We start from the raw sequence: 115343 nt of genomic DNA on the forward strand, positions 1-115343 counted from the left end.
AGACCATGAATAACAAGATTGGTAGATGTTCCCATTAACGTTATCATCCCGCCCAGTATGGTGGCATATGACAATGGAATCAAAAACTTAGATGGAGCGATTCCGCGATCTTCACACCACTTTTTAATAATGGGGGTAAGAGTCACCACAATCGGTGTATTATTTAAAAAAGCCGAAAAGGCAGATGTCGGCACGAAAAATCGCATCATTGAACCTCTGCGACTGCGGCTGTTTTGCAGCCATTTTTCCATCATTTGATGGATTAAACCGGATTTCTGTATCACACCCGCAACAATGAATAATAACGCAATGGTCAGCATTCCTTCATTGGAAAAGCCGCTCAATGCTTCCTCAGCTGTCAATATGCCGGATAGCATCAATATAACCAGCACGGAAAAAATAACCATGTCTGGCCGGGCAACTTCGAAAACCATTGCAGCAAACATGGTCAGAAGTATAATCAGAACAAACATCATTTCCAATGTCATTGGGTATCAGACCCTCTTTTCATACATGTTCAAAAAGCGTATTTTTGAACATGATTTATTGTTTTCGCTCCATTCCTTTAATTAGTACATTGGCAACCTCCGGACGTGAAAACTCTTTTGGTGGACGTTTGCCATGACGGAGCATTTCGCGCACCTTTGTACCGCTTAAATGGACATGATTTTCCTTGCCGTGCGGGCATGTTTTTCCAGATGCCATATTTTCACAGACCTTACAGTAAAACGCATGCTCAAATGGAAAAATCTGAATACCGAGTTCTTCTTCATATTGTGCCATCAGCAGTTGCGCATCGTACGTTCCGTAATAATCACCAACACCAGCATGGTCACGCCCTACAATGAAGTGCGTGCAGCCGTAATTTTTGCGGACAATGGCATGCAAAATCGCTTCTTTCGGCCCTGCATAACGCATAGCGGCTGGATAGATAACGAGGCGTACACGGTCTTTCACATAGTAATTTTTCAAAATCACTTCGTAGCTTTCCATCCGGACATCAGCCGGAATATCATCCGACTTGGTTTCGCCGACAAGCGGGTTCAACAACAGCCCATCTACTGCTTCAAGGGCAGTCTTTTGAATATATTCATGGGCGCGGTGCACCGGATTACGTGTCTGGAATCCAACAATTGTTTTCCAGCCTAAATCTGCAAACATTTGCCGTGTTTCGGATGGATCCATATAATACGCTGCAAATTGGCTGTGATCCGGACGCTGAAGCAATGTAATCGGTCCGCCAAGATAAACTGCTTCTTTTTCATACACTTTCTTCACCCCTGGATGTGCTGCATCCGTTGTACCATAGATATGGAGCGCTTCCTTATTTTTATCGTAAGCATACTTCTCCTCCAAGGTGATGGTTCCATAAATGATGCCATCCTTTCCTTTAAGAGCAATTTGTTCACCAATATTAAAAAGGCTAGCCTCCTCTTCGGTTGTCGGCAATGTAATCGGAATACTCCAAATTGTGCCGTCTGCAAGACGCGTATGCGCAACAACATTTTCATAATCAGCCTGCCCCATAAATCCGGTCAGCGGACTAAATCCTCCTGTTCCAATCAACTCTATATCAGATAGCACCCAGGAATTCACCGTCATGGATGGAAGACTTTCCGCATTTCTGATTGCTTCCTCCCTTTTCTTTCCTGTTAACTCCCGGCAGACTAACCTTCCGCCATGTGGCTGGTTGACCATAAAAAAACCTCCGAATTTCAGTTTTATTAAAATAATATATTGAACAACAGTATAGGTTGAATTGACGCATGACATCATATCAAATAACAATTGATGCCAAATAAATTTTTCAGATATCATGGAGTAATGAAGCGGAATAGAATACCCCGGCTGTCAAGCAAGCCAGGGTATTTTTTATCCCTCTATACTCCTAAAATAGGAAGCTCATCAAACAAAAACTTTATTCAGTGGAAATTCCACCAATAATTCTTCGTGAAATAATCTTTTACGCCGCTACAAGAAAACGGACGAAGTTGATTGCATCTACTGAAATATATATTTTGACATTATCTCCATAACCGCTTGTCACATCGATAACCAGGGCTAAATCTGCAGTAACTGTGGAAAGAATACCTTCGATCAAATTATTATCCGTAGCTACTTCGACTCTTGACCCAATTCGATTAGCCAATTCAGCAGCAAACGTCGCTTGAAACATTTAAACTCCTCCTTTACGAATTACTGACAAATTCAATTTTTTCAATTCGAACCAGCGCTTGTGCACCAGAAGCTTCAATAATTACAACATAATCATCTTGGACAGAAAGCAATGTTCCAGATATTGTGTCAAAAGGAGTAGTAACCTGCACTTGTTCGTTTACTAATCCCATCAGGACTTCTCTAATATTCGTTGGAGTGCTGGGCGGGGTCGGTTTTCCTCCTCCCCAGTTACCAAAACCCAAATTTAAATTATTATTAGAATCCAGACTAAATCCTGGTAAATTCAGAGAGAAATTATTACTTAGTGTGCTATCATTATTGCTATCATTGGCACTATTGGCCGTAATTAAATTTTGTGATAACTGGTTTAACAAATTTACCAACCTTCTTTGCCGTTCTGTTAAATTAGCCAAGCTTGTTCATTCCTTTCCATAATGTTTTTGGGGTCGCCTTTTTAGTACTAGGAAAACCCACAACATAAATTGAGAAATCAACTGCTCCTTGCTTACAGCTGATATCCCTCCTCATTTATTCCTTTTAGAGTCAAGACCCAGACGGGCTGTCCTCCCCATTTGGGTACTGCTTTGCAAGGAATTTGCTATTTGCGCTTCTACGCATGAAATTCCGACGTATTCCCAAGATTGAATGATCCCCATTCGGCTGTAACTTTACTTGCCATGGTTAGACTGTATCCCCTCTTATGCAGCAGTTATACCATAGTGTTTGTCCCAGTATTTAGAGTCATTATTGCTATATATCGGAGCAACATTCTTTAATCCTCTTCCCTTACTTAATTGGAAGTGGAATGGACTTTTCAGAACAACGTCTGTTTCATGTTATAAATAACACTCCTTTCATGTAGATATAAAATAATTTATGTTCTTTTTCATTGGTTAGATTGTACACATTCATTAAAATATCGTTTTCTGAACACAAAGGGCTGGACGAAAATCATAAAATGAAATTTCATTCAGTTGGAGTTAGCGCCTGTTACCCCCCGCCTAAATAAATTTATTTTCTCTCTTTATTTGGAGGCGGGAGTTTTACGGGCGGTTCTCCATGATATTTTTATAAGTCTTTTTATAAGCATAAGATTAGAGAAAAAGGAAATCATTAAGATGGGAGATCTATCATTGAAATGAGGTGACAGTAATGAAATTCAAAAAGCTGACTTTATGTATAATTACTTGCATCCTTTCTGTGGGAATGGTGTCTGGATGTGGTACTTCACAAGATGAACAGCAACAAGATAAACCATTTGAACATCCTCAGCGGGACGATTGGGGCGGTAAAGGAAATCAATAATGAATATTCATGAAGCCTCATTTAATGTTTGATGGCTTCATGAATTAGAATGTAAGCTTATTTGAGCTCTTATCTAAACAGATTTCATGTCCCCATTAATTTGAAGTGATTGTTCATAGACTTTGGAGATTACATGACCTTTACCATTTTAAAGTACTCGGGATTTGATTATGTTTTTCCATTTTTCAAGAAAAAATTATCCGAAACCGCAATATCTATTAAATTTATTTTTAATATCTTCCTTCTATATACACCACGCTTAGGAATTGGTGGATTCTCCTCCGTCTACATGCAGCACTTGACCAGTGACATGCCTGGAATCATCTGATGCCAGGTAAACAAAGGTCGGCGCTACTTCAAAAGGCTGAGCCATCCTGCCAAATAAATTCCCTCCAGTCAAGGCATTTTCATCTGCAGAAAAGCTTGCCGGAATAAGCGGTGTCCAAATTCGTCCCGGGGCAATCGCATTTACGCGAATCTGTCGTTTAGCAATGTTTTTGGCTAAAGAACGTGTCCATCCGACAATAGCTCCTTTGGTAGCTGCATAATCCATTAATAAAGGCTCTCCTGCATAAGTAACCACTGAGGACGTTCCAATAATGGAGCTTCCCGCTTTTAAATGAGGCAGTGCTGCTCTCGTAGTGTAAAAATGCGAATAAATATTCAATTTGAAGGTTTGATCAAATTGTTCATCGGTAATTTCAGTCACGTCATTTTGCTGAAATTGAATTCCGACATGATTACATAAAACATCCAATTTATTAAAGTGATTGATTGTTTCCATAACTATATGTTCGCATTGCTTTTTTTCACGTAAATCTCCTGGTAATAATAAGCATTTCTGGTAAAGCTCCTCGATTCTTCTTTTGGTCCGATTAGCATCCTCGTGCTCATTTAAATAGGCAATGGCAACGTCAGCGCCTTCTTTTGCAAAAGCAATTGCTGCCGCTGCGCCCATTCCGCTGTCTCCTCCTGTTATCAGCGCAACCTTCCCCTTTAATTTTCCACTTCCTTTATAGTTTGGATTCTCAATAATTGGTTTGGGCACCATTAATTTTTCAACGCCCGGCTGAATCAGCTGACGTTGCTCCGGTTGTGTAAGAGGCACCTCTTCGTATTGCGTAATTTTACCGTATATCGGGTAATACGGATAAGGATCTTCTATTTTATTTTCTTCAAACCATTGCTGGTATGCCCGAATTTGTTTCAGCGCTTCCTCCGATAAGGATAGATCCCGGTCATTATTTTTGTTTTTCATAACGATCTCCCCCTCCTTTTCATAGGCTATGATTAGGCGGCTGCATATGTGAAGCAATATGGCATTTAGGCCCTTTCGTTTCGCATGCATGTGCAAAACACACCCGTACACAGCATAACTTTTTACAGAAGGAGGCAGTAAGTTGGAATTTGAATTTTACCCTAAGGTCAAACGCTTATTAGAAAATAAAGCAGAAAAGCTGGAAATGCATTATTTGAACTATAGCTGGAAAACACCGTCGATTAAAATCAGACCGCCATATTATAGCGACCCTGTATATGAACCTTTTTATCCGCATATTCATTGAAGTAAATATTATAGAAATGATATTGAGAGAAAAAGTCTTAACTGAAAGATTACAGATATTTGCGATAGACGAATGAAATGAATCGGCTTTAAAGAAAACTTGGCATTCGTTAAAGGGAGTCTTGAAAGCGTATTTTGCTTTCTTAGAATCCCTTATACTCTGGAGTACAAGCCTTTTGTGAATGCCTTAGTTGGGATTGGAGGTGGGGCAAGTACTGCGATTACTCGCCCCATCCAAAGCACTGCACTTATACTTTATTCCTTGAATTCTTTATACTTCTTAATGTGTAATAAAAAAACATGGCATTTACTCCTAAATATTTGTGAGTAAATGCCATGTCTTTTTCGTCATATCTTGACTATAGGTCTTTCTTAATTTGTTCTATTTCTTGTGCTGTTAGTTCTGTCGCTTCCTTTATTTGTTCTTCATCTATTTTTAACAGAAGTAACTTTTTAGCTACTTTTATTTTTTCTTCTTTCATACCTTCATTTCTTATTTTTTCGGCAATAGACATTAGCCGTTCCCCCCCTTCTATTGTTAACCGCTCCTTTACAGTCTCCACTGACAAGTTATCACGAACATGTAAGAGATAAATCATTATTATACGACTTAGAAGAGTATAACAAGTAATTCATAATTTAATCAAAATTCTTTTTCCTTCACTTCAAATAAGGCAAGATCGTATCCAGCACTTTTTGAACCTCAGCTGCTTGCTCAGTATATAATTTCTTAGCTTCCGAATCATCTGTCTGTAGTGAAAATCCCTCTAAATCAGCCTGTATTTTTTTTAGCGAAGCTGCTAACAGTGGTCTTTCTTCTACCTCCGTTTTTGTATATTGGTCCTCATATAAATCAACATACAAGCTGCCGCGAGAATCAATTTGAGCTAAAAAAACATCTCTTACCTCTTCAGCTCCTTGCTTTTGGATTTCTCCTATTAACCATTCCTTCGAGTAACCGAGATTCTCCAAACTCTTTTTCATTATTTTACCATCCATAATTAAAATGGCAGGCCCATGCTCCTGTTCTAATGGAACCCCTAATGTTTGTGCAGTAACTGGCTGTTGATTGCTCTTCAACATAACACTCAGCTCACCATTTGTTTCTAAAACAGCCATTTCTACATCAGAAACTTTAAACGTTCCTTTTTCCCTTAATAGCATTAATAGCTCATTAATTGTTACTAGACTCTTCTTCATATTCTTATCTAATACCTCGCCATTTCGAATTAATATCGTTGCTTTGCCATCTGTTATCTTTGAAAAAATAATTGATTTCATCCCAAGGTACGCTAGAATAATCGGGAAAAACCCCCAAATAGTCAGTGACACTAATCCATTAATAATTTTTACATTCTGGTCCACTGACAACGTAGCAGCTATGGAACCGATAGTAATTCCCACACAATAATCAAAAAAAGTGAGCTGTGAAATTTGCTTTTTTCCCATCATCCGCGCCATTAAAAATAATAAAAAGAAAGCAGCTATGGAACGGATTAGTACCAATACAATTTCAGGCATCTCCTATCCCTCACTTTACTAAAATACGTAATATATTAGTATTATCGGACAAACTATAGATAACAATTCATTAAATAAGGAGAATGAGAAATGAAGAAGCAAATAATCATTTTTACGCTTTTATTCATCGTCCTTTCCGGATGCGAAAATCAAGTCGGAGGGAATTATTTCTTTGACCACATTGATCAGCTGGAACAATCTTTAGACGAACCAAAATGGGATGAAATTACGACTCTAGCGGAAGAATTAAAAACTATTTTCAAAAATCACAAATGGAAAATCCAATTAATAGGTGACGAGGATGAGTATGAGGGATTGCATGAAAGTATTAACAATCTTATTGCGGCAGCTAAGGAAAATGATTCAACAAGCACTAGACTTGAACTTGCTACTGTCAAATCGTTTTTGGAGGATATTTATTCCTTATAGTTCAAAGTGGCAACACAGCTACACGCCACTTATTAAAGAAAAAAGGCCTCTCTCACATGCAGAGAACCCTTTTTATTCCTTATGATATACTTCTGTCCCAGAAGCGATGCGCTGCAATTGCATCAATAAATTGCTTGGAAAAATCATCTGGCTGCTGCTTATTGATAACAACACCCGCTTTGCTTGGTAATTGTTTGTCTTTAAACCACTGTTCCCCTTCGTTCGAGACAGCAATCGGTTTGAAATGATCAAATGCTTCCTGCATAAACATTTTAGCCTTTTTTTCAAACATTTTATCTGCTTTCATACCTCCGGCAATATACACGGCATCAAAAACAACCGATGAATCGGTAAGAAACGTATGCTTCGCTTTAAGTGTACTGTTGTCATCGGCCGTGATAGAACCCAGTCTGTCACTTAATATCGCAACTTGAACCTTGGCTGCTTGCAGATTCTCAATAACTTTTTTTACCTCCGCCCCATTAAATCCATCTGAAATAATAACAGCTGTTTTACGCGTTTCTGCCAACTTTGGTGTGTTCTCCTGACTTAATGCAGGCGACGTTTTAGTTACCTTGCTTTGAATATTGGCAGGCGGTACGCTCACATCAAGTTTGTGCGCAATCGCAGCAGCCAGCCCGTGGTCCACTTTCCCAAACATATCAACAATCTTTTGTTGCACCGGCTTATACTGTACTTTTCCAACTTCAAAACTAAATCCATCAATAATATGCTGCTTTTCCGCGTTACTCATGCTATTCCAAAATAATTTGGCTTGACTGAAGTGGTCTTCAAAGCTTTTACTCCGGGATTGAATTTTTCTTCCCTCAACCTTTTCCTGATAGTGGGCAAACCCGCCATTCTTTTCATCTACTGTATGCGGTGAATTACCTGCTAAAGCATTATTTCGATAAGAGACCTGCCCTTTATTAATTGTTTGTCTGTGAAATCCATCCCGTTGATTATTATGAAACGGACAAACAGGGCGATTAATTGGTATCTCATGAAAGTTTGGACCGCCAAGACGAAGCAGCTGGGTGTCCGTGTAGGAAAATAAACGTGTTTGCAGCAACGGATCATTCGTAAAGTCGATTCCAGGTACAACATTCCCCACATGAAAAGCAACTTGTTCATTCTCCGCAAAAACATTATCTACATTTCGATTTAAGGTCATTTTTCCAATAATACGTACAGGAATATCCTCTTCCGGCCAAAGTTTCGTGGAATCAAGAATATCAAAATCAAAGTTAAATTCATCTTTTTCTTCTAAAATTTGGACACCTAACTCGTACTCTGCATAATTCCCCATATTAATGGATTCCCACAGATCACGGCGGTTAAAATCAGGATCTTTACCGCCTAGTTTTTCCGCTTCATCCCATACAAGGGAATGGGTCCCTAATACCGGTTTCCAATGAAACTTAACAAAATGAGCTTTGCCCTCATCGTTCACAAATCGAAACGCATGGACACCAAAGCCTTCCATCATTCGAAAGCTGCGGGGAATTGCCCGATCACTCATCAGCCACATAACCATATGCGCACTCTCCTGATTTTGTGAAACCCAATCCCAGAATGTATCATGTGCACCGCTTGCTTGCGGCATTTCATTATGCGGCTCAGGTTTGATGGCATGGACAACATCCGGAAATTTCATACCGTCTTGAATAAAAAAGACAGGGAAATTATTGGCCACTAAATCAAAGTTTCCTTCTTCTGTATAGAATTTCGTTGCAAATCCTCTAACATCTCTGGGGGTATCCTTAGAACCCCGTGAACCGACAACCGTAGAAAAACGGGTGAAGACTGGTGTTTTCACATTCGTATTTTGCAGGAATTTTGCTTTCGTATAAGGTTTCATCGATTCATATAACTCGAATTCTCCATGAGCAGAGAAGCCGCGCGCATGCACAACACGTTCCGGGATTCGCTCATGATCGAAGTGGGTCATTTTTTCACGGAAATGGAAATCTTCCATTAAAGTTGGGCCTCTTTCTCCGGCTGTTAAAGATTCCTCATCCTCCGATACTTTCACACCTTGATTCGTAGTAAGCTTTTTATCCTCGCTATCCGCACTTCGAAAATATTCTAATTGTTCATTTTTACTATTTGCATTTATTTTTTTATCTTCATTTATCATATGGTCGAGCTCCCTTTCTAAATGTCGTGTCATATTATTGTTTGAGCTGACAATTGATTAAAATCGCAGCTAAACAATATGCCCCTCAAAAAAAGGAGGGGCCAGTTCTTTAATGTAAAGGGGGTTTTTGCGATGGTACAGCAGCAGGTGCATACCCTTCCTGCATCTGCATCATGTCTTGTGGTGTCAGCTGCGGCACCTGATAATATCCATGCTTGTTTTGATATAGAGAAATTTCATAAGCCATTTCAATACAATTGGGTACTGAATCTGCAAGCACTCTGCGAACTACGGGATTCGTAACCTCCAGGGCTGCTCCTGCTTTGGCTGGCACAGTTGATTTAACGGCATTTAACATGCTGTTAGCAATCGTTTCATCATTGATTTCAGTGGATGCTTGCATTGGCTTTTTCGGCTGCGAAGCTTTTAACCCATAAGTGAAATGATTATCCTGCTTCATTTCATAAGTTTGTGTAGGTTGTGCAGGCTTTTGTCCTGTTTTAAAGGATTCTAGCGTAATATTATACTCTTCTTGCATGAACGCTTTTTGACGTTCTAAAATATCTCGAAGCTCCGGATCCCTGACATGCTCGTTCAGCATTGTAAAGGTGTTCATTGTATTAATTGCTCCTGATAATACCTCGTGAACATCAAACATTTCATGGCCTCCATGGTTCATTTGCGGCGGGACAGCATTTGTATTCATTTGCTCGTTTTGCATTTGGTTGTTTTCCATAAAAATCCTCCTAGTTCGTTTTCCTTCAATAATATGGTGCTAAAATAATGGTCAAATATACGCTTTTTTTAAATCATCAAAGAAATTGTAAAGGAAATGCCTGCTGGAACAAAAGAAAAGCAAATAATTACAGAATAAAACTGAACATCATTCGAATGTGACAACAGCTGAAAAAATTGGATTTAAGATGGCTTATAATTTTTTTAATATGTACAAGATATACAAGTAATAATTATTACAAAGGGGAGATTCTAATGGCTCAGCAACCAATCGATGTAAACCAATTAACTCAAGCAAAAGCAATTGTTACATTAACGCAGGAATTGTTAACACAGGCTATCGAAAAAAGCACCTCAGATCAAGCACTGGCTCAAGAAGCGATTAAGCAAGCTTCTACTGAAATTGCTTCAGCTCAAACAACGGTAAGTCAAGTTCAAAGTGCCATCATGACCCAGCAATCAGAATCTTAATAGTAAAAATAATGACCCGCGCTTCAGATGATTGGTGCACGGGTCATTTTCTTCCAATAAAACGAAACTTCACTCAGTGGGAGCTTTCGACGCACAGCTCTTTACGATGGGACGAGTAATCGCAGCCCCAGTCCCAGGATGTCGCGAATTTAGTCTGCCGTTCTTCTCCCACTGAGTTAGCCTAAGTGATTCAGAGAGTTAGCGTCCGTTATCTCCCGCCTAAATAAATTTATTTTCACGCTTTATTTTGAGGCGGGAGTTTTACGGACGGTTCTCCGTGATAAATTACGGATGATACGATTTCTTTTTTTATTGCTGAACCTTTTGTTCCGAAACAAAGTCTAAAGAGCAGGAAAGAAAAAGAATTTGATTTAGCTGTTCAAACATCCATTCTCGGCGGCTCCTCCATCCAGCCATTATTCAAAGACTCGCATTCAAATCATTACGCATACTGAAATTAGCACCAAAGCTTTGAGTGCCAAGAGATACGTTACAAAAAAAGAAGGTTGTTATCATCATAAGTTTATCTGAAAAAGGTGCGGATGTTGAACTTGTCACAGTGCCCCCCGGAGGTACCTGGCGCTTGAATATCATCCCGAAGAAGAATTTCCCCCGTCTCATTTAAAATTTCTTTGGAAAGTTCCTTGGTGCATCCAGGTACACATCTTCATGCGTAAATCCTTTGGGGGGCTGCGCTTTCCGCTTGAATCATCATTTCCATTTCTTCGACTTTGGGATGAAGTGCTTCTCATAACCCTGACGTGAGTTTTCGGGATTTTTCATTCTCTGCTGTTTCTATAAAATATTCCAAATATCGAAGAATCAATATTTTTTATTGGTATGTCATCCATAGAGCACCGAGTTCTGAGGAAGCCATTTTGGTTTATTGGGCATTAGCGCGTTGCCCCCTATATTTATTGTTCGATTTAAAAAGTAGTATTTGGTTTTTTATGAATGTATACATATTACGGCACATGAGCACCGTAATAAAAATTCCATCTATAGTTAATAAGGAAACAGTTTTTATAACTGCCTCCTTCATTCATCAATCATTTCATATTGTCAGGCTTCTATTAATTAAAAATTATCCATGTTGGTTCCCTTTTTAGATACAATGGAGATATATCGATGTAAACAAAGCGGTGGATTTCATGTTCAAATAAATAAAATTCAAAGAAGAAATGAGGGAGACGGATGAAGGAATATATAGGTACATGTGTAACATGCAATAAAGAAATTTACTGTAAAGACGGCTTTTTAGATGGTGTGAACGAACGGGGCCGCTTGTATTGTTTTACCTGCTCAGAAGAACGGCAGCAGGAAACGGAGCATAATAAAAATTAAATAAATCAACGCTTTTAGTAATGGCATTTTCTAATCCATTACCTCGACGCGTATCGTATAATTACAAATAAATCGTCCCAAATAGTCAATTTATCAAATGGCAAAACTGCTTTGGTCTATGCTTTTCATATTCGTTGGAAATGCTGACTTTTGGATTCAGTCCAGGAAATATTTTAAGAATAAAAAAGAGCATCTTTTTACAATGCTCTTTTTCCATACTATGTTCGATTCCAAAAACGATGCTCTGCAATAGCAGAAACAAATTCTTCTCCAAAGTCTGTATTATTCGCAGCAAAAACAACACCAGCTAAATTATTATTTTTGGATGCTTGAATATATGGCTGCCCTGTAGAAGCAACACCAATTGGTTTATAGTGTTGATAAGCTGTATGCACATATTCTGTAACTTGGGAATCGAATTTTGCCTGATGCTTGGAGCGGCCGCCAACAATATAAAGAGAGTCTACCAGATAGGGACTTGTCGTAATAAAAGTGTCATCAACTTTAAGTTCTCTTCCTCCAGCACCAGCAACAGTACCGAGTCTGTCACTGATGATGACAACAAAAACGCCATTTTGTTCTAAAACGTTAAGCGTCTCAGTGACCTCATTTCCAAAACCATCACCAATCAATACACCTGCTTTCTGCGTGTATGCATAACGAGGGGTATTGGACTGGCTAAGAGAAGGGTAGCTTGTAGAAACAGACACATTGGATCCGCTTGGACGATTCACTCCAATGTTATCAGCAACAATGGACGCCATTTCCTTATCAACATGGACAAGCTGTTTATCAACCACCTGCTGCCGGACAGATTCGCTTTTTACTTTTCCAACCTGATAACTTAATCCTTCGATTGTATGCTGCTTTTCAATCGGGGTTAAACTATTCCAAAAAATTCTCGGCTGTGAATAATAATCTTTAAACGATTCGCTCCTGGCTCTAATTTTATAGCCATCTACTTTCCCAGGGTAATCTTTGTAGCCGCCCTCTTCTGGAGGCACTGTATATGGCGTATTATCAGCCAGTGAATTTTCATGATAATTTACCTTGTCAACATCGATACGTTGTCTCATAAAGCCCCGCCGCTGATTATTATGAAATGGACAGACAGAACGGTTAATTGGTAATTCCGCATAATTGGAACTGCCCAGCCGATGATTTTGGGTTTCTCGATATGCCATCAATCTGCCTTGTAAAACAGGATCATTAGAAAAGTCAATTCCCGGAACAACATTGCCGGGGTTAAATGCAACCTGTTCTGATTCTGTAAAGTAGTTATCAATATTTCGATTTAATGTCAATTTACCAATCATTTGAACAGGAACCAGCTCTTCCGGCCAAAACTTTGCAGGGTCAAGCACATCGAAATCGAATTTAAACTCATCTTCCATCGAAATTAATTGAACACCCAGTTCATATTCAGGATAAGCCCCCTTATCAATGGCCTCTCGCAGGTCCTTTCTATGGAAGTCGGGGTCAAGCCCGCCGATTTTCAGTGCTTCATCCTGCAGCAGGGAGTGCACTCCAAGAACAGGTTTCCAAACATACCTCACAAAGGTTGCGACATCCTGGTCATTAACAAATAAATACGTATTAATCGACCATGATTCCATCATTCGATAGCTTCTTAAAATCCCGCGGTCAGACATTATCCAAAGCACCATATGAAGGGCTTCATCGTTATTAGCCACGTAATCCCAGAAGCGATCATGGGCTCCGCTTGCCGTTGGGATATCATCAGATTGCTTAGATTGGTACGCATGCATCGCATCCGGAAACTTCATCGCATCTTGATTAATTAATACAGGCATGGCAATCGTTGTCAGGTCAACATTTCCTTCTTCCGTATACAGCTTAACGCCTTTGCAGCGCAAGTCTCTCGCGGTGTCATACGATCCTTTAGCCCCTTGCACCGTAGAAAAACGAACAGTTATTGGCGTCTTTTTCCCGGCTTCCTGCAAAAAAACTGCCTTTGTCACATGCTTCATGGACTGATAACATTCAAACTCACCATAAGCACTGTAGCCTCTTGCATGAACTACTCTTTCCGGTATTTCTTCATGGACAAAATGCGACATTTTTTCAAAAAACTCATAATCCTGACGTAAGGAAGGCCCGCGTATACCAGCCTTTAATTGGTCCTGGTCCTGTGATCTCTTTTTCCCTTCCTGTGTTGTCATCGGCTTCCCTGAATCCTTTACGCGAAACTGATCTAGTTGGTCCTGCTTAACATCTCTATTATCAGAATGTTGATTTCTTGACGATTTCTCATCCACACAATCACCCTTTCAAACCTTTCAGTATACATACCATTTCTATATTTACGTAATTTTTCTTAAATTAGAACGCTATTTTTACTACAATATGAGAAATCCCTTGTACTTCCTAAAAACATCATTCCTTTGGATTACTGCATCGAAAGTTATATTCGAAAATCTCAGCATGATTAAAGAGAACGTCCAAAGGGAGACGCGGTCTCTGTCTACCTTCCATTTACGCCGGAATATACTCCATTCCAGACTTTTTATAGATTTTATTTCTAAAAAAATGCGACAACCGGAGATAAATTGGTAAGAGCAAGCGGCAATATGCTCGGAAAGCAAAATTTGCATGAGCTTGCAGCTGGATCAGATACATTTTAATACATTCGCTTACCCGCTTCCATCTGCGGTATTTACGGTCTGAAGACAACTTATGGATTAGTCAGTACGCATGGTATTTTTCCTACAGCTATGACTTTAGATACTGCCAGTCCCATGGCAAGATCTGTTTCTGATTTAGTATGTATGCTTTATTATATGGCGGGTTTTGATGCAAATAATCCGGGAAGTCTGGATGTGTCCGTTCCAAATTATATATCCGATTTAAATAATGGAATCCAAGGAATCAAAATTGGTACCCCTGCATACTTTCTCCAAGACCTGGCCCCTGATATAGAAATCCTTTTCAAACATGCCATGGAAACACTCCTCTATTTAGGTGCTGAAATAGTGGATGTAGAAATTCCTGAATTAGCTTTATCAACCTTTTCCGGATATACGATAGCGGCTGGCGAAGCAGCTGCTTTACACCACCAATGGCTCCAGACCCATTCAAACGAATATTCTGCAGACATACGGAGTTTCTTTCTGGCCGGCGCTTTAACTGAAACACCGCAATATATCAGGCGCAGCAGGCCCGGAGACAATTGGTGAAAGGTTTTGAGAAAGCTTTTAAACAGGTCGATATATTGCTCGGTCCAAACATACCTATCACGCCTCATATCTATAGTGAACAATGGGTAGAGCAAAATCTGGAAGTTATCAGAAGATGTCTGCCATTTGTTCCAGTTAATTTAACCGGCACACCGAGCCTTGCCGTTCCAATGGGTTTGGACGGTAAAAAATAACAAAATATGGCTTTCGAAATAACGAGTGAATTTTTGATAAGGGGGTAAAATATAATTCGAGGACGACATTTGTACTGGAAGCTTCTGCTTCAAGTAACGCTTCAAAAATGAATGTTTTTCTCATAAAGAATAATGGGAGGGCTTTCCATGGATAACAATAAACGTAACTTTAACCGAAATGAACGCAAAAACCGCAATAATGAGAACCGCAATAATCAAGAAATCAATAACGTGGAATTTGCCAATGAAAATGAATTTATCGACGAGAATGCTTTCGAAGATAACAACAACCACAACAACGAGCGACGCAATAACCGCAACCGCAAATAGTTAAGCCCTGTTTTTGTCAGATACCTGAATCCTTGGAGAGTAATCCTGATTCAGGTATCTTTTTATAGCTAAACTTTTGGAGGAATTAATTAAGTTTTGCCTTTTTAGTAATTAATTTTTTCACCTTTCTGCTCCTGCTTTTCAAAACCTTTTCTTGGAAGCATCTTTCCATCATGCGTTTTTAAGTCATCCATTTTATACAGCTTTTCTTACAGTATATTTAAAATGAAGAAGTTGGTTTAGCCTTCCTCTTTTCTTCTCCAAAATTTGCTTATGATAAAAACGTGCTTCTTAGCAAATAATAGATTTAATTAATAACTAATTACGTCCATAAATACTTAAAGTTTAACTTATTTTTTGAAAATGAGAGGTGTGAAATGAAGAAAAAAATATTTTATGCGATTAGTTACCTGCTTCTGACTTCTTGTGCTTTTCTATTCATCCAAGAGCAGATATATGCGAAAGATAGATTTGATTTTGAGAAAGACGGAGATATTTTCTGGGATGCAAAAACGGAGGAAAAGGTAATTGCTTTAACATTTGATGATGGTCCGCATTCAAAATACACTCCTGCCATTCTCAATATATTAGCTGAATACGAAGCCGCAGCTACCTTCTTTGTGCTCGGAGCTCACGCAGAAAAATTCCCAGATATCATCCATCGGCAAGTAATGGAAGGGCATGAACTCGGCAATCACACCTATGATCACACCATGAAACTCAGCAGACTTAGTCAAGAAATGAAAGAAACCTCTGATATCCTTTACGCCATCACAGGAAATCGGCCAAAGCTTTTCCGGCCGGTCGGCGGCAGTTATAATGATGCGATTGTAAAGAAAGCCCGAGAAAACCAATTACATGTTGCACTGTGGTCTTGGGATCAAGATACGAAAGACTGGGACGGAGTAGATTATAAAACCATTGCAGATAACGTCATCAGCAATATCTCCCCGGGGGATGTCGTACTGTTTCATGATGCAGGAGGAAAAAGAGAGCAAACAGTTAAAGCTCTCCCGCTTATTCTTGATTATTTAGCTGAAAACCAATATAAAACCATTACAGTATCTGAAATGATGGAAATGGATGAAAAATTAAAAGAAAATTAATCAATTCAAGCTTTATTATTGCTGTCCCTTAATCATTTACTCCCCTAAAAATGAGCGGACAGCTGTTTTGTTCTTCAATAATAAATTTTTAGCTTACAGTTATCCTTTTCTATCCCCACAATATGGTTTATCTATTTAATTCATTATTTTATTTTCCCCAAAAGTTTATAAAACGGATTATTTCTGTTATATTCAAAGCTATTTATAGCCAATGGCAATCATTTTACCCTCACCCCTTCTTATCACGAATAATCGCGTTATTCTCCGTTATATGCGTTTTGACGTTATTTTTCCTTATGTTAATCTAATATGGTAAGTAAAAAATCCACTCAGGAGGTGAGAGCATTAATACAAACACAACAAATAATATGACAATGACTATTGAAAAAGAAAACGATTTTTATTTTCGAGAACCTGCAAAAGATGACGGGGCAGCTGTTTGGGAACTGATTAAAGCTACCAAGGTGCTTGATCTCAATTCTTCCTACAGTTACTTAATGTGGTGCGATATCTTTTCAGGAACCTCCATCATTGCAGAAAAAAACGGGAAAACGCTCGGTTTTATTTCCGGGTATAAAAATCCGAATAATCCGAATAAACTATTTATCTGGCAAGTTGCTGTAGATGCTTCCGCTCGAGGTAACGGATTAGCAACGAAAATGCTGCGCCAATTATTAAAGCGCGAAGCTTGTAAAAAGATTGATTATGTAGAAGCAACCGTTTCTCCATCCAATCAACCTTCTCAGTCTTTATTTAAAGGTCTCGCTAAAAAGCTTGATACGGAGTGTCATATCAGTGACTGCTATGTAACGGATGATTTTCCGGATGAAGAGGAAGAACATGAAGATGAGCTACTGTTTACAATTGGACCGATTGCTACAGAAAATAAATAATTAAAGGAATGATTTCATTGACAACAGCAACATGGAATGATGCGAAAATGAAAACGTTTGAAAATTTAGAATCTGAAGTAAGAAGCTACAGCAGAGGATGGCCGACTGTTTTTGAAAAATCAAAAGGCTATAAGCTGTGGGATACCGATGGAAAAGAATATATTGATTTCTTTGCAGGCGCAGGTACATTGAATTACGGGCATAATGACGATGCGATGCAGGAGAAATTAATTGAATATATTAAAAATGACGGCGTGATTCACAGCCTGGACATGGCTACGATTCCCAGAAAAGATTTTCTGGAACGCTTTACTGATGTCATTCTCAAGCCCCGAAATCTGGATTATAAAATTATGTTCCCTGGCCCTACCGGTACAAATACCGTAGAAAGCGCGCTGAAAATCGCCAGAAAAATAACTGGACGAGAAACAGTTATCAGCTTTACCAATGCATTTCACGGGATGACGATTGGCTCCCTTTCTGTGACAGGAAACTCCTTCAAGCGCCATGGTGCCGGAGTTCCATTGCATCATGCCGTTTCGATGCCATTTGATAATTATGTGGAGGACAATGATTCGATTGCTTATCTGGATCGCTTTTTAGAAGACAGCGGAAGCGGTGTTGCCCTCCCTGCTGCCATCATTCTGGAAACCGTTCAAGGAGAAGGCGGGATTAATGCTGCACGCATGGAATGGCTGAAAAAAGTAGAAGCACTATGCAGACGCTGGGACATTCTCCTGATTGTGGATGATGTCCAGGCAGGAAATGGCCGGACGGGCACCTTCTTCAGCTTTGAGCCGGCGGGAATTAAACCAGATGTAGTCTGCCTGTCTAAATCCATTGGAGGAATTGGTCTGCCGATGGCGATTACGTTAATCAAGTCAGAATATGATCAATGGGGACCGGGCGAGCATAATGGAACCTTCCGCGGCAATAATATGGCCTTTCTTGCTGCAACCGAAGCACTGAAAAATTGGGAAAATGATGATTTTGCCAATGCTGTACAAGAAAAAGGCGCATTTCTTAAATCAGAAATCAACAGATTGATTGACCACTATCCGGAGTTAAACGGAGAAGCTAGAGGCAGAGGTTTAATGCAGGGCATTGCTGTGGAGAAGGAAGGTTTAGCAGGTGAAATTTGTGCGGAGGCATTTGAACGCGGACTTATTGTAGAAACCTCTGGTCCAGATGATGAAGTGGTGAAATTCCTGCCGCCTTTGATTATTGATCAGGAAGGTTTGGTAAAAGGTTTAGACATTCTGGAAGACAGTATAAAGCATGTTTTAAAAAAATAGAGATATGGTTTACGGAGAGGAGAATTTATAAATGATCGTAAAATCACTGGAAGATTTAATTGGAACAGAAGATGAAACAAAATCGGAAAACTGGGAGAGCCGCCGCTTTATTTTAAATAAAGATGGTGTCGGCTTCAGCATGAATGATACCATTATCAAAGCAGGGACAGATAATTTCTTCTGGTATAAGAACCATATTGAAGCGGTTTATTGCATTGAAGGTGAAGGAGAAGTCGAAAAGGTCTCCACCGGAGAGGTACACCAGCTTAAGCCTGGCACGATGTATCTGCTAGATGAAAATGATAAGCACCGTCTGCGGGCACGCACCCAAATGCGTATGGTATGTGTCTTCAACCCGCCGTTAGTTGGAACAGAAACGCATAATAAAGAAGGATATTATCCGCTTTTAACAGAATAAATTACTTTCTAAAATCCTCTGATAAGAATAGCTTCTATCAGAGGATTTTTTTACGTACCTTATTTATTACAAACAACTGCTTCTATCCTCTCCTTTATTGATATAGCTTTTACCTATAGCGAACGATACCTTTTTACAATTACCTTATAACCATTGTTTCATGGTAATATTTTATTTACTTATTACACTTCGATCAATTAAAGGAAAGGACGTTTTAAACATGCGGACGGTTCAGACAACACAGGTTTTAGGGAATAGTAAATTTAATAAATTTCATTTACTTATTTTTCTCTGGTGCTTTTTCGCCATTGCCTTTGACGGCTTTGATGTGGCCATCTATGGGATTGGGCTGCCATTGATGATGGAGGATTTTAATATCAGCAGAATTGAGGCTGGTGCAATCAGCAGCTATACGCTGATCAGTACCATGGTCGGCACCTTTCTGCTGGGCTCTATTTCAGATTTTATCGGGCGTAAAAAAGCGATTGCGATTTGCTTAATCTTATTCAGCCTCTTTACCTTTTTAGCCGGATTTGCACAGAACCCCACCCTTTTTATGATAATGAGAGTGATTGCGGCGCTGGGATTGGGAGGAATCATGCCAATCCTCGTAGCTATTATGGGTGAATATTCTCCGGTGAAGAAGCGGCCGTTAACCATTGCTACGATGTATTGCGGTTATTCCATCGGCGCGATTATTGCCTCCTTGATTGGTATGTATTTGATGGAAATGATGGGCTGGAGGCTTTTATATTGGATTAGTATTATTCCGCTTCTTGCTCTGCCATGGTTTTTAAAGCAATTTCCGGAATCCGTTTCTTATTATCTGACCAAGAAAAAAGGCGATAAAATTGCAGAGATTCTCAATAAAGTTGATCCTGGCGGTAACTATCAAGCGTCTGATAACTATGAATATGAATCATTTAAAGAAAGCACGAAGGAAATTCCGATTAAAAAGGTCTTCTCTAATAAGCGAACCAGCAGTACCATTGCATTTTGGATTGCAGTTACCTGCTCCATGCTCGTTATTTCCGGACTGACAACCTGGCTGCCGCAAATTATGGTGGACGCCGGTCACGGTCTAACATCCAGCTTATCCTTTAACCTGATGCTTGCTGTCGGACAAATTTCCGGTTCCATATTCGGCGGGATGTTAGTGAATCGTCTTGGTCATCGTTCTGTCTTAATCCTGATGTTTTTTATCGGTTCACTCTGCTTTGTTTTATTAAGCATCACTACAAGCTCGCTCTTACTGTATTTAATCATTACCTTAACCGGCGCTTGTACAGTAGGCACACAAAATTTAGTGAACCCGTATATTTCAGAATTTTACCCGCGGGAGATTCGTACAACAGGGTTAAGTATCGCTGTCGGCGTTGGACGGATTGGCGGTATTATGGCGCCGGTAGCCATCGCCCTTCTGTTATCAACCAATTTAGACCCGCAGCATGCATTTATGGCATTTGCCGTACCAAGCTTGATTGGAGCTGTCTGCTTTATTACCGTCAGAGAAAAACATGCAAGCTTTGACCAGGCAGTACCAGTGAAAAAGCATCAAATTGCCTAACGAAAAGAATTTACTATAAGATAAAGCCGCTGCTTCACGAAGAAGCAAGCGGCTTTATTTAATGGTCCTTTTTCCTATGCTATTGTTAAAAAGAACACTCGCTCTCCTCACCTTGCAATTTCACTTCCATATATTACTCCGCTTTCAAACACAAATGCAGAATCGGATAATCCCTCCCCTGGTCATCCTGTTCTGACTCTCCAGTAACTTGGAAGTTGTTTTTCAGGTAAAAAGCAAGAGCCGATGTATTATCTTTATTGACATCTGCTGTCTTAATACCGTCCTTTTCAATTAAATCATTTAAAATCCTGCTGCCAAGCCCCTTCCCTATTTGCTCCGGGTCCAAGAACAGCATTTCTAACTGAGACGCATTCACACCGGAAAATCCAACGAATGTAGTATCTTCAAACCACATTTTCATATCTAATTGCGGAAAATAAGCAGGAATTTCCTTCTTGAGCGCCTCCCTATCCTCTGATGCTAAAAAATCATGTGTTGCCAAAACAGACTTCTCCCATAATTCAATTAAGGCAGCGTAATCATCACTACCAGGCTTTTTCCATTGCATTATTACTTCCTCCATTTAAAAAATTGAAATAAAACATGCCTCACTTCACCAGCAAGGCATGTTTCTGTTATATATTCATTTTCGATTCATATTTATTTTTTGTCAACTTTGATAAAACAAAAGCTGCTAACACAAGCAATACAATTGTCAATACTACGGTCCACGGACTGCCAGTCACACCTGCAATCACAAAACCGATTATCGCAATGATTGCATTCGTCAATGCATAAGGGAACTGTGTTTTCACATGATCGATATGATCTGCACCAGCTCCTGTTGATGACAGAATACTTGTATCAGATATCGGGGAGCTATGATCTCCGAAAATACCACCTGACAATACAGCGCCGATACAGACAAGCACTTGGGCATCTAATGCAACTGCCATCGGAATAGCGATTGGAAGCATAATGGCGAAGGTTCCCCAGGAAGAGCCGGAAGCAAGTGAAACGATTGCCCCGATAACAAAGAGCAATGCTGGTATGATAAACGCCGGCACTCTTCCCTGCATCAATTCTACAATATAATTCGCTGTCCCCATCTCACTGATAACCGTTCCAAGCGACCATGCAAGCACTAACGTCGCAGCTACATACACCATCTTTTGCATCCCTGAGGTGTAAATATCAAAAATCTCCGCAAACTTTTTCAGACGGAAGCTGATTAATAAAATAAAAATAGTAATAGCCGCAAATAAATAAGCTGTGGTCAACGAGACACGAAAGTCATTTCCATCCACCGGCTCAAATGGAAATCCTTTTGTGGAAAGCAAGCCAAACAATGTAACGAATAAGACCGATAAAGGGAGCCAAATTAAAATAGCCTTGCCTTCTTGATTACTATCTGCTTCCTTATCCGGTCTCCGCAGCGGCTTGGAATCCTTCCAGTACAGTTCTCCAGTTTCCCTCACTCTCCGTTCTGCCTTTGCCATCGGACCAAAATCTAATTTAAATACGGCCATTAATGGAATCATTAACACCGCTGAAATAGCGTAGAACTGAAATGGAATGACTTGAACAAAGGTATCGAATTCCGATGTGGTTATTCCCAGCGCATCAAATTCACTTCTTATCAGCCCCATAATATAGACGCCCCAGCCAATGAAAGGAATCAGTACTGCAACTGGTGATGACGTGGAATCAATGATATACGCCAGCTTCTCTCTGGAAATTCTTGCTTTATCAAATATTTTTTCAAAAATAGGGCCTACAATCAAAGGTGTTCCCAAATCAGAGAAGAAAATAATCAAACCGCCCAGCCAGGCAGATAATTGAGCTTTCACTTTGGAATTAATCGATTTGACGGTTTTTGCTGCAAGTGCAGCGCCTCCCCCTGATTTTTCAATTAAAGCTACAAATCCTCCGATAAAAAATAGCAGGACAAGCACTGCCGCATTGTAGCTGTCCGTCAGTTGCGGAAAAAGAAAATTCCCTATCGTTTCTGTTGTCGCAGTTAATGGATTTCCTCCTACAATAATAAGTACGCCGACAAAGGCGCCTAAAAATAATGAAATAATAACGTTTTTCGTTAGAATCGCTAAAATCACTGCCAAAATTGGCGGAACTAGCGATAGCCATCCCATATGCTCCATCTGTCCTCTCCTTCTTTCTTGATGCTTTGCTAAATGAAGTATGAATGATATGTACATACATCCTTATCAGTTATTTCATCTCATAAGATAACGAAACTTCATTCAGTGGAGTTTTGCTTTTCTCCATGATAAATTGAAAATAAAAATTATTGCTAATTAATATATGTTCCTTATTCTATCACGGAAAAGATAAAAATAAATGAAACAAAATACCTAATATTTATGCATTTTAACGAATAATTATACTGAATAACTGGCTACACAGTTAAACCCGTCTATTTATTTATAGAGAACTTAATTCATTGCGATGGCAGCTTCTAATGAATTTCAAGAGATTCTCTCCATATCAAAAAAACCCTCAGCAAGAATGCTCAGGGTTTTTTACTGTCGTTGTCTTTATTTTGTTTCTCCTTATGCTTCTTTTCACTTTGCGAATCATCCTTCGATTTCGTCTTTCGTTTCTCATCCTTAGCTTCTATTTTTAAATCTTCCAATGGAACGTCATCGACAAACATCTGCTCTTCATGTTCATCCAGCATGGTTCTTCGCTCTTCATTCCGATTCGGTTTTCCGCTTTTTGAAGAACGCTTTTCATTGTTGGACATTTTCATCCACCTCTCTGTGTCTTTTTAATACTTTTCCTTTCTAAACAGATTACTAAACATTATTATGCGAAAATTTCTGCTTGAACAAATTTTAATAACCGTCACAGATTACTGCCACAAGTTTAAGCGGTACAGTATGTTCTAATTTTACCAGCGGAAAAAATGAATAAGTATCGTAAACCTGTTAAAAATACAGATATGTCAGTACAGTTTTCCCTTATGTTATCTAGGGGATAAGGCGGTGCAGCAGCTGCCTTCACAGAGCGGCTCGATGTATTGCAATCTTCAATCTGTCTGGCCGAATGTTCGACTAACCAATTATATACAACCTAAAAGGAGTGTTCCCAATGGGCAGAGATGAGCATAAGAAAAGAAAAAATAATTTTTTGTCACAAACTCCAAAAAATCAAATATCTGACGGCATAGATGTTGAATTTTCAGATGAGTTTGCTGATGCAGAAGACAGAAAAGCTCAAGCAAGAAGCCGCGCTGCTGATAAACGGGCACATGAAAAATAATTGGTACAACGGAGCGATTCGGTTCAATAACCGAATCGCTCCGTTACGTTATCCTTTAGTACTTCTACCTCTTACCTCTCAAAGTCCGCGTACAAATATTACGATTTTTTATTTACTTTCTTCCTGTATATTTCCGTTGTATTTAGGAAAATTATACACAGGAGGGGTTGTTCTATGGAGCATGGTTTTTTAACTATTGAGGAGTTTAATACGCTGATACAACAGTGGAACGGAAGAACAATTAAAATTACAAAGCATGAAATAAACGATATCGATCAAACAGTAATCCATCTGCAAAGCATATCCTATGACCAGAATACCCGCAGAATTGATGACTATGTACCAAAACATAGCTTACTTTTAAACGGAGACGGACAAATCGAAGCGCTGCCAACGATGAGCGATGAACCGCTTCCGTCATCCAATTATGAAATCCCTTTGGAGGATAACTCTTTATTTGAATTTAATGGACAGAAGTTTTTTATTACTACGGATCGTGGAGTATATAAAATAGAGTTAGTTTAAATGACGGTAAAAAGGCTGCAATAGCCTTTTTTTGGCAGTTAAGAAAGTTTACACTTTCTTACTGCATAAGTGTAACTAAGGTTGTCACTTAAAGTCTAGGTGACAACCAAGTTTTCTTTATTATTGCAGGCAGTTATAATCAACTTAAAATGAAAGCGAAAAATATAGGAGCTATCCATTTTAACTGATAGTTCCTCACCCTCTATGAAAATATCATAACAAAGAATAGATTATCCGGTTTCCAACAAAGGAATATTAAATCTGTTCAACGAGCCTCCCCTGCTGACGCATTTCGGACAATGAACTATGAAACTGGCATTCCATTTCTTACAAAATAAGAAAGCATCTGCTACAATAAAGCTAATTGGATTATAGATTAGTACTGCGGTTTGAAAAGACTTTTGATAGTTCGCAAAATCACCTGTGGCCAGAGAGTCTTGCACAGTGGGTAGAAACAAATAGCTAGAGTAAAGGAAGGAATTATAGATGGTACATAAACAAACCAAACGGCCTATCGTGCTTATTGCCCTCGTATTATCTATGTTTATGGCTGCAATTGAAGGAACCATTATTGCCACTGCCATGCCTAACATTGTATCCGATTTAGGCGGGTTCACGCTGTACAGCTGGGTCTTTTCCAGTTTCCTATTAATGCAGGCAGTCACCACGATGATATATGGCAAATTAGCTGATTTATTTGGCCGCAAACCAATCTTTGTCATTGGTGTGGTTATCTTTCTGATTGGTTCTTTATTATGCGGATTAGCAGAAACGATGACTGCCCTTATTATCTTCCGGCTTATCCAGGGGCTGGGCGCCGGGGCCATTCATCCGATAGTAACTACCATGGTCGGAGACATGTATAATTTGGAAGAACGCGCCAAAGTACAGGGTTATTTAGCAAGTGTCTGGGGGATATCCTCTGTTGCCGGCCCGCTTCTGGGAGGAGTCATTGTACAATACATTGATTGGGCTTGGATATTCTGGATGAACATTCCGATTGGCCTTATCGGCTTGGCCGGAGTTGTCCTATTCTTTCATGAAAAAGTGGATAAAGAACAGAAAACCATCGATTATCTTGGGACAAGCTTCTTTTTTATAGCCATATCATCGCTGATTATCGTGTTTGTACAGGCAGGTACAAATTGGGCTTGGTTGTCACCAGAAACGCTCGGTCTCCTTGGACTCTTTGTCATTTGTATTTCCTTATTTATTTGGCAGGAGAAGAGATGCGCAGCGCCAATGATGCCTTTATCTTTATGGAAGAACAAATTAATGATCGTTGCCAATATCGCTACCTTACTTTCCGGTATGATTATTTTAGGTTTAAGCAGCTCTCTTCCTACGTATGTACAGGGAGTCATGGAAGAATCAGCGATTGTGGCCGGTTTTACCTTGAGCACCTTATCCATTGGCTGGCCAATTGCAGCCACTGCCGCCGGTCATATGGTATTACGAATCGGCTTTAGAAAAACAGCATTTCTTGGCGGTATCGCATTATTTGTGGGCACATTTCTCTTTTTCCTGCTTGATGCAGAAAAAGGGCCCATTTATGCCGGTTTCAGCTCTTTTATTGTTGGAATAGGAATGGGGCTGACTTCGACAACATTTATCGTAGCCATTCAAAATAGTGTGTCCTGGCAGGCAAGAGGGGCGGCTACCTCTTTAAATATGTTTATGCGTATCATTGGCAGTGCAATCGGTACTGCATTGTTAGGCGGTATTCTTAATCTGCGCCTGCAGCAATATTATCAGCAGCAAGCAATCGATGAAGATATGCCAAATACAGATGCTATTTTAAATGAAGGATTACGAGAATCTATCCCGCCAGATACACTGGCTTTAATGCAGGATGGGTTGACCCAGGCATTTCACACGGTGTTCTTTGGTCTATTCGTAATTGGTACACTGACTTTTATTATTCTATGGTTCTTCCCGAAGGATACACCTAAGGATACATAAGAATACCGGGCAAAAGGCGGTCCGGTTTTCTTATGTTAATCAACAATTATGGAATCCCCCTCATTTGAGGGCTGTTCATTTATTATGTTATTTGTTTTAACGCCGATACTGGATAAAATCACCACTGCAAATACAACTGTGAATCCTATAATGACATATCCCAGTATCTTATACCCTCTGGTTGAACCTTTGATAATCAAATAACCCCCTAAAATCAGAACAGCTAATAAAATTAACCATAGCATTGTATCACAACCCCTGTGTTCTATTTCAATTCCCTTCCATGCTAACATATCGAATCCTATTTTAAACTATTTTGATTATTATTAGTTCAATCTATCATTTCAGCCAAGAGGACTCCTTCCTCAAAAATTCGATGGAATTTTAGGTGGGAGGTGAATTGGCGGTTTTTTCGCTAGAATTTTTATTCCCTTTATAGTAAAATAAATTACAGAACGTTAGTTCGTTTTAGAGGGGTGGAAAGTAAATGGCGAATTACCAAACGATGCAAATATGGGTAAAAATGAATCACCGTATGTACGGATATTTCAAAGAAATGTGTCAGAATGCAAAGAATATGCATAACACGACCAATTTTTATATCCGGCAAGTATTTACAGCTTTCACGCAGGAAAAAGCGTTGCAGCCGCTTCAGGAAGAAGTGTTAGACGCTATCCAAAAACATATGCCAATAATCAACGATAACCAATTCGTTGTTTATCAAAAGAAGGTCGTAAAAGAACATTCCAAACCCGCCCGAGAACGAAAAGAAATCAAGTGTCATGTATTCAAAGAACCTTCTAGAGAAAACCCTTATGTTGATTACAATTTTTTGGATGCTCTTTTTAAATCCATGGCACAAGACGATTATCGCTCTCTGCCAACGCAATCGAGTCAAGGGGTTATGAAAACGGTGTTCCAAAATTGGAAAGCATTTTATGGCAGTTTACGAGAATATAAAACGAACCCTTCAAAGTTTAAAGCAAGACCAAAAATTCCAGGATATAGTCGTAAGAAAGAAAAAGAAGTTCTTTTTTCAAACCAAGATTGTGTCATAAAAGAGAATAAGTTTTTGAAGTTTCCTAAAACGAAGGAACGTTTAAACATCGGTAAATTAGGGTTTACGGAAGGAAGACTGAAACAAGTCCGCCTTATCCCAAAGTATGGTCACTACGTCGTAGAACTGGTTTTTCAAGTACCGTCAGAACAAAAAATGAAAGCATCGAAAAAACGGTACATGTCCGTTGATTTAGGAATGGATAACCTTGCAACCATTGTCACCAATACAGGACGAAAGCCTGTTGTAGTGAAGGGCAAAAATATCAAATCCATCAATCAACGCTACAACCAATTGAAAGCGCATTACCACGGAATTCTTAGACAGGGTAAAAACACCAATGAAGGTCTGTTTACGTCTAAACGATTGAAGAAAATCAACTACAGACGCTTTAATCAAATCAAAGATTTATTTCATAAAGCGAGTTACCGAATCGAAAAAATAGCCCTGGAAGAGGATATTGATACCATCATTATTGGGCAAAATAAAGCGTGGAAACAACATGCCAAGATGGGGAAACGAAACAACCAATCGTTTACAACCATTCCGCATCGTCTTTTGATGGAAATGATTGAATACAAAGCTCAGAGACATGGAATCAAAGTCATTATGACAGAAGAATCCTACACATCGAAAGCGAGCTTTCTTGATCAGGATGAAATCCCTGTTTACGGTGAAAAGACTTCAAAAAAAGCTTTTTCAGGTAAGCGAATAAAACGCGGGCTTTATCAGTCCAAGAATGGAGTTATGATGAACGCCGATGTCAATGGAGCCGGAAATATTATGAGGAAAATATTTCGGGAAGCATTTGAAGAACCCTTCGCTTGCATTGAGATGCTGCTTCGACCGGCAGCAATCATTCTCAAATAAAAGTAGTCCCAAAGGCAGGACCAATGGGATAGCGGGGTTGGGTGTTTTTAGCACACCAACGTGTCAACTCCACTGGTGGTTAATCGTCATCTTGAAAGTCGACACCCCAGAAACCCCCACTTCAAATTTCAGTAGAAATTAAGTGGTGGGAGTATTCATTTCGCATAGCTGTACTGTAAAAATTCCTTTCAGATTACTTGCCTCCATTTTAAAAGCATTCATACCGTATTAACAAAAAGACCATCACTAAATTGTCGAAAATTTTCAACCAATGCTCCTTGAACTGTCCTTATATATCCTTCATCATTATAAGTGAGGATACATTTACTTCAAGATAGAAAGAGGTGATGGATGATGGTTACAGCTATAAAAAATCAGGCGTGATTTTCTGCTGGATACTTTTCATTACCTCTGTATCAACGATTCATAAGCAGCAGAAAAACACCCCTTAACGTTCATTTCTAGTTTAAACCTCCTTGAAACGTTTTACTCCTATTTATTCGTAAAAGATAAAACGGGTTCAGGAAGAAAGGGGCACGTGCTTATGGCACAGAAAAAATGGTTTAACATGCAGACAGAGCAAGTGGAATCAGAGCTTGGAACAGATATAAAGCATGGTTTAAGCAAAGAGCAAGTGGAACAAGGCAGACAAAAATGGGGAAAAAATGAATTACCGGAGCCGGAGAAGGATCCAAAATGGCTAAAATTTTTACGCCAATTTAATGACACGTTAATTTATGTTTTATTAGCTGCCGCTGTTCTTACGATTGTTTTAGAACATTATGCAGACACTGTCGTTATATTAATGGTGGTTCTGATTAATGCGGTTATCGGCTATTTCCAAGAAAACAAAGCCGAGAAAGCATTGGAAGGCATTAAAAAGATGCTCTCTTTGGAGTCAACAGTTATTCGTGACGGGGAGCGCAAGGAAGTCGCTTCCAGCGATCTGGTACCGGGTGATATCGTATTATTGTCTCCAGGAGATAAAATTCCCGCAGATTTACGGTTGACTGCCGCCAGCCGGCTGACAATAGAAGAATCCCTTCTCACTGGTGAATCAACATCCGTCGAAAAAAATACAGACATCCTGCCGGAGGATACGGTCCTTGGAGATCGATTAAATATGGCTTTTTCCGGAACAGCGGTTGTATCTGGATCGGGACAAGGGATTGTCGCAGCCACCGGAGCAAATACGGAAATCGGTAAAATCAACCAGTCCATTGCAGAAGTGGAAGAATTAAAGACACCTTTATTAAAACAAACAGCGCATTTTGGAAAAATGATTTCCATCGCTATCGTCAGCATTGCTGCTTTATTATTTGTTTTTGCAGCAGTTTTCTATGACTATCCGATTGGAGAGCTGTTACTCTACGTTATCAGCTTAATTGTTGCTGCTATCCCCGAAGGATTGCCTGCTATTCTTTCCATCATTCTTTCCTTAGGTATGCAGGTAATGGCCAGAAACAATGCTATTATGCGTAATTTGCCGTCTGTAGAGACACTCGGAGCAGTAACCGTGATATGTTCGGACAAAACAGGGACGCTTACCAAAAATGAAATGACCGTCCAATCCATTGAACTCTCCGATAGGCACTTGGATGTTACAGGTACAGGATACGCACCAGAAGGAAAAATTCTTGAAAATAATCAAGAAATAGATATTGCAGAGGATAAAGAACTGCAACTGTTTTTAAGTAACGTATTAACAGTCAATGATGCCTATTTGCGAAAAGATGACGATGAAGAATGGACAATCAGCGGCGAACCGACAGAAGGGTGTTTGGTCACGCTGGCAGAAAAAGCAAATCAGGAAATAGACCGGCTTCCCCTCCTCTCTAAAATTCCTTTCGATTCCAGCTATAAATACATGGCAGGACTCGTGGAAAAAGACGGAGAAAAAATCATTTATGTCAAAGGAGCCCCCGACCGGCTGTATGATATGGCAGGTTTGGCAGAAGGTTCTGAACAACGCAAGCTTTGGGAGGATAAAACGCTCGTACGCTCCAGCAAAGGAGAAAGAGTTATCGGCACAGCATATAAATACGTTGATAACAACAAAACACAGATTGATCACGAAGATGTTTGTGAAGGATTGAACATAATTGGTTTGGCTGGCATTCTGGATCCTCCTAGAGAAGAAGCGATGGAAGCAGTGAAAGTTTGTAAAAAAGCTGGCATCCAGGTGAAAATGATTACAGGAGATCATAAGGCAACAGCTCTGGCTATCGCTAAGCAAATGGGCATTACCGAACAAGACAATGTTCTCGAAGGTCGCGATTTAGACCAGATGTCTGAAGAGGAGATGCTGACTGCAGCCCAAAAGGTAGATGTTTTCGCCCGCACCAGTCCGGAGAACAAACTGCAGTTGGTAACCGCCATGCAGGAAAACGGAGAAATCACAGCGATGACAGGTGATGGTGTCAATGACGCTCCAGCCTTAAAACGGGCAGATATCGGTGTTTCCATGGGCATCAAAGGAACCGAAGTCTCCAAAGAAGCTTCCGAAATGGTGCTGGTCGACGATAATTTTAATACGATTGTCAATGCCGTGAAGGAAGGACGGCGTGTCTACGATAATTTGAAGAAAACGATTCTGTTTATCCTGCCAACCAATGGCGCGGAAGCATTCTTGATTGTTTCTGCTTTAATCGTAGGAATGAATATGCCGCTCTCCCCGATTCAAGTCCTTTATGTAAATACGGTGACAGCAGTAACCGTTTCGTTCGCACTGGCATTCGAAAAACTGGAGCCGGGAGCAATGGAGCGGCCGCCGCGCCCGGCTAACGCAAAACTGCTCAGTCCCTACTATATTTTCCGGATTATTCTCGTATCATTGCTTGTCGGCGGAGCCATTATGACCATGAATGTAACCCTGCTTGGTGATCCGGAACACTATACAACGGAACAGTTAACAACGATTACGCTGCATTCCATTGTAATCGCACAGGTTTTCCATGTGTTTAATGTGCGAAATGAACGACATTTTGCATTTAATAAGGATTTCTTCTCAAACAAGATCGCTTTTATGCTTGCGGGCGTTCTGATCCTTCTTCAATTAACGGTGACGTATATTCCATTCTTAAGGAATGTATTTGATTTATATCCAATCGAGGCGCAATACTGGGTCTATCCTTTTGCGATTGGATTGATGACCTTTACCATTATTGAAATCGAGAAATATATTACCCGGAAGATTTCTGCTGCAAGAGCATTTAACAAAGAAAATGGGAAAGCATAACGACAAAAAGACAGGGATAATCCTTGTCTTTTTAATGTTATTAGCTGCTTGTCATCATGCAAGCTATATGGAGTCAAATGACGTTAACATGCAAAAGAAGCAGAGAATCCCTTCCCTGCCTCACTCCGCTAGTTCTTTTTTGCTTGTTATTTCCATCCCTTTCAATGCCTGACCAGCCAATCGATCCGCTTCCCGATTCTTTTTACGTGAAATGTGCTTATACTCCGGGATAACTCCCAATTGATTCATTTTATTTTCAATTCGATCTGCCCATTTTGTTAATTCTTCCTCATAACAAGGCCACTCTCCCATTAATTGATTCACAACAACCTGGGAGTCGCCATAGAAAGAGACAGGCAGATGATGGACATCCAATCTCTCCAATTCCACCAGTGCCAAGTGCAATGCAGCATATTCTGCTTCATTATTCGAACAAAGTTCTTCCACCATTGCATTTTTTCGTAAACGGTAAAAGGTATTATTCTGTTGATAATAGATGGCACAGCCCAAACCGGAATGGCTTGTTTCGAGGTCAAATCCCCCATCAAAATAAACAGTTATATCATGCGGTTCTGTTTGAATTTCTTCCATCTGCTTACGTAATTCTTTTAAACTCCATGTATGCTCATGAGAATCGACGAATACGACATTTTTCATACGTCCCATTTTCCTTATATCTTCAACGATGAATAACGCTTTTGATGCCTCCATGTCCTCAGAAGTAAAAGCTGCAGTAACCCCTTTGGGTGTCTGATAGGTATATTCGATTCGTACTTTCATCATTTTGCCTCCGGTCTATATATCGGGAAACGAAAAACTGCTCTCTTTCTCCGATAGTATTTCCATAACCCTCTATTTATACATCTGTCAGAAAAGCGATAAGGAATGAAACACCAACAGTAGCTTATGTTTATCCTATCAGCCCTTTCAATAAAAAAGATACACAAAAAATGGATTATAAGCAAACCAGCCATTGCCACTTTCAGAGAAGCGACAGAATAGCGATCCGATAAACTTTGTATTTGTTGCAATCATTTTTTATCGTAAACCCAAGCAGTTTCTCCAAAAAGATTCTTGTCATCATAGCCTTACTCTGATATTATAATGAGTGAGTACTCACTTTTATGTGAAAGGTGTTGTGTTTTATGATGCAATTATCCAATATGTCCAAGAGCTTTGGAAAACAAACGATTCTGCAAGATGTCTCCATAGATATTAGCGCCAATCAAATCACCGGATTGATTGGTCCTTCAGGTACAGGGAAAACGACATTGATTAAATGCTTGATGGGAATGGAAAAATACGATACTGGTTCTATCCAAATCGATGATACAGCGGTTCCCAACCGTAAACTTTTAAACAAAATCGGCTATATGGCGCAAAGTGATTCGCTATACCATGATTTAACCGGTTTGGAAAACATTCAATTTTTTGCTCATATGTACGGGAGGAAAATATCCAATAAGGCAGTTCAGTCCACACTGAATCTCGTCCAGCTTGAACAGGATAAAAATAAATTGGTAGCCCACTACTCTGGCGGAATGAAACGCCGCTTATCACTTGCGATTGCTTTAATTAATCAGCCTGAGTATTTGATTTTAGATGAGCCTACGGTCGGGATTGATCCCGTGCTTAAATTAAATATCTGGGATCAACTGCATGATTTGAAAAAGGAAAGTACGCTGTTGATTACGACCCACATTATGGATGAAGCCATGAAATGTGACCAGCTGTTATTAATGAAAAATAAAGGAATTGCAGCAAGCGGTACGCCGCAGGAAATATTAGAGAACTTTGGCGTCAGCGATATTGACCAAGTCTTTTTAAAATTGGAGGAAATCGAATATGCGAATGCTTCAGCTGATTAAACGAATTTGCAAACAGGTTCTACGTGATAAACGTACTCTTGCATTATTATTTCTGGCTCCTATTTTTGTCATTACGCTATTGAATTATATTTTTCCAGATCCGGATGACGAGGTAACCATCGCTGCAGTTAATGTCAATGATGAGGTAATCGATATTTTAGAAGATAATGATATCATCGTAAAACAGGAAAACGAGATGGATATACAATCTTATCTGGAAGAAGGAAATGCCAGCGGTGTTTTAGAGGAAAAGGATGGGAATTGGACATTGACCATTCTGAATGATAACCCGATGGATGAGGGTCCTGCTATTCAGGGAAGCTCACAGGCTGTAATGGAAACAAATTTAGATGACCTTTCGGATAATATCGATGAGATGATAAGTAATATGAAAGATATGTCAGCAGGCGTAGAAGAAATGATGGAGCAGCTACCTCCAGAAATCGCAGAGAACATGGATATAAATATGGACACGAATATCGATACAGACATCGATTCTGAAATCGATATGGATGAAGACCCGATTACTGTAGAATATATCTATGGCGATGAAAGCAATACCTTTTTTGAAATTTTAAATCCCATTTTAGTCAGCTTCTTTGTATTCTTTTTTGTCTTCTTAATCGCCGGTATGTCGATGTTAAAAGAAAGAAGCAGCGGCACATTGGAGAAATTATTATCCACGCCAATCAGAAAATCTGAGATCGTATTTGGTTATTTATTCGGCTATGGGATTTTTGCTATTCTGCAGACAGCGATTATCATCCTATATTCAGTATATATTTTAGATATGGAAATCGCCGGTTCCATCAGCAACATGTTTATCATTAATATTTTATTAAGCTTCGTTGCCCTTGGGCTTGGTCTTCTGTTATCTACATTCGTCAGCAGTGAATTCCAGATGATTCAATTTATCCCGCTCGTCATTATTCCACAGATATTCTTCTCTGGAATGCTGAATGTAGATACCATGGAATCGTGGCTGCAATGGATTGCGCCGATTATGCCTTTGTACTATGCAGGAAATGCGATGATCGATGTTGTTTTAAAAGGATTTACATTTGGAGAGATTCTGGCTCCCCTCTCTATTTTGTTTTTATTTATTGTTGTTTTTGTAACGTTGAATATTTTGGGTATGCGGCGGTATCGGAAGGTGTGAGAATTTAATGTGATTGCTGCAGGTTAAAAAGAATACGGATTTGTTATAACTATTATCAATCGAAAACTCTTTCTCCGCTTTCATGGGAAAGAGTTTTCTTTATTCATTTAGCCTTAAAGAACCCACTCATTATCCCTGTTAAAAATAAAATGTTTAACATTTTTAATTTTAATAATTGATGCGTGGTTATCCTTTTAATATAAAATTTATCCAGGATTGAATCATTTCCAATCTATCTTTATTAAACAGATAAAAATTACGTTTCCCCTCCTTGACTAAGTAAATAACATGAGTATTTTTCATTTCCTTGAGATGGTAAGACAATTTGGTATTAGAAATATGGATCCCTTCTTCCTGCAAAATCGTCAGGATATCCATTGGACAAAAGCCACCTTCTGCTTCAGATGAATCCGGAAAAAACTCCCTCCTTCCTTGATCAAATCGCAACATCTCAATAATTCGAATTCTAATTGGATCCTGAAGTACCTTAAAAATATCAGTAACATGAGTATTTTTCATAATTTTATTATAACATTTCCCTCTTGACATTTCAATTTTTTTTGAAATAATAGTTACAGTTCAAAAAAAATTGAAATAAGGTGATTTTTATGAAATACACACGTCGAGAAACAATAAGCTTAATCAGTATTTGCATCGGATCTTTCTTAATTATTCTAGATACAAATATCGTAAATATAATTATTCCACCTTTGAGAGAACAATTATATTTAAGCAATTTACAAACCTCTTGGGTCGTAAATAGCTATGTATTGGTATTTGCTTCGTTCATCCTATTTTTTGCCAGGTTCAGTAAACGAATAGGTGCAAGAAATGCCTTTATCACGGGGATTTCAATCTTTATGGTTGGTTCGCTATTCTGTGGTTTCTCTAACACTTATGAACAATTGGTAATCTCTAGGATTATTCAAGGAGTTGGTGCAGCTATGTTTGCACCTATTGCAACAAAGCTCTTATCATCGACAGTAACAGAGCCAAAAAAAAGAGCGACTGCCTTTGGTATATGGTCCGGAACATCAGGCATCGCATTTGCCTTTTCGCCGATGGTTGGTGGTTTTTTAAATGAATTGTGGGGTTGGCAAAGCACCTTTCTTATCAATATTCCTTTTTCTTTAATTGTCATCTGGACTGGACTTGCTGCAATCAAGGATACAGAAAAAGAAAAAATTCCGATGTTTTTCAAGGAACAGGTGCTGGTTGCATTGTTTATCTTAATTTTCGTATTTATGATACAGGAATATAAAGTAATCTATCAGTTACCGCTGTTATTTACTTTAGGAGGAATCACTTTACTAATTTTTGGATATGCATATAGTATCAAGTTTAGAAATAATCAGACACAAGTAATAGAGCGGCAACTATTCACAAAACAGAATGTTGCCAGCTTAATAAATGGATTTACTTATAATTTTTCAATCTATGGAGTGATGTATTTCCTTTCTATTCATTTTCAGGAACATTTATTTTTGTCTTCGCTTGAGACGGGTGTGAAATTTTTGCCCTTAACGGTTTCCGGTATGCTAATATCCTCATTTTTGTCACCTGTTCTGGTCAATAAATTAGGACAAAAATGGACTCAGCAGCTATGCTTATTGGCTATTATTGCAGGCAGTATATTTTTGTTTACCTACTTCACAATAGCAGCATACTCTGTTTTTATTTTAATTAGTTTTATTCTTTTCGGTTTTTCTGGAGCTATAGCTCCCGTATTAATGAATGCAGCTTTTTTATCAACGGGAGAAAAATATCATAATGAAATTTCTTCATTAGTAAACCTTGCACGTCAAATTGGCAGTATTTTTGGTGTAGTAAGTGTTTCAATTATATTGGATATACTGGCAAATACAACGACCATTCTTTACTTTCTAGTAGTGATTATATTTATCTCATTCTTTGCTTTTCTATACTTAGCATTTGCATACAAACTGAACAATCAAAAATCCGGAATGCATGAATAAAGCCGCCACCTGGAAATATAAGCTTTCAAGATATGCAGGTGTTTTTCAAATAGATTCCTTTTTTATTTTGATAAAAGAAGGGCTGTTACATAATCAATTACCTGATTATGTAACAGCCCTCAACTCAAGTCAAATTGTACGAATACGATTCTATTCTCACTCAAAATATAGCCCATTAATTACTTTAGTGAGTAGAATATTTTCTTAAAACTTGATTACAACCACTACGCCAATTACGTTTGCCCCGCAGTATTAAACGGGAATCTGTAAGGCCTTTCATAGTCCGAAATATTTTTATTCTATAATTCTATTATCGTCCAAAATTTCCGGCTTATGTTTCATGCTGTCCAGTTCCGTAATTTCTCTAATCACTCTGCATGGGTTGCCAGCCGCAAAGGTATTGCTTGGAATGTTCTTCACAACAACACTTCCTGCCCCAATTACGCAATTATCCCCGATTGTTACTCCCGGACAAACAACCACATTTGCTCCAAGCCAGCAATCATTACCAATTTTAACCGGTTTCGCATAACACATATGCTTAGGCACACCGTCTTTATCCATAATGGCGCGGCGTTCATCTGGAAGCATTGGATGTACAGGCGTAACGATCGTCACATTTGGACCAAAATCACAATGATTGCCAATAACCACCTCTGCATCATCTTGAATGGTTAAATTAAAATTTGCAAAAAAATGATTACCAATCTTTGTATGTTTTCCGTAGTGAATATAAATAGGACCTTGCAGACGGCTGTTCTCTCCAATTTCATGGAAAATATTTGAAATGAGTGCTTGTCTCTTTTCCGTTTCATCTTCGAACGTGCGGTTATATTCGGAGCATAGGTTATGAGTTCTCAGCTTTATTTTTTTTAAATCCGGTTCTCCAGGTGAAAAAAGGGTACCTTTAAAGATTTTTTCTTCTTCTCTCATTTTTATTCTCCTAAGTGGAATCTAGCGCAGGATCAACAAGTTTGTTCCAATCGCTTTTTCCTGTAATTTTGTTTCAAAAGTTCATTCTACAAACAGACAAGCCAAACATAACAAGTGCTATTCATACTAAAAGTCACGATTGTCTGCCCATTGGTACTACCAAGGTATTGTAAATGACCAAAATTCGATTGCTTTTCTCACATTTAAGAATAAACAGTCTTAAAAAGATTTGAAGCCTACTTCAATGACTTGCCCAGTTTTGGTAGGGTGGCATTTCATTTTGCCATCTTATTATTTAAGTTCATTCTTATGCAATATTCGCACTTATTATAACATAATTCCATTGCTTATTTCTCACGCTGATTCACTTGCTGTATATCACTTTAGTAAACTAGTAGTTGTTTAAATGCTAATGCTCTATAGGATACTTCTAAAACTCCCAGCAAAGCATAAATAAGCCCTTTTTAGAGAGCTTATTTATTAGCCGGATTGTAATTAATATGATTTTATTCCCTTTAATTATATGATTCATTAAGTTTCATTATGAACAGAACGATTTCGAAAGTAATTGATAACAATCACGATAAAAGCAATCAAAGAAAATAAGCCAAACGAATCCATAAAAGCATGCAGCAGGCTTTCCTTTTCCATCGTTAGCCTCGCGATAAACAGAGCTAAAGAACTAAAGAATAATACAACTACAACCTTACTGAAAGAAGTATGTGTAATAGCCATGCCTAAGATAATAATGAATGAGCTTATTCCAATTATATTTACTAAGATATAGAGTCCTCCCTTTAATCAAATACGCATCCAAACAGCGATTAACTTAAATTTAATTCATAATGATAAAATTGTGAATCCCGGATATATCCATTCTTTTCATGTAATCCCTGAGAAGCAGTATTATCCGGTGCTGTTTCCAAAACAATGCTTTTCGCATCTGTTTCCATAGCAAGATCCTTTGCTTTATTTAAAAGCTTTTCTCCTATTCCCTGATTCCTTGCTTCTGCATCTACATACAAATCATTTAGTATCCATGCTTTTTTCATAGATATGGATGAGAATGTCGGATAAAGCTGGGTAAATCCGACATACATTTGATGATCTCTCACCATAAATATCACAGAACCCTTGTGTTCTAAACGCTGCTTTATGTACGCTTTCGCACCTTCTATGTCTGATGTTTGTTCGTAAAACACACGATATAAATTAAATAAATTCGATACGCCGTCTAAATCTTCCATTGTTGAATAGTAGTTTCCAAGGCCGACGATTACCTCCATCGTTAATATTCTGTTCACTTAATCCACTGTCAGCTCTTCGTTTATCGAACTCAAGTCTATCTCTTTCAAAAGGGCTGCATAGTCTCCTTCTAATTCATCAATGGATGTGACGCCCTCACTAGAACCAGAGATATCTTCCAGGAAATTTCCATATTCATCAATATAACTGATTTCGGTACCAGCCATCGAATAGATTTTCCAATGTCTATCCTCTTTTTGGAGTGAATACAGTATCGTTTGTTGATAGTTATGTATGGACTCATCTTCAAAATATGTTTCTTGTGACGTATAGATAATTGCGTTATCTTCTTCTTTTTCCTCCAAAACGATATCTGTAATCCATGTTTCCCCACCTATATCCATGATGCTTGTGAGTTCTCCCTCGACATCTTGCATTATTGGCGATTCACTATGGAAATAAGACAAAAACTTATCTTCATCCTCTTGATTTTTAGCTAAAATATTGTGTCTTATAACATCAAATAACTTTTCTTATTCGGGGTCTTCTACATTAGAAGAGGCTTCCACTTCCTCACTTAATATCTCTTTCTCATCCGCAGTCTTTTCCTGATCATTTTCTTGATTCTCTGTTTTGGTTTCTTCATTATTGCAAGCAATTAAAAATAAAAACAGAACAAAAATAAATGCTGTAAAACTTCCTTTTTTTATTATATCTTTCTCCGCTCTATTTAATAAGATTAGTTTACCTTATCTATTCTCAATTCACATATATTTTGACTTATTTGGATTTTTGAAGTTAGTTTAGTAATCCATTCCTTGTTAGAAGCTTAGAACAAAATTACAGAAAGAATTTGTCGCTTCTGTGAAGATTATTAACATGCCACAATAATAATTTGAAGTATCTGATTAATAAATCCTCAACAGCTTTATAAATAAAAATAATCACTACTTGTTTTTTACAAAGTAGTGATTATTTTTATATTTAATATTTGCTTGATTGCCAACTTAAGCATTGCTTAAAATTTACTAAGAATATAAATGATTTTCTACCCTGAAATGTTTATGTGTTAAAACAATAGTAAGTTCAATTACGAACTCATCTTTTATATAAACATCATATTATTTTTTGTATGTCGTGCTACTTTACTCATTACTTCGAATCTCTAAAAAGATACAATATTCACACTTTATCTACCCAGCAATACCCAGTTTAGAGAAAAAGATATACATCAGAAGAATCGATGCGATTATCGCCAAAGAGAACGGATATAAATATTTCCAATTTGTAACATCAACGGAATTATTCTCTTTCAGAACAAATTCTGTTTCCCTCGGTTTGATTTTTCCGATAATCAACATCAATCCTACACAAATAACAAATAATATTCCTAAGATATGAATGTAATTTAATCCAAAATCCCAGACCAATTGTGTTAAAGCATAAGCGAAGATAAATACTGCTAAAGATATTTTCGCCGCTATGGTAGGTACACGTTTTGTCAGATATCCTACAATTATAATTGTTAAGATTGGCACATTGTATAACCCATTGACCGTTTGTAAATAAACAAAAAATCCTTCCGGAACCAGTGCAATTAACGGCGCTACAATAATAGCAAAAAGGGCAATGCCAGTACCAATATACTTTCCTTTTCGTACAAGAGTCGCTTGTGTTGCATTTGGATTAATATAAGGCTTATAAACATTTATCATAAATAGAGTCACCGATGAATTGAGTGCTGAATTAAATGTTGATAACACTGCTCCTGCTAAAACAGCAGCAAAAAATCCAAGTAACGGGCTCGGTAACACATGTTCCACAAGTCTAGGATACGCATCTTCAGGTACTAATTCAGGACCGAATATATTAAAAGCAATAATTCCAGGCAAGATAATGATTATCGGCGTGAATAACTTAAATGCCGCCGCAATTAATAACCCTTTTTGCCCTTCCTTTAAGCTTTTGGCTGCAAGTGCACGTTGCATAACAAGTTGGTTGGTCCCCCAATAGAATAGTCCGATTAAAAGCAACCCGGTAAATAAAGTACTAAAAGGGACCGGTTCTGCGGATGAGCCGATAGCATTTAATTTTTCAGGTGTATCATTAACAATCGTGGTTATCCCTTCAAATATGGAACCATCTCCCAAAACGGCTAGACCTAATATTGGTATTAATAGGCCTCCAATGAACAAACCAACTGCATTTACCGTATCACTGATAGCAACAGCTTTTAGTCCACCGAAAATAGCGTAAATGGCACCGATTCCTCCAACAGTGACAGAAATGATCCAAAATGCGGTTAATCTACTGACGCCCAGAATTTCGTCAATATTAAAAATACCGTTAAATGCAATAGCACCTGTATATAGAACGGGAGGCATTAAATTCGTGATATACCCAAGTAAAAAAAGAATGGTAACAATTTGTTTCGTTTGTTCATCATAACGATCAGCCAGAAAATCAGGAATCGTTATAATATTCCCTTTTAAATACCGAGGAAGAAAAAATATCGCTACAATAATAAGAGCAATGGCAGCTATTACTTCAAATGCCATGGAAGATAAGCTAAACTGATACCCCTCCGCACTTAAACCAATAAGCTGTTCTGTAGAAAGGTTTGTTAACAATAGCGACCCAGCAATCACCCATGCAGAAAGCCCTCTACCTGCTAAATAATAGCCTTCTGTAGTTTGGAGGTTTTCACCTCGCGTATAAAAATAAGAAATCAAAGCAACCAATCCCATAAAAAACAAAAACGATATAATTGTTATGAATGACATTGAAGGCCTCCTATGATAATAGTTTTTAACAAAATAATTATTTTCTAATGTCGTTCATTGATTTTTGTAGAGAATTAACCGCTCATTCCTCCTCGCCTACTTTTCCCATGTGAAGCAGTTTCTTGAATTTTTATACCTCTCTTACCTTGCTAATATGAAACTCAAATCAATTGGAAATTGATGAAATTGAGGCGCTTTCAAAATCATTCGTATACAAATTTATTTGTTAAACTTCCTAGTTTTTCTATTTCCACAGTCACTTCATCCCCAGGTTTTAAAAATACTTGTTTATCTTCTGATTCCCCCATAATCACTCCCTCTGGTGTGCCGGTTAAAATAAGATCGCCTGGTGTTAATGTCATATACTTAGAGATATAACTAATAATCTCATCACAATGAAAAATCATATCGGAAGTATTTGAGTTTTGTTTTTCCTCCCCATTTACAATCGTTTTAAGTTGCAAATTATTTGGATCCTCCACTTCGTCACTAGTTACTAAATAGGGACCGACTGGACTGAAATCATCACAGCTCTTGCCAAGCAACCATTGACTAGAAACAAATTGTAAATCGCGAGCGGATAAATCATTTCCTGTAACATAGCCAAATACATGATTTAGTGCTTCGTTTACAGGAATATTTTTTGCTGTTTTTCCAATGACCATTCCTAGTTCTACCTCGTAATCTAGCTTTTTTGTGGTTTTCGGAATTTTAATAGCTTGTTTATGTCCTGTTAATGTATTATTAAATTTGTTAAAAAGAATCGGTGTTTCGGGATAGGGTGAACCCGTTTCGTCTGCATGTTTTCGATAGTTTAACCCAACGCAAATAATTTTACTTGGTGAGGTAATAGCTGGTCCCCAATGAATATCTCCCTCTTTCAAATAACGAATCGATTCCGTTTCTACTTGTTCTATATAACTCGCTATTTCTTTCACCGCATCTTTTCCTCCATGGATAACTTCCATCACATCCGTTGGAATAGTGGCATTCCTATGATTTTGGAGCAATTCATCGAAATCGATAATACCTTTATCCGTTTGAATTCCTAAAACCTCTTTATCTTCCTTCTGAATAGTTAAAAATTTCATCATTATTCTCCTCTCTATCCAATTTCATAATGTCGACTATCCTTTACGCAATTTTAAAATTCCAGGTACATTCCGGTGTATAATATCCTCTATAATATGATCGGGAATCTTTGGCATCTTGGTTCCTTCTACAACATCGTTAATTTCCCACAATGTATCTATGGTTTGTGTTATGGTAAAGAACGGGAAATCTGAACCCAAAAAGATTTTATGTGTTACACCATATTCCATAGCTAATACCATTGCATTGTAATATTGCCATGGTCTTCCCCCTAAAGCGGATAAATCCATATACATATTCGGATTTTTACGAACTACTGAAATGCATTCACCAACCCAGGGATGCCCCATATGAGCAATAATTATTTTTAAATCTGGGAAAGCCCTTGCAATGGGATCTAAAGCGGCTGGTCTTGATGCATCTAAAAAACCTTCTGGAACAAAAGATGTCCCTTGATGAAATAGTATGGGAATATCTAATTCATTCGCTTTTGCATATAAGGCAAAATGTTTCTTGTCATCCGGATAGAAATTTTGATACATCGGCCCCAATTTTAATCCGCTTAAATGTAAATTCTTAACTGCATCTTCTAATATACTAGGCGCTAAATCATTGTTCGGATCTACACTCGCAAAGCCAAATAATCTATCCGCATGTTTGGAAACATATTCAGAAACATATTCATTCGGAACCCTCGTGCCGGTTGCCGGTGCATCAAACGCTAAAACGATCGCTCCATCTACATCTTTTATACTTTCTTGATGGTCTTCCGGTAATGCAATTAATTCATGTTTTTCTCCCCAGGCTCTTTGACAGGCTTCTCTCATCGCCCCCGTTACATGACCAGGTCCAAATAAATGGGTGTGACTATCAAATATCATGGCAAGCAACCCCTCCTCGTTTATTCTGATTCTTCCTATTTGTTGATAAACCTTCTATTTAACTGTTGCTTTTTAATTCATCCCTCAATTCCTTAGGAAGTAAAAAATCAAAATCGCATCCTAACTCCGCTTGTAAAACTGTATTTTCAAATAACAACCCATAGCCACGATCATAAAATGGCTCTGGCTGTACCCATTTTGACTTCCTCTTCTCTAATTCTTCTTCATCAACAAGTAATTGAAGACGCCGATCATGGATATCCAATTTAATTTCATCTCCATTTTCAATTAATCCGAACGGTCCTCCGACAGCAGATTCTGGAGATATATGAACTACCAACGTTCCATAAGAAGTTCCGCTTATTCTTCCATCAGATATACGCACCATATCACGCACACCTTTTTCTAATAGTTTCTGTGGAATAGGTATTTGCCCTTCTTCCGGCATACCTGGAGCACCTTTTGGCCCGAGATTTTTCAAAACTAATACACTATTCTCCTCGACATCGAGATTTGGGTCATCAATCCGCTTCTTCATATCTTCCAAAGAATCAAATACTACTGCTTTTCCTTTATGTTGAAAGAATTTCTTGGATACAGCTGTTTTCTTAATAAGTGAACCACCAGGGGAAAGGTTTCCTTTTAAAACAGCAATGCCCCCGTCTGATTCAATTGGCTCAGTCAACGGAAAGATAACTTTTCTATCCAAGACATGGACATCCATCAAATTCTCTTCCACTGTTCTACCTGTTACCGTCATACATTCTCTATGTAAAAGAGGTTCCAACTCTTTCATTAGAGAAGGTACACCACCAGCTTCAAAGTACTCTTCCATTTGGTATTGTCCAGATGGCCGCAAATTCAATAAAAATGGCGTTCTTTTGCTTATCTCATCGAACGTCTCTAACGGAAGTTTCATACCGAGACGTTGGGCAATAGCAACCATATGAATAATACTATTTGTTGAGCCACCACTCGCCATCGTTACGGTGATCGCATTTTCGATAGCTTCTCTTGTCATAATATCTTTAGGCTTTAAATTTTCTTTTACTAATTGAACAATTCGATTCCCTGTCATCTGTGACATATGACGCCTTCTTGAATCGACAGCAGGTATTGCTGCACACCCAGGTAGAGCCATTCCTAATCCTTCTGCAATCGATGCCATCGTACTAGCTGTCCCCATTACCATACAATGTCCGTCACTCCGGCAAATAGCATTTTCTGCTTCTGCAAGTTGAGCACCATCCAAATTTCCTGCTTTATGTTCTAAGGTAAAACGATAACAATCTGTACAAGCACCGAGGCTTTCCCCGCCCAGCCTGCCATTCAACATCGGCCCTCCCGTTAGGATGATGGATGGTATATTCGCACTGGCAGCGGCCATTAATTGAGCGGGGACCGTTTTATCACAGCCTCCCAATAAAACAACTCCATCAATAGGATGGGCTTTCATCATTTCCTCTGTATCCATGGCCATTAAATTTCGTAACAGCATAGATGTTGGTTTAATATATGGCTCCCCAAGAGAGATCGTCGGAAATTCCATTGGTGTTCCACCCGCTTGCCAGACTCCTCTCTTTACATGTTCAACGAGTTCGTTAAAATGCGAATGACACTTGTTTAATTCACTAAACGTATTGCATATACCAATGATTGGCTTCTTTATATCATCTTCCGTATAACCCATTGATTTTGTAAAAGAACGATGTACAAATCCCCACAGGGTTTGATCAGCAAAATATGTCTCACTTTTTCTCGTTTCGTTACTCAAAGACAGTACCTCCTATCGATTGTTAAATGAAAATGTTGGTAACCCTTGTACATCCATGTTGATACGGAATAATCCCCCAGAATAAGGATGAGATGCTAACTCCTTTTCTGTTAATCCTGTACGAGCACTCGTAACGTATAATTCATTCCGTTTCTCTCCACCAAAGACACAAGAAGTAACACGAGGCACTGGCAGTTTGATTGTTTCTAATAAATTTCTATTATTAGGATCCCAGCAACAAATGACCCCTGCATCCCAATGTGCCACCCATAGATTCCCTTCCATGTCACCTGACATGCCATCAGGCAATTTAAATTTCTCTGGTATAATCACAACAGTTCTCTTATTGTTAATATCACCTGTATTCAAGTCATAATCGAAAGCTACTATCTTATATGCTAACGTATCAATATAATACATGGTTTGATAATCCGGAGACCAGGTTATGCCATTGGAACATCCAACAGATTGAATCTTCGTTGCTATCGAATAATCTAGTTGGAGACAAAATAATTCCCCAGTAAACTTTTCAGCATCTACTCCATTAACAGTTCCTACCCAAAAACGTCCGAATGGATCACATTTGCCATCATTAAATATATTTTCAGAATGCTTATTGGGATTCGTGATAAATGTCTTTTTTTCCGTTTCAAGATGGAATAAATAAATGCCGCTTTCTGTGGCCATAATCACTTCCTGTTCATTCTTAGGAGCAACACTTCCAATATGCTCGCCTATTTCCATTTTTCGATTTCGTTCATTTTTAGGATCATATATATATAAATTCCCTCGAGCACTGTCGATCCAATAGAGTACCTGGCCTTCGCTATCCCAGGAAGGACTTTCTCCTAAATGCGCCTTTTCATCTTGGACTAGTTCCCAAGTTTTATCCAACTATCCCACCTCACCACACTACTAATTTAAAAACACTCGTCTTACAATTCGCTCGCATTGGCTAAATGACCACCGTCAATGACTAAAACAGTACCCGTAATATAAGTTGCTTGGTCAGAAGATAAAAAGTAGACCCCATCCGCTACTTCTTCCACTGTTCCTAATCTTTTCATAGGTGTTTTCTCCGTTAAATTCAATGTCTCATCTCCTTTTTTTAATTTTTTATCCAATGGTGTATCAATAAAGCCGGGTGCTACTGCATTTACTCTAATATTGTACGGTGCCAACTCTACAGCTAACGATTGTGTCAATAAATTAATTCCCCCTTTTGAAGCATTGTAATGGGCTAAGTACGAACTGCCAGCCAAGCCATTTTTAGATGAGATATTTACAATGCAGCCAGGAATTTGATCTTGTATCATTCGCTTTGCTATCCATTGGCTGAGAATAAAATTTGCCCTAAGATTCACTTGCATGATCTGATCCCAATTTTCTATTGGAATTTCAATAACAGGTTCCCTAACAGCTAAACCAGCATTATTAACTAAAATATCTATCCCTTCCCAATAGGCATAAGCCTTCTCCGCTTTTTCTTCTATATCTTCAACATTTTGCAAGTCACAGACAATGGGCAGAATTCGATTATGATAGGTACGACACTCCGCAGCTAAAATGGATAAGTGCTCTTCATCGTTATCCAATATGGCAACACGACAATTGTTTTTTAGATACTTTTGAACAATCCCCTTTCCTATGCCCTTAGCTCCTCCAGTAACTAACACTCTTTTTTGCACATGAACACCCTCTCTCTTTTCAAGATTGAAACATTTACCATTTACTTATATCTGGCATTGTGACTTGTTTTCCATCTGAAGTGATTGACTCCTCAGATAAAATTCCAGGCAATGTCAGTTGTAAAGCCTTATAGATATCAATATTCAGAGGCTTGTCATGCATAATGCAATCTAGGAAATCTTTAATCATATAATAGTCTGCTCCCCAATGGTTAGCGTTTTTTGGTTCAACCGGCATTTTCAAATAATCTTCTGGTAAAAATTCAGGATAAAATGCTTCAAGATCCATCCATTCTTCACTAGATGGATTATAATCTTTTAACCATACGCGATGCTTCTCTCCAGGAACGCTTGGTGCTTCATAACAACCCTTGGTTCCTTGTAAGGAATAATACCGCATAATATGTGGTCGATTAGAAGTTAAATCTAATCGTATTTTTATCAGCGCATCACTTTCTGTTCTGCATAACATAATCGTTGTGTCATCAATTTCATTATCTGGAGATGTATGTGATCCGGAACCTAAACAATTTACATATTGAACGCTTTCGTTAAACCAATTTAATATAGGCCCAAGACTATGTGTCCCATAATTACAACCGCGTTTTCCCATGGTGTCTGTTTTCCGCCACGTTGGATCACCATTTTCATCGTATTGTAAATGTTTCACATTATGTATATACGCTCCCTCCGAATAATAAATCTCGCCAAATAAACCTTTCTTAACCATATTTTGTATAGCAACATTTTCTCGTATATAACAATAATTTTCCGCCATCATGTATTTCGCCTTACTTCGTTTGACTGCATCCAATAATAATTTACATTCTTCCAAAGTTGTTGCCGCGGTTACTTCTGACAGTACATGGATATCCTTATTCAAAGCTGAAATTGCTTGACGCGCGTGCATATGAATAGGAGATGTTAACACAACGACATCAATACCATCGTTAAGGAATTCCTCATAGTTAGAAAAGGTTCTTTTCACACCATACTTTTCTGAAAACTTCATCAGAGCTTCTTCATTCGTATCCATAATGGCTTTCACTTCTACATCATTAAATAAGTTAAAATCTTCATAAAAATCAGCTCCTCGTGTTGTACCAACTATTCCAATCTTCTGTTTATTCATATAAGATCTCTCCTAAATAAATTTATGAAATTTACAAATTAAACGAGCTAATGTAACATCTTTTGTTTAACTTTTTTATTCATGATATTTGGCTACCATCCTCAAACCCATTTTTTAGCATTTGAGGATGGTTATTATTCATATATTAAATGATCCCACTCTACGAAGCCACTTTAAAACTTTTGAATGAATGAAAAAGATACTAAATGAGCTCTTTTAAAACATCCTCTATTGCTTGTAATGTGTTATCAATATCTTCTTTCGTGTGGCTATAACTAATATGATTCCGTTTAATATTCATCGGCATTTTGAAAAAGCCTCGCTCAATCAGTTTCTTTCGATAACTGACATACATTTCCGCATCGTTCTTCATTAAATCTGTATAATTTTTCGGTTCAAAATCCATAAAATATGTTGTCCAAACAGATCCAAATCCAGCTACATATGCTTTCATGCCGAGTCTTTCATGTATTTCGCGAATGCCATTTCTCATTCTATCCCCAAGTTCAAAAATATGTTGATGAACCGGTTCTGTTTCCATAATTTCCATGGTAGCAATCGTTGCTGAAGTACCAACAGCATGCCCATTGTATGTACCAGCAAACCAAACGTCTCCACCAGGATTGGTATTGTACCGCTCCATATATTCTTTCTTGCCGGCGACTGCGGCCATCGGGAAACCATTCGCCATTGCTTTCCCCATTGTTGTCAAATCAGGCGTTACATCAGCAACCTTTTGAAAACCGCCTAAGCCATGGCGAAATCCTGTAATCACCTCATCAAAAATCAATACCGCATTATTTTCATCACACAAATCACGCAACCCCTGCAAAAATCCATCTTCTGGCATCACACAGCCTATATTATGTGGAATTGGTTCTACAATGATTGCCGCAACTTCATTCTTGTTTTTATGAAAAGTAGCTGCAACATCGTCTAAATCATTGAATGTACAAATCAGTGTATTATCAATTGCTTCATCCATCATTCCAGCAGAACCTGGGTCACGCTTGCCTATCATATCAGGAGCACTTAACATATTTCTCGCTACATAATCATGCCATCCATGATAACACCCCTGAAATTTAATTAATTTAGTTCTATTTGTTATAGCCCTTGAAAGTCTTATCGCATGATACGTAGCTTCTGAACCCGAATTGCAAAACAATACCTGATCCGCCGAAGGAACGTTCTTTGTTATTTTATCTGCACATTTAATCTCTAAATCAGTGGTACCTACTCCATATAAGTCTGTTGTTGAAAGAGCTTCAATTACTTGATCATTTACTGCTTTATAATTATGACCTAATATATATGGTCCGAATGCGGATTGATAATCAACATATTTGTTTCCATCCGCATCATAAATGTAAGCGCCTTCTGATTTAGTAAAAATTAAATGGGGATCCACATTCCTTATAGAAGTGTGTACGCCACCAGGGGTATATTTTATTGCCTCTTCATATAATTCTTTACTTTTCGTATTTAACATTTCTAAAAAACCTCCCTATTTTTAATCATGCAAAATGTAGAGCGAAACGACATCACCAAACGAAAGCGCTTTCTAATTGTTTTTAAAATGATCCTCCCCTTTACAATTTAAAATAGTCTACAAAATAAATACACATGAGACATTTCCTAACGAATAAAGCAAACGAAATACATAATACTGAACTTAGTTCTCCTTGTTGAACAAGTATAATGTGCTAATATTAGTTTTGTCAATAGTTAATTTTCTGTTTTATCTGTTAACCGTTGAAAAATACATGAAAAAGTCCGAACCGATTGAAATTCAAATGAATGTTAGAATTTCAATCGGTTCGGACTCTCCTTTATATCACATACCATTTTCTTTTAATGTCATATAAATCATAAAGAAACAGGTATACGAAATCACCTATTATATACTTTTTGCGATGTCTTGTGCTGTTTCACGAACTAGTTCTCCAATTTTTGAAAATCGATCTTTAGGTAATTGAGAGGTATGGCCTGTTACACTAATTGCAGTTGGAGTAGTATGGCGAGCATTAATTATCGGAGCAGCAATGCATCTAACACCAATCTCGCCTTCCTCATCTTCAATAGCATAACCGTTCTGGCGGACAGCACGAAGAGATTCCTTGAAAGTCGTCATATCAGTAATTGTATTCGGTGTTGCCTTATCCAAATTTTCAAATGTCACTATTTGGTCAAGCTCCGATTCACTCAAGTAAGCTGCTATTGCTTTTCCTAATCCCGTTAAATGAATTTCCGTCTTCAGGCCGGGATACGTGGAGAATTTTATGAAACTATCCGGTTCTTCTTTTGCTATATACATGATTTGATTTTCATGAAGGATGCCTAAATGTACAGTAAAACCCGATTCTCCCATCAAACGTTTCATATATGGTTTTGCCAATTCTATCATATTACTATCAGACACATACGTCATTCCAATTTGAAACATTTTGGGACCAATTTGAAAACGACCATTGAGATCTTTTTGAACCATATTATGGTACTCAAGCGTCTTCATAATTGCAAAAACCGTAGCTTTTGGTAAATCAAGCATTTTACAAATTTCTGTTCCCGTATATGTATCTTTCGACTCACTAATAAGTTTTAGTATTTTAATTGTTCTTTCCAAAGCTGGTACGTGATATTTTTCCAATTAGCTCCCCCCAATTACGTTATCTGTTTACAAAGGACTATATATGATTTGTTTAAAATATAACTCTTTGACCAATGAATTAGTTCAGTATATAAACTCGCGTTCGTAATATAGTACCATTATAAGAATATGTTTTTTCTTTTGTCAAGATATCATGTTTGCGTCAACTATTTATGATTACTCTTTAAAGATTTTTAAGACCTTTATTCGGATTAGTTAAACTTTTATTCTGATTTCGATAGAGAGTAAGCTTAATTTTGTTATGGAAAATAAAATATCATTTCATTTTCTCTAAAACCCAATGTAAAAGATATATATGTAATTAATTACTCTGAAATTTCACTCAATAAACCCCTTAATTACCAGGCGCAAAAATATTGAAACAATTATAGTACTAAGATTTACTTAAATGTATAAAAATATTGCCAATCGCAAGCTGTTTAAAAGGGGCTTGCAGTTAAATATAGAAAGCATTCTTTCAAATATTTATCCCTTACCAATCTAAATATATTAATACGAGAAATATCCTCCAAGAAAATCTTGGAACAACCTGTTTTCTTCTGTATCCGCACGAGTAACGATATAAGTAGATGCCTTTGGAAGCTTTAACTCCGGTGTTCTTACTTCCAGTAATCTCCCTTCTATTAGTTCCCGATTCAAAGCGATTTTAGGAAGAAAAGAGAAACCTAGCCCTTCCTCGATAAATTTTTTCGTAATGTGGACCTGTGTAACAACCATAGTACGTACCTTGTGATACTTTACATGGATCGCATTTAATAGATCATCCCAGTATTCTGGATGATTATAGGTGAATAATGTCTGATTTTCAAATAGATCATGAATATCAATTGGCGGGCTGCTTTCTAAATCACCGCCATCATGGGAGCATACGCAAATCACATCATCTTCTTTTATTTTCTCCACTTGCAATGATCCTTGTACGGGTTTCATCTGCAATAATCCGAGATCTGCTTCTCCTTTTTCAATCATTTCGCTTATTTCCATTGATTCTTTTATCTGCACAATCACTTCTACATCCATGTGCCGCTCCATAAATTGTCTAATAATATATGGAAGAATGGAGGCAGCTAATAATGGAGAAATAGCGATGGTTAACTTTCTTTTATACCCTTGTTCCCAAGCCAGTAAATCATGAGTTCCACGGTCATAGCTGGATAATATTAACCGGGCATGCGGCAAAAATCGGCGTCCAGCTTCCGTAAGAATGATATTACGTCCAGACCGGCTAAAAAATTGTGTGCCAATATCTCTTTCAAGCTGTTTAATATGTGCCGTTACCGTTGGCTGTGCCATATATAGCTTTTCTGCCGTTTTTCTAAAATTTTCACTTTCTGCAGCCATAATAAAGGTCCGTAACCAATTTATATTCATCTCTTCCCCCTGATTGATTATGATTTTTAATCATTTAGTTAATAAATAACTAATATTCATTATTATATATCTCATTTATAATAGACACAAATAGTAAAAATGGAGGAATTATAATGAATTTTCGACCTGGTCTTGAAGGTATTACAGCAGTACAAACCAATTTGAGTTCTGTAGATGGTGAAAATGGCCGCTTGATTTTTCGTGGATACCATGCAGATGAATTAGCTCGTAAGTATACGTTTGAAGAAGTTATCTATTTACTCTGGTATGGGGAACTGCCGGCACAAAATGAATTAAAAAAATTGAAAAAGCAGCTTCATGAAGCAAGAAATTTACCGGAGTACATCATTCGTATTATTGATGAATTACCAGAAGATATGGAAATGATGGCTGTTTTAAGAACAAGTATATCTTCTTTGAAAGCGAATCCAGAATGGCCGCCAACATTAGAAGAAGCAACCCGTATCACAGCTATCATACCAACTATACTTGCTTATCGTTATCGATCTTTACACCATTTAGAATTTATTGCGCCTAATCATCAATTAGATCATGTGTCCAATTACTTGTATATGCTTACTGGTAAAATACCGAAAGACGCACATATCAAAGTTTTAAATGCTTATTTTATTCTTACGGCAGAACATGGTATGAATGCCGCAACGTTCACGTCCAGGGTAATTGCATCTACTGAATCTGATTTGTTTTCTGCCGTTTGTGGAGCAATTGGTGCTATGAAAGGGCCATTACATGGAGGTGCACCAACCGGTGTCATGTCAATGTTAAACGAGATAGGTACAATGGAAAATACCGAAGATTGGTTGAGAAAAAAACTAAATAACAATGAAAAACTGATGGGATTCGGACATCGTGTTTATAAAACAAATGATCCCCGGGCTGAGGCATTAAGCGATGTCATTGAAAGTTTATCGGCTAATGATGATTGGTTTGCCCTTGCAAGGTATGTGGAAAATACCGCAATTCGCTTGCTTAAAGAATATAAACCTGGACGAAGACTTTATACCAATGTTGAGTTTTATGCAGCAGCTGTTTTCAAAGCTATAGATCTGCCGGAAATGCTGTATACACCAACATTTACTGCAAGCAGGACAGCCGGATGGAGTGCTCATGTTCTGGAGCAAGCAGAAAACAATCGGATATTCCGTCCTCTTTCTGAGTATACTGGATTGGAGAATATGATTAATGAAAATACTCAAAGAGGCTAAGAGAAGACTAACCTCTTGGGCAAATACTGCACTAAAATATTAATCGATAAACTCTTAAATGTTCGTAAACATTATAAAGTGAAACTTCCTTCAGCGGGGTTCTTTCATCCCCTGCTGAAGGAAGTTTCGCCTTATCTAATTCATGTTTACCGAACATAAAATAGTTATATTTACATTAACTACTGCTCTATCTTTCAGCAAAATTGGCTTTCTCACTAAAAAAACAAAGCTTAATATAAACTTTTTCCAGATTTCTGTTTAAACAAAGTCTTTCCACTCGTCTCACTCACTATATCAATAGTAACACCACGATTAATCCGCTTCGCACTCTCATACAAGAACAACCACGCAAGACCAATAGACAATACGAACATCAGCAGCAAGCCCAGACTGATTACGATCAGTGGATTACTTGCTTTCCATGTAAGTAAAACGCCAAATAAACTAAATACGAAACCGAAAAATCCAGAACTTTCCGCGCCCAGATCAACAACAAATGGAGCTGCCTCACCAGGTACGAGCATTAATGCGTAAGGGATGCTTAAAACAGCCAAATACACATATGCCAACAATAATAGAAACATAGACGTTCCAAAGGTTAACCGCTGCTGGGGATTGCCCGGATTAAACCGTGCACCAATTGTTCCGATCCAAATGCCGATGGAGCTGATTCCGATGGTAATTCCAGCTTTCACCACAATTCCAAAGATGAACTGCCACCATGCCCAGCCAAGAAATACTCCTACAATACATTCCAAGATCGTTAAAATAATAAATGGCAGCAGCCAGCTGATCCATAGCTTTCCTAAGGCAATATCGCGGCCTGATAATGGGAGCGTGCGTAAAATCCACGCAGACAATCCTTCCCGTGCAATAGCCGCAGCAGCAAGCTGTCCGTTAAACAATGCATAAATAAATAAAAAGAAGCCTTGAGCAATGGGCCATGAAATATCATTAAATCCGCGAAGATCACTTAAGCGGATGCCACCACTGAAGAAACCGATAACCGGAAAAACGATGAAAAAGGCAAGCGGTAAAAATGTCATCCATTCTCTCAGATCACGCTTAATGGAAAACCATTCTTTCTTCCCGATCGCAATAACTGGATGTGATACACCCTGCGCACGCTCTTTTTTAGGTTTACGCTTTTTCTTTTTCCCGCTTCCTTCACTTAGTCTAACCCAACCCGTGCGGAATCCTTTTTCAACTAATGTCGTCGTAAGTAAAATCAACACTCCGGCAAAAAGTATCAATAAAATCATTGGCAGGAAAAAGCTCATTGAACCATTTGCTGCCTGAATTAATGCATCACTTCCCCAGCTTACCGGTACCCAATCCGGTAAAACTGGAAGCCCTGCCATAAGAGACTCTGATAATGAACGGTTATTTGATATTTGCGGTAACATAAATATCAAATAGACAAACAATCCTGACAGAAAGGTCATCGCTGTCATCAATTCATTTGCTCGTCTTGCAGGAATAAGCTGTATGACAACCAAATTAAGCAGGTAGGCAATGGAAAGCCCAATGGTAGCCGCTGTATGCAACATACATACAAGTACGAAATAATAGATAATATTTGCGCCGCTGGCCACCCCATAAGCTGTAAGTGGTACTAAAAGAAATAAAAAAACAGTCAAAGGTGCGCCGATAAAACTTTGCATGTACTTCATTATAAAAATTTGTCTCGTTTTAATCGGCATGGTGAACAGAAACTATAAATCGGTTGCCGAGTACAAGTGTTTAAACACTTCTGGCATCCCGATTAAAATAATCATTCCAATAATCATTAACAAGCTGAAAGAAAAGATCCCATCTAAAATGGGCTCAGTCACCGAACCGGCAATGTTCCATATCGCCTGAGAGACAAAAAACAACAGAACAGCCAAGACTGCAAAAACAAAAAGATAGGCAAAATAATTTTTAAGATTTTGTGATTTGAGTGTATTTACAAATATTCTGCGCTGATTCTTGAGCAAAACCTTTATCATGATGGACCACCTGGTTGATTTTCTTTCGCCATCTCCTCAATAATCGCTTCTTGGTCATCACTGCCTGTTAATTCTAAGAAAATTTCTTCAAGACTTCCCTCTGTACGTCCGTCTTTTTCCCTTAATTCATCCATTGTTCCAAGTGCGATGATAGCACCATCTGAAATAATACCGATCCGGTCACACATCTGTTCCGCGATTTCAAGAATATGTGTTGTTAAAAACACCGTCATGCCTTTATCGCATTCTTCTCTGAGCAAATTTTTAAGATTCCGTGCACTTTTAGGATCAAGCCCCACGGTTGGTTCATCTAAAAATAAAATTTCCGGATCATGGACGAGTGCTCCACAGATTGCAATTTTCTGCTTCATCCCATGAGAATATCCTTCTATTAATTCATTAGCCCGGTCCGTCAGTCCAAATATGGACAGTAACTGCTCCGCCCGTTCTTTAAAATGATCCGATGATATTTGAAATACAGATGCTACAAATTCCAGATATTCCCATCCAGTCAGTTTCGGATATAAATTTGGCTGGTCTGGAACATAAGCAATCTGCTTTTTCGCTTCAAGCGGATTTTTCCAAATATCATAACCATTTATTTCAATCGTTCCATTTGTTGGCTCAAGCAATCCAGTCATCATTTTAATCGTCGTTGTTTTTCCTGCCCCATTTGGCCCTAAAAATCCAAACAGTTCGCCTTTTCTCACTTCAAAATTAATCTGTTTGACAGCAGCTTGATTTCCATATTTCTTTTCAAGCTCTAAAATTTTGATGGATCGTTCACTCATTTTTTGCCTCCTTGTATATCCCATTCATTTATTCGGTAAAAGAGTAACTTTAATTTTCTGCTATTTCTTCAACAATCAAATCAATACATTTGTTATTTGTTTTTTTATACAGTAAATATTATTAACTTTCAATTAATTCCTTTCAAATAGATTCCGCTAATATATGTGCATTATTAATTACTCAGCACCCTAATTATTACAAATCCTGCCCTGCGTGTAAAATAGTTTAAAGTACGATACTAGCTTTTTAAATAGATTTCATCATGCCATAACTTATTGATTTTCACGTCTCTCCAATGACTGACAATAAGCAGTGCAGCGATAATTGAACAATTAATCATCAAACCTGAATAAATTTGCCAGCCTAGATTACCCTTATGATGAATAATTTGAAAGATAAAATATGGAATTAGCAGCATACTTACTGCAAATATGACATATGTAATCTTATTATTCACTTTTAACACCTCCGCTTCCTTTTTGCTTCATCAATTTCTTTCGATTCAACGTTAAATAATAAAACTCTAAAGCTGTCATCAAATATATCCTTCCTTTGATGACAGCCCCTTCTCTTTAAACTTAAAAATAGTCTTATAGAGTTCCTTGCTTCCGAACCAGACACATAATACCGCTAATAAGCAGGAAGATGCCAGGAATAATACCAAACCCTACGGTAACAATCGATCCTAAGATAGAAATCACAATGAAAATCGAACCTGCAATTTTCGGCTGTTTATTCCCTTTAATCAAGAAAATCGCTGCAAGGCTTAAAATAATCGCGAGGATAGAAGTAATGAGAAGCGCCCACCCTCCTGCGCCCATTCCTTCCATGACCGTATTCAGATCATTAAGACCCATTTCTGGATTTTGCTCTACTACTTCTTGAAGGAGGTCTTCATTATTTTGCAGAAATAACATAAACCCGCCTAAAGCTGCAACCAGTCCATATCCGACCATTCCAATGACACCTAATACAATTTCAACCGTTCTTTTCATTATCTTTATACCTCCCTAAATCTCTTATTGACCTGCAATATCTCTCTTAGTAAATATTCCCCAAGAAGCTGCTAAAAACACTACAAAATAAACAAGTAAAACCATGATGGAAAACGGCAACGTCATCCCGTCCACCCAAGGTGCGTCATTCGCATATTGGCTTAAATCTGTGTTCGCAAATAAGATATATTTAGCCCATGCATACTCCGAGAAAAAACTGACAATGGAATTCCCAGCCATCATTAGAAATACCGCTGTTCCAATGGCAAGTGCACTATTGCGGAAAATGCTTGAAATCATAAAGGCAAAGGTTGCCATCATTACTAAATTAACGAGTTTATAGCCATAGTTTGTAATTATCTCATGAATAACCGATACATATTCCAAACCGCCGACCTTATCCATGACGATTTGCGGATTTAATCCTTCCACACCAAAGAACACGGCACCAATCACCCATGAAAAGACAACCACAAATAACAGTGTAATCAAAGCGAATAGCAGGACTGCCAAATATTTGGATAATAGTATTTTTGATCTGGAGATAGGACGGATAAGTAAAAGTTTTATCGTACCCCATCTAAATTCATTCGCAACAATCCCTGCTGCGATAATGATCGTTAATAAACTTACGATGGACAGCATGATGTTCATCTCCATCACAAATTGCCACGCATCATACCCCGCCGGCTGAATATCATTTTCTAAATAGTAATTGTTTTGCTCAATCAAACCCATATTAAAGTCTTCCAGGAGCTCTTCCTCTTCCATCTCCTTCGTCAGCTCTTCATTCTCTTCCTGCAGCTCCGCACGCCATGAATCCTGACTGTAATCCTCTCTTACGTCACCAAAAAAGCTTGTTAACATGCCATATCCCGCAATAATAACTGCTAAAAGTATGTATATGATCCAGGTTGATTTTTGTATATATATTTTATTTATTTCGTTTCGGATTAAATTCACCAGGTTACTCAATGACATTCTCTCCAATCAAATCAAAGAATTTTTCTTCTAATGTCGCTCTGGATACTTCTACTTGATAAATCAAAATATCATTTCGCACGAATGTTTGAATGATATTAGGAATTTCTTCTCTTTGACTTTGAAAGGATATGAAACCATTGGTGAGAACGGCCTCTATAATATGCTCTGTGCTTAACAGTTCTATTGCTTTCTCTGCAGGTGTTACTTCCATCTGAATCTGATGGGAATTCTGCTCTGTATCTGCTGCATCATGAACATTTTGAATCGTAATAAGCTCTCCATTTTTAATAATTCCAATCCGGTCACACATTAATTCGATTTCTGATAAGAGATGACTGGAAATAATAACTGCAACATTTTGCTCTTCAGCCAATCGTCGAATATAGTGTCGTATCTCTCGGATACCTGCAGGATCAAGCCCGTTTGTCGGCTCATCTAAGATTAAAACAGACGGATTATGTAATAAGGCTTGAGCAATCCCTAACCTTTGCCGCATTCCTAGCGAGTATTTGCCGACTTTTTCTTTGATCGCCTTTTCCAGGCCTACTAAGCAAATAACCTCCTGTATCCGCTCCTTGCTGACATCCGGAAGCATACGCGCAAAATGTACCAGATTTTGCATCCCTGTCATAAACGGATACATTTCTGGATTCTCAACAATGGCTCCAACCTCTTTAATAGCCTCCTTATAATCGTTTTTAATGCTTTTGCCCAGTATCTGTACGTCTCCACCGGACATTTTTATCAGACCTACCATCATTCGAATGGTTGTTGTTTTACCCGCACCGTTTGGGCCGATGAAGCCAAAGACTTCTCCTGACTTAATCTCAAAGTTTAGCCCTTTAATAATTTCGGTTTTTCCAATTGTTTTCTTTAAATCAATTAGTTTCATTGCTGTGTTTTCCAAAAAGTTCCCTCCGTGAAAGCATAGTTATTTAGTTCATTATTACCGTAATTTCTTTATAAATGATCAAACCTGGTTAGCCGTTTTGCAGGATTTCTTTAACTGATAAAGTATGTGGCGCCAAATATGAAACAGCCAGCAGTTTTTTAACGTTCTTAGAATAACTTAACGAGATTATTTTTAAAATGAGATTGTTTCAAAAAGCGGAACCATCAAAATAAGTGTAGATAAGCAGCCCGCAGACATTAACAAAGTAATTCGTTTTCTATTCTGCTCTTTTGAAGATTTTGTAAGCTCCCAGGACACTGCACTCCATATAACGATCGAGATAATAGCTGTTACAAGCGTTACCTCTGTTGACATTTTTGACATCTCCCTACTTTTCATTTATTTTCCGATTACGAAAAATACCATAAACAGCTAAAGTTAATGTAAACAAACACAATACCGTTAAAGCAATAGCAGCTCCTCTATCATCACCGTAAAGACGATAAGCAGAAAATCCGTTTCCTAATGTATTGATGAATAAAGCGACAATAATAAGCGGATGTATCTTTACTTTTTTCATGGGGAATCACCTCTTTTTTCAAGGTTGTTTATTTAAGTCCGAGTTCAATACCATACTTTCCGTTCTCTCTATCATTTCATTTTTCTCAACTTCGGAACCAATCATAATGATGGAGTACCTTAACCCCTCTTCATCCCAAGTAATACTATTGACAACCTTTTCATAGGCCGCCTTCCTTCCCCGAATTTCCACATCAGCTTTTTCAATTTCCATCCCTTCAGGAGAATGAAAAATAGATAAGTAGAACATTGGCATATCCGCTTTAGAATAATACGTTAAATTTAACTCGTCACGCGTTATTATTCCGTCGATGTGATGCATTTCGATATCCTTTAAAATAAACTCATCTTCAGGAAACAGATAAAATGATTGTTTAAGAATTTCTTCTGCCTCCGCTAATGTTACTGTATCTGGAGCAAATGCTTCTAAATCCTTTATTTCAACATCATCTGGAATATTCAAAGTGAAGGTATCTTCTGCAAATACTGGTGATATGTCGATTTTCTTATAGTCCAGTTCCGTTCGAATACCGCCCACTTCGGAAATCATTTTAATAATAAATCTAGTTTTCTGATCCACCCACAAGTCTGTATCTCCAAATACATGATCAGAAATTTTTGCTTTTGCTTCTATATGGAATGTATCAAAGTCTAGTATTTTTTCTTCTCCTATTATTTCAAGTGCATGAGTATCCTTCGTGATGCCCTTCATTCCATTCATTTTCCCTGTAGAATCATGTGATTCTACATCTCCGTCTGCTGTTATATCCATCTCAAATGCGCGATGATTATATTTATCATAGATAATTGTTTTTGCACCATCATTCAAGGCTTCCGTTCTTTTATCTTCCCCTTCCAGCTGGTCATGTGTAATGGTTTTTCTTTTGCCATTTGCGACGTATTCTTCTAAAATACTGTGCTCCATTAATTCTGTTCCTTGATATACTTTTGATTCGGATAACGTATAATAATGATCCATTCCTTCTCCTGCTTCAACCGCCTTGCGCATGATTTCTTCAGCAGATATGTTCATATCTTTTCGCCTCCTGATTTGGTAAAAGGCTGCATACGGGCCTATGTTCTTTTTATATACATTGGACGGTATGCAGCCTTTTTATCTAAGGAATCTAATCTCCATTCAGAGCATTACATAAGTTTTTCTTCATTTTCATTCATGTTCTCTATAATATTTTTGAAGTAGACAACTTATTAGGAAAGCTAATCTCTACTGCTGCTCAGAACTCAACACCATTTCCTCCGTCAGCTCTACAACTTCCTCTTCTATATCTGGATTTTCAATCATAAGCGAATAACGCAAACCATCCTCATCCCAAAAATAGGCATTAATTGATCCCTCATATTCTGCGATATTCCCTCTGATTTCTACATCTGATTCTTCAATCTTCATAGCTTCTGGAGATTCAAATATGGATAAACTAAACATTGACTTATTATCATCTGAAATGTAGGTTAAATTTAATTCCTTCCGCTGTAATTCTCCTCCAATATCATATAATTCTATTTCTTTCAAATTAAAATCTTCTTCAGAAAACATATAAAAATCTTGCCCAAGTTCATCTTTTGCTTCCTCTACAGAAACTAATTCATTAGAAACATTATCCTCCATATTTGTAATCTCTATATCATCTGGAATATCAAGAGTGAATGTATCTTCTGTGAAATCTGGTGAGAAATCAAGCTCTGTATAAATTGATTCTATTTTAGAATCGCCTGTTTCTGAAATCATTTTTACAACAAACCACGTTTCTTTATCCACCCACAGTTCCATATCCCCCATCAAACTGTTTGCTTCTTCTGCCTCCAGACTAACATGAAATGTATCTCTACCTAGCATTTCTTCGTCCCCTACCACTTCATAATCATGAGAATCTTCTGCTACATCCAGTATTTGCTGAAAGCTTTCTTTCGGAGTAAGTGGATAATCCGTAATTGCTGACGTATCCATTTCCTGTGCTGTTTCATTTCCCTTATTATACATTACCATCTTTTCACCGTTATTAAGTACCTCTACTTCTTCTTCTCCTTCTTGCGTAACAATTTTTCTATCTGTCCCTGAAACAAATTCTTCCATCATTGTTTCTCCTATTAATTCTTCTCCTTCATAAAATACTATTTCAGATTTACCATAGTAAGTATCTACCTCTTTCTCGGATTCAATCACATTATGAATAATTTCTTCAGCAGATACCTCTATATCCTGTGAACACCCTCCTAAAATTAACAACAGTATACTAGCTGCTACAAAACTTGCTTTCCATCTAAATTGAAACATACGTTATCTCCTCTCTTTTATCCAGCAGACAAATAGAGTCCCTTTCCCTGCTGTTGACCAAATATTTATTTTTCCATCATGATTTTCCATAATAAATTTTGCAATACTCAAACCCAGGCCAGAGGTTGTTCCTTTTCCTCTAGATATATCGTCTTGATAAAATGGTTCAAATACCTTCTTCATCTGACTTTCTTCCATTCCTTTTCCTTCATTTTGAATCAGAAGGACAGTTCCATCTGTTCTCCATTGGTTTACTTCTTCTTTTAATTCAGGGAAAATCCAATCTGGAAGTGATTTTGTTGATGCTGCTGCTCCCATCCAAATTTCTCCATGCTTAGACGTATGGCGAATACTATTATCCATCAGATTATCTACCAGTCGAATCATTTGTTTTGGGTCTAATTCATAAGTGTTCCGAACACTCCATTCGGTAGTCAATCGAATATTTTTCCTTGCACATGGTTCTTCATATCCTGAAAATAACATGTCAAAAAATTCTTCCCCATTTACCTGTACCGGCTGAAGAATATTCTTAGATGATTGAAGTGCAGTGAAAATGGATAAATCATCAATCATTTGCCTCATATGTTCTAATTTATCATTAAGAATCGTCTGATATTCTGTCCGTTCTTCATTTGATAAATCATGATTTTCTAAAGCTTCCGTATACGTACGGATAACTGTTAGGGGCGTTTTTAAGTCATGAGATAGAGCTGCTACCATATACTCTTTTTCTTCCTGTTCTTTGACAAGTTTCTCTCTTGTCTCTATAATTTGTTTTTTCATTTCCTCAAATTGGTGATTTAATTCTCCAATCTCATCTTTTGAGCGAATCAGTTTTTTCTCCACATTTTTTCCAACTGCAAAAGCTTGCATATGACTTTGCAATTGGTAGAGCGGGCGGTTCAGCTTCCAATTTATCGCAGTAATAACAACAATATAAAGCAGAATAAAAAAGATACCTGAAAGAATAAGCGTTAACAGCATTTGCTGATTTGAGGTTTCTACCCAATCTTTTCTTCCCAACGTAATTTCGTAAATACCTGCCAGCTGTTGATTCTCGTTAAATACAGGCTTTTTATATGAATAGGTTTTTGCCCCTTTAATAATTTCATTTAAATTTTCAAACATCCTGTCTTGATTTTGGTGTGAGATATAGTTTACATTTCCCTCCATTGTTGAAAATAAATTAAGTCCATCATAACGATATAAATCAATACGAAGATTATCATCACCCATCTGTGTTAATCCTTGAAAGCGATTGTTTTCCATATATTCATATAAAGATGCATCATTTAACTCACCATCTAAATCCGAAACAAGCTTTTGAAAATCAAGATGTTCCTTTAAATCCTCTTCCTGATCATAACTCTGCAAACTGACATAAAGCAGATACACCGCCACAACCGGCAGCAGCATCACCACAAGATGACTCACCATCAGCCAATTTTTAATCTTCATGGCATCGGCTCTCCTACAAAACGATAGCCTGCTCCCCAAACCGTTTGAATAAATTTCGCCTGTTTTCCAGTATCCTTTAATTTCGTGCGAAGACTCTTAATATGCACGGTCACCGTATTATTACCGTTCACATTTTTCAGCTGCCAAATATGCTCATAAATGTGTGCTTTCTCAAACGTAATAAACGGATTCCGGGCAAGTAAGAATAAAATTTCCTTTTCCTTCGCCGTCAGAACAAGAAGCTCACCCTCCAAAAATACTGCGTCATTTAAGAAATCAATCGCTAATCCATGTGCATACTGTGACATTTGCGCATCATAGCTTTTACTTGTATAACGCTGATATCTTCTTAAATGGGATTGAACCCGCGCCGTTAATTCCTTAAGACTGAACGGCTTGGTTAAATAATCATCTGCACCTAAATTCAATCCGCGTATTTTACTGTCATCCTCTCCTTTTGCACTGACGATTAATAAGGGTACATCGCTTTCCAAACGGATTTTTTCACACAGATCATAGCCATCCATCTCCGGCATCATCAAATCAACAAGTATGATGGAAAAGTCACCTGCTTTAAAATCCTCCCAGCCTTCTACACCAGTAGATGCCCATGTCGTTTGAAACCCTTCCCTGTCCAGATGATCCTTCATAATCCGGGCAATTTCATAATCATCTTCTACAATTAAAATGTTTGTTCTCTCTTCCATTGGAACCCCTCTCTCTGACTACTTTGAGTATAAATCATGCATGACGCTGTCTTTGAATTCTTTATTTTTAGTTAATAATTTCTATGTAAGAACGCGTTACAGTTTTCCCTTGCTGTAACGCGTTCTTTGATTAATCTCTGTCATAAGCAAAAATACCGTTACGGTGGTGCCACGACCTTTTTCTGATTGTACCGAAATAGCCCCCTGATGCAGCTTGGCGATTTGCAGGGCAATGCTCATGCCAAGCCCTGTCCCTTCACTTCTTTCCTCTGTATTGGTGCCGCGATAATAGCGGGTGAACAAATGCTTTTGCGTTTCCTCATCCATTCCCGTTCCATTATCGGTAATTCTGATTTCCAGTGCTTTTTCTTCTTCAGATTGAGCAACTTCTACCTTTACAGCAGTTGCTTGCGGATTATGTTTCCAGGCATTATACATCAGATTATCAATCATTCTTTCAAACAACCGTTCATTCACTTCTATTTTTCTATCTGGATGAATCGGTTCATATACAACTGGATAATCCTTAAAGGTGACATCCTTTTGAAACTTCTCTAAGATTTGCTCCATATATTCATTGATACTCACCGCGTTAAACGTTAAGCTGCTGGCATCATTTTTCAATCGAAAGCTGAGCGTAAAGTCTTCAATTAAATCTACCATATAATCACTTTTTTCAGTGATGGTATCTCCAATCTCTTGAAGCTCCTGCTTCGACCAATCGTATTCCTTATTTCCCAGCAAGCGCCCATAGCCCTCCATGGTGGTCAGAGGTGTGCGGAGGTCATGGGAGATCCCTGCCACCCATTCCTCTCTGCTTTTTTCCAGCTGTTCTCTTTCTTTTCGGGAAGCATCCAGCTTTTCTGCCATCTCATCAAATGCCTGAAAAACCTCTTTATACAACTTATATCTTCTTTTTATTTTGCCATTTTTTCGATATACTTTTTTCTTCTCCTGTGCTGTTAAAACTTCCTTATAGTTTCCATCCCCCATCCGGTTGAGCCAATTTGAAAAAATAAACAAAGGGCTTCCATAACGAAAACTCGTCCAAAAAGAGATTAAGAATGTTACTAGCAATATAACCCCAGTTAAACCAACGAATACTAGCGTAATATCTCTATACAATGTTAATGGCATATCCTGACTTTGTTCATTTGAAGTATATAAAATCCACGAATTACCTGAACCTCTATCTAGGTAAGTATACTGTTTTTCAGTGAAAAGATCGGGAGAAGTGTCTTTTTCAATTATTTCTAATGGCTGCCCTTCTATTTGCTCCTGATTACCAAACTGTTGAATAATAGCTCCTGTTTCATCATAAATAGAAAGTGTTCCTTCAAGCTGGCTTAATTTCTCTTCCACCTCAGGCTGGTCTGTTTTGGAAATCCTGCCGTTTGCATTCGTATTTTCTGATAATTCATTAATAAGAATTTTTCCTGGTTCTTGGTAACCTAGCACAAATAAATATGCATCGTCACTCGCAAATAAAAGCTCTTCTAATGTATATTTGATAGCATATTCCCCTAGCTGCTCTCTCTCCTTCATTTGTACAATGTCAAAACTGCTGTAATTCTCTTTTATATCTTCCGGTACATTTGCAGATTCAACCACTTTTCCCTCTTCATCAATAATTTGCAGCCACGTTTTCTCAGGTAATGCATCGCTGATTTCGTTCCCAAATTCTTTATATTCGTACGGATCGCCAATCTCAATTGCAAGTTCTTCTAGCTGCGTTTGATAATAATCCTCATCTCTTTCCACATTAGAAAGGGAATACAAACCGATAAAAAAAGCAGCGACTACAACAACAATCATCAACAAAGAAATAAACCCAAACTGAATTGAAAAATGAAAAAACAACCGGCTCCGTAATTTCTTCATGAGACATTTCCTTTCACCAATTTATACCCCAATCCCCGAACAGTGAGTAAAAATTCTGGTTTACTCGGATTGACCTCAATTCTTTCTCTGATTCTTCTAATATGTACCGAAACCGTATTCTCATCTGCAAAATGTTCAAAGCCCCAAACCGCCTCCAATAAATCTGCTTTGGAAAAAATTCTATTTGGATGCTTACATAAATAAAGAAGCAGCAAATAGACCTGTGTCGGGCATGGAACATCCTCTCCATTAACCGTTAACATACCTGCGCTTTCATCTAGCACAAAACGACCGAAGTTATATTTGCTGGATTTCTCTGGTATAGCGGCTTCTGTTTTAGCAGATCTTCTTAAATACGCTTTAATCCTTGCCGCCACCTCTAACGGATTAAATGGTTTGGTGACATAATCATCACCCCCTGTTGCAAATCCTGTTAACACATCTAAATCAGAAACTTTTGCCGTTAAAAAGAGAATATACGCATTTGTCAGCTCTCTGATTTTCGGGCAAAAATCAAAGCCGCTCCCATCCGGAAGCATGACGTCCAAAATAATCACTTCTATTTTATGTTGCTTTAATATCTGAATGGCTTCCTGCCCGGTATAAGCTTTATGTACACGCTGAAATCCTTCTTTCTTCAGCATCATTTCTAACATAGTTACAATTGCTTTCTCATCATCCACAATCAAAATATCTGTTTGATCCTCCATGTATGACACCTCCATTGGTATCGTACCATAGCAAGTTTACGAACAGTTGAACAAATCGAAGCTTTTTTAATTTATTGGTAATGTTCTGTTCAACTAGCAGACAGCTGCGTTTGCTAGAGTGAACGTAAAGAAACATAAGAAGGAGTAGTGGATATGAAGCACCAAGCAGAAACGGTTTTAACAGCTATTGGCATTTTATTATTTGGCGTACTATTCGCAGGAAGCATCCTGTTGTATGGCAATGTCGAAGGAAGCCCCAAGACGCTGGAGTTAGTCCAGTCTTTTATGGAGGATGAAAATATAGTTGAATTCAGCGAACAACAAATCATCACTTATATAGGTTATTTATTTATCTATTTAGCTGTCATTTCCTTCACCTGGATAATCTTAGGGTCCGCAGCTATTTACTTATTGAAAAAAGAAACCAGAGGAAAATCGGCTGGGGTTCTATTAATTGGAATAGCCATACTTGGCACGCTTTCAACAATCGGTTTAGGGATTTTTGGCGGTATGATCTATTTGATTGCCGGAATCATGGTGATAACCCGCAGCGCTTCTGCCAGCAAGCATACCTAGGAAACGAGGAGATGAATTTATGTTTACAGTCGCTTTTAGAGAGTTTAAAAGTTTATTTACGAGCATTCGCTCAGGTTTAATAATTGCCGTCTTATTTGGTGTCACAGTCGGTGCTGCCAGATTAGTCCGCCAATTTGAAGCTCCCCTTCAGGATTTAGGACTTGGACAGGATGCTTACGTGATGGGATTAATGCTCTTATTGATTTTAGCCGTGCCTTTGTTTGTAACCAGCTTATCCCACAACATCGTCAATAAAGAAATGGATACACGAACCATCCGTTTTTTAGCAACAAAGACAAGTCGGAATCATATTATTCTTGGCAAATTTATCGGGAGTTTTTTATTTTGGGCTGTATGCCTTACTGTCGCTTTGTTACTTATCATTCCATTTTCAAAATCGTTTTCTATTTTAAATCTGATTCAAGCGATTATTTTTGTGTCTTACTTTATCGGCCTGACACTATTTCTATCAACCGTTATTCCAAAGCCATCTTTAAGTATGTTTTTAGGAATCATTATTTCGGTTGCTCTGCCGGTGCTTGGTTTATGGAGTACAGGGACAGAGAATCTTTTTGTGAAGGCCATTGGCTATATTACACCTTATTTTTATTACATACAGGAAGAAACGCACAGTTACTATGCTTATTTCGTAGTGCTTTTCCCCGTTTTATTTATTGTATTAAGCTTATTCATCTTTAGAAAGAGGGATTTATAAATGGAAGCTTTGCAAACACATCAGTTAACTAAAACATACGGAAAGAAAATAGTTGTCGATTCCGTTGATTTACACATTCCCGAGGGTACGATTTTTGGCTTTCTCGGGAAAAATGGAGCAGGTAAATCCACGTTTATTAATATGGTAACCGGGCTTATCAAGCCCAGCTCCGGTTCCTTTGAAGTTTTAGGTCAGCCTGAAAAAAGGCTGGAATCGATTCAAAAAGAAATTGGTGTACTGCCGGATTACTCTACCTTTTATGATGATTTAACAGCATACCATCATTTAAACTACTTTCAAAAATTAGTCAAACAATCGCTTTCCAAGCAGGATATTATCCATGTTCTCACCCAAGTCGGTTTAGAGGACGCTGTCCATGTCAAAGTGAAAAAGTATTCGTTTGGAATGAAAAAGAAACTGGGCATCGCTCAAAGCATTATTCATCATCCTAAGCTGCTCTTTTTAGACGAACCAACATCCGGCGTGGATGCCAACGCCGTTTTGAACATTCATGCATTAATCAAGGAAATTGCTGCACAAGGAACTACGATTCTATTAACCTCTCACAATTTAAATGAAGTAGAGAAATTATGTGATGAGATTGCGATTATGAACAAGGGAAGCATTCAAACACAGGGAACGATGAAACAGCTGCGGGAACAGTATCAGCAGGACATCGTGATTCATATTCATCATCGCTCCCTCTCTGAAAAGGAGCAAGTACACTTACAGACTTCCTTCACAGAGCTTGTCGAAAAAATTCAAATCGAAGAAACATCTTCCGAAATCATTGTGGCTTCAAAAGAGTATATTCCGCATGTAAATAAACAATTTGTAAGACAGGACATCGATGTATTTCGGTTAGAAGTAGAAGAACCGTCCCTTGAGGAAATTTTTCTTAATCTAGAGTAAATGAAGTCTGTATAACAAAGCAGGAAAAATGAAAGGTGATTTAATTTGATAAAAGACATTCCAGCACCACAACGCAAACTATCCAAATATAGTATCAAGGTTTGGCTTATGAATGAAGTCCTTTCGAATGTAATTGGTTTAGGTATACTTGGTCTATTCCTCTATCTTAGCTATTATTTTTCATGGAGAGAATGGATAGTTTGGATCATCATGGGGCTGATTTTGTTCACGATTATTGATATGAGCTTCACCCCTTTCAAGCTCCAAAGACGGTATCAGCATTGGCGTTTTGGGGTCAGTGAGGAATTTTTACAATTAAGGTCAGGAGCGCTTTTTCAAAAACATCAGATGATACCCATGACGAAGATCCAATCCGTATCCATTCATCAAGGACCATTCATGAGAAAATATCAGCTTTATCAGCTGAAGGTCAACACGATAACAACAAAGCATACCATTCCCGCCTTAGATGAAACAGAGGCCATGGAACTGCGACAGCAAATCGCAACCTATGCGAATGTAAAGGAGCGGGACGCATGAATCAAGAAAAACGGTATCATCCCCTGCTTATGATCTACGATATTTGGCGCTTGATTAAAAACATGTTCTTCTTATTCTTGTTTTTATTTATTATTCGAGCAAATTCTGATTTTTGGCTGTTTACCTATGGACGTTTGGCAATCGTTTTGATATTTATGCTTATTCTTTTGGCCATTCCCATTCGATGGTTTACCAGCAAATATAAAGTTGGAAATGAAAATCTGCAGCTAAACCGGCGTCTCGTGATAACAAGCAGCCGAACGATACCCTATGCAACAATTCAGCATACCAGGCGGAAAGCTTCCCTATTCCATCGCATGGTCAATATGACCTCACTTACGTTGGAAACGAGCACAGCTGGAGATAATAGCACGGTAACCTTTCATGTTCTAACACAGAAAGAAGCACAGGAAATGGAAAAACACATTCGTGCAACAAGAAGCTTGAACCGTTCAGAAAATACCTATGAGAAAGAATTCCCGGGCCCGGTATCTGAAAACATTCAAACAGATACGTATAATGCAGATCCTATCGTTCATTTCTCGCCGACAGCCTATGATATTTTCAAAGCTTCCTTAGCATCCTTTAGTTTTATAGCTGTGTTTCCCATTGTATGGTCGCTTCTATCAAACTTCATACAATTCTTTTCTTTCGGCGCACAAGCGGAAGATGTGTTCACCGATATTCTGGACGCTTGGCCCTGGTGGATTATTCTCGTTTCCATCATCTTGATCATACTGATTGCGATAGCTGCCGGCACCGTGTTAACCATATTTCGATTTGGCAAATATGAAATTGCTTCTGATATCGAAAAGATTTACGTTACACAGGGATTTTCAGAGAGAACTACCTTTCGTATTTCCAAAGCAAATGTGCAAGCTGTCAGCGTACATCAATCATGGATCAAACGAGCTCTTGGAATTGCGGAAATAAAATTGATTTGTGCAGGAAATACAGGCAGTGAAGATGCAGAAGTGAACAGACTGTATCCCTTTCTTCCTGTACAGCGTGCATACACAATGATTGAAGAAATATTACCGTCTTATCAGGTAACTTCAGAAATGAATCGTTTGCCTAAACAAGCTTGGCTGCTTCAGATGCTAAAGCCCAGCTGGGTTTGGATGATTGCAACAGGCTTGCTTTATTATGTTAAACCTGACTTTTTAGGCTTGGAAATACCCTGGTGGATATTTTCTGTCTTTATTTTCATTCTGGTAATCATGTCAAGACTGCTTTATTTCTATCAGACGCGCTATACAGTGAACGACTCCATTGTACAGATTAAGACTGGCGGTTTTAATACAAAATTTTTCTTATCTAAGAGAACTAAAATAGCGGAATTGCAGCTGACACGTCATATCGTACAGCAAAAGCTGGGATTAGCTTCTATCGTAGTAAGCAATCGCGCAAGACCTGTTATGTATACAAGGATCAACAACCTTCCCATTGGATGGTGCCAAGATTTTAGCAGATGGTATACGTTAAAGAGATAGTGCATCCGCATTTATTTAGAGTTGAAAGCTTCTGCTTACATCTCAAAACAGGCGTGATTCCTCCATCATAGAATGACAGAGGAATCACGCCTGTTCCTTTCATGAAGCACTATTTTTGCTTTTTAAAAGAAGTAAAAAAAGAACCTTGCTTCCTATTGCTAATAATAAGGAAACATAAGAAAAAACCTGTTCAGCTTTCGTTTTATTTCTGACAAAACAAATGATACTTATCATCAAAAAATAGAATGGGAAAAATCACGGATATATTTCTGGAAAAGCGGCAAGTTTCATGATGGCCATGATACCTGTTAAAAAATAGATATTCGTATTCCTTTTTCCTTCCATGCGGGCATTTTGTTTATCCTAACAGATCCTTCATATCCTACACAAATGATGTAAATAATAATTTTTAGGGTATAACATAGTAAGGTAACCGTAAATAACGATGAATGATGTATTGAAGGAGGGTGATATATCATGAAAATATTCCAAAGTATCTTATCTGGTTTCTGCTTTGTAATGATTTATGTCCTTATTATACTTTGCGCACCACTCATTCTAACATTGCTTCATCTGTTAGGTCTGCCTCAGCATGCTTCTATCTTTGGCTCCGGTTTATTTGAAATGGAGACGAGTCAAGGCGGATTTTACTCTCAAATATCTTTATTAGGATGTTTTCTCTCCTTTTTCACGGGGGCAATCTTTTACTATATTTTATATCCGATAAAGGAAAAGCGCAGAAAATAATAGCCGAATTGTCTATTTTAATAAACGCAAAAAGTTTCCCCTGACCTTTCCGTTAATGGGAAGGTCTGAGGAATCTTTTGATAAAGAAACGCATACCTATTGCCCGCTGTTTTTCTGTATAATCCCGCTTTCCAATATTTGAATAATTCTTTCTGTCTCTATCTCTTCTTCATCCCAATTTATTTCCGGAAGAAACACATAACGCGCCACAATATACGATAAGATCGATGTAGCAACCGTGCGTATAATTGTGTCTGTCTTCATGTCAGCCAGCTGTCCTTTGTCTTGATAATACGTGACGATTTCCCTCAGTTTATCAAAAATATCATTCCCTACATATTCAATAAACTTTTCTTTTAAATCGGGATGAAATGGAATTTCTTGCACTAAAATCTTTAACATCGGCAAATTCTTTTGGATGAATTCTTTTCGATTCTCAATCATCGCCCGAATAAAATCTTGAATATATTCAAATTCCTGATCAAGCACCTTATTCAGATCTTTTTTTAGCATGGGAGCAAGCCATTTCACCATCATTGGCGAAACAACCGCCATCAGCAGTCCTTTTTTCGATTTAAAATGCTTAAAAATCGTTCCTTCTGCCACCTCTGCTTTCGTGGCAATTTCACTCGTTGATGTGCCTGCATACCCTTTTTCTGCAAATAAATCCGTTGCAGCTTCTAATATTGCGATTTGTTTTTTCGTTAATTTTGGTTCATTGTTTTCCATTTTAACTCGCCTCTTATCACGTTAGACATATCTATCTATACTATATCGGATAAGTTACTGGTTTGTCATGAATAATGGGATGATTTGATAACTTTATCCTTCAAATCAATAATTGCTTGTTTTTATATCCTGCTCTTCACATTATTCTTTGGGAAATCTTCTATATCCTTATACATCTCTATAAGCACATTTCTTTAACAAATCATTTTAATTGTAAAGCTTCCTTCTTATAATCAAAAAAATTCATTTTGAAATAAAATGAAACTTCGCCAATATGATAAACTTGCTTTAAGTATCAAGATAAAACGAAATGTCAATTAGTGAAGTTTTCAGAATCATTATCAATGATAATAAATTTTTTTATTATGAAGGGACGTGATTTTTTGAAGTTTATTGACATGAACGGTAAGAAGATAGAAATTCTATCTAAAAGGAATGGTAAACCAGCAATACTTATTTTGACTGGAATGGGGTCTCCTTTTTATGAATGGGAAGAAATTATCTCTGCTCTCGAGGAAAACAGTCAAATTATCATGTTTCATCGTCCAGGGCTAGGTGAAAGTGAGTTCACTAATACAAAAAAGTCTACTGAAAATGTTACAAAAGAAATTATACAGATACTAGAGAAATTAAATATAACCGAGCCTGTCGTTCTTATAGGACATTCCTATGGCGGTTTATGTGCACAGCATTTATCAAAAATATATCCAAATAAAATAAGAGGATTATTACTATTAGATTCTACCTCTGTAGATTTGTATAAACTAGACCAACTAGATTTACCCTATCTAAACGAAAACGATTCAGACGCGGCATGGATTGAAAAATGTATAGAATACGCTTCATTATCTCCCTTAGAACTTTCGAAACAGTTAGCGCCTATTTTGACAGAAAATCAAAAAAAGCTTCCGCAAAATATTCAGGAAAAATTAATTGCATTTTATATAAACCCTTTATTATATAAAACCATGGTTCAAGAAATTACAAGTTGGGAAAAAGATGCTGAAACAATTAAATCCTTACCTTTCACCGGTTCATTTCCAGTAACGATTATTGGTCGGGATAAGAAAAAATGTATATCAAATCATGTGAAGAGCGGCATCCCAAAAGATGAGGCAGAATTATTGGAAGAAACCTGGCATCAATTAATTATCGAGCAACAAGCTATTTATAAAAATGCTAAACTGCTTTTTGCTTTAGATGCTGGCCACGATATTTATTTCGATCAGCCTCAGTTAGTAATTAAAGAAATAAAAGAGTTAATCCATAAAAGACTATCTTGAAAAAGAGGCGTAAGATATCCTCATATTTAGAGTATAATTTTTGATTCTTTGATATAAAACAGAAGCTGACTTTAAAAAGTCAGCTAGATCCCTTTTAAAATATGATAAACAGAGAAACATAGAAATCCCAGCCCTATAACAAGCAATGCTCCGCCTATAACAATATTAGTTGCAATATACCCTTGTTGAATCATATTGAATTGTACCGAATCCATCGTGCCTCCAGTAGTGGCCAAATAATTATTTGCTCCTTCTACCCCACCGCTAACGCTGGTTTTCAGCTTGAAATAGCCCGCTATCGTCAGGATAGTGGATAGAATAAGAATCCCGTATCTTTTTATAATCTCCATGATTATCCGCCTTTCCATATGTAAGCTATTCATGTCATTTTATCAAATTCTATTACAAACATAGCATTATTATACTGTATTTCATAATAAACCTGTCTTTTATCAAGTTTTATCAAGAAATCTGCTGGGAATAGTATTACAAGAAAAACCAGTAACCCATTTGCTATTGTATTGTTGAAATATTTGAAGTGAGTTTACATATTTAGCAAGCCTTCTATCCAGTTATAAGGATAAATATTACTAATTGAAGGTTCACAAAAAAGAGACAATCAAGCTTTACTAAAGCATAGGGGGCCACACAATGGAATCCAAAGAAAATAGTGAAAATCAAGAAAATAAACCCCATTATACAATACGCAACTGGGTCGGACTCATCCTGGGACCAGTATTATTTGCACTCGTTTATTTCCTTATTCCTGAAAACGTTTTACCGCATGAACAGAAGGTAGTACTGGGAGTAACATTGCTAGTCGCGACTTTCTGGGTGACAGAACCTGTCCCAATGGCTGCAACTTCCGTATTGCCGCTTGTCCTGTTTCCTGCTTTTCATGGTGTGGATATCGATACCGTAGCACCTGCTTACGGCAGCTCCGTCATCTTTATGTATGGAGGCGGTTTTGTCATTGCCCTGGCCATACAAAAGTGGAATCTGCATCGGCGTATTGCGCTCAATATTATTAAAATGATTGGAACAAAAAGCAATCGGATGATCCTGGGAATTCTGATTGCCACAGCAGGAATCTCCATGTTCGTTTCCAATGCTGCCACAGCTTTGATGATGCTGCCGGTGGCTATCGCACTCATTGATGAAGTAAAGGATAAAGAAATACTTAAGGGGCAAAACTTTGATTTTTTTTCAAAAGGCATCTTACTCGCTGTAGCCTATGCAGCTACAATTGGCGGTCTTGCCACACTGGTATCTGCCGTTCCAAACGCGCTCTTGGCAGGTATTGCATCTTCACAGCTTGACCGGACAGTTACCTTTGCAGAGTGGCTGTTCTTCACAGGACCAATTGCAATTATCCTGTTAGTTATCTTATATTTTTATCTTACAAAGGTTAAATTTAAAGTGAAATCCTCAGAAGAAGCCGATGGTGCATTAAGCTTCGTAAAAGATGAACTTCATAAGCTTGGCAAGCTCAGGTCGGACGAAATAAAGGTTGGAATTGTCTTCCTGATTACTGTCATGTTATGGATTATTTCTCCATTTGTTTCCAGCATTGGATTCATGCCTGAAAGTATTAGTGCGTTTTTTGACAATTTGGATGATGCGACCATTTCTATCTTTGGGGCAGCACTCTTATTCTTCCTGCCAAGCTCAAATAAAGCTGAACGTATCCTCGAATGGAAAGACACGACGGAATTGCCTTGGGGGATTCTTATTCTTTTTGGGGGCGGTATGTCAATCGCAACAGCATTTAGTGAATCAGGATTGAATGATTCTATCGGGGAAGTCCTGCAGATGCTTCAAGGCATGCAATATATCTTTGTAATACTGTTACTTGTTGTGTTTGTACTCAGCATTACCGAAATTCTTTCAAATACCGCTGTCTCTAACTTAATCCTGCCGCTGACTGTCGGCCTCGGGATTGCTATTGGAATTGATCCGCTTCCGTTTATGGCAGCCGCAGCATTATCTGCAGGATCTTGTTATATGCTTCCTGTTGCTACTCCGCCGAACACAGCAGTGTTCAGCGCTGGATATTTAGAAGTTTCCGACATGGCAAAAGCCGGTGTATGGCTGAACCTCATATCCGTTGTGGTCATCACTGCTGCCGTATACTTCTGGATGCCAATTGTTTTCAGTTTATAAGATAAGTGAAAATACAATGCTCTGTACGCTAATCAGCTAATGATAATAAACCAAAATAAAAGGGTTCCGATTATCTAATTAGGATAATTGGAACCCTTTTAAGTTATTTTTAGTGAGCTATGATTCAAGGTTTTCCTCTTAAGTCATGCTGCTAAAGCGAGCTGGTAGACCCGCCATCAATCGGAAACTCGGCGCCTGTCGTATACGAAGAATCATCTGATGCTAAGAACAACACTGTTTTTGCCACTTCAGCCCGTTTTCCTAAACGTCCAAGCGGATAAGTATTCCCAACTTCATCTGCGGTCTTCCCTTGCTGCTCTGCTCCATAATCCGCCATTTGTGTGTCAATATAACCTGGATGAATCGAATTCACACGAATCTGATCCTTGGCAACTTCCATCGCAACGTCCTTACTCATAATACGGACTGCACCTTTACTTGCACCGTATAATGCATGTCCAGGCGCTCCGCCCAGTCCTGCAACAGAGGAAGCATTAATGATTGAACCACTTTTTTGCTTCTGCATCACAGGCAATACATGCTTCATCCCTAAGAATGTGCCTGTCACATTGATATTCATTAATTTATTCCATGTCTCTAATTCGATTTCCGTGATTGGCTTAATAATATATATCCCTGCGTTGTTGAACAAAACATCAATGGTTCCAAATTGGTCAACGCCCTTTTTAACAACCTCTTGCCAATCCGCTTCTTTACTGACATCATGCTTTATCGAAATAGCTTCTGCTCCAAGCTTGTTGACTTCCTTTTCTGTTTCTTTGACACCATCGATATTCACATCTGTCAAAATAAGCTTTGCGCCTTCTTTTGCAAATAAATGAGCTGTTTCTTTTCCAATCCCTGTCCCAGCTCCAGTAATCAACATAACTTTGTCCTGCACTCTCATCTTAACCCCTCCTTGAACTCAATAAACAAATCATAAAATTTGCTTCCTTTGTATTTTTTCCCCTCCTTTGTATATTTAAACAGACAAAAATTTTTCAAATATATTTCAAAAATTCATTGTTGTACATCTCTTTTTTATTTGTAACAAAATCTGGATATGGTACCATATTATCAAACATAGGCTGTAATAAAATAAACTGATTAGAAGGAGAACCAAAGGAGGGAATCCACATCGAAAACAACCTACATAAACCAATCAAAGATACAAATCAGCCTCCTTCCGAAACAAATGATGCGCTCCGTCGCATAACAACGATTGCTTTTATTATTTGTCTTATTTTCATGGGAAGCGGAATCTATTTTTTATTCTTACAACCTATTAACTGGATACTTGTAAGCATTTTTGCTGTTATCAGCTTTATATCCGGCCTGATTTTTGCTTTTTTTATGCAGCAGAAAAAATACTTAGAAAGATATGAAATTTTCTATGAATTAAATGAAAAAGGGTATTTCCAAACTGCTATTGATCATAAGGCCGGACAAAGGGAAGAAACATCCATCTTATTTGATTCTGTCTGGGAAGTCATTATAGGAAATAGTATCAAAGAATCTTCCTCTAATAAAAAATTGTATTATGCAGGAAAACTTATGGTTTTTAAATACAAAGACGATCAATATTATATGAGAGAATTTTTTAATGAAGAAGAATTTTACGATTGGACAGCCCGTTTTCAGGATAAAGGATTGCCATTGTTTCAAACAGATGATGATCTCCGTCCTGCCCTTTTAGAACGTCAAAAATATCATACGGACTTTAATCAGCTCAAAGGAGAGCCATGGAACGGGGAGGAATTCCCACAAAAAATAGGAAGAAAAATATATAAGAATCCATTTCATCCATGGGAGCCCGATGAGAAAAAACCTGAAATTTCATTGAGAAAAAAGACAAGAAAATGGGAAATTCGAATAGGAATACTTCTGTTAGCTTATGCATTTATTCTTGGTTTAACTGTACTTCCCTGGCAGCCTGTCGCTGATGATAATACCTTTTGGGAAATAGGAATATTATTTGTTATTGGCGTATATGGTATCAACATCCTGCTGCCGATTATTACTGTTTTTTGGAGGGCTTATACGAAATGGTTTCTTCCGTTCATTTATTTCGTTATCCTTTTTGCAGGTCATAGTATTCCTGTATGGATTATCTCGATATTCACCGACATTCCGCCGTTAGGTATCTTTATTTTTGCGACGGAGATTATTATTCTTCTGTTTGGATGGATTCCCGGGTATATCCTGCTTAAAGTAGGAAAAGGGATTTTTATGTTCATTAGAAAGCTTACTATAAAAGAAAATAACCAAATGTTATAAGAGAATAACACAAACACTGTCACAGCTCCAAAATAAGATAAGTCACCTCTATCGTACTGTGCAAATAGAGGTGACTTATCTTATTTTGTATTATCTATTTTTAGGAATCCTCAGCGTCACCTCTGTCCCCTCTCCTGCTGTACTTTTAATATTCATTCCGTGTCCAAAAAGCTTTTTCCATCTCTGATTCGTATTCAGTAAACCCACACCCTCTTTTTCATCCTCTTTATTTAATAATCCGGCCAGTACCTCTGCTTCCATCCCTGCTCCATCATCGATAATTTTAATGTAGTAACCATCTACTAATTGTTTCCCTTGCAGCCAAAGTGTACCTGGTTTATTTTGGGAGATAATCCCATGATTGATCGCATTTTCGACAATTGTCTGGATAGATAGCGGCGGTACAAAGATATCCTGAACGTCATCAAAATCCTTATGCACGGTCAGCTTCTCCATAAATCGCTGCTGCATGATATAAATATAGGAATCTACTAACTCCAGCTCTTCCTCCAGCGATACTAACGGCTTCGTATTATTGCTGTGGAAGCTTCTGGAAAGGTATCTGCCAAATTCATTCAGCAGATTCATCATCCGGTCGATATCTATATTGCTTAAGGCAGCAATGGCATTCAAAGTATTAAACATAAAATGCGGTTTGATTTGAGCTTGTAACCAAGCCGCTTCCATCCGCAATTGTTCATCGACAGAATGACTTAAGTCTGTTAATGCCCTGACCCGGGCTTGTAATTCTAATGCTTCAACTGGCTTGGCGATATAATCATTTGCCCCGGATATAAAACCAGTATAAATATCCTCCGTTTGGTTACGAGCTGTTAATAATAGAACAGGTAATTCGGAAAGACTAAAGCGTTCTCTAACACGTTTCGTTAATTCGTAGCCGGAGAATGGCGACATCATCACATCCGAGATGACCAAATCATAAGATTGTCTCTCCAGCCACTCTATAACAGTCTCCGGATCCGTTGTACAATGCAGCTGATAATCCGGTTCTAAAAGATTCTGCATTACTTTTAAATTAACAGGATCATCATCCACAACCAGCAGAAAAGGCTTGCCTGTTGCGGCATTTTTATCATGCCATACCATGGTATGAATGGCATAGTCATCATAAATGCTGCCTTGTTTCCCACTCTCTGACTGTACCAAATTTATACCTGCCATTGAGCCTAAAGGCATACTAAAAGAAAAGGACGTTCCCTTCCCCAGCACAGAATCTACACTAATTTCACCGCCATGCAGCTCAACTAATTGTCTGCAGATATTTAACCCTAACCCGATTCCCCCGCTATCCACATCAGACTTGCTGAGCTTCTCATAAGGAAGAAAGATTCGTTCCAAAGCATCCGGAGCGATCCCTGTTCCCGTATCCTGAATCGTAATAAGGGCCATATCTTCCTGTTTTACAGCAGAAATAATAACCTTGCCGCGTTCTGTATATTTCACTGCATTATGGATCAGGTTGAACAAAATTCGAATCAGCCGATTTTCATCTGCATATAGAGGCGGAAAATCCAATCCAATTTCGTTATGTACGGTAATGGACTTTTTTGGGGATGTAAATTGCACCATCTCGATAACACCTTCTGTAATAGAATGCAATGAAAGGTTCTCTTTTTGTAACGGAATCTTCCGCTCTTTTAGTCTTGTAATATCCAAAATATCGTTTAGTGTGAATGTTAATCGATGGCCAATTTGAGCTAAAAGCTGTAAATTATTGACTGCTTCTGGGGTTAAGCTGTCTCTATGTTTATTAATAATTGATTGAGCAATATTCACCATTCCATGTAAAGGATTGCGAATCTCATGAGACGTATTCGCTAAGAATTGGTCCTTTTTCTTATCCTCTTCAATTAATCTCACTGCCTGCTCTTCACTCAGCTGTGTCAGTTGAATATGGCGTTTTATTAATAGAATAGCGATGATAACAATGGGTACAAAAAAATCAAAGGGATAAAAAGGAAAGTCTATTTGACCTGTTTGTATTGCCGCTCCCCACGCTACATTAGAGGTATAGCTGCATATCAAGAGTAAAATCAGAATCCCGTTCTTATCACCACGGACAATCTGCCTGAGCGTAATGATAAATAGATAAGCAATAGCAACAGCATCATATACAAACAACAGCATCGATAAAACGGTAAAATGCTCCAGTGAAAAGAAGGTCAAGGTCAATACCGCCATCACGATAGCAATAACGGCCAACACCTTGATAAACTTCTGATGCATTTGATACAAATGCTGAATAAATTTAATCAAGACAAATAACACCAAAATATAGATGGCAACCAGCAGCCGGAAGGAGACATCTGCACTAAATGGCAATTGAACAAATACTTCATCGTCTAATAAATTCCCCACAGCAATCAAGAATGACATGAATCCAAAATAAATTAATTCGGTTTGCCGCTTCCCTTTATTCATAAGGAAAATGGCAAAAGCATACAGGGCATGCAAGAATAGAATGATAATAACGGTTAACTGAAGGAAGCGGGACAGATTGGTTTCCTGATTGACAGCTTCTGCCGTTCCATAGGAAACCGTCTGATCTACTCCACCTGCAAACGGAAGCTCATGATTCGAAATTTGCAAGATAATTTCCAGTTCACGCTTATCCGGATCCGCATAAAACAGACTGGTAATCGGCCCGCGGATATGTGACTGTTCCGTTTTCTCGGCAGTTGGGTAATTCACCGATTCTACAAGCTGACCATTTACCCTGATATTAACTGCCGTATGTATGTTATTCAGACGGAGTCCCAGAAAAGGAGGACTCGCATCCGGTAGCAACACCTTCAAATAATAACTGCCATATCCCAAGCTGTTTTCCTGATTTGCATTAACCATCCTCAGCTCATTTTGCCAATCACCAGGAACCTGAATCAACGTTTGGTCCGCCGCGGAAGAATTAGCTGGTGTATCTATGAATTGATTGGGGTAAAAAACCCACTCCCCATTTAAAGAAATCGTCTCTTTGTCAGAAAAATCCCAATCTGTTAAATCAAGCACGCCCTCTGTGATGACAGGCTGCTCTCCTTTGTTATGGTAATTAATCCACATGAATCGAAAACTGATCAGGCACGTAAAAAATAATAATAAAATGGCAAAAACCTTGAAGTATGTATAGGTATTCTTATTTTTCATCGCAGCGACCGCCCTGCCGTTATTTGTTAAAGAACAGCCTTTTTTATAAGAATCAGCACCCATTGAGGGGTGCTGAACGACAGCAAGATTGCTCCATTCCAGAACATCTCACTTCACGACTTGGCCAATTCTTTTATATTTTTTAGAATAAAATCTATCATAAAAAGCATGGTATATTAACATGATTCTCTCTTTTTCTAGTATTATAGCAAATAATACTACATTAAACCCTGCAGAATGAATATAAAGCCATGAAAAATACCTATTCCCTATTTTATAAAAGACAGTTGTCACTCATATTAATACATACCATAAAAAGATTATTTTATTCCATTTCTTTAAAATGTTCTTCAATCACATACGCTGTTTCTTCAATCGATTTATCTGTCACATCAATCGTAAAAATACCAAATCGTTTGAAAACCTGTTGTGAATAGTCGAGTTCGTTATATATTTTTTCTAAATCGGTATAACTGGTGGAATGATTTAAACCTAATGAATCTAAACGATTACTTCTAATTCTAGATAAATTATCTGGATGGCAAACTAAACCCACCAGCTTATGCGGATCTACATCTTCCAGTATCTGTGGTAAGGGAACCTCCGGAATCAGAGGTAAATTGGAAACTTTATACCCTTTATTCGCTAAATACATACTTAATGGTGTCTTTGAGGTTCGTGATACACCTAACAAGACTAAATCGGAATCTATAAAGCCTTGCGGGTTCTTGCCATCATCATATTTCACCGCAAATTCAATAGCTGCGATGCGGTTAAAGTATTCCGTATCTAATTTATGAACTGTTCCAGGTTCTTCAATGGGTCTCGAACCGGTTCTTGCTTGAATCATTTCAAAAAATGGGTGCATCAAATCTAAATACATGAGACCTGTCTGCTGACTGAAATTCCGGGCAGTTTCAGCTAGACGATGATTAACTAAGGTGCTAACAACAATCGCTTTATCCTTTAAGGCATCCCGCAAAATTCCCAATAACTCCTCTTCTCGATTTACTAATGGAAAGCGATAGCTTTTATTAAAATTCAAATCCGGATATTGTGCACTGACGGCTGTTAGTAACTTTTGTGATGTTTCTCCGAGTGAATCAGAAATAGAGTAGATGATGATTTCATTTTTCATAATAGATGGATATCCCCTTTTATTTATTTATTTATTTAATTCTGCATTTCTGGCTTGCTGCGTAATGTAATTAAGTATTCGAGACTTCGTAATTTTACCAATCACTTTTTTGTGATTTTCTTCTTCAACGACTGGCAGTGAATCAACTTCAAAATCTTGTAAGATAGTGGCTGCTTCCAGTATATTGATATTTTTTTGACAGACTTTAATATGCGGCATTCGTGTCATACACACTACAACTGGCGTATTATCAATATCTGAATTTAATGATGCCCTTAATAAATCCTTCCTGGATAAAACACCCACGAGAAGTTTTTCTTCATCCACCACGTACAGGGAACCAACATCATAAATAAACAAATTAGTGATGGCATCTCGAATCGATGTATTTTGGTTAATCACTAAGGGTGGAATCATAATTTCATCGATTTTCGTATCAAAGGTCTTAAAAAAGAAAAAGGCTTCTAAATCCGAACCTGAATACGTATAGCCGATTTTAGGTGTAGCTTGTAAAACACCTGCTAATGTCAAAAACGATAAATCTGAACGTAACGTAGCTCTAGAAACATCTAACAGCTCAGATATTTTTTCCCCGCTGACCGGCTGATAATCTTTTACTAATTGGATGATTTGTTCTTGTCTTTCACTTAATTTCATACTTGGACCTCCAAATAAAGCTATCAAACAATGTTATTATTATGTTTTCATTATACACATATTAATGAATCTTTTAAACTAATAATCACATATTTATGTATTGACACACATATTTTTGTCATATATGATGATTATTAAATAAATGTGACACACAATTAAATCATTGGAGGTTTCTTATGGAAAAATTAATTTATACATTTGATGAAGGACGAAGCGGGAACAAAGAATTGCTGGGCGGCAAAGGAGCCAATCTTGCAGAAATGACTCATTTGGGATTACCTGTACCTGAGGGCTTTACGATTACTACAGAATGTTGTATGAATTATTTAGCAGATGCTTCCTTTTTTGAAAAGCAATTAAAAGCAGAAGTTTTGAAAGCGATTCAAAATTTAGAGTCAGAAACAGGGAAATCTTTTACATCTACTGAAAATATTCTATTAGTTTCTGTTCGAAGCGGCGCTGTCTTTTCCATGCCCGGCATGATGGATACCATTTTAAATCTTGGCTTAAATGATCATAGAGTTCAAGATTTTGCCAAATTGACCAATGTGAACTTTGCCTATGACTGCTACCGCCGTCTCTTGCAAATGTTCGGTGATGTCGTTTACGGAATCCATAAAGAACAATTCAATGTATTGCTGCATCAAATGGAGAAGAGTTTGAATAAAAAAGTAACTGATTTTAACGAAGCAGAGCATGTAGAATTGATTGAATCGTATAAGAATTTGTTCTCTAAGAATAAAGTAGCCTTTCCACAGGATCCAATGGAGCAATTATTCGAAGCAACGAAGGCTGTTTTCAAATCCTGGAATAACCAGCGGGCGAAGGTATATCGCGACCTGCACAATATTCCTCATCATTTAGGAACAGCGGTTAATGTCCAGTCAATGGTCTTTGGCAACAGCGGTGAGGAAAGCGGAACAGGAGTGGTCTTCACTCGCAATCCTTCTGTCGGTGATAATAAATTATTTGGTGAATTTCTAATCAATGCGCAGGGAGAGGATGTCGTTGCAGGGATTCGTACACCGGAGCCGATTGAATCTTTGCAAACCATTTTGCCAGAAGCTTATAATGATTTTATTAAACATTCTCATAAACTGGAGCAGCACTATAAGGATATGCAGGATATCGAATTTACAATCGAAAATGGTAAGCTGTATATTCTGCAGACCAGAAATGGAAAACGCACCGCCAAAGCTACCTTGAAAATAGCTTTAGATTTAGCAGCTGAAGGTTTAATCTCAAAGGAAGAAGCGATTATGCGCGTCTCTCCTGAGGTGATCGATCAATTGATTCATCCGGTCTTTGATACCGAAAAACTGACAGCAGTGGATGCTTTCGCAACAGGTTTACCTGCCAGTCCAGGCGCAGCAACCGGATCAATCGTCTTTACAGCTGATAAAGCAAAAGAATACACTGCTTTAGGAAAAAAAGTGATTCTGGTTCGTCAAGAAACCTCGCCAGAAGATATTGAAGGCATGGTGGTCAGCGAAGCAATTGTTACGAGCCGCGGCGGAATGACATCGCACGCAGCAGTTGTTGCCAGAGGAATGGGAACTTGCTGTGTCACCGGCTGTGAAGCATTAACAGTCAATGAAAGTGCCAAAACTGTATTATGTGGTAACCATACCCTGACGGAAGGCGATATGATTTCTGTTGACGGCAGTACTGGAAGTTTATATCTAGGGGAAATCCCGACAATTGTTCCTGAAAACGATCAGAGCTTGCAGCAATTACTTACTTGGGCAGACGAATGCGCTGAGTTGAAGGTTCGTGCGAATGCTGAAACATTACAAGACTTACAAACAGCGATTGATTTTGGTGCAACAGGAATTGGTTTAGCCCGAACAGAGCATATGTTTTTTGGGGAAGAGCGTGTACTGGAAATGCGCCGCTTGATTCTCGCTAAAGATGAAGAGGAAGTCCAGGCCGCTTTAAATAAATTACTAAGCTTCCAGCAAGAAGATTTCTATCAAATGTTAAAAACAGTTCAAGATAAACCAATGGTGATTCGTTTGCTTGATCCGCCAATGCATGAATTTTTGCCGCATGATGCCAATGAAATCAAGTCATTGGCTGATCAACTAAACAGATACCCGTCTGCTGTGGAGAAACAAATCGAAAAATTACAAGAAACCAACCCAATGCTGGGCCATCGGGGCTGCCGCTTAGGTATTACTGAACCGCTCATTTATCAAATGCAAGTCAAAGCAATTTTCAATAGTGCCATTCAATTAGCAAAAGAAGGCTTGACGATTTGTCCAGAAATCATGGTTCCTTTAATTTCTGAAAAAGCCGAGCTGGACTACGTTAAAAGCTTTTTAACCGAAACCATCGAAGCTACATTCAAGGAGCATCAAATGGAGCCCTTCCCTTACGAAATCGGGACCATGATCGAATTACCGCGCGCATGTATCATTGCTGACCAATTAGCAGAAAATGCCGATTTCTTCAGCTTCGGTACCAATGATTTAACTCAAATGACATTTGGATTTTCTCGCGATGATATCGGTAAGTTTATCAATACCTATAAAGAAAAACAGATTATGCAGCAAGACCCGTTCCAGGTTCTGGATCAAAGCGGTGTTGGCGAATTGATTAAGCTCGCTGTCGACAAAGCAAGACAAACGAAAGAAAACATGATGATCGGTATTTGCGGCGAAGTTGGCGGCAATCCAGAATCGATTGCTTTCTTCCAACAAATCGGCATTGATTATGTTTCTTGTTCACCATACCGTATTCCAGCCGCTCGTTTAGCTGTAGCGCAAGCAGTATTAAAATAGAAAAACATACTATAAAAAATAGCAGCACAGACCAAAGCCATGGTCTGTGCTGCTATTTTTTATAGTAGAGATGAAGGAAAGCTGACCAGCTCCTTGGAATCATTGTCAAATTCGGATTATAAATCAGCTTAGCCTCCCCTCTTATTTGAACCAGCATAAAATTAGCTTTAATATCCTTTTTGAATATCCACCTTATTTTCCAAGTCCTGCCCTGCTTCCACTCTTTTCAGGGTGTCAACAAAGCAATCCGCCGCTTCTTTTGCCGTTGTCACAGCAGATATATGAGGTGTTATTGTAATAGCTGGATGCTCCCAGAATGGATGCGATGCAGGCAACGGTTCTTCATGGAAAACATCCAGTACAGCAAACCGTACTTGCTCCTTTTCCAAGGCAGCCAGCAAATCTGCTTCAGCAACAGACTTTCCTCTGCCTGCATTGATAAATCCAATATTGTCCGTTTGATCAAATAAGCGTTTATCAAATAAATCTGCTGTTTTCTCTGTTAACGGCAATGTATTGATTACATAATCCGCTTCTTTTATAAATGAAAATTGAGAGTCAATAGCTGCAACTTGGCTAAAAGGTGCTTTCTGTGTCCCGCTTAAAGAAATGCCGTACACCTTCATTCCAAATCCGGATAGAATCTCTGCCAGTCTTCTGCCGATTTCACCGGTTCCATAAATCACTGCTGTTTTCTCACTCAATAATACAGGAGAAAATTCCTTCCAGACCTTCTCTCCTTGCTGGGCTGCAAACGTCTGATGCGCTTGGGTATCCCTTAACATATAGCTTAAGCAATATTCCCCGATGCGCTGTCCAAACGAGCAGACAGTACGTGTTAATAATACATTTTCATTCCAATTCTGATCATACAAAAATCCATCGACACCGGCGCCTAGAGAATGTACCCATTTCACTTTGCCGTAGTCCGTATCCTTCCGCAGCTGAAACCCGCAAAGAGCATCCGCCCATTCCAGGTCTCCCTCTGTTATAGCGTCCTCTGTTATGTAACGAATTTCTTTATCCAGCTTATAATGTGCTATGTGTTTTTCTAATTCCTTTATTAACGGACTGGCAATAATTATTTTTTGAATGTTCATATTAACCTTCTCCCTTCTCTCTTTATTATAGAGGATTATTTTATTTTTTGAAAAATATCCATCATAATACTTTTATAATTCTGTTATTTATTTGGAAATACTCTATCCAAAATATATTCCGTTAAATAGGACTAGTCAATATATGTAAATATTGATATACTGAACATTTCATATTCCAGTATATAGGAGTTTACAAATCATGAAAGATGTTTTTTTAACCGTATTATTTTGCATGATAGCTTCCATTGCCGTCATAACCTTTTTCCCTTTTATAGCCAACCTGTTTACTGTTGGGAACTTACGCGGATTCTTTGATTTAACTATTTTCTTTCTGCTGGTCGTGATATTAAAGATTTCACTTGATAACAAAAAGAATCATGAAAAATGATGAATCACAGAAGTATTGTTAATCAAGAAATCCAGCAGGTTGACTTTTCAATTTTAATCGTTTACTATTGTTGTTAATTTAAAATCTAATTCGATGACGGGAAAGAGTAATTATCTCCTTCTTATCTACAGAGAGTTGACCCTGTGCTGAAAGTCAACGTTAAGAAAGCTAATGAAAATCCTCCCTGAGAAGCAAAGTTGAAGAGAAAAGTGGAAAGTGCCCGTTTAAAAACGTAGAGATTGAAGCGGCACAACTGAGATAAAGGAAACACGGTGAGGTGACGAACCGATGTTGACTTATCGTAGGGCGTGACGTGAAATCTCTAAAGTTTGGCGCTTGGAACTAGACAGTACATTAAACTTTGACGGCATTCTACCGATATCCAGAACGCGTATGATAGTACGTAGTGAAAATCCATTCCGAAAACCACTGCTTATGTTGGTTTTTTTATTTTTATGAAGAATGTAAGCCTCCCGATTCTCTCTGCGCAGAATCGGGATTTTTTAATTTTGATAATGAGGTGAAAAAAATTGAAGGAATCAAGTGCAGCTCGTGAATTAAGAATTCGAAACCAATGGGAAAGAGATCATACTTTCCAGCACTCTATTTCCAACAGAGAAGGTAAAGAAACCTTTGTTTTTTACGAAGGACCGCCGACAGCTAACGGACTGCCGCATGCCGGCCACGCTCTAGGCAGAACCATCAAGGACTTTGTAGCAAGATATAAAACCATGTCAGGCTATCAGGTTTTACGAAAAGCTGGCTGGGACACCCATGGATTACCTGTTGAATTGGAAGTAGAAAAACAATTGAATATCCGCGGCAAGGAACAAATTGAAGAATATGGTGTGGAGAACTTTATCGCGAAATGTAAAGAAAGTGTTTTCACCTACGAAAATGAGTGGAAGCAATTCACCGATGCGCTTGGATATTGGATAGATATGGAGAACCCTTATGTCACACTGAACAATGCGTATATCGAATCGGTGTGGCATATCCTTTCTGACATTCACAAGAAGGATTATTTATATCAAGGTCATCGTGTTGTTCCTTATTGTCCCCATTGTGAGACGTCACTAAGTTCTCATGAAGTGGCTCAAGGATATAAAGACGTCACTGATTTATCTGCTACTGCCAAGTTTCAGATTAAAGGAAAAGACAATGAATATCTATTAGGCTGGACAACAACACCTTGGACACTTCCAGCCAATGTGGCTCTCGCAGTGAATCCGGAAATGGAGTATATGCGTGTGCAGCAGGGAAATGAAATATATATCGCAGCAAAATCATTAGTCCAAAATGTGATGAAGGAAGACTATAACGTTTTAGAAATTATCAAAGGACAGGATTTAATTGGTCTCTCCTACCATCCTCCATTCGATTTTATCACTGTTTCTAACGGATATGTCGTGATTGGTGCAGATTTTGTGACAGATACAAGCGGAACTGGGATTGTTCATGTAGCACCGGCCATGAAACTCCTCCTTCAATAATTTGAAAGCGTGTCTTACTTTACATGATAAAGTGCGAATTCTCCATTAAACGAAGAATTCGCACTTTATCATGTTAAATTATTTCAACACTTAAGCAAACGCTTACAATACTTCAAATAACCTTTGTTCCGCTTTTAGATGATCGGGAACTTTCTTCTTGTCGTGTTTCCCAATAATCCGCATTCTTAATTCCTAGCTTTACTGGATCAAACACAGGATCTTTACCTGCTTTTTTCTGTTCTTTATAATCCTTTAAAACCTTGAGTGCTACCCCAGATAACAGCAACGTGCTGATTAAGTTCAAATACGCCATGCTTCCTAATCCGATGTCTCCCATTGCCCATGCTGTAGATGCGGAAACAATAGCGCCGACAAAGGCAAAAATAAGTATGCCTATACGTAACGGAAATAAAAATAATTTTTCCTTTTTATTGGAATGGCCAATAATATACGTAGCACTAGATTCTGTTTTATAATAGTAAGTTATCATTGTGGTAAAACAAAAGAAAAATAAGGCAATAGCCATAAAAGCAGATCCAATACCCGGCAAAACGGTATCTACTGCCAGCTGCACATTTACTGAGCCAGCTTCTACACCAGGAACATTCACGACAGATGCTGCCCCTTCTACATTGTACATCCCTGTAATAAGAATCATAAAGGCAGTTGCCGAGCATATAATCCAAGTATCAACATACACGGCCAGCGCCTGAACCAGTCCCTGCTTTGCCGGATGCGATACTTCAGCAGCAGCTCCTTCGTAAGTTTCTGAACCTGCACCTGCAGCATTCGAGAAAAATCCTCTTTGAACCCCCCATGATATAGCCGCTCCTATCATGCCACCAAACGTTGCTTCTGCACCAAATGCACTCGATATAATCAATGAAAACAAATCTGGAATAGCCCGAAAATTAAGCCCTAAAATAATAATACAGACTATAATGTAACCAATTGCCATAAAAGGTACTAAATACTCCGCAGTTTTAGCAATTCTTTTTACACCGCCAAAGACACATAACCCCATTAAAAGAACAAGGATAATCCCAATAACATATGGCGGAATCCCAAAAGCTCCCTCCATTGAAGCCGCAATCGTATTAGATTGAATATTCATCAGAAAAAATCCTGTTGCCAAAGTTGTTAATATTGCAAAAATAATACCCAGTTTTCTAAATCCAAGACCTTTTTCAATAAAATATGGCGTCCCGCCACGCAATTCTCCATTCACTTTACTTTTATAAACCTGCGATAATGTAATTTCAATAAAACTTGTAGCTGCTCCAAAGAAAGACATTACCCACATCCAAAATACTGCTCCCGGTCCCCAAGTGTGATTGCTGTTGCAACTCCTGCAACATTACCAGTTCCGATTCTGCTCCCCAGTGACATTGAAATTGCCTGGAAGGAAGACACGCCGGATTCAGAAGATCTTCTCACAAACATTAGCTTGATCATATCTTTTAAATGTGTCACTTGCACAAATCTGGTCATAATAGAAAAGAATAAACCAATCACTAAAAAACTGAAAATAAAATACTGATTCCAGACAGCTCCGCTTAACCAATCTATAAATGCGCTCATATAACTCTCCCTTATCTATTTCAGATTTTTTAATCTTACTGTGATTTCCTCTGTTAGCAGTTATCTAAAGTCATTCGATTCTATTGGTTTTCTATAACTATGTCCGAACTAACTACATTTTCTCTATCCTGGAAATGATCCATAATTATTTTCGTCATATCTTTTGGACTTGCGTAGCTTTTCCGTTCTGCCGGCTTATCCTCCCGCCAGAGGCTGGTGTTCATATTCCCCATGTATGCCGCAAGCACTCTAATATCTGTGTCTTTTGTTAAATCCGTTAATGCTTCTGAAAACCCCCGCATTCCAAATTTACTGGTACTATATATGATTTCATCTGCTTTGGCAGCTTTTCCAGAATTGGAAATAATATTTAAAATATCTCCCTTATTCCTGCGTTGCATATCTGGTAAAACTTCTTTGGTGCAATAAATCGCTCCTTTTACATTTGTATCAATCAACAAATCGACTTCTTTATTATCCATTTCAGCTAATGATTTAAAAATACCGACCCCTGCATTATTTACGAGACAGTCTATGGAATCATGTGATTCATCTATTTTCTTGAATACTTCTGCCACACTTAAGGGATCTGTAATATCCACTTCAAAGATGGAAGATTTTCCTTTTAAATTTTGGGACACCTCCTCTAATTTATAACGCGTCCTGCCTAACAGACATACCTTATAATCAAGTTCAGAAAAAGCATACGCTAATTCTGAACCCAGACCGCTTCCAGAACCTGTAATAACCACTGTTTTCATAAAATCGACCACTCCTAAAAACCGAATGAACCCGTATGCTTTCTTAACCTGCCCCAAAAGAATCTAAAGACACCATTAAACTAAACTGGGCCAACCAGCAAACGCTTACAATACACTAAATAACTTTTCGTTCTTTTTTAGCCGGCTGCACACTTTCCTCTTGTTCCGGTTCCCAAAAATCTGCATTTTTAATTCCAGCTTTCAACGAATCAAATACTGGATCTTTTCCTTGTTTTTTCTGCACATCATAATCCTTTACGGCCTTTAAGACTGGTTTTGTCAGAAATAGCAATGCTATCATGTTTAACCAAGCCATGACCCCAAACCCTAAGTCGCCAAAACTCCATGCCAGGGCAGCTGAATTTGTACTATTATAAAAAACGGTGACTAACAGGCCGCATTTCAAGACAGTTAATGGCCACTGCAGCTTTTTTTTACGGTTACTGTTAAGATAGGCCAGACTGGTTTCCGCTTTATAGGAGTACGTAATCAAACTGGTAAATGCAAAGAAGAAGATCGCAACAGCAACGAAAGGTCCCCCTAATCCCGGTAAAATCGTTTCAACGCTTAATTGAACATTGTTGGAACCTGCTTCCACAGCACCAATATTGTTCTCAACCATCGTGCCATCATCCAGCTGAACATTATACATACCAGTAATCAAGACCATAAATGCTGTAGCAGAACAAATAACCAGGGTGGTGATATACACGGATAATGCCTGCACTAATCCTTGTTTAACAGGATGGGAAACTTCTGCTGCTCCTGTTTCAAAGGTTTCACTTCCAAAGCCGGCGGCATTCGAAAAGGCTCCTCTTTGTACGCCCCAGGCGATTGCTGAACCTATGATTCCGCCAAATGTTGCACTTGGATTGATTGCGCTGGAAACAATTAATGAAAGTACATCTGGTATGGATGTGAAATTAACAGCTAAAATAACAACACATACGCCGATATAACCAATTGCCATAACTGGAACAATCGTCTCCGCCGTTTTTGCAATTCTTTTTACCCCTCCAAAAATAACAACAGCCAGTAAAATCACGAGTAATATACCTGTTATTGCCGGAGCTATACCAAATGCGTCATCAAGAGAAAGCGCTATAGTATTTACTTGAATCCCCGGAACAAGAATCGTCATAGAAACCATGGTCACGGCTGCAAAAATGACAGCAAACCATTCTTTCTTTAACCCTTTACCAATATAATACGGGACGCCTCCGCGGTATTCCCCATCCTGCTTCACTTTATAAATCTGTGCAAGCGTGGTTTCCATAAAAGCAATACTGGCAGAGAAAAAAGCCAAAATCCACATCCAGAATACAGCTCCCGGACCCCCTAATGTGATTGCAGTCGCTACACCGGCTATATTACCAATACCAATTCTGCTTCCAATCGACATCGATAATGCTTGAAACGAAGAAATACCTGCCTCCGACTTTCCGCCAATAAATGTCAGTTTAAACATGTCCTTAATATATCGAAAATGAATGAAACGCGTTGCTATGGAGAAAAACACTCCCAGTGCCAGAATAAAAATAACCAACGCTGGACTCCATACAATATCGTTTAATCGCCCTATAAATTCACCCATGTTATCCCCCTTGTTCACGGGCCTAAAAACTAGAATCCATTTTAGGCCCCGCACCAGAAAATCGGTTAATATACTTTATATGCCTGACCCGTTTGCGCTCCAAAGACACTTTTTCGATAAGCTAAGCCAATCCGTTTGGAAGAAACAGGTTCAAACCCTTGGAATAGTTTACCATATTTTTCTTTTGATTTCTCCAGCATCGATGGACTGACATGATTAATCCGGATTCCACGCGGCATTTCAATGGCTGCTGATTTAACAAACGCGGATACACCGCCATTGGCTATCGCCGATGAGGATGCAGTTTTCAATGGATCATCCATCAAAACACCCGTTGTAAGCGTAATGCTTCCGTTATCTCTCAGATAATGTAAACCGATTAATACTACATTTACCTGTCCCAGCTGCTTGCTGTTTACCGCAATCATATTCTGTTCCGGTGTCAGTTCATCCACTGTGGCAAAATGGGCCGAACCTGCAGCGCAAATGATGCCATCCACCTGTCCTACCTTTTCAAAAAGCGCTCTGATGCTCACTTCTGAAGTAATATCTACTGGATATTCTGAAGAATTCCGGCTGGCTTGGATGATTTCTGCATCGTCCTTTAATTCTTCATACGCTACTTCTCCGATGGATCCGGTTGCTCCGATTAATAGTATTTTCATATGACATGTCTCCTTACCTTCTTCATTTCAAGCATTTTGTTGATAATCTTGATACAATGTTTCTCTTTCCTTTTCAATTTCCGGATGAAATTGAATTAAAGCGGCTGCTCTTACCTTTTTTACATTTTGAATTGCGCGATTCATACGCTCTGTTAATGCGGGATTTTCTCCAATTACTTTCGATGCTATATTTAATCCGGCGACTTCCCCTTGTGCCATGGCAACCTTTGAGCTTTCTACTCCTGTGATATTGCCAGATACATATAAATCAGGGAGTGTTGTCTCCATTTTTTCATTATGAACCGGAATATGTCCCCCTAATGCTTCCACGTATTTAAAGGAACAACCGGCAACAGAAGCAAGCTCTGCCATTGGCGTCAGTCCCCCTGAAATACAAACCACATCAGCTGTTTCCGTCTTTTCTGTTCCTGGAATGGGTTCGCCTGCTGTGTTTATTTTTACGGTTTTCACTCCTTCAACAACATCTTCCCCGATAATCTCTGTTACAGCCGTTTTTAATTTGATTGGAATCCCGTTCATTTTCAATCCATTACTTGGATAAAATTTTGTCGCAAAACTCACGGGCATATGTTTTCCCAGCTTGCCCAGCTGTTTTAGTAAAGGAGAAGGAGCCAGATGGGTCAAACGCATTAATGATGCTAATACTTCCTGCGGCTGACCAGCTTCTTTTCCTATTTGTTCGGTTACTGGTAAAATAATGGCCTTCACATCTACGCCGCACAGCTTTAACTCATTGGCAATGGCCATCGATAATACATTTGCTCCGATGATAATACAAGAATTCCCCGGCTTTACCCTGTGGACATTCCCCATTACCTGTGCCGCTCCAATTGACATTACCCCTGGAAGCGTCCACCCCGGCAGCGGAATATGTGTTTCACTTGCGCCTGTTGCCAACAGCAGATGCACCGTATCGATAGCGCCGCTGGAAGTATAAATTCTCCAGCCAGCTTCTATTTTTTCCAAATTATAAACGGATGTTTCACATTCTATTTCCACACCTAGAGATTCAGCTCTATCTACCAGATTTTCAGATTCTTGGATGCCATTCCACCACTCCCCGTTCGGCTCCTCATGCAATTGGCCTAATAACCTGCCTCCCGGGCGGGGAAATTCATCAATCACCTTAACGGCTACTCCATTTTCTGCGGCTGCTATTCCTGCTGTTAAACCCGCTGGACCAGCACCGATAATCACCAAATTCCACATAAACCATCACTTCCTTAAAGAATAAACAGTCATCCCATCCTTGACAGCAGTTACACAAGCGCGGACAACTTGCCTGTCCTCCAGCTGAACTCTGCATTCAAAGCAATGACCGATATTACAATAGATTCCTCTGCCTTTTCCGCTTACATCATGCTTTCGTAATTCTCGATATCCTTCTGCTAATAATGCTGAAGCAATGGTATCTCCTTCAAGCGCTTCTATCGTTTGATTATTAAATGTAAAGGTTAATTTATTTTTATTCGATAAAGACCCTAAAATCGGGTGCTCCTCAATCCTCACTGACATGATCCATCCCTCCCAGAGTGCCAAATGATACTGGTCTGACCGGCGGACGATAGCTGAGAGAAATACCATCTGTCCTTGGAGCAGAGTCATGGGACTGAACAATTTGATCAATCATACTCCGGCACGTTCTTCCTCCGCAATATCCCATCCCTGCTCTTGTTCTCAGCTTCACTTCACGAGAGGAACAATGGTAATGATCTATCGTCTGATTAATTTCTTTTAATGTTATCTCTTCACATCTGCAAATGATGATATCTTCATCCGCCATCCGTACTCCTCCTTTGTTTTAAATAAAACCATAATACGGTTTCTGAGCAGTTGCCATATGCGCCCATCGAATCATTGTAATAAAATCAAAGACTGGCAATCCGACCGCTTGTTGAATTGCTGCGGCATACGGAGGTAAATCACTGCATTCCAGCAGGATAGCTCCAATATCCGGATGATCCTCCACCAGCTCATTTGCCGCTTGAATAACCTCTTCTCTAACTACTCCGTTGTCAAAGCTTCCTCTGCTCTCCACGATGGCAGAGAATTCCGGTAATTTCCCCAAATCTTTTACCACGATATCATCTACATTGGTCACTCCACAGCTGTCAAACAGACTTTCCGTTATGCCATCACTGTCTGCCGTCAGCATGCCGATACGCTGTTGGCTTTTTAATCCTGTTTTAATCCATGGAATCTGAACAACACTCGACATAAAGACGGGGATGTCTACTGCATCGGCAACCTGCTTTTGATAATTCCCAAAGAAGCCGCATGCTCCGCAGATGACCCTTGCTCCCTCTCTTTCCAGCTGCTGTGCTGTTTGAATCACATCGTCCACCAGCGTCGGGTCGCCGACGTGAATTCTATCCTGCGTACAATTTGGAACAACCCGTGGTACAACAGGAAAATCATAGGTGGATAAATTAGCTACGTTGCCAGGTAATACCGGGTACCAGCAATCATCCAGGAATAGAATTCCTACGGAGAAACCCGCTACATATTGCCCTTTTTTCATTTCAATCAGCTGACCGTGATCCGATTTCACAAAGCCATATTCTTGATTTCTGCTGCTCGCCATATTTTTTTCCTCCATCATCTCAATTCAAAGCAGCGGCACAGAGAAATCAAACAAAATATATTTTTATGCTGTTTTTCTCTGTGCCTTCACCTGCTAAAAACCTAAACCGGCTTTACTTCATAGCCTAATTCTTTTAATGTTTTGCTCATCTTCTCTTTTAGCTCCTCGGAAGCTGGCACTAATGGTTTCCGTACGGTTCCGCCTTCCAGGCCAATAATATCTAAACCGGCTTTCACAGGACCAGGTACCGGCTCTGCTTCCACATAATCATATAGCGGAAGTAAACGCTGATTGATAGCTAATGCGCCATCGATATCTTTTTCCTTTGTAAATAACTCGTACATTTCTACGATTTCTTTTGGAACCAGATTGTGAATAATTCCTGTCGCCCCGTGCCCACCTACAGATAACGTCGGCAGAATCAGGTGTTCAAATCCGGTTAATACAGTAAAGTCCTCGTTATCCTTGGTTAAAGCAATCACTTTACAAGTATGCTCCTGGTCTGTTGTATTTTTGACCGCTACAATTCCTTCCTCTTCACTTAATTCCGCAATAAATTCAGGGGAAAGCTCTACATTGGTTGCTGCAGGATAATGATAGATAACAATTCCAATTCCTGCTTCGGCAGCTAATTTTTTATAATATGCTTTCATTCCTTCTTCACTTGTTGTCATATAATATGGTGTTACGACAAGCGCACAATCCGCGCCAACTTCTGCTGCATATTTTGTCAGCTCCAGCGTTTCTTCCTCCCGGTGTGCACTCGTACCTGCCATGACAGGCACACGTCCGCCGGCATATTCTACCGCTGCTTTTAATAGACTCTTTCTTTCTTCTAACGACATCAGCGAATATTCTCCTGTGCTTCCTCCAGCAAGCAGGCAGTGTACTCCGCCGTCAACCAGGTGATTAATCAAGCCTTGATAGGCAGAAAAGTTAATCGATCCGTCCTCATTAAATGGTGTTGGCATTGCAGGTATCATTCCAGTTGGTTTATACATCATTCATTCCTCCAATAATTAAATAGTTTGTAAGATTTCTTCTTGCGCTTTATATCTTGAAAATTTCAAGCGATCAATATTAAATTCGGTTTCTTTTCCTGAAATAAGCTCTGTCATCATTTTCCCGGTAATCGGTGCCATACTGATTCCGTCACCCTCATGGCCGCTGGCAATATAGAAGCCCGGCACCTCATCTACCTCGGATACAATCGGCAAATGATCCACTACCCATGGGCGGATGCCGGCATAGGCACGTATACAATTGACATCCTTTAACATCGGCAGGAACCGCGTTGCCCGTTCGGCAATTCCCCGCATCACATCATGTTCCGCACTGGTATCATAGCCTTTAAATGCGCGATGTCCGCCTACTAAATAATTACTTGCTTCTGTCGGTTCAATGGTAAAGGCAATATTATAATCTTCTACAAGTTTACTGACATTTCTTTTGTAGTTGATATCTTCAAATTTAGAGAGCATATAGCCAAATTCATGTACTTTTTGATGAACGATCCTGTCTGTCCGCTCTGTCACAAGGACCATTCCTTTTCTTGGCCGAATCGGAATGTCTATCCCGACCATTTCCCCAATATGACTTGCCCAGACACCGGCGCAATTGACCACATTTTTCGTATATAACGTTGTGGTGCTGGTTTTTACAGACTCTACAGAGTCATCCGGACCCTGTGTGATTTCTTTTACTTCCTGATTCGTAAAAAGCTGCAATCCGTATTTTTTTGCTTCTTCAATAAAGGCGTAGCAAACGAGATATGGATTCATCGTAGAGTCAACCTCTGTCCAGACACCGCCTGCCAAATCGTTAGCCAAATGCTTTTCGATATCGGGAAGCTCCTCTTTACTTACCATCTTCATATCGTAGCCGGCAGCGACCTGCTGCTTGACATACCCATTTGCAATTTCCAATTCCTGTTCTGTTTCACAAACATACAGGCTTCCCCGGGAGAAAAACTCGAAATCAAAAGAGAATTCTTTTGCTAATTCTTTATACAGCTGAATACTTCGAAAGCCGATTTCTGTATCAATTCCCGGTTTCTTATCACAAATGAGGGCAACAGCATCACATCTGCTCGACGTACCAGCCGCTATATCTCCCTTCTCCACCAAAGCAACTTGGTACCCTTCTTTAGAGAGGTAATAAGCTACACTTGAACCAATAATGCCTCCGCCGATAACAACCACATCAAAACTATTCAATCTGCCACCTCCTTTTTAAAAATAGATTGATAGATTAACTGTCTGCATTGGAGTAAGCGCCTGAAGGCTTCACTTCTAAAGCAATGTTGACCTGCTTTTTATACAGATACTCTTCAAAGCCATATGTGCCTAAATCTCCGCCAATTCCACTCTGCTTATAGCCGCTCCAAGGAGCTTCATTGAATGTTGGATGATAGCTGTTCACCCAGGTAATTCCTGCATGTAATCCGCGAATCACCCGCTGCGCTTTCGCACCGTCATTCGTAAATACCGCTGCCGCCAATCCAAAATCTGTTCCATTTGCCAGCTCCAGTGCCTCTTTCTCTGTTTCAAATACTTGAATAACCAGTACTGGCCCAAAAATTTCTTCCTGTACAATCCGCATATCTGGTGTTGTATTTGCAAAAATCGTCGGAGCTACATAATTCCCTTCTGCAAGAGAACCGTCTGTTAAACGTTCTCCGCCGCATAATAATTCCGCGCCTTCATCCAAGCCGACTTTGACATATTCCAGAACAGAATCGGCATGATCCGGAGAAATAAGCGGTCCCATTTCAGTTTGCGGGTCCCATCCCGGTTCAATCTTGATTTTGTTCGTGCGTTTTACTAATTCATCAACAAATTTCTCATAGATACTTTTCTCTAAAATTAATCGGGAGCCCGCCGAGCAAACCTGCCCCTGTCCGGCGAAGATGCCCAGCATGGCATAATCGACTGCCGTTTCAAAATCCGCGTCGGCAAATACGATATTTGGAGATTTTCCTCCCAGCTCTAAGCCGACTTTTTTAATGGTATCCGCTGCATCCTTCATAATTTGCTTCCCGGTATCTGTTCCGCCGGTAAACGATATTTTATCGACATCCTTATGCTGTACTAATTGATTGCCGATCACAGAGCCTGGACCCAACACCAGATTCGCTGCCCCGTCTGGAAAGCCGACCTCATCAATAATTTCAAATAATCTCAACACGGTTAACGGCGTTTGAGAAGCTGGTTTTACCATCACGGTACACCCTGCAGCAAGCGCAGCTGACAGCTTTTGCGCAGCCATTACCAGCGGGAAATTCCACGGAACAATAATGCTGACCACGCCAACCGGCTCCCGAATCACCATGGCCTGAATTTCATCGGGCACTTCATAGGTTTGACCATGCGGCTGCATCGCCAGTCCCGCATAATATTTAAATTGATGTATGGCATCCTCCACATCAACAATAGAATCCTCATAGATTTTTCCGTTATTTAATGTTTCTAATTTTGCTATTTCCTCTTTCCGCGCCTCCAGCTTCTCTGCTACATTCAATAGCAGGTCAGCCCTTGTTCTCGCATAGGCTTCACGCCAGCCATCTTCATAAAAGGCTTTTCTGGCAGCTTCGATTGCTTTGTCTGAATCCTCTGCGCCGCCGTCAGCAACGGTTGCAATGACTTGGTTGTTTGCAGGGTTATAAACCTTTCTGGATTTTCCGGTACTCCCGCTGGTCCACTCCCCAGCGATATACATATTCTGAACTTCTTCCGTATCTTTTAAAACTGCTTCAAATGCTGCTGCGTCACTCATGATACCTTCCTCCTTTGTATCTATCCTTTGAAGAATCCAATCAATTCAACTCTGAAATGCTCTCCGTCACTGTTTTGACGATGAATTGATAATCCTCTTCTGTAATACTGAGCGGTGGAGCCAGCTGAAGAATATTATTAAAGCCGGCAACCGTATCCCCATTTTTACCAACCAGCAATCCGCTTTGCTTACATTTAGCTACAATCTGATTGATTTTATCGACATGAATTGGTTCCTTTGTCTGTTTCTCCTCTACCAGCTCTATTCCCAGCAACAAGCCTTTCCCGCGGACATCCCCGACATTGGGATGCGTTAATAAATCTTGAAAATCTTCTAGTAATCGTGCTCCCAGCTGTTCCGACTGCTGGAAGAGATTTTCCTCTTCCATAATTTCAATATTCTTTAAAGCTACAGCACAGGCTGCTGGGGACCCGCCGTACGTATTCACATGACGGAAACGATCGTATATATCTTCACCGTCAAATTGCTCAAAAATTTCTCTTCTGACTGCAGTAGCTGATAAAGGCATATAACCACTTGTAATTCCTTTTGCCATCGTAATAATGTCCGGTTTTACATCATAATTCATAAATCCGAACGGTTTGCCCGTCCTGCCAAAGCCGCAAATAACTTCATCGACAATCAGCAATGCTCCATGCGCCTCACAGATTTCTTTGACCCGCTTCAGATAATTCTCAGGCGGCATCAGAATGCCTCCTCCGGTAATAATCGGCTCCATAATCACACCGGCGATGGTTGAGCTAAGCTCCCATGTCATTAATTCATTAATTGCTTCCGCAGAGGATAAAGTCTTTTCATCGTCCGGGTTGCGATAAAGATCAGGCGGTGCTACATGCAAAAAACCTTGTGCTAACGGCTCATACTTATATTTTCTTTCAGCCTGGCCGGTTGCAGCGAGCGCTCCCATGGTATTTCCATGGTAAGCACGATATCTGGAAATAAATTTTGTCCGCTGTCCTTCTCCTTTATGCTGATGGTATTGCCTCGCTATCTTAAAGGCTGTTTCATTTGCTTCCGAACCGCTATTAGAGAAAAAGAACACGTAATCATCATCTAGAAAGCTGTTTAACTTCTCAGCCAATTGAATCGCCGGCTGATGACTGTGTGCCAGCGGAAAATATGCCAGCTTTTCCAATTGTTCATATGCTGCCTGTGCAATTTCCGTCCGTCCATAACCGGCATTAACGCACCATAATCCAGACATTCCATCTAAGTATTTATTTCCGTCAATATCTGTCACCCACGCTCCTTCAGCAGTTTCCGCAACCAGAAGATTCGGATCGGGTTTAGACCCTCTCATTGCGTGCCAGAGCTGTTTAGCATCTTTTTGCTTAATATCATTTGCTTGATTCATCGATTGAAGCATTGGCCAACCTCCTTATACACTTAATAACGCGCCGTCACCATTTTCTTTCGCGTATAAAATTGAACACCGTCCTTGCCATTTGCATGTAAATCTCCATAAAATGAATTCTTATATCCTGAAAACGGGAAGAATGCCATTGGAGCAGGAACGCCTAAGTTAATCCCTAGCATCCCGGAATCTATTTCCTCTCTGAATGTTCTTATAGCCTTTGCACTATCCGTGTATAAGCAGGCTCCATTCGCAAATTCCGATGCATTCGCTACCTCGATTGCTTCATCAATCGTATTCACACGTACAACCGAAAGCACTGGCGCAAACATTTCATCTTCCCAAATTTTCATATCGGTGCGAACATGATCAAATATCGTTGCCCCGACAAAATATCCGTCACTGTCTTTCTTATCTTCTCTTCCGTCTCTCAGTAAGGTCGCCCCTTCTTCTAAACCAGTTTCAATATAATCTAACGTTCTTTGCTTTTGTTCTTTCCGGATAACTGGTCCAAGAAAAGATGCTTTATCCGCCCCATCTCCGATAACCACATTATCCGCTGCCTGCTTCAAGCGTTCCGTCAGTTTATCTGCAACATCTCCAACAGCAACTACTAAAGAGGCTGCCATACATCTTTGCCCAGCTGAGCCAAATGCTGCAGCAGTAATATTTGATACTGCATTATCTAAATCTGCATCCTCTAACACAATGCTGTGATTTTTAGCACCGGCTAGCGCCTGGACACGCTTTCCATTTGCTGCAGCTGTCTGATAAATATATTTTGCAACAGGCTGAGACCCGACAAATGATACCGCTTTAATTTTTTCGTGTTCTAAAATTCCATTCACAACATCGTTGGAACCATGAACAATATTCAATACACCGTCAGGCAAACCGGCCTCTTTAAAAATTTCAGCCAATCGGTTAGCAAGCAATGGCGTTTTTTCAGATGGCTTTAAAATAAATGTATTCCCGCAGGCAATAGCTAACGGAAACATCCAGCATGGAACCATCATCGGAAAATTAAATGGTGCAATCCCGCCGACGACTCCAATCGGGTAGCGATACATTCCCGATTCGATTCCTGTAGCGATATCCGGCAGATGCTCTCCCATCATCAAGGTTGGAGCACCAGCAGCAAATTCTACGCATTCAATTCCTCTTTGTACCTCGCCCGTTGCATCATCAAATGTCTTTCCATTTTCTAATGTGATGATTTCAGCCAGCTCTTCCCTGTTTTCAATTAATAATTGCTGATATTTAAATAGCATTCGCGCTCTTTTTGGAACAGCAACTCTTCTCCATTCTTTAAAAGCAAGCTCCGCTGATTTGACAGCGCTATCAATTTCTTCAAATCCTGAAATCGGAACCTTGCCAATTTCTTCTCCCGTTGCCGGATTAAAAACTTCTGTATAATTTCCTGAAGTGGGTTCTACCCATTCCCCATTTATAAAATTACTTATCTGTTCAACCGTTCTTATCGTCGACATCGTATGCCCCCTTTAATTGGAATTTGTTTGACATATTCTCATTTTATTTAGATAATTAGCATAAGTAAAATAAATATTCATTATGTCTACCATTCAAAAAAATGATAGTAAGGAGCACGCCCATGACATTGCAGCGATATGAAATATTTAATAAAGTAATTCAGCTGAAAAATATCAGCAAAGCAGCAGAGGAACTTCACCTTACGCAGCCCGGACTCAGTAACGCGATTAAAAGTTTGGAATCTGATTTAAATTTAAAATTATTGAATCGAAACAGAAATGGAATTACCTTAACCAAAGAAGGAGAAAAAATTTATCAGTATACGTTGCAGATAGAAAAAATGAATGAGGCGTTAATGCAGGAAGCAAGCCATTTGAATGGGTTGAAGACCGGAACGGTGAATGTAGGTTCTTTTTCCAGTGTGACAGGCAATTGGATTCCTGACATTGTTATGAAAATGCAGGAGGAGTATCCAGGAATTGAAGTGAATATTCATGAAGGTGATTATGAATCCCTTGAAAAAAGGGTGCTGACCGGGGAATTGGATTGTTGTTTTAATACTCCGATTGAAAACAGCGGTCTAACCTTTTCACCGCTAAAAAAAGATGAATTATTTTGTATTGTTTCCAATCAGCATCCTTTACATTCCAGAAACGAAATCAGCGTAAAGGAGTTGTCTTCCTATCCGTTTATCAAACCCAAAAAGAGCTGGGATGATGAAATCAATGGACTATTTTCAAAATATAATCTATCTCCCAATATTAAATATGAAGTATCTGAAGATTTGCCGATTATTGCGCTGGTTGAAGCAAATCTCGGAATAAATATTAGACCGGAGCTAGTACTGCAAAGAGAAAAAACATCTAAAAGTATTCGGATTATCAAATTAAAAGAGGATGCTTATCGAATTATAGGACTATGTACGCCAACTAGCCCGTCCCATGCTACGCAGCTTTTTGTCTCTATTACCAAAGAACTTTATGAAGAACCTTTTCAATTATAAAGACGTCCTTATTTTCATATTTTTATTGCTCATACGAAAGCAGACCAATTACAGCTAAATTGATCTGCTTTCTATTTGTCTAGTTAAACAATAATTTTTAAATTGCTTAATAAACCTTATAAGCCTGGCCAGTCTGCGCACCAAAAACGCTCTTTCGATAAGCTAAGCCAATCCGTTTGGAAGATACAGGTTCAAATCCTTGGAATAGTTTACCATATTTTTCTTTTGATTTTTCCAGCATCGATGGACTGACATGATTAATCCGGATTCCACGCGGCATTTCAATGGCTGCTGATTTAACAAACGCGGATACACCGCCATTGGCCATCGCCGATGAGGATGCTGTTTTCAATGGATCATCCATCAAAACACCCGTTGTCAGCGTAATGCTTCCGTTGTCTCTCAGATAATGTAAACCAATTAATACTAAGTTCACCTGTCCCAGCTGCTTACTGTTTACCGCAATCATATTCTGTTCAGGTGTCAGTTCATCCACGGTTGCAAAATGAGCCGAGCCTGCTGCGCAAATGATGGCGTCTACCTCGCCCACCTTTTTAAAAAGCGCTCTAATGCTTGCTTCAGAGGTAATATCTACTGGATATTCTGAAGTGTTCCGGCTGGCTTGGATGATTTCTGCATCGTCCTTTAATTCTTCATACGCTACTTCTCCGATGGAGCCAGTTGCTCCGACTAATAGTATTTTCATGATTATCTCTCCTCTTCTAACTATAGTTCTAATTTTCTGTGTACAGTATCTCATAGTGTTTTTTAAAATGCATAGATTCTAGCTCATTCCGTTTTTAGATAACTATTCAACAAGATAAATTTATTTTCATGCTTTATTTTGAGGCGGGAGGTTTACGGACGGTTCTTCTTGATAAATTTTGAAAAGTAGAGGCAAAAAAGAATTCCTATTATTTAAAGCAATAAATAAAAACTCCATCCATCTTATATATTTCTAAAAGGCATAAGATCGATGGAGCACTCTATATTTACTTTATAAATAAACTTAATATTAAAACAACTGCTAATCCAGTTAATCCAACTAACGTTTTCATAACTGTCCAAGACTTTAACGTGTCGGCTACACTCATTCCAAAATATCTATTCGCCATCCAAAAACCGGAATCATTCACATGAGAAAAAGCAGTCCCTCCACAAGCAATTGCGATTGTCACCAAACCTAGCATTGGTTCACTGACATCAAAATGCTGGATTAAAGGTGAAACCAGACTGGCAGCAGTAATCATTGATACTGTTCCTGATCCCTGTGTAATTCGAATTAATGCTGCAGTGATAAATCCGAATAAGATAATCGGCATATTAATTTGCTGCATTGCATCTGCAAGAATGTCTCCAATTCCAGTAGCTATCAACGTTTGTCCAAATACTCCTCCAGCACCAGTTATCAAAATGATTATCCCTGCCGGTTCTAAAGCTCTTGTAGTTATTTTTTGCAGTTCCCCTTTAGTAAAACCTCGCCTTGTTCCATATAACCATATGGTTAAAAGACTTACAATTAATAAGGCAATGATAGGATTTCCAATAAACATCAGAATTTCTCTAACTATATTTCCTTCATCCAATAATAAATCTGCCGTAGTATTTCCTAAAATTAAAATCAGCGGTGCAATCAACATAATAACAACACCGGCAAATCCCGGCAGTTTATCTGGATCATAGTTTACCTCTGATTCTTTAAAATGTTCAGGAACATCTACATGAATTTTTTTCGATATAAATTTTCCAAAAAGCGGTCCGGCAATTATCATGGCTGGGATACCTGCAATTACTCCAAATAAAATGACATAACCCAAATCAGCACCGATTATACTTGCAGTTGCAATAGGTCCGGGTGTTGGAGGAATAAACGTATGCGTAACACTAAGACCAGCTGTTAAAGGAATTCCATAATAAAGTAATGATTTTTTTGATTTCCTTACTAAGGCATAGGTTAACGGAACCAATATGACGATAGCAACATCAATAAAAACAGCTATAGAAATCAGAAATCCGCTTGCCCCTAGCGCCCAGACAATATTCTTTTCTCCAAATTTGTCCATCAAGGTTAAAGCCAATTTTTCAGATGCCCCGGATGCTCTCAATACTTCCCCGAATATTGTTCCAATTCCAATAATTAATGCCACAAAACCAAGCGTACCACCCATCGCCTCTTCGATATGTGCCAATAATTCCTGCGGCGGCATGCCAACAGCTAGCCCTACAAATAAGCTGGCTATAATCAGGGCTAAAAAGGCTTGAAGCTTTGTTCTGATAATCAGAAAAAGTAATATTACCATCGCTAGTATTCCTACCGTAATAATCCACGCAGTACTTTCCATAAAATATTAATCCTCCTTCTTTTATATACTGCTCTATTCAAGGGTATTCACTAGATTACTATTGCTTAAGGGAGTAAAAAATCAAAATCACACCCCTCTGAGGCTTGAAGAACATGATTTCTGTATAACTGGGGATAGCCTCGTCCTTCTTTAAATACAGGAGGCTTCCAAAACTCTTTTCTCTTTTGTAATTCATCCTCAGAAACCAGCACTTCAAGAATTCCATTTTCTATATCCAAATGTATCTTATCTCCATTTTTCAAAAGACCTAACGGCCCTCCAACAGCGGCTTCAGGTGCAGCATGAAGAACCACGGTACCGGAAGCCGTTCCACTCATCCGGCAGTCTGAAATTCGAACCATATCCCTGATTCCTTCTTTTAAAAGTTTTTTGGGAATAGGGATCCCTCCCGCTTCTGGCATTCCAGGCGCACCAACGGGTCCGGCATTTCTTAATACCAACACGTTGCTTTCATCTACCTGCAAATTATCATCATTTATTTTCTCCTCCATCTCTTGAATGGAATCAAATATGATAGCTTTTCCAGTATGCTTCATTAATTTAGGGTTTGCTATTGCTTTGGGCTTTATAATTGCCCCGGAAGGTACTAGATTCCCTTTTAATAATTTAATCCCTCCATTTTTATAAAGCGGCTTATGAAATGGTTTAATTATCTTTCTATATTCTTCTATTACTTCTGCACCTTCAATATTTTCTCCAAGCGTTTTATTCGAAACCGTTAATTCTTCTAAATGCAGCAGCTGTTTTAACTCTGTTAATAATGCAGAAACGCCTCCCGCATGATAAAATTCTTGCATTTGGAATTCTCCTGCCGGTCTTAAATTAGCTAATATCGGAGTTCTTTGCGATATTTTTTCAAAGTCATCTAATGTTAAATCAATCCCAAGTCTTTTAGCTATTGCTATTAAATGTATAACCGTATTGGTTGAACCGCCTACTGTCATTAAAGTAGTGATAGCGTTTTCAAATGAATTTTTCGTAATAAAATCGGCAGGTTTTATATCTTTTTCCACTAAATTAACGATAGCTTTTCCTGTTTCTTTTGCCATTCTTAATCGTTCATTCACTGTAGCTGGAGGAGTAGAGCTTCCTGGAAGCATGATGCCTAATGCCTCTGAACAAGCAGCTATCGTACTCGCTGATCCCATGACCATACAATGTCCATTTGTTGGAGCTAATTGGGCATTTATCTCGGATAATTCTTTCTCCGAGATTGTCCCTGCCTTGTATTCTTGCCAATAATGTCTACAGTCACTGCAGGCTCCCAGAGTCTTCCCTTTATATTCACCATTTTCCATCGGACCTCCAGTAAATAGAATGGCAGGTTTATTGGCACTAAAAGCTCCCATCAATTGTCCTGGGGCCATTTTGTCACAGCCTCCAATAAGAACAACACCATCAATAGGCTGTGCACTTATCATTTCTTCCGTGTCCATCGCTACTAGATTTCTATACAGCATCGTAGTAGGACTGGTAAACATTTCTCCAACAGAAATCGTTGGAAATTCAAGAGGAATCCCTCCTGCCATTAAAATTCCATTTTTTATAGAATTAATTATCGGTTTTAAATGTGCATGACATCTGTTGATTTCACTAAACGTATTACATATCCCAATAATAGGCTTATTATAATCATTCTCGTCATATCCAAGATTTCTTTGAAACGCCATTTTTATATACTCACTAAATCCTTTGTCTCCATATGATGTAACCCTTTTCAAAACAGTTCACCTCGTTGTTAAAAATTAAGAAATTTAGAATAACAAATTTAAAGCTAATTCTTCATTTGATTCCATATGCGCCTGCATGTACATCTTTGCCTGACTGCTATTTCTAGTTCTGATTGCTTCCGCTATCATCAAATGATAATGCGCTGCCTTTTCAATCATTCCTGGAACATTGGTATGTTTTCTTCCCATCGATAACTGCTCTTGAAAATCCTCATAAAATTTTATCGTATAAGCATTATGCGTTGCTTTAGCTATTAATAGATGAAAAGTTAAATCCTCTTCTTTGGTGTCTTCTCCTTTTTTAGCTAACTCCGCCATCTTATTTGCTGACTCAACAATTAAATCAATCTCAAATTGAAATGCTTGTACTGCAGCAATTCCAGCAAAAGAAGGTTCCACCATTGTTCTAAAACTGGTTAAATCCATTAAATCTCTTACTTCTGATTTCGATATAGAGTCATTGCTTCTTTTTGCATCGTATGTAACAAATGTGCCTCTTCCCTGCTCGATTTTAACAAAAGACTGGCTTTGCAGCGCTCTCAATACCTCTCTGACAGTAGACACGCCAACATCATACTTATCAGATAACTTAGCCAAAGAAAGTAACTTTGTGCCTTCCTCAAGACTTCCGCTCATAATTTCGTCTTTTAATTTATCGTATACTGTGTTAAAATTCCCTCTCAAAAAGATACCTCCTCTCAACTTATCTGATGAATATAATATACATCAGATAAGTTAGCTTTGCAATATACTATTTTAAAAATTATAAAATCTATTTTACTTATTTGATGACTAGAAGCTTGCTTACAAACAAAAAAAAGAAGCCGCTGCAAAAATACAGCGACCTCTCTTTCTCCTTACACCCATTTCGTCGTAATAACTTTCTTTCTCGTATAGAAATGTAACCCGTCTTTCCCATTGGCATGTAAATCCCCATAAAACGAATCCTTCCACCCGGAGAAGGGGAAAAATGCCATTGGCGCCGGTACACCAATATTCACACCAAGCATTCCTGCATGAATGGTTTCCCGAAATTGACGGACGCTTCCCCCATCTCTGGTAAAAATACATGCTCCATTCGCAAAGCGTGATTGATTAGACAGTTCAATTGCTTCACTTAAATCCTTCACACGAGCGATAGATAATACAGGCGCAAAAATCTCATCCTGCCATATCTTCATTTCCGAAGTAACTTGATCAAAAATGGTCGGACCGACAAAATAGCCTTTTTCCTTCACAGCTTCATCTTTTCGGCCATCCCGAACCAGATTAGCCCCTTCTTCTTGTCCAGCTTCAATATAGCTTAACGTACGTTCTTTATGCTTGTCACGTATCACTGGTCCAAGGAAAATTCCTTCATCTAAACCATTACCAATTTGAATTCCATTGGCTTTTTGTGTCAAAAGCTTGATAAATTCATCTGCAATGCTGTCCTCTACTGCTACTACAGAAGCTGCCATACAGCGCTCGCCAGCCGAACCAAATGCCGCATTCATAATTTGTGTTGTAGCATTATCCAGGTTGGCATCCTGCAGAACAATCGAATGATTCTTTGCGCCTGCCAAAGCCTGTACCCGTTTTAAATTATCTGTCCCGCGTTTGTAGACATACTCGGCCACCGGCTGCGAACCGACAAATGAAATCCCTGCCACTTGCGGATGATCTAATAATCCGTTTACGACATCGTGTGCGCCGTGAACGATATTGAACACACCGCCCGGGAGACCAGCTTCTTCCAGTAATTCCGCTAAACGATTGGCAAGCAGCGGTGTCCGTTCAGAAGGCTTCATTACAAACGTATTTCCAGTCGCAATCGCCATCGGAAACATCCAGCACGGCACCATCATTGGAAAATTAAACGGTGTGATTCCTCCAATAACTCCGATTGGATAACGGTATAATCCGGATTCCAACTCTGTTGCAATCGAAGCAAGCTGCTCTCCCATCATCAATGACGGCGCTCCTGTTGCGAATTCTACATTTTCGATTCCTCTTTGTACTTCTCCATACGCTTCCGCAAAGTTTTTACCATTTTCAAGAGTGATCAGCTTTGCCAGTTCCTCATGATTATCAACAAGAAGCTGCTGGTATTTAAATAGAATCCGGGCACGTTTTGGTACCGGAATTTCTTTCCAGGTTTCAAATGCCTCTGCAGCTGTTTCTATTGCATAATTAATATCCTCTAAAGTAGATAACGGCACGTGAGCAAGCACTTCTCCTGTCGCCGGGTTCACTACCTCTTCTGTTTTTGCTGTTTTCGCTTCGATCCATTTTCCGCCTACATAATTTTTTAATGTTTCTACTGTTGTCTGTGTCAATGAAAAAACCTCCTGTAATATTCTTTATTAAATAAGACTGTAAAGCACAATCGCCAATACTAATACGATACTTGGAACAATAATACTAACAAGGAAAACGGGTTTATATGCCCGGCTGTGCGTCTCGCCGCAAATAGCTCTTACCGTCGTAACAACGACTCCATTATGCGGAAGCGAATCCAGACCGCCGGATGCTAACGCAGAAACACGATGCATTGCACCAGGGTCTACTCCTTGCGCCAAATAAATAGGCGCTAGAATAGGCAGTGCAATCCCTAACCCGCCAGAGGCCGAACCAGTAATTCCGCAAATAACCGTTACCCCAATAGCCAGTCCCAATAATGGCGGTCCAGGCAGATTAACAAGTCCAGTTATCAAGGTATCAAATGCCGATACCTCTGCGGCAACACTTCCAAAACCAACGACCGCACAGGTATTTGCCAGTGCAACCAGTGCATTTTGTGTTCCTGCTGCCATTGAACTCCAAAATTCCTTAAGAAATTTCAACATCGTTAAGCAGGAAACAGCAATCCCTACAATTAATGCAATTAATAATGCCGTTGTCGGGTTCATAAACTGACCTAATATATTTAGTAAAACAATAACTAAAAAGAGAGGTAAAATAGCAACCACAATATTCGGCAGCGCCTGTGATTCATTTTCTTCCACAGCGGCAGCTGCCTCCTCTTTTTCTTTTTCCAGAACGGATTTTGGAGGAGAAAATTCTTCCCCGCCGGCAACCGCTTTCTTCACCATTGATCCAAGGTACAATCCGCCGGCAATCATAATCAGCAGGGAGCATAAAACTCCAATCCAGCCGCCTGCTGTCGGTGTAGTTCCAAAGAATTCTGTTGGAATAATATTTTGTATTTCCGGTGATCCCGGTGCAGTCATCGTAAACGAAATCGATCCAAAAATAAGTGCAGCAGGAATAAAACGATGCGGCAGATTGGCCGCACGGAACAGGGAAACAGCAATTGGGTAGACCGCAAAGCCAACTACAAATAAACTTACCCCTCCATATGTCATCACTGCTGCTGCCGCTACCACGGCAAACACGGCCCGTTTGACGCCGAATTTCTTTTTAATCCACTGGGCAATACTTTCCGCTGATTTGGTTTCATGCATAAACTTTCCAAAAATAGCACCCAATAAAAATACTAAAAACCATGAAGCAAAATACCCTGTAAAGCCCGTCATATAATTATCCAGTAATGCTGTTTCTAAATTCAATCCCCCTGTAACAGCTATAACTACTGAGCTGATCAGCGCAGCAACGATAATATGAATTCCCTTCATTGTCAGATAGACGAGCAAAGCAAGCGCAGCTATCAATCCGATAAAACTGATTATTTCCATCCCATTTATCCCCCTTGATATCATCCCTTCTATTACGACGTTTTTTCTATGCTAAACTGATACGAGAAACAAACATGATAAAGCTCCTCTACCTCTTCTTTTGTTGGTACTCTCGGATTATTTTGCGGGCTGCCGCTTGCCATTGCATCTTCCGCCATTTTACTGACAGCTGCTTCAAAATTCTTCTGATCGATTCCCCAGCCTTGTAAATTAGGAACATCTAACTCATAGCACAGTTTTTTTACTTCATAAACCGTCAGATCTGCAGCTTCCTCTTTAGAAAGCCTATCTGCGTCCGCATCAAAAAATTTCGCTAAATCAGCTAATCGATTCACACAATCATCTCTGCTGAAATCAAGCACAGCAGGAAGAAGCATTGCATTAGAAATCCCATGCGGTACATGGAACAACGCTCCAATCGGTCTGGACATGCCATGCACTAAGCACACCGAGGCATTGGAAAAAGCCATCCCCGCCTGCATGGATCCAATAGACATTGCTTCCCGGGCAGCCACATTCTCTCCTTCGTTATAGGCCGTTCTTATATTCTTTACGATTTGTTCAATCGCCGATAAAGCCAGCGTGTCTGTCATGGACTGTGCTTTTTTCGAAATATAAGCCTCCACCGCATGACTTAAAGCATCAATCCCGGTAGCAGCTGTAACGGATTTAGGCGATGATATGCTTAGAACAGGGTCTACAATCGCTACATTCGGCATCAGTAATGGCTGCTTAATCATCATCTTGACATCATTCGTTGTATCAGTGATTACGGTAACATCTGTTGCTTCTGAACCTGTTCCGGCTGTAGTCGGCACTGCTATATGCGGAAGCGGCTGCTGCTCTATTTGTTTCTTTCCACCCATATACTCTCCAATATAAATCCCATTTACTGCAGCGACAGCTACTGCCTTGGCCGTATCAATACAGCTGCCTCCACCTACGGAAATAACGACATCACATTTTTCTTTTTTACATAATTCCAATGCCTCAGCAACATAAACATCTGTCGGCTCTGATTCAACCCCTAAATAGACAGCGCTTTCAATCCGTCCCTGCAAAAGGATATCTCTGCACTCGCTGACATAACCAAGCTTCTCCATGATACGGTCACTGATAATCAGCGCCTTCTGCCCTTTTTCCGATGCTTCCTTCCCTATCTTTTTAAAAGCATCTTTTCCATAATGAATAGTCTGTGGTGTACGAAACACATTACTCTCTCCCATAAGTATCTCTCCTTCTCTCTTTCTTTCACTTTTTAAATAGCAAAAATCATGCCAAATTTTTAGAGCGCTGCTGTAAGCGTTTTAAAACAAAAAGTGTAGCTAAACAGCTACACTTCACTGAAAAGTTGTAGTTATTCTGCTACACTATTTATCCAAACCATGCTTTTTCATTTTTTTATATAATGTCGTACGGTGCATCCCGAGTTCCTTCGCTGCCTTTGATTTGTTGCCTCTGTTCTCTTCCAGCGCTTTCATCAGAACTTCTTTTTCTTTATTCTTCACTTCCCGCTGGAAGACGTAAGGCGTCTCCAGCAGGTCAAAACGCTTCAAATAGTTTGGAAGATAGTCTACATCGATGGTATCGGATTCAACTAAAATAACTAACTTTTCCATTGTATTTATCAGCTCTCTGATATTTCCATACCAGGCATAATTCATAAAAACAGCCATTGCTTCAGGTGTTACTTCTTTATCCGGAACATCATATTTCTTACACAAACTCGATAAGTAATGAGAAATCAGTACCGGGATGTCTTTCGGACGCTCTCTTAACGGCGGTATCGGGATTTCAATAACGTTGATCCGATAATATAAATCCTCTCTAAAGGTTCCCTCCCGAACCATTTCTAACAAATTCTGATTTGTCGCTACAACGATTCTTGCCTCCAGCTTTTCTTTTTGAACTGCTCCTACCCGTTCAAATTCCTTTTCCTGCAGCACACGCAATAATTTTGTCTGCATCATCTCAGGCATTTCACCAATCTCATCTAAAAACAGTGTCCCTCCTTTAGCTAATGCTAACTTTCCCGGTTTCCCGCCTTTTCTCGCACCTGTAAAGGCACCATCTGCATAGCCAAATACTTCAGACTCAAAAAGCTGCTCCGGTATGGCGCCGCAGTTGACACTGATAAATGGACCATGTTGATAATAACTCAGCTCATGGATGCTTTTAGCGAACATTTCTTTCCCAGTTCCGCTTTCCCCTGTGATTAAAGCGGTTGCATCTGTTTTGGCAACTTTTCGGGTAATCCGCTTCACATCCGTTATCTGTTCACTGGATCCCTTAATTTTTTCAATCGATGCATGCTCTATTCTGTTCTCCTGCAAAGGCTGCTTCACTCTGTCTTTATTTACAGCTGTCTGCATCGTTTTTTCCAAAAACCGATCATAGATTTGATATAGCTCTGTTACGCCTTCAAAAATAAGCATCCCGATTGCGCCCACCAGCTTTTCTTCTCTCCATATCGGTATCCGGTGCACCACCATCGGCTGCCCTTGGATGTATTGGATAACTCCCCGCTCCGGCATTCCATTTCTGGCTGTATGATGCAGATTGGTATTCTCAATAATTTCCTGTACTGGTCGTCCGACAGCATCCTTCTGATCAATTCCAGTAAAACGGCTGTAGGCTTCATTAAACTCAATAATGATTCCTTCCTGATTAACAACAGCAACCCCTTCATAAGCGCTTTCAAGAATAACATCCAAAATTTCGGCAGTATGAGAGGTTTGACTCAGCTCGTTCATATAAAACGATAAACATTGCTGTATTTCTTTTCTTGTTAATACGCCTGTCAGCTGCTGCTTCTCATTAACTGCAAAAAAGTAAGTATACGGCATTTTATAAAAATCGATGATGAACTCATCGGCTCGAATAATCGAAAAATCCTCCTGTGATATATAATTCGCAATCGACGCTTCGTTTTCCCCATCCAGGTACGCTTTCAGGATTGCTTTGGACGTAATGATTCCAACCGGATTCATAGATTCCCCTACAACAGGAAGGAAATCGGCTGCCAAATTATGAAGAAGCGCTGCTGCAGCTTTTACAGTTTCATTTAAATAAATGACCTCCGGATTCCTTCTCATCCAATTGCCGGCTTGACCATTTTCTTCATTTAATAGCTCTTGTGAATTCATTTGCAGCATGTTATCTTCCTCCAAAAATATAATGCTAAATGCTTTGATTATATTATCTTGATTATGCTTCTACAGCTGAGTATACCATAGTCTTATAAGAGAATTCATTTCAATTTCACCTGTGATAACCGTACAAATAATGTTTCGTATACGTTAAAAAACACAGCATCTATCGATGTAGAAATCACCATAGATACTGTGTTTACATGTTGAAATCTTCTTTATTTCACTGCCTTTCTCCTCCTGCATTCAATAATAAATCTATCTCACAGGCAATAAAATAATTAAAATATAAAAATCAACTATGCTATAGTTAAGTGTATTTGCTTCTAAGAAGTCTTTTTATCAATAACTGCTCCTTCCGAATAAATCACCCTTCCGCTTTTCAAAATCTCCTCTTTTAACTCTTCTGGAGCATCTTCATACTTAAATCAAATCCAAAAATAGCAATGTATCTAACTCCTCTTCTAAAGCAAATGTTAATTCCACCCATTCTTCCTTCGTCATATTTGGAGCAACAAATGCTAAATCAATATCAGATTTTAGTGTATAATCCCCAACAGCTCTTGATCCAAAAAGAATAATTTTATGAATGGTATTGATACGTTGACCAACATGAGTTAACTGATTTATGATTTTTTGCTCAATCATCGTAAAATCCACTCCCTCCTTCTTTATACTTTTCTTTTAAAAATTTAAAGGTCTCCTTCATTTCAG

108 protein-coding genes and 2 pseudogenes (2 of these 110 running past the window's edge) are annotated in these 115343 nt (G+C 38.8%); 35 read left to right on the forward strand and 75 right to left on the reverse strand.

Going from position 1 to position 115343, the window contains the following annotated elements; genetic code table 11:
- The 4 genes from ACZSMY_RS06440 to ACZSMY_RS06455 form a co-directional block, all read right to left on the reverse strand.
- Positions 1-488 carry the 5' portion of an SLC13 family permease gene (locus ACZSMY_RS06440; protein WP_256706164.1) on the reverse strand. It extends 1291 nt beyond the left edge of the window, so only the first 488 of its 1779 coding nucleotides appear in the window; the start codon lies at positions 486-488; the stop codon falls past the left edge of the window.
- A 55-nt stretch (positions 489-543) separates the two neighbouring features.
- The gene (gene sat / locus ACZSMY_RS06445) at positions 544-1698 is read right to left on the reverse strand and encodes a sulfate adenylyltransferase (protein WP_465147576.1); all 1155 of its coding nucleotides are present in this window, start codon (positions 1696-1698) and stop codon (positions 544-546) included.
- 265 nt (positions 1699-1963) lie between these two features.
- Positions 1964-2176 (reverse strand): hypothetical protein, encoded by a 213-nt coding sequence (locus ACZSMY_RS06450; RefSeq protein ID WP_193064074.1) that lies wholly within the window; start codon positions 2174-2176, stop codon positions 1964-1966.
- A 13-nt stretch (positions 2177-2189) separates the two neighbouring features.
- Positions 2190-2591 (reverse strand): DUF2642 domain-containing protein, encoded by a 402-nt coding sequence (locus ACZSMY_RS06455; RefSeq protein WP_256706162.1) that lies wholly within the window; start codon positions 2589-2591, stop codon positions 2190-2192.
- A 739-nt stretch (positions 2592-3330) separates the two neighbouring features.
- Here ACZSMY_RS06455 and ACZSMY_RS06460 point away from each other — a divergent pair.
- Entirely contained in the window at positions 3331-3483 is a 153-nt protein-coding gene (locus tag ACZSMY_RS06460; RefSeq protein ID WP_256706161.1) for a hypothetical protein, read from the forward strand.
- Between the two features lie 259 nt (positions 3484-3742).
- Here the strand turns inward: ACZSMY_RS06460 and ACZSMY_RS06465 are convergent, their stop codons facing one another.
- Positions 3743-4741 carry an SDR family oxidoreductase gene (locus ACZSMY_RS06465; RefSeq protein ID WP_256706160.1) on the reverse strand — a complete coding sequence of 333 codons (999 nt, stop codon included), beginning with the start codon at positions 4739-4741 and terminating at the stop codon, positions 3743-3745.
- A 142-nt stretch (positions 4742-4883) separates the two neighbouring features.
- Between ACZSMY_RS06465 and ACZSMY_RS06470 the strand changes: the two genes are divergently transcribed.
- Positions 4884-5048 carry a hypothetical protein gene (locus ACZSMY_RS06470; protein WP_256706159.1) on the forward strand — a complete coding sequence of 55 codons (165 nt, stop codon included), beginning with the start codon at positions 4884-4886 and terminating at the stop codon, positions 5046-5048.
- A gap of 358 nt (positions 5049-5406) precedes the next feature.
- Here ACZSMY_RS06470 and ACZSMY_RS06475 read toward each other — a convergent pair whose 3' ends face one another.
- Both ACZSMY_RS06475 and ACZSMY_RS06480 read right to left on the reverse strand, forming a co-directional pair.
- The gene (locus ACZSMY_RS06475; protein ID WP_256706158.1) at positions 5407-5562 is read right to left on the reverse strand and encodes a hypothetical protein; all 156 of its coding nucleotides are present in this window, start codon (positions 5560-5562) and stop codon (positions 5407-5409) included.
- 145 nt (positions 5563-5707) lie between these two features.
- Positions 5708-6568 (reverse strand): DUF421 domain-containing protein, encoded by an 861-nt coding sequence (locus tag ACZSMY_RS06480; RefSeq protein ID WP_256706157.1) that lies wholly within the window; start codon positions 6566-6568, stop codon positions 5708-5710.
- Between the two features lie 90 nt (positions 6569-6658).
- Here ACZSMY_RS06480 and ACZSMY_RS06485 point away from each other — a divergent pair, with 90 nt between their 5' ends.
- Positions 6659-6997 (forward strand): DUF4363 family protein, encoded by a 339-nt coding sequence (locus ACZSMY_RS06485; RefSeq protein WP_256706156.1) that lies wholly within the window; start codon positions 6659-6661, stop codon positions 6995-6997.
- A 79-nt stretch (positions 6998-7076) separates the two neighbouring features.
- Here ACZSMY_RS06485 and ACZSMY_RS06490 read toward each other — a convergent pair whose 3' ends face one another.
- Both ACZSMY_RS06490 and ACZSMY_RS06495 read right to left on the reverse strand, forming a co-directional pair.
- Positions 7077-9137 carry a catalase gene (locus tag ACZSMY_RS06490; RefSeq protein ID WP_256706153.1) on the reverse strand — a complete coding sequence of 687 codons (2061 nt, stop codon included), beginning with the start codon at positions 9135-9137 and terminating at the stop codon, positions 7077-7079.
- Between the two features lie 109 nt (positions 9138-9246).
- Positions 9247-9873 carry a spore coat protein gene (locus ACZSMY_RS06495; RefSeq protein ID WP_193064077.1) on the reverse strand — a complete coding sequence of 209 codons (627 nt, stop codon included), beginning with the start codon at positions 9871-9873 and terminating at the stop codon, positions 9247-9249.
- 254 nt (positions 9874-10127) lie between these two features.
- Here ACZSMY_RS06495 and ACZSMY_RS06500 point away from each other — a divergent pair, with 254 nt between their 5' ends.
- The gene (locus ACZSMY_RS06500; RefSeq protein ID WP_193064078.1) at positions 10128-10343 is read left to right on the forward strand and encodes a hypothetical protein; all 216 of its coding nucleotides are present in this window, start codon (positions 10128-10130) and stop codon (positions 10341-10343) included.
- Between the two features lie 420 nt (positions 10344-10763).
- Here ACZSMY_RS06500 and ACZSMY_RS06505 read toward each other — a convergent pair whose 3' ends face one another.
- On the reverse strand, positions 10764-10964 hold the full coding sequence (locus ACZSMY_RS06505) for a DUF3231 family protein (RefSeq protein ID WP_354005206.1): 201 nt from the start codon (positions 10962-10964) through the stop codon (positions 10764-10766).
- Between the two features lie 573 nt (positions 10965-11537).
- Between ACZSMY_RS06505 and ACZSMY_RS06510 the strand changes: the two genes are divergently transcribed.
- Entirely contained in the window at positions 11538-11687 is a 150-nt protein-coding gene (locus tag ACZSMY_RS06510) for a hypothetical protein (protein ID WP_193064080.1), read from the forward strand.
- Between the two features lie 218 nt (positions 11688-11905).
- Here the strand turns inward: ACZSMY_RS06510 and ACZSMY_RS06515 are convergent, their stop codons facing one another.
- The gene (locus tag ACZSMY_RS06515; protein ID WP_341172899.1) at positions 11906-13966 is read right to left on the reverse strand and encodes a catalase; all 2061 of its coding nucleotides are present in this window, start codon (positions 13964-13966) and stop codon (positions 11906-11908) included.
- 405 nt (positions 13967-14371) lie between these two features.
- Here ACZSMY_RS06515 and ACZSMY_RS06520 point away from each other — a divergent pair, with 405 nt between their 5' ends.
- The 8 genes from ACZSMY_RS06520 (at position 14372) to ACZSMY_RS06555 (ending at position 20687) form a co-directional block, all read left to right on the forward strand.
- Positions 14372-14884: an amidase family protein gene (locus tag ACZSMY_RS06520; RefSeq protein ID WP_226894962.1), complete on the forward strand. Its 513-nt coding sequence runs from the start codon at positions 14372-14374 to the stop codon at positions 14882-14884.
- Positions 14881-15078 (forward strand): amidase family protein, encoded by a 198-nt coding sequence (locus ACZSMY_RS06525; RefSeq protein WP_052485043.1) that lies wholly within the window; start codon positions 14881-14883, stop codon positions 15076-15078. Before ACZSMY_RS06520 ends, ACZSMY_RS06525 begins: the two co-directional genes overlap by 4 nt.
- Before the next feature lie 147 nt (positions 15079-15225).
- Positions 15226-15408 carry a hypothetical protein gene (locus ACZSMY_RS06530; RefSeq protein ID WP_042533617.1) on the forward strand — a complete coding sequence of 61 codons (183 nt, stop codon included), beginning with the start codon at positions 15226-15228 and terminating at the stop codon, positions 15406-15408.
- Between the two features lie 377 nt (positions 15409-15785).
- Positions 15786-16514, forward strand: a complete 729-nt coding sequence (locus ACZSMY_RS06535; protein WP_042533616.1) for a polysaccharide deacetylase family protein — start codon at positions 15786-15788, stop codon at positions 16512-16514.
- Positions 16515-16888: 374 nt separating this feature from the next.
- Positions 16889-17407 (forward strand): diaminobutyrate acetyltransferase, encoded by a 519-nt coding sequence (gene ectA, locus ACZSMY_RS06540; protein ID WP_319022553.1) that lies wholly within the window; start codon positions 16889-16891, stop codon positions 17405-17407.
- Positions 17408-17415: 8 nt separating this feature from the next.
- Entirely contained in the window at positions 17416-18702 is a 1287-nt protein-coding gene (gene ectB / locus ACZSMY_RS06545) for a diaminobutyrate--2-oxoglutarate transaminase (RefSeq protein WP_226894949.1), read from the forward strand.
- A 31-nt stretch (positions 18703-18733) separates the two neighbouring features.
- Positions 18734-19120, forward strand: a complete 387-nt coding sequence (locus tag ACZSMY_RS06550) for an ectoine synthase (RefSeq protein WP_042533613.1) — start codon at positions 18734-18736, stop codon at positions 19118-19120.
- A gap of 220 nt (positions 19121-19340) precedes the next feature.
- On the forward strand, positions 19341-20687 hold the full coding sequence (locus tag ACZSMY_RS06555) for an MFS transporter (protein ID WP_256706151.1): 1347 nt from the start codon (positions 19341-19343) through the stop codon (positions 20685-20687).
- A 133-nt stretch (positions 20688-20820) separates the two neighbouring features.
- Here ACZSMY_RS06555 and ACZSMY_RS06560 read toward each other — a convergent pair whose 3' ends face one another.
- From ACZSMY_RS06560 to ACZSMY_RS06570, 3 genes are all read right to left on the reverse strand, one after another.
- A complete protein-coding gene (locus tag ACZSMY_RS06560) occupies positions 20821-21255 on the reverse strand; it encodes a GNAT family N-acetyltransferase (protein WP_289584623.1) in 435 nt (144 codons plus the stop codon).
- A 67-nt stretch (positions 21256-21322) separates the two neighbouring features.
- Entirely contained in the window at positions 21323-22846 is a 1524-nt protein-coding gene (locus ACZSMY_RS06565) for a Na+/H+ antiporter NhaC family protein (RefSeq protein WP_465147577.1), read from the reverse strand.
- A 371-nt stretch (positions 22847-23217) separates the two neighbouring features.
- Complete coding sequence (locus tag ACZSMY_RS06570; RefSeq protein ID WP_042533609.1) at positions 23218-23451, reverse strand: hypothetical protein; 234 nt, start codon at positions 23449-23451, stop codon at positions 23218-23220.
- A 347-nt stretch (positions 23452-23798) separates the two neighbouring features.
- Between ACZSMY_RS06570 and ACZSMY_RS06575 the strand changes: the two genes are divergently transcribed.
- From ACZSMY_RS06575 to ACZSMY_RS06585, 3 genes are all read left to right on the forward strand, one after another.
- Positions 23799-23969, forward strand: a complete 171-nt coding sequence (locus tag ACZSMY_RS06575; protein WP_084612954.1) for a YfhD family protein — start codon at positions 23799-23801, stop codon at positions 23967-23969.
- Between the two features lie 174 nt (positions 23970-24143).
- Complete coding sequence (locus ACZSMY_RS06580; protein WP_042533608.1) at positions 24144-24494, forward strand: hypothetical protein; 351 nt, start codon at positions 24144-24146, stop codon at positions 24492-24494.
- A gap of 486 nt (positions 24495-24980) precedes the next feature.
- Positions 24981-26456, forward strand: coding sequence for an MDR family MFS transporter (locus ACZSMY_RS06585; protein ID WP_465147578.1), 1476 nt, complete (start codon positions 24981-24983; stop codon positions 26454-26456).
- 35 nt (positions 26457-26491) lie between these two features.
- On the opposite strand, the gene ACZSMY_RS06590 is transcribed toward ACZSMY_RS06585, so the two are convergent.
- Entirely contained in the window at positions 26492-26701 is a 210-nt protein-coding gene (locus ACZSMY_RS06590) for a hypothetical protein (RefSeq protein ID WP_193064087.1), read from the reverse strand.
- Positions 26702-26943: 242 nt separating this feature from the next.
- Between ACZSMY_RS06590 and ACZSMY_RS06595 the strand changes: the two genes are divergently transcribed.
- Positions 26944-28383, forward strand: coding sequence for an RNA-guided endonuclease InsQ/TnpB family protein (locus ACZSMY_RS06595; protein WP_465147579.1), 1440 nt, complete (start codon positions 26944-26946; stop codon positions 28381-28383).
- A gap of 544 nt (positions 28384-28927) precedes the next feature.
- Positions 28928-31621, forward strand: a complete 2694-nt coding sequence (locus ACZSMY_RS06600) for a cation-transporting P-type ATPase (protein ID WP_465147580.1) — start codon at positions 28928-28930, stop codon at positions 31619-31621.
- 120 nt (positions 31622-31741) lie between these two features.
- Here the strand turns inward: ACZSMY_RS06600 and ACZSMY_RS06605 are convergent, their stop codons facing one another.
- Positions 31742-32404 carry a reverse transcriptase-like protein gene (locus tag ACZSMY_RS06605; RefSeq protein ID WP_319022556.1) on the reverse strand — a complete coding sequence of 221 codons (663 nt, stop codon included), beginning with the start codon at positions 32402-32404 and terminating at the stop codon, positions 31742-31744.
- 362 nt (positions 32405-32766) lie between these two features.
- On the opposite strand from ACZSMY_RS06605, the gene ACZSMY_RS06610 reads away from it, so the two are divergent.
- Both ACZSMY_RS06610 and ACZSMY_RS06615 read left to right on the forward strand, forming a co-directional pair.
- Entirely contained in the window at positions 32767-33489 is a 723-nt protein-coding gene (locus ACZSMY_RS06610; RefSeq protein ID WP_042533605.1) for an ABC transporter ATP-binding protein, read from the forward strand.
- The gene (locus ACZSMY_RS06615; protein WP_465147581.1) at positions 33467-34648 is read left to right on the forward strand and encodes an ABC transporter permease; all 1182 of its coding nucleotides are present in this window, start codon (positions 33467-33469) and stop codon (positions 34646-34648) included. Before ACZSMY_RS06610 ends, ACZSMY_RS06615 begins: the two co-directional genes overlap by 23 nt.
- A gap of 186 nt (positions 34649-34834) precedes the next feature.
- Here the strand turns inward: ACZSMY_RS06615 and ACZSMY_RS06620 are convergent, their stop codons facing one another.
- The gene (locus tag ACZSMY_RS06620; RefSeq protein ID WP_139089108.1) at positions 34835-35197 is read right to left on the reverse strand and encodes an ArsR/SmtB family transcription factor; all 363 of its coding nucleotides are present in this window, start codon (positions 35195-35197) and stop codon (positions 34835-34837) included.
- 59 nt (positions 35198-35256) lie between these two features.
- Between ACZSMY_RS06620 and ACZSMY_RS06625 the strand changes: the two genes are divergently transcribed.
- Positions 35257-36624, forward strand: a complete 1368-nt coding sequence (locus ACZSMY_RS06625; protein ID WP_084612953.1) for an MFS transporter — start codon at positions 35257-35259, stop codon at positions 36622-36624.
- Between the two features lie 294 nt (positions 36625-36918).
- Here the strand turns inward: ACZSMY_RS06625 and ACZSMY_RS06630 are convergent, their stop codons facing one another.
- The 13 genes from ACZSMY_RS06630 to ACZSMY_RS06690 form a co-directional block, all read right to left on the reverse strand.
- On the reverse strand, positions 36919-37557 hold the full coding sequence (locus ACZSMY_RS06630; RefSeq protein WP_465147582.1) for a sugar O-acetyltransferase: 639 nt from the start codon (positions 37555-37557) through the stop codon (positions 36919-36921).
- A gap of 824 nt (positions 37558-38381) precedes the next feature.
- The gene (locus ACZSMY_RS06635) at positions 38382-38843 is read right to left on the reverse strand and encodes a GNAT family N-acetyltransferase (protein ID WP_193064158.1); all 462 of its coding nucleotides are present in this window, start codon (positions 38841-38843) and stop codon (positions 38382-38384) included.
- Between the two features lie 18 nt (positions 38844-38861).
- A complete protein-coding gene (locus ACZSMY_RS06640; RefSeq protein WP_332093639.1) occupies positions 38862-39206 on the reverse strand; it encodes a hypothetical protein in 345 nt (114 codons plus the stop codon).
- Between the two features lie 789 nt (positions 39207-39995).
- Positions 39996-41585: a solute:sodium symporter family transporter gene (locus ACZSMY_RS06645; protein ID WP_042533599.1), complete on the reverse strand. Its 1590-nt coding sequence runs from the start codon at positions 41583-41585 to the stop codon at positions 39996-39998.
- A gap of 203 nt (positions 41586-41788) precedes the next feature.
- The gene (locus tag ACZSMY_RS06650; protein ID WP_319022557.1) at positions 41789-42679 is read right to left on the reverse strand and encodes a fumarylacetoacetate hydrolase family protein; all 891 of its coding nucleotides are present in this window, start codon (positions 42677-42679) and stop codon (positions 41789-41791) included.
- Positions 42680-42712: 33 nt separating this feature from the next.
- Positions 42713-43558, reverse strand: a complete 846-nt coding sequence (locus tag ACZSMY_RS06655; protein ID WP_193064094.1) for an amidohydrolase family protein — start codon at positions 43556-43558, stop codon at positions 42713-42715.
- A gap of 58 nt (positions 43559-43616) precedes the next feature.
- On the reverse strand, positions 43617-45332 hold the full coding sequence (locus ACZSMY_RS06660; protein WP_042533596.1) for an IlvD/Edd family dehydratase: 1716 nt from the start codon (positions 45330-45332) through the stop codon (positions 43617-43619).
- 12 nt (positions 45333-45344) lie between these two features.
- On the reverse strand, positions 45345-46226 hold the full coding sequence (locus ACZSMY_RS06665; protein WP_332093638.1) for an SMP-30/gluconolactonase/LRE family protein: 882 nt from the start codon (positions 46224-46226) through the stop codon (positions 45345-45347).
- 41 nt (positions 46227-46267) lie between these two features.
- Positions 46268-47020, reverse strand: coding sequence for an SDR family NAD(P)-dependent oxidoreductase (locus ACZSMY_RS06670; protein WP_193064097.1), 753 nt, complete (start codon positions 47018-47020; stop codon positions 46268-46270).
- A 34-nt stretch (positions 47021-47054) separates the two neighbouring features.
- Entirely contained in the window at positions 47055-48152 is a 1098-nt protein-coding gene (locus ACZSMY_RS06675) for a Gfo/Idh/MocA family protein (protein ID WP_465147583.1), read from the reverse strand.
- A 202-nt stretch (positions 48153-48354) separates the two neighbouring features.
- Entirely contained in the window at positions 48355-49644 is a 1290-nt protein-coding gene (locus ACZSMY_RS06680; protein WP_193064099.1) for an aspartate aminotransferase family protein, read from the reverse strand.
- Between the two features lie 408 nt (positions 49645-50052).
- On the reverse strand, positions 50053-50802 hold the full coding sequence (locus tag ACZSMY_RS06685) for an IclR family transcriptional regulator (protein ID WP_042533591.1): 750 nt from the start codon (positions 50800-50802) through the stop codon (positions 50053-50055).
- Positions 50803-51312: 510 nt separating this feature from the next.
- Positions 51313-52194: a LysR family transcriptional regulator gene (locus tag ACZSMY_RS06690; protein ID WP_193064100.1), complete on the reverse strand. Its 882-nt coding sequence runs from the start codon at positions 52192-52194 to the stop codon at positions 51313-51315.
- A 113-nt stretch (positions 52195-52307) separates the two neighbouring features.
- Between ACZSMY_RS06690 and ACZSMY_RS06695 the strand changes: the two genes are divergently transcribed.
- The gene (locus ACZSMY_RS06695; RefSeq protein WP_042533589.1) at positions 52308-53420 is read left to right on the forward strand and encodes a citrate synthase/methylcitrate synthase; all 1113 of its coding nucleotides are present in this window, start codon (positions 52308-52310) and stop codon (positions 53418-53420) included.
- 230 nt (positions 53421-53650) lie between these two features.
- On the opposite strand, the gene ACZSMY_RS06700 is transcribed toward ACZSMY_RS06695, so the two are convergent.
- From ACZSMY_RS06700 to ACZSMY_RS06770, 15 genes are all read right to left on the reverse strand, one after another.
- On the reverse strand, positions 53651-55123 hold the full coding sequence (locus ACZSMY_RS06700; RefSeq protein WP_465147584.1) for a putative ABC transporter permease subunit: 1473 nt from the start codon (positions 55121-55123) through the stop codon (positions 53651-53653).
- Between the two features lie 12 nt (positions 55124-55135).
- Positions 55136-55411, reverse strand: coding sequence for a hypothetical protein (locus tag ACZSMY_RS06705; protein WP_465147585.1), 276 nt, complete (start codon positions 55409-55411; stop codon positions 55136-55138).
- A complete protein-coding gene (locus ACZSMY_RS06710; RefSeq protein ID WP_042533587.1) occupies positions 55408-56202 on the reverse strand; it encodes an ABC transporter ATP-binding protein in 795 nt (264 codons plus the stop codon). Before ACZSMY_RS06710 ends, ACZSMY_RS06705 begins: the two co-directional genes overlap by 4 nt.
- Positions 56203-56441: 239 nt before the next feature.
- On the reverse strand, positions 56442-56660 hold the full coding sequence (locus ACZSMY_RS06715) for a hypothetical protein (RefSeq protein WP_042533586.1): 219 nt from the start codon (positions 56658-56660) through the stop codon (positions 56442-56444).
- Positions 56661-56793: 133 nt separating this feature from the next.
- The gene (locus ACZSMY_RS06720; protein ID WP_256706129.1) at positions 56794-57198 is read right to left on the reverse strand and encodes a DUF4064 domain-containing protein; all 405 of its coding nucleotides are present in this window, start codon (positions 57196-57198) and stop codon (positions 56794-56796) included.
- 24 nt (positions 57199-57222) lie between these two features.
- A complete protein-coding gene (locus ACZSMY_RS06725) occupies positions 57223-58173 on the reverse strand; it encodes an ABC transporter permease (protein ID WP_193064103.1) in 951 nt (316 codons plus the stop codon).
- Complete coding sequence (locus ACZSMY_RS06730; RefSeq protein ID WP_193064104.1) at positions 58166-59089, reverse strand: ABC transporter ATP-binding protein; 924 nt, start codon at positions 59087-59089, stop codon at positions 58166-58168. The genes ACZSMY_RS06725 and ACZSMY_RS06730 overlap by 8 nt, the downstream gene beginning before the upstream one ends.
- A 177-nt stretch (positions 59090-59266) precedes the next feature.
- Positions 59267-59449, reverse strand: coding sequence for a hypothetical protein (locus ACZSMY_RS06735; RefSeq protein WP_256706126.1), 183 nt, complete (start codon positions 59447-59449; stop codon positions 59267-59269).
- A gap of 13 nt (positions 59450-59462) precedes the next feature.
- A complete protein-coding gene (locus tag ACZSMY_RS06740) occupies positions 59463-59654 on the reverse strand; it encodes a hypothetical protein (RefSeq protein ID WP_256706125.1) in 192 nt (63 codons plus the stop codon).
- A gap of 18 nt (positions 59655-59672) precedes the next feature.
- Positions 59673-60686 carry a LolA family protein gene (locus ACZSMY_RS06745; protein ID WP_332093635.1) on the reverse strand — a complete coding sequence of 338 codons (1014 nt, stop codon included), beginning with the start codon at positions 60684-60686 and terminating at the stop codon, positions 59673-59675.
- Between the two features lie 192 nt (positions 60687-60878).
- A complete protein-coding gene (locus ACZSMY_RS06750) occupies positions 60879-61946 on the reverse strand; it encodes a LolA family protein (RefSeq protein ID WP_332093634.1) in 1068 nt (355 codons plus the stop codon).
- 3 nt (positions 61947-61949) lie between these two features.
- Positions 61950-63407 (reverse strand): HAMP domain-containing sensor histidine kinase, encoded by a 1458-nt coding sequence (locus ACZSMY_RS06755; RefSeq protein ID WP_332093633.1) that lies wholly within the window; start codon positions 63405-63407, stop codon positions 61950-61952.
- Positions 63404-64114 (reverse strand): response regulator transcription factor, encoded by a 711-nt coding sequence (locus ACZSMY_RS06760; protein ID WP_332093632.1) that lies wholly within the window; start codon positions 64112-64114, stop codon positions 63404-63406. Before ACZSMY_RS06760 ends, ACZSMY_RS06755 begins: the two co-directional genes overlap by 4 nt.
- A 96-nt stretch (positions 64115-64210) precedes the next feature.
- Positions 64211-65995, reverse strand: coding sequence for a sensor histidine kinase (locus ACZSMY_RS06765; RefSeq protein ID WP_465147586.1), 1785 nt, complete (start codon positions 65993-65995; stop codon positions 64211-64213).
- Positions 65992-66705, reverse strand: a complete 714-nt coding sequence (locus ACZSMY_RS06770) for a response regulator transcription factor (RefSeq protein ID WP_042533577.1) — start codon at positions 66703-66705, stop codon at positions 65992-65994. Before ACZSMY_RS06770 ends, ACZSMY_RS06765 begins: the two co-directional genes overlap by 4 nt.
- Before the next feature lie 153 nt (positions 66706-66858).
- On the opposite strand from ACZSMY_RS06770, the gene ACZSMY_RS06775 reads away from it, so the two are divergent.
- The 6 genes from ACZSMY_RS06775 to ACZSMY_RS06800 all read left to right on the forward strand — a co-directional run bounded on the left by ACZSMY_RS06775 (position 66859) and on the right by ACZSMY_RS06800 (position 71688).
- A complete protein-coding gene (locus ACZSMY_RS06775; RefSeq protein ID WP_052485040.1) occupies positions 66859-67281 on the forward strand; it encodes a DUF4064 domain-containing protein in 423 nt (140 codons plus the stop codon).
- A 19-nt stretch (positions 67282-67300) separates the two neighbouring features.
- Positions 67301-67996, forward strand: coding sequence for an ABC transporter permease (locus tag ACZSMY_RS06780; RefSeq protein WP_193064108.1), 696 nt, complete (start codon positions 67301-67303; stop codon positions 67994-67996).
- A complete protein-coding gene (locus ACZSMY_RS06785; protein WP_332093627.1) occupies positions 67997-68908 on the forward strand; it encodes an ABC transporter ATP-binding protein in 912 nt (303 codons plus the stop codon).
- Between the two features lie 45 nt (positions 68909-68953).
- Positions 68954-69448 (forward strand): PH domain-containing protein, encoded by a 495-nt coding sequence (locus tag ACZSMY_RS06790; protein WP_042533574.1) that lies wholly within the window; start codon positions 68954-68956, stop codon positions 69446-69448.
- Complete coding sequence (locus ACZSMY_RS06795) at positions 69445-70941, forward strand: PH domain-containing protein (RefSeq protein WP_042533573.1); 1497 nt, start codon at positions 69445-69447, stop codon at positions 70939-70941. The genes ACZSMY_RS06790 and ACZSMY_RS06795 overlap by 4 nt, the downstream gene beginning before the upstream one ends.
- A 477-nt stretch (positions 70942-71418) precedes the next feature.
- Positions 71419-71688, forward strand: coding sequence for a hypothetical protein (locus tag ACZSMY_RS06800; RefSeq protein WP_042533572.1), 270 nt, complete (start codon positions 71419-71421; stop codon positions 71686-71688).
- 96 nt (positions 71689-71784) lie between these two features.
- Here ACZSMY_RS06800 and ACZSMY_RS06805 read toward each other — a convergent pair whose 3' ends face one another.
- Positions 71785-72417 carry a TetR/AcrR family transcriptional regulator gene (locus ACZSMY_RS06805; RefSeq protein WP_465147587.1) on the reverse strand — a complete coding sequence of 211 codons (633 nt, stop codon included), beginning with the start codon at positions 72415-72417 and terminating at the stop codon, positions 71785-71787.
- A 383-nt stretch (positions 72418-72800) separates the two neighbouring features.
- On the opposite strand from ACZSMY_RS06805, the gene ACZSMY_RS06810 reads away from it, so the two are divergent.
- Complete coding sequence (locus ACZSMY_RS06810; RefSeq protein ID WP_193064110.1) at positions 72801-73700, forward strand: alpha/beta fold hydrolase; 900 nt, start codon at positions 72801-72803, stop codon at positions 73698-73700.
- 83 nt (positions 73701-73783) lie between these two features.
- On the opposite strand, the gene ACZSMY_RS06815 is transcribed toward ACZSMY_RS06810, so the two are convergent.
- On the reverse strand, positions 73784-74050 hold the full coding sequence (locus ACZSMY_RS06815; protein WP_193064111.1) for a hypothetical protein: 267 nt from the start codon (positions 74048-74050) through the stop codon (positions 73784-73786).
- A 301-nt stretch (positions 74051-74351) separates the two neighbouring features.
- Between ACZSMY_RS06815 and ACZSMY_RS06820 the strand changes: the two genes are divergently transcribed.
- The gene (locus ACZSMY_RS06820; protein WP_193064112.1) at positions 74352-75863 is read left to right on the forward strand and encodes an SLC13 family permease; all 1512 of its coding nucleotides are present in this window, start codon (positions 74352-74354) and stop codon (positions 75861-75863) included.
- 151 nt (positions 75864-76014) lie between these two features.
- Here ACZSMY_RS06820 and ACZSMY_RS06825 read toward each other — a convergent pair whose 3' ends face one another.
- Positions 76015-76770, reverse strand: coding sequence for an SDR family NAD(P)-dependent oxidoreductase (locus ACZSMY_RS06825; RefSeq protein WP_465147588.1), 756 nt, complete (start codon positions 76768-76770; stop codon positions 76015-76017).
- Between the two features lie 341 nt (positions 76771-77111).
- On the opposite strand from ACZSMY_RS06825, the gene ACZSMY_RS06830 reads away from it, so the two are divergent.
- Positions 77112-78140 (forward strand): hypothetical protein, encoded by a 1029-nt coding sequence (locus ACZSMY_RS06830; RefSeq protein ID WP_465147589.1) that lies wholly within the window; start codon positions 77112-77114, stop codon positions 78138-78140.
- 90 nt (positions 78141-78230) lie between these two features.
- Here the strand turns inward: ACZSMY_RS06830 and ACZSMY_RS06835 are convergent, their stop codons facing one another.
- The 3 genes from ACZSMY_RS06835 to ACZSMY_RS06845 form a co-directional block, all read right to left on the reverse strand.
- The gene (locus ACZSMY_RS06835) at positions 78231-81302 is read right to left on the reverse strand and encodes a hybrid sensor histidine kinase/response regulator (RefSeq protein WP_465147590.1); all 3072 of its coding nucleotides are present in this window, start codon (positions 81300-81302) and stop codon (positions 78231-78233) included.
- Positions 81303-81627: 325 nt separating this feature from the next.
- On the reverse strand, positions 81628-82440 hold the full coding sequence (locus ACZSMY_RS06840) for a pyruvate, water dikinase regulatory protein (RefSeq protein WP_256706111.1): 813 nt from the start codon (positions 82438-82440) through the stop codon (positions 81628-81630).
- A gap of 27 nt (positions 82441-82467) precedes the next feature.
- A complete protein-coding gene (locus tag ACZSMY_RS06845; RefSeq protein ID WP_256706110.1) occupies positions 82468-83097 on the reverse strand; it encodes a CBS domain-containing protein in 630 nt (209 codons plus the stop codon).
- Positions 83098-83273: 176 nt separating this feature from the next.
- Between ACZSMY_RS06845 and ppdK the strand changes: the two genes are divergently transcribed.
- A complete protein-coding gene (gene ppdK, locus ACZSMY_RS06850; protein ID WP_465147591.1) occupies positions 83274-85880 on the forward strand; it encodes a pyruvate, phosphate dikinase in 2607 nt (868 codons plus the stop codon).
- Positions 85881-86047: 167 nt separating this feature from the next.
- On the opposite strand, the gene ACZSMY_RS06855 is transcribed toward ppdK, so the two are convergent.
- A complete protein-coding gene (locus tag ACZSMY_RS06855; protein ID WP_368901597.1) occupies positions 86048-86980 on the reverse strand; it encodes a D-2-hydroxyacid dehydrogenase in 933 nt (310 codons plus the stop codon).
- Positions 86981-87179: 199 nt separating this feature from the next.
- On the opposite strand from ACZSMY_RS06855, the gene ACZSMY_RS06860 reads away from it, so the two are divergent.
- Both ACZSMY_RS06860 and ACZSMY_RS06865 read left to right on the forward strand, forming a co-directional pair.
- Positions 87180-87368 (forward strand): hypothetical protein, encoded by a 189-nt coding sequence (locus ACZSMY_RS06860; RefSeq protein ID WP_042533564.1) that lies wholly within the window; start codon positions 87180-87182, stop codon positions 87366-87368.
- Between the two features lie 530 nt (positions 87369-87898).
- A pseudogene (locus tag ACZSMY_RS06865) lies at positions 87899-88840 on the forward strand (class I tRNA ligase family protein); the annotation flags it as partial.
- A gap of 133 nt (positions 88841-88973) precedes the next feature.
- Here ACZSMY_RS06865 and ACZSMY_RS06870 read toward each other — a convergent pair.
- The 13 genes and pseudogenes from ACZSMY_RS06870 to ACZSMY_RS06930 form a co-directional block, all read right to left on the reverse strand.
- Positions 88974-90442 (reverse strand): annotated as a pseudogene (locus ACZSMY_RS06870) (alanine/glycine:cation symporter family protein).
- Between the two features lie 80 nt (positions 90443-90522).
- Entirely contained in the window at positions 90523-91203 is a 681-nt protein-coding gene (locus ACZSMY_RS06875) for an SDR family oxidoreductase (protein WP_465147592.1), read from the reverse strand.
- A 115-nt stretch (positions 91204-91318) separates the two neighbouring features.
- Positions 91319-92797, reverse strand: coding sequence for an alanine/glycine:cation symporter family protein (locus ACZSMY_RS06880; protein ID WP_465147593.1), 1479 nt, complete (start codon positions 92795-92797; stop codon positions 91319-91321).
- 65 nt (positions 92798-92862) lie between these two features.
- Entirely contained in the window at positions 92863-93462 is a 600-nt protein-coding gene (locus ACZSMY_RS06885) for a short chain dehydrogenase (protein ID WP_465147594.1), read from the reverse strand.
- A 27-nt stretch (positions 93463-93489) separates the two neighbouring features.
- Positions 93490-94692 (reverse strand): NAD(P)/FAD-dependent oxidoreductase, encoded by a 1203-nt coding sequence (locus ACZSMY_RS06890; protein ID WP_289584644.1) that lies wholly within the window; start codon positions 94690-94692, stop codon positions 93490-93492.
- A 6-nt stretch (positions 94693-94698) separates the two neighbouring features.
- Positions 94699-94998, reverse strand: coding sequence for a (2Fe-2S)-binding protein (locus tag ACZSMY_RS06895; protein ID WP_256706102.1), 300 nt, complete (start codon positions 94996-94998; stop codon positions 94699-94701).
- On the reverse strand, positions 94982-95266 hold the full coding sequence (locus ACZSMY_RS06900) for a (2Fe-2S)-binding protein (protein ID WP_256706101.1): 285 nt from the start codon (positions 95264-95266) through the stop codon (positions 94982-94984). The genes ACZSMY_RS06895 and ACZSMY_RS06900 overlap by 17 nt, the downstream gene beginning before the upstream one ends.
- A gap of 18 nt (positions 95267-95284) precedes the next feature.
- Positions 95285-96067: an aspartate/glutamate racemase family protein gene (locus tag ACZSMY_RS06905; protein WP_465147595.1), complete on the reverse strand. Its 783-nt coding sequence runs from the start codon at positions 96065-96067 to the stop codon at positions 95285-95287.
- A 101-nt stretch (positions 96068-96168) separates the two neighbouring features.
- On the reverse strand, positions 96169-97071 hold the full coding sequence (gene dapA / locus ACZSMY_RS06910; protein WP_338112853.1) for a 4-hydroxy-tetrahydrodipicolinate synthase: 903 nt from the start codon (positions 97069-97071) through the stop codon (positions 96169-96171).
- Between the two features lie 15 nt (positions 97072-97086).
- The gene (locus ACZSMY_RS06915; protein WP_256706099.1) at positions 97087-98283 is read right to left on the reverse strand and encodes an NAD(P)/FAD-dependent oxidoreductase; all 1197 of its coding nucleotides are present in this window, start codon (positions 98281-98283) and stop codon (positions 97087-97089) included.
- A gap of 34 nt (positions 98284-98317) precedes the next feature.
- Positions 98318-99841, reverse strand: a complete 1524-nt coding sequence (locus ACZSMY_RS06920; RefSeq protein WP_465147596.1) for an aldehyde dehydrogenase family protein — start codon at positions 99839-99841, stop codon at positions 98318-98320.
- Between the two features lie 40 nt (positions 99842-99881).
- Entirely contained in the window at positions 99882-101228 is a 1347-nt protein-coding gene (locus ACZSMY_RS06925; protein ID WP_256706097.1) for an aspartate aminotransferase family protein, read from the reverse strand.
- 20 nt (positions 101229-101248) lie between these two features.
- Positions 101249-102706, reverse strand: a complete 1458-nt coding sequence (locus tag ACZSMY_RS06930) for a CoA-acylating methylmalonate-semialdehyde dehydrogenase (protein ID WP_276540063.1) — start codon at positions 102704-102706, stop codon at positions 101249-101251.
- A 122-nt stretch (positions 102707-102828) separates the two neighbouring features.
- On the opposite strand from ACZSMY_RS06930, the gene ACZSMY_RS06935 reads away from it, so the two are divergent.
- The gene (locus tag ACZSMY_RS06935) at positions 102829-103710 is read left to right on the forward strand and encodes a LysR family transcriptional regulator (protein WP_256706096.1); all 882 of its coding nucleotides are present in this window, start codon (positions 102829-102831) and stop codon (positions 103708-103710) included.
- A 106-nt stretch (positions 103711-103816) separates the two neighbouring features.
- On the opposite strand, the gene ACZSMY_RS06940 is transcribed toward ACZSMY_RS06935, so the two are convergent.
- The 10 genes from ACZSMY_RS06940 to ACZSMY_RS06985 form a co-directional block, all read right to left on the reverse strand.
- Positions 103817-104416: a short chain dehydrogenase gene (locus ACZSMY_RS06940; protein WP_256706094.1), complete on the reverse strand. Its 600-nt coding sequence runs from the start codon at positions 104414-104416 to the stop codon at positions 103817-103819.
- Between the two features lie 286 nt (positions 104417-104702).
- Positions 104703-106052, reverse strand: coding sequence for a GntP family permease (locus ACZSMY_RS06945; RefSeq protein ID WP_256706093.1), 1350 nt, complete (start codon positions 106050-106052; stop codon positions 104703-104705).
- Between the two features lie 65 nt (positions 106053-106117).
- On the reverse strand, positions 106118-107794 hold the full coding sequence (locus ACZSMY_RS06950; protein ID WP_042533556.1) for a dihydroxy-acid dehydratase: 1677 nt from the start codon (positions 107792-107794) through the stop codon (positions 106118-106120).
- 33 nt (positions 107795-107827) lie between these two features.
- Positions 107828-108487: a FadR/GntR family transcriptional regulator gene (locus ACZSMY_RS06955; protein ID WP_042533555.1), complete on the reverse strand. Its 660-nt coding sequence runs from the start codon at positions 108485-108487 to the stop codon at positions 107828-107830.
- Positions 108488-108660: 173 nt separating this feature from the next.
- Positions 108661-110121, reverse strand: coding sequence for a CoA-acylating methylmalonate-semialdehyde dehydrogenase (locus ACZSMY_RS06960; protein WP_193064152.1), 1461 nt, complete (start codon positions 110119-110121; stop codon positions 108661-108663).
- Positions 110122-110148: 27 nt separating this feature from the next.
- Positions 110149-111480 (reverse strand): GntP family permease, encoded by a 1332-nt coding sequence (locus ACZSMY_RS06965; protein WP_193064153.1) that lies wholly within the window; start codon positions 111478-111480, stop codon positions 110149-110151.
- Positions 111481-111512: 32 nt separating this feature from the next.
- Positions 111513-112706, reverse strand: a complete 1194-nt coding sequence (locus ACZSMY_RS06970) for an iron-containing alcohol dehydrogenase (protein WP_193064154.1) — start codon at positions 112704-112706, stop codon at positions 111513-111515.
- Positions 112707-112850: 144 nt separating this feature from the next.
- Positions 112851-114635 (reverse strand): sigma 54-interacting transcriptional regulator, encoded by a 1785-nt coding sequence (locus ACZSMY_RS06975; RefSeq protein ID WP_465147597.1) that lies wholly within the window; start codon positions 114633-114635, stop codon positions 112851-112853.
- A 417-nt stretch (positions 114636-115052) separates the two neighbouring features.
- On the reverse strand, positions 115053-115277 hold the full coding sequence (locus ACZSMY_RS06980; RefSeq protein ID WP_226894955.1) for a nucleotidyltransferase domain-containing protein: 225 nt from the start codon (positions 115275-115277) through the stop codon (positions 115053-115055).
- Positions 115270-115343, reverse strand: partial view of a nucleotidyltransferase substrate binding protein gene (locus ACZSMY_RS06985; protein WP_042533551.1) — the end only. 346 nt of this gene lie beyond the right edge of the window; the window shows 74 of its 420 coding nt (coding positions 347-420); its start codon lies off the right edge, out of view — the gene reads right to left on this strand; the stop codon is at positions 115270-115272. The genes ACZSMY_RS06980 and ACZSMY_RS06985 overlap by 8 nt, the downstream gene beginning before the upstream one ends.

It is taken from the genome of Oceanobacillus sp. B139/18 (assembly GCF_055524595.1).

Coding starts and splice junctions, on each gene's coding strand:
- ACZSMY_RS06570 (WP_042533609.1), bottom strand. CDS start 23,451: ATGTCCAACAATGAAAAGCGTTCTTCAAAAAGCGGAAAACCGAATCGG.
- ACZSMY_RS06505 (WP_354005206.1), bottom strand. CDS start 10,964: ATGAGACGGGGGAAATTCTTCTTCGGGATGATATTCAAGCGCCAGGTA.
- ACZSMY_RS06690 (WP_193064100.1), bottom strand. CDS start 52,194: ATGAATATAAATTGGTTACGGACCTTTATTATGGCTGCAGAAAGTGAA.
- ACZSMY_RS06845 (WP_256706110.1), bottom strand. CDS start 83,097: ATGAAATTAAGTGAAAGACAAGAACAAATCATCCAATTAGTAAAAGAT.
- ACZSMY_RS06895 (WP_256706102.1), bottom strand. CDS start 94,998: ATGTCAGTGAGGATTGAGGAGCACCCGATTTTAGGGTCTTTATCGAAT.
- ACZSMY_RS06825 (WP_465147588.1), bottom strand. CDS start 76,770: ATGAGAGTGCAGGACAAAGTTATGTTGATTACTGGAGCTGGGACAGGG.
- ACZSMY_RS06480 (WP_256706157.1), bottom strand. CDS start 6,568: ATGCCTGAAATTGTATTGGTACTAATCCGTTCCATAGCTGCTTTCTTT.
- ACZSMY_RS06945 (WP_256706093.1), bottom strand. CDS start 106,052: ATGGAAAGTACTGCGTGGATTATTACGGTAGGAATACTAGCGATGGTA.
- ACZSMY_RS06625 (WP_084612953.1), top strand. CDS start 35,257: ATGAAATACACACGTCGAGAAACAATAAGCTTAATCAGTATTTGCATC.
- ACZSMY_RS06735 (WP_256706126.1), bottom strand. CDS start 59,449: ATGTCAACAGAGGTAACGCTTGTAACAGCTATTATCTCGATCGTTATA.
- ACZSMY_RS06800 (WP_042533572.1), top strand. CDS start 71,419: ATGAAAATATTCCAAAGTATCTTATCTGGTTTCTGCTTTGTAATGATT.
- ACZSMY_RS06530 (WP_042533617.1), top strand. CDS start 15,226: ATGGATAACAATAAACGTAACTTTAACCGAAATGAACGCAAAAACCGC.
- ACZSMY_RS06615 (WP_465147581.1), top strand. CDS start 33,467: ATGCGAATGCTTCAGCTGATTAAACGAATTTGCAAACAGGTTCTACGT.
- ACZSMY_RS06935 (WP_256706096.1), top strand. CDS start 102,829: ATGACATTGCAGCGATATGAAATATTTAATAAAGTAATTCAGCTGAAA.
- ACZSMY_RS06600 (WP_465147580.1), top strand. CDS start 28,928: ATGGCACAGAAAAAATGGTTTAACATGCAGACAGAGCAAGTGGAATCA.
- ACZSMY_RS06925 (WP_256706097.1), bottom strand. CDS start 101,228: ATGCTTCAATCGATGAATCAAGCAAATGATATTAAGCAAAAAGATGCT.
- ACZSMY_RS06705 (WP_465147585.1), bottom strand. CDS start 55,411: ATGATAAAGGTTTTGCTCAAGAATCAGCGCAGAATATTTGTAAATACA.
- ACZSMY_RS06785 (WP_332093627.1), top strand. CDS start 67,997: ATGGAAGCTTTGCAAACACATCAGTTAACTAAAACATACGGAAAGAAA.
- ACZSMY_RS06490 (WP_256706153.1), bottom strand. CDS start 9,137: ATGATAAATGAAGATAAAAAAATAAATGCAAATAGTAAAAATGAACAA.
- ACZSMY_RS06860 (WP_042533564.1), top strand. CDS start 87,180: ATGAAAGATGTTTTTTTAACCGTATTATTTTGCATGATAGCTTCCATT.
- ACZSMY_RS06885 (WP_465147594.1), bottom strand. CDS start 93,462: ATGAAAATACTATTAATCGGAGCAACCGGATCCATCGGAGAAGTAGCG.
- ACZSMY_RS06555 (WP_256706151.1), top strand. CDS start 19,341: ATGCGGACGGTTCAGACAACACAGGTTTTAGGGAATAGTAAATTTAAT.
- ACZSMY_RS06595 (WP_465147579.1), top strand. CDS start 26,944: ATGGCGAATTACCAAACGATGCAAATATGGGTAAAAATGAATCACCGT.
- ACZSMY_RS06970 (WP_193064154.1), bottom strand. CDS start 112,706: ATGGGAGAGAGTAATGTGTTTCGTACACCACAGACTATTCATTATGGA.
- sat (WP_465147576.1), bottom strand. CDS start 1,698: ATGGTCAACCAGCCACATGGCGGAAGGTTAGTCTGCCGGGAGTTAACA.
- ACZSMY_RS06565 (WP_465147577.1), bottom strand. CDS start 22,846: ATGGAGCATATGGGATGGCTATCGCTAGTTCCGCCAATTTTGGCAGTG.
- ACZSMY_RS06575 (WP_084612954.1), top strand. CDS start 23,799: ATGGGCAGAGATGAGCATAAGAAAAGAAAAAATAATTTTTTGTCACAA.
- ectB (WP_226894949.1), top strand. CDS start 17,416: ATGATTTCATTGACAACAGCAACATGGAATGATGCGAAAATGAAAACG.
- ACZSMY_RS06645 (WP_042533599.1), bottom strand. CDS start 41,585: ATGTCATTCATAACAATTATATCGTTTTTGTTTTTTATGGGATTGGTT.
- ACZSMY_RS06485 (WP_256706156.1), top strand. CDS start 6,659: ATGAAGAAGCAAATAATCATTTTTACGCTTTTATTCATCGTCCTTTCC.
- ACZSMY_RS06620 (WP_139089108.1), bottom strand. CDS start 35,197: ATGTCAAGAGGGAAATGTTATAATAAAATTATGAAAAATACTCATGTT.
- ACZSMY_RS06755 (WP_332093633.1), bottom strand. CDS start 63,407: ATGAAGATTAAAAATTGGCTGATGGTGAGTCATCTTGTGGTGATGCTG.
- ACZSMY_RS06830 (WP_465147589.1), top strand. CDS start 77,112: ATGGGAAGCGGAATCTATTTTTTATTCTTACAACCTATTAACTGGATA.
- ACZSMY_RS06475 (WP_256706158.1), bottom strand. CDS start 5,562: ATGTCTATTGCCGAAAAAATAAGAAATGAAGGTATGAAAGAAGAAAAA.
- ACZSMY_RS06590 (WP_193064087.1), bottom strand. CDS start 26,701: ATGCTATGGTTAATTTTATTAGCTGTTCTGATTTTAGGGGGTTATTTG.
- ACZSMY_RS06495 (WP_193064077.1), bottom strand. CDS start 9,873: ATGGAAAACAACCAAATGCAAAACGAGCAAATGAATACAAATGCTGTC.
- ACZSMY_RS06740 (WP_256706125.1), bottom strand. CDS start 59,654: ATGAAAAAAGTAAAGATACATCCGCTTATTATTGTCGCTTTATTCATC.
- ACZSMY_RS06930 (WP_276540063.1), bottom strand. CDS start 102,706: ATGTCGACGATAAGAACGGTTGAACAGATAAGTAATTTTATAAATGGG.
- ACZSMY_RS06920 (WP_465147596.1), bottom strand. CDS start 99,841: ATGAGTGACGCAGCAGCATTTGAAGCAGTTTTAAAAGATACGGAAGAA.
- ACZSMY_RS06655 (WP_193064094.1), bottom strand. CDS start 43,558: ATGATATTTGATAGTCACACCCATTTATTTGGACCTGGTCATGTAACG.
- ACZSMY_RS06720 (WP_256706129.1), bottom strand. CDS start 57,198: ATGAAAAGAACGGTTGAAATTGTATTAGGTGTCATTGGAATGGTCGGA.
- ACZSMY_RS06605 (WP_319022556.1), bottom strand. CDS start 32,404: ATGATGAAAGTACGAATCGAATATACCTATCAGACACCCAAAGGGGTT.
- ACZSMY_RS06835 (WP_465147590.1), bottom strand. CDS start 81,302: ATGAAAAATAAGAATACCTATACATACTTCAAGGTTTTTGCCATTTTA.
- ACZSMY_RS06805 (WP_465147587.1), bottom strand. CDS start 72,417: ATGGAAAACAATGAACCAAAATTAACGAAAAAACAAATCGCAATATTA.
- ACZSMY_RS06500 (WP_193064078.1), top strand. CDS start 10,128: ATGGCTCAGCAACCAATCGATGTAAACCAATTAACTCAAGCAAAAGCA.
- ACZSMY_RS06840 (WP_256706111.1), bottom strand. CDS start 82,440: ATGAAAAATGAAATCATCATCTACTCTATTTCTGATTCACTCGGAGAA.
- ACZSMY_RS06460 (WP_256706161.1), top strand. CDS start 3,331: ATGAAATTCAAAAAGCTGACTTTATGTATAATTACTTGCATCCTTTCT.
- ACZSMY_RS06765 (WP_465147586.1), bottom strand. CDS start 65,995: ATGAAGAAATTACGGAGCCGGTTGTTTTTTCATTTTTCAATTCAGTTT.
- ACZSMY_RS06675 (WP_465147583.1), bottom strand. CDS start 48,152: ATGAATAAACAGAAGATTGGAATAGTTGGTACAACACGAGGAGCTGAT.
- ACZSMY_RS06510 (WP_193064080.1), top strand. CDS start 11,538: ATGAAGGAATATATAGGTACATGTGTAACATGCAATAAAGAAATTTAC.
- ACZSMY_RS06465 (WP_256706160.1), bottom strand. CDS start 4,741: ATGAAAAACAAAAATAATGACCGGGATCTATCCTTATCGGAGGAAGCG.
- ACZSMY_RS06695 (WP_042533589.1), top strand. CDS start 52,308: ATGAATTTTCGACCTGGTCTTGAAGGTATTACAGCAGTACAAACCAAT.
- ACZSMY_RS06635 (WP_193064158.1), bottom strand. CDS start 38,843: ATGGAGGTAATCGTCGGCCTTGGAAACTACTATTCAACAATGGAAGAT.
- ACZSMY_RS06875 (WP_465147592.1), bottom strand. CDS start 91,203: ATGAAAACAGTGGTTATTACAGGTTCTGGAAGCGGTCTGGGTTCAGAA.
- ACZSMY_RS06560 (WP_289584623.1), bottom strand. CDS start 21,255: ATGCAATGGAAAAAGCCTGGTAGTGATGATTACGCTGCCTTAATTGAA.
- ACZSMY_RS06775 (WP_052485040.1), top strand. CDS start 66,859: ATGAAGCACCAAGCAGAAACGGTTTTAACAGCTATTGGCATTTTATTA.
- ACZSMY_RS06650 (WP_319022557.1), bottom strand. CDS start 42,679: ATGATGAAATTTTTAACTATTCAGAAGGAAGATAAAGAGGTTTTAGGA.
- ACZSMY_RS06900 (WP_256706101.1), bottom strand. CDS start 95,266: ATGGCGGATGAAGATATCATCATTTGCAGATGTGAAGAGATAACATTA.
- ACZSMY_RS06905 (WP_465147595.1), bottom strand. CDS start 96,067: ATGGCGAGCAGCAGAAATCAAGAATATGGCTTTGTGAAATCGGATCAC.
- ACZSMY_RS06980 (WP_226894955.1), bottom strand. CDS start 115,277: ATGATTGAGCAAAAAATCATAAATCAGTTAACTCATGTTGGTCAACGT.
- ACZSMY_RS06780 (WP_193064108.1), top strand. CDS start 67,301: ATGTTTACAGTCGCTTTTAGAGAGTTTAAAAGTTTATTTACGAGCATT.
- ACZSMY_RS06890 (WP_289584644.1), bottom strand. CDS start 94,692: ATGTGGAATTTGGTGATTATCGGTGCTGGTCCAGCGGGTTTAACAGCA.
- ACZSMY_RS06630 (WP_465147582.1), bottom strand. CDS start 37,557: ATGAGAGAAGAAGAAAAAATCTTTAAAGGTACCCTTTTTTCACCTGGA.
- ACZSMY_RS06770 (WP_042533577.1), bottom strand. CDS start 66,705: ATGGAGGATCAAACAGATATTTTGATTGTGGATGATGAGAAAGCAATT.
- ACZSMY_RS06815 (WP_193064111.1), bottom strand. CDS start 74,050: ATGGAGATTATAAAAAGATACGGGATTCTTATTCTATCCACTATCCTG.
- ACZSMY_RS06745 (WP_332093635.1), bottom strand. CDS start 60,686: ATGAACATATCTGCTGAAGAAATCATGCGCAAGGCGGTTGAAGCAGGA.
- ppdK (WP_465147591.1), top strand. CDS start 83,274: ATGGAAAAATTAATTTATACATTTGATGAAGGACGAAGCGGGAACAAA.
- ACZSMY_RS06855 (WP_368901597.1), bottom strand. CDS start 86,980: ATGAACATTCAAAAAATAATTATTGCCAGTCCGTTAATAAAGGAATTA.
- ACZSMY_RS06610 (WP_042533605.1), top strand. CDS start 32,767: ATGATGCAATTATCCAATATGTCCAAGAGCTTTGGAAAACAAACGATT.
- ACZSMY_RS06680 (WP_193064099.1), bottom strand. CDS start 49,644: ATGTTAAATACGAAAAGTAAAGAATTATATGAAGAGGCAATAAAATAT.
- ACZSMY_RS06880 (WP_465147593.1), bottom strand. CDS start 92,797: ATGGGTGAATTTATAGGGCGATTAAACGATATTGTATGGAGTCCAGCG.
- ACZSMY_RS06640 (WP_332093639.1), bottom strand. CDS start 39,206: ATGGATATAGGTGGGGAAACATGGATTACAGATATCGTTTTGGAGGAA.
- ACZSMY_RS06940 (WP_256706094.1), bottom strand. CDS start 104,416: ATGAAAATACTATTAGTCGGAGCAACTGGCTCCATCGGAGAAGTAGCG.
- ACZSMY_RS06700 (WP_465147584.1), bottom strand. CDS start 55,123: ATGCCGATTAAAACGAGACAAATTTTTATAATGAAGTACATGCAAAGT.
- ACZSMY_RS06820 (WP_193064112.1), top strand. CDS start 74,352: ATGGAATCCAAAGAAAATAGTGAAAATCAAGAAAATAAACCCCATTAT.
- ACZSMY_RS06710 (WP_042533587.1), bottom strand. CDS start 56,202: ATGAGTGAACGATCCATCAAAATTTTAGAGCTTGAAAAGAAATATGGA.
- ACZSMY_RS06585 (WP_465147578.1), top strand. CDS start 24,981: ATGGTACATAAACAAACCAAACGGCCTATCGTGCTTATTGCCCTCGTA.
- ACZSMY_RS06760 (WP_332093632.1), bottom strand. CDS start 64,114: ATGGAAGAGAGAACAAACATTTTAATTGTAGAAGATGATTATGAAATT.
- ectA (WP_319022553.1), top strand. CDS start 16,889: ATGACTATTGAAAAAGAAAACGATTTTTATTTTCGAGAACCTGCAAAA.
- ACZSMY_RS06965 (WP_193064153.1), bottom strand. CDS start 111,480: ATGGAAATAATCAGTTTTATCGGATTGATAGCTGCGCTTGCTTTGCTC.
- ACZSMY_RS06450 (WP_193064074.1), bottom strand. CDS start 2,176: ATGTTTCAAGCGACGTTTGCTGCTGAATTGGCTAATCGAATTGGGTCA.
- ACZSMY_RS06580 (WP_042533608.1), top strand. CDS start 24,144: ATGGAGCATGGTTTTTTAACTATTGAGGAGTTTAATACGCTGATACAA.
- ACZSMY_RS06550 (WP_042533613.1), top strand. CDS start 18,734: ATGATCGTAAAATCACTGGAAGATTTAATTGGAACAGAAGATGAAACA.
- dapA (WP_338112853.1), bottom strand. CDS start 97,071: ATGATGTATAAACCAACTGGAATGATACCTGCAATGCCAACACCATTT.
- ACZSMY_RS06975 (WP_465147597.1), bottom strand. CDS start 114,635: ATGCTGCAAATGAATTCACAAGAGCTATTAAATGAAGAAAATGGTCAA.
- ACZSMY_RS06535 (WP_042533616.1), top strand. CDS start 15,786: ATGAAGAAAAAAATATTTTATGCGATTAGTTACCTGCTTCTGACTTCT.
- ACZSMY_RS06795 (WP_042533573.1), top strand. CDS start 69,445: ATGAATCAAGAAAAACGGTATCATCCCCTGCTTATGATCTACGATATT.
- ACZSMY_RS06750 (WP_332093634.1), bottom strand. CDS start 61,946: ATGTTTCAATTTAGATGGAAAGCAAGTTTTGTAGCAGCTAGTATACTG.